At 69.6% G+C, this 112,562-nt stretch carries 105 protein-coding genes, 2 pseudogenes and 1 riboswitch (2 of these 108 only partly in view); of the genes and pseudogenes, 58 read left to right on the top strand and 49 right to left on the bottom strand.

Translation table 11 applies throughout. From position 1 onward, the window contains the following. From ACQQ2N_RS06945 to ubiK, 3 genes and pseudogenes are all read right to left on the bottom strand, one after another. Positions 1–1,320, bottom strand: partial view of a hypothetical protein gene (locus ACQQ2N_RS06945; protein WP_440224971.1) — the beginning only. It extends 2,364 nt beyond the left edge of the window; 1,320 of the gene's 3,684 nt are visible here — the first part of the coding sequence; the start codon lies at positions 1,318–1,320; the stop codon falls past the left edge of the window. A gap of 860 nt (positions 1,321–2,180) precedes the next feature. Continuing rightward, a pseudogene (locus tag ACQQ2N_RS06950) lies at positions 2,181–2,270 on the bottom strand (ATP-binding protein); the annotation flags it as partial. A gap of 31 nt (positions 2,271–2,301) precedes the next feature. Next, a complete protein-coding gene (gene ubiK, locus ACQQ2N_RS06955; protein ID WP_440224972.1) occupies positions 2,302–2,556 on the bottom strand; it encodes a ubiquinone biosynthesis accessory factor UbiK in 255 nt (84 codons plus the stop codon). 522 nt (positions 2,557–3,078) lie between these two features. On the opposite strand from ubiK, the gene glnK reads away from it, so the two are divergent. Next, positions 3,079–3,417: a P-II family nitrogen regulator gene (gene glnK / locus ACQQ2N_RS06960; protein ID WP_440224974.1), complete on the top strand. Its 339-nt coding sequence runs from the start codon at positions 3,079–3,081 to the stop codon at positions 3,415–3,417. Between the two features lie 100 nt (positions 3,418–3,517). On the opposite strand, the gene ACQQ2N_RS06965 is transcribed toward glnK, so the two are convergent. From ACQQ2N_RS06965 to ACQQ2N_RS07000, 8 genes are all read right to left on the bottom strand, one after another. Further along, a complete protein-coding gene (locus ACQQ2N_RS06965) occupies positions 3,518–4,111 on the bottom strand; it encodes a hypothetical protein (RefSeq protein WP_440224975.1) in 594 nt (197 codons plus the stop codon). Between the two features lie 197 nt (positions 4,112–4,308). Beyond that, positions 4,309–5,316 (bottom strand): hypothetical protein, encoded by a 1,008-nt coding sequence (locus tag ACQQ2N_RS06970; protein WP_440224976.1) that lies wholly within the window; start codon positions 5,314–5,316, stop codon positions 4,309–4,311. A 186-nt stretch (positions 5,317–5,502) separates the two neighbouring features. Next, a complete protein-coding gene (locus tag ACQQ2N_RS06975) occupies positions 5,503–6,327 on the bottom strand; it encodes a hypothetical protein (protein WP_440224977.1) in 825 nt (274 codons plus the stop codon). Further along, entirely contained in the window at positions 6,324–7,253 is a 930-nt protein-coding gene (locus tag ACQQ2N_RS06980; RefSeq protein WP_440224978.1) for a hypothetical protein, read from the bottom strand. The genes ACQQ2N_RS06975 and ACQQ2N_RS06980 overlap by 4 nt, the downstream gene beginning before the upstream one ends. 107 nt (positions 7,254–7,360) lie before the next feature. After that, positions 7,361–8,350, bottom strand: coding sequence for a HEAT repeat domain-containing protein (locus ACQQ2N_RS06985; RefSeq protein WP_440224979.1), 990 nt, complete (start codon positions 8,348–8,350; stop codon positions 7,361–7,363). A gap of 69 nt (positions 8,351–8,419) precedes the next feature. Continuing rightward, on the bottom strand, positions 8,420–9,616 hold the full coding sequence (locus ACQQ2N_RS06990) for a HEAT repeat domain-containing protein (RefSeq protein WP_440224980.1): 1,197 nt from the start codon (positions 9,614–9,616) through the stop codon (positions 8,420–8,422). A 19-nt stretch (positions 9,617–9,635) separates the two neighbouring features. Beyond that, positions 9,636–10,400, bottom strand: a complete 765-nt coding sequence (locus ACQQ2N_RS06995) for a hypothetical protein (RefSeq protein ID WP_440224981.1) — start codon at positions 10,398–10,400, stop codon at positions 9,636–9,638. Positions 10,401–10,405: 5 nt separating this feature from the next. Continuing rightward, entirely contained in the window at positions 10,406–10,966 is a 561-nt protein-coding gene (locus ACQQ2N_RS07000; RefSeq protein ID WP_440224982.1) for an RNA polymerase sigma factor, read from the bottom strand. 549 nt (positions 10,967–11,515) lie between these two features. Between ACQQ2N_RS07000 and rmuC the strand changes: the two genes are divergently transcribed. Beyond that, positions 11,516–13,060: a DNA recombination protein RmuC gene (gene rmuC, locus ACQQ2N_RS07005; RefSeq protein WP_440225721.1), complete on the top strand. Its 1,545-nt coding sequence runs from the start codon at positions 11,516–11,518 to the stop codon at positions 13,058–13,060. A gap of 398 nt (positions 13,061–13,458) precedes the next feature. Next, complete coding sequence (locus tag ACQQ2N_RS07010; RefSeq protein WP_440224983.1) at positions 13,459–13,998, top strand: hypothetical protein; 540 nt, start codon at positions 13,459–13,461, stop codon at positions 13,996–13,998. Between the two features lie 46 nt (positions 13,999–14,044). Here ACQQ2N_RS07010 and ACQQ2N_RS07015 read toward each other — a convergent pair whose 3' ends face one another. Beyond that, on the bottom strand, positions 14,045–15,160 hold the full coding sequence (locus ACQQ2N_RS07015; protein WP_440224984.1) for a sensor histidine kinase: 1,116 nt from the start codon (positions 15,158–15,160) through the stop codon (positions 14,045–14,047). Between the two features lie 150 nt (positions 15,161–15,310). Here ACQQ2N_RS07015 and ACQQ2N_RS07020 point away from each other — a divergent pair, with 150 nt between their 5' ends. From ACQQ2N_RS07020 to ACQQ2N_RS07040, 5 genes are all read left to right on the top strand, one after another. After that, a complete protein-coding gene (locus tag ACQQ2N_RS07020) occupies positions 15,311–15,730 on the top strand; it encodes a DUF2141 domain-containing protein (protein WP_440224985.1) in 420 nt (139 codons plus the stop codon). Positions 15,731–15,755: 25 nt separating this feature from the next. Beyond that, a complete protein-coding gene (locus ACQQ2N_RS07025) occupies positions 15,756–17,261 on the top strand; it encodes a carotenoid oxygenase family protein (RefSeq protein WP_440224986.1) in 1,506 nt (501 codons plus the stop codon). Positions 17,262–18,076: 815 nt separating this feature from the next. After that, on the top strand, positions 18,077–18,637 hold the full coding sequence (locus ACQQ2N_RS07030; RefSeq protein WP_440224987.1) for an NADPH-dependent FMN reductase: 561 nt from the start codon (positions 18,077–18,079) through the stop codon (positions 18,635–18,637). Positions 18,638–18,717: 80 nt separating this feature from the next. Then, complete coding sequence (locus ACQQ2N_RS07035; RefSeq protein ID WP_440224989.1) at positions 18,718–19,632, top strand: M23 family metallopeptidase; 915 nt, start codon at positions 18,718–18,720, stop codon at positions 19,630–19,632. 217 nt (positions 19,633–19,849) lie between these two features. Beyond that, complete coding sequence (locus ACQQ2N_RS07040) at positions 19,850–22,372, top strand: alpha/beta hydrolase family protein (RefSeq protein WP_440224990.1); 2,523 nt, start codon at positions 19,850–19,852, stop codon at positions 22,370–22,372. Here ACQQ2N_RS07040 and ACQQ2N_RS07045 read toward each other — a convergent pair. From ACQQ2N_RS07045 to ACQQ2N_RS07055, 3 genes are read right to left on the bottom strand one after another with little or no spacing between them, the layout of a single operon-like run. Then, positions 22,369–23,388, bottom strand: coding sequence for an Lnb N-terminal periplasmic domain-containing protein (locus ACQQ2N_RS07045; RefSeq protein WP_440224991.1), 1,020 nt, complete (start codon positions 23,386–23,388; stop codon positions 22,369–22,371). The two genes, ACQQ2N_RS07040 and ACQQ2N_RS07045, sit on opposite strands and share 4 nt — an antisense overlap. Positions 23,389–23,422: 34 nt before the next feature. Beyond that, entirely contained in the window at positions 23,423–24,304 is an 882-nt protein-coding gene (locus ACQQ2N_RS07050; protein ID WP_440224992.1) for an MlaA family lipoprotein, read from the bottom strand. Further along, on the bottom strand, positions 24,301–25,680 hold the full coding sequence (locus ACQQ2N_RS07055) for a hypothetical protein (RefSeq protein ID WP_440224993.1): 1,380 nt from the start codon (positions 25,678–25,680) through the stop codon (positions 24,301–24,303). Before ACQQ2N_RS07055 ends, ACQQ2N_RS07050 begins: the two co-directional genes overlap by 4 nt. 254 nt (positions 25,681–25,934) lie before the next feature. Between ACQQ2N_RS07055 and ACQQ2N_RS07060 the strand changes: the two genes are divergently transcribed. Continuing rightward, entirely contained in the window at positions 25,935–28,025 is a 2,091-nt protein-coding gene (locus ACQQ2N_RS07060) for a matrixin family metalloprotease (protein WP_440224994.1), read from the top strand. A gap of 99 nt (positions 28,026–28,124) precedes the next feature. Here the strand turns inward: ACQQ2N_RS07060 and ACQQ2N_RS07065 are convergent, their stop codons facing one another. Together ACQQ2N_RS07065 and ACQQ2N_RS07070 are read right to left on the bottom strand one after the other, a co-directional pair. Further along, positions 28,125–28,502, bottom strand: coding sequence for a hypothetical protein (locus ACQQ2N_RS07065; protein ID WP_440224995.1), 378 nt, complete (start codon positions 28,500–28,502; stop codon positions 28,125–28,127). A 187-nt stretch (positions 28,503–28,689) separates the two neighbouring features. Next, the gene (locus tag ACQQ2N_RS07070; protein WP_440224996.1) at positions 28,690–28,827 is read right to left on the bottom strand and encodes a hypothetical protein; all 138 of its coding nucleotides are present in this window, start codon (positions 28,825–28,827) and stop codon (positions 28,690–28,692) included. A 66-nt stretch (positions 28,828–28,893) separates the two neighbouring features. On the opposite strand from ACQQ2N_RS07070, the gene ACQQ2N_RS07075 reads away from it, so the two are divergent. The 13 genes from ACQQ2N_RS07075 (at position 28,894) to ACQQ2N_RS07135 (ending at position 36,040) form a co-directional block, all read left to right on the top strand. Further along, positions 28,894–29,235 carry a DUF2185 domain-containing protein gene (locus ACQQ2N_RS07075; RefSeq protein WP_440224997.1) on the top strand — a complete coding sequence of 114 codons (342 nt, stop codon included), beginning with the start codon at positions 28,894–28,896 and terminating at the stop codon, positions 29,233–29,235. 20 nt (positions 29,236–29,255) lie between these two features. Next, complete coding sequence (locus ACQQ2N_RS07080) at positions 29,256–29,696, top strand: hypothetical protein (RefSeq protein WP_440224998.1); 441 nt, start codon at positions 29,256–29,258, stop codon at positions 29,694–29,696. A gap of 286 nt (positions 29,697–29,982) precedes the next feature. After that, the gene (locus ACQQ2N_RS07085) at positions 29,983–30,603 is read left to right on the top strand and encodes a hypothetical protein (RefSeq protein ID WP_440224999.1); all 621 of its coding nucleotides are present in this window, start codon (positions 29,983–29,985) and stop codon (positions 30,601–30,603) included. A gap of 69 nt (positions 30,604–30,672) precedes the next feature. Beyond that, positions 30,673–31,224 (top strand): hypothetical protein, encoded by a 552-nt coding sequence (locus tag ACQQ2N_RS07090; RefSeq protein ID WP_440225000.1) that lies wholly within the window; start codon positions 30,673–30,675, stop codon positions 31,222–31,224. A 49-nt stretch (positions 31,225–31,273) separates the two neighbouring features. Beyond that, entirely contained in the window at positions 31,274–31,624 is a 351-nt protein-coding gene (locus ACQQ2N_RS07095) for a DUF6794 domain-containing protein (RefSeq protein ID WP_440225001.1), read from the top strand. Between the two features lie 159 nt (positions 31,625–31,783). Next, positions 31,784–32,161, top strand: coding sequence for a nuclear transport factor 2 family protein (locus tag ACQQ2N_RS07100; protein WP_440225002.1), 378 nt, complete (start codon positions 31,784–31,786; stop codon positions 32,159–32,161). A 123-nt stretch (positions 32,162–32,284) separates the two neighbouring features. After that, entirely contained in the window at positions 32,285–33,031 is a 747-nt protein-coding gene (map, locus tag ACQQ2N_RS07105; RefSeq protein WP_440225003.1) for a type I methionyl aminopeptidase, read from the top strand. Positions 33,032–33,075: 44 nt separating this feature from the next. Next, positions 33,076–33,642, top strand: coding sequence for a hypothetical protein (locus ACQQ2N_RS07110; protein WP_440225004.1), 567 nt, complete (start codon positions 33,076–33,078; stop codon positions 33,640–33,642). A 147-nt stretch (positions 33,643–33,789) separates the two neighbouring features. Continuing rightward, on the top strand, positions 33,790–34,113 hold the full coding sequence (locus ACQQ2N_RS07115; protein WP_440225005.1) for a hypothetical protein: 324 nt from the start codon (positions 33,790–33,792) through the stop codon (positions 34,111–34,113). Positions 34,114–34,157: 44 nt separating this feature from the next. Further along, on the top strand, positions 34,158–34,550 hold the full coding sequence (locus ACQQ2N_RS07120) for a hypothetical protein (RefSeq protein WP_440225006.1): 393 nt from the start codon (positions 34,158–34,160) through the stop codon (positions 34,548–34,550). Between the two features lie 200 nt (positions 34,551–34,750). Then, on the top strand, positions 34,751–35,170 hold the full coding sequence (locus tag ACQQ2N_RS07125; protein WP_440225007.1) for a hypothetical protein: 420 nt from the start codon (positions 34,751–34,753) through the stop codon (positions 35,168–35,170). 268 nt (positions 35,171–35,438) lie between these two features. Continuing rightward, positions 35,439–35,780, top strand: coding sequence for a hypothetical protein (locus tag ACQQ2N_RS07130; RefSeq protein ID WP_440225008.1), 342 nt, complete (start codon positions 35,439–35,441; stop codon positions 35,778–35,780). Between the two features lie 62 nt (positions 35,781–35,842). Further along, positions 35,843–36,040: a hypothetical protein gene (locus ACQQ2N_RS07135; RefSeq protein WP_440225009.1), complete on the top strand. Its 198-nt coding sequence runs from the start codon at positions 35,843–35,845 to the stop codon at positions 36,038–36,040. Positions 36,041–36,732: 692 nt separating this feature from the next. On the opposite strand, the gene ACQQ2N_RS07140 is transcribed toward ACQQ2N_RS07135, so the two are convergent. Continuing rightward, positions 36,733–37,356 (bottom strand): HD domain-containing protein, encoded by a 624-nt coding sequence (locus ACQQ2N_RS07140; protein ID WP_440225010.1) that lies wholly within the window; start codon positions 37,354–37,356, stop codon positions 36,733–36,735. An 83-nt stretch (positions 37,357–37,439) separates the two neighbouring features. Here ACQQ2N_RS07140 and ACQQ2N_RS07145 point away from each other — a divergent pair, with 83 nt between their 5' ends. Then, complete coding sequence (locus ACQQ2N_RS07145) at positions 37,440–37,925, top strand: SRPBCC family protein (protein ID WP_440225011.1); 486 nt, start codon at positions 37,440–37,442, stop codon at positions 37,923–37,925. A gap of 21 nt (positions 37,926–37,946) precedes the next feature. Here the strand turns inward: ACQQ2N_RS07145 and ACQQ2N_RS07150 are convergent, their stop codons facing one another. Together ACQQ2N_RS07150 and ACQQ2N_RS07155 are read right to left on the bottom strand one after the other, a co-directional pair. Continuing rightward, a complete protein-coding gene (locus ACQQ2N_RS07150; protein ID WP_440225012.1) occupies positions 37,947–39,125 on the bottom strand; it encodes a right-handed parallel beta-helix repeat-containing protein in 1,179 nt (392 codons plus the stop codon). A gap of 471 nt (positions 39,126–39,596) precedes the next feature. Then, complete coding sequence (locus tag ACQQ2N_RS07155) at positions 39,597–40,949, bottom strand: MATE family efflux transporter (RefSeq protein ID WP_440225013.1); 1,353 nt, start codon at positions 40,947–40,949, stop codon at positions 39,597–39,599. A gap of 198 nt (positions 40,950–41,147) precedes the next feature. Between ACQQ2N_RS07155 and ACQQ2N_RS07160 the strand changes: the two genes are divergently transcribed. Continuing rightward, on the top strand, positions 41,148–42,218 hold the full coding sequence (locus tag ACQQ2N_RS07160; RefSeq protein WP_440225014.1) for an alkene reductase: 1,071 nt from the start codon (positions 41,148–41,150) through the stop codon (positions 42,216–42,218). A 36-nt stretch (positions 42,219–42,254) separates the two neighbouring features. Here the strand turns inward: ACQQ2N_RS07160 and ACQQ2N_RS07165 are convergent, their stop codons facing one another. Beyond that, the gene (locus tag ACQQ2N_RS07165; protein WP_440225015.1) at positions 42,255–42,692 is read right to left on the bottom strand and encodes a cupredoxin domain-containing protein; all 438 of its coding nucleotides are present in this window, start codon (positions 42,690–42,692) and stop codon (positions 42,255–42,257) included. 85 nt (positions 42,693–42,777) lie between these two features. Between ACQQ2N_RS07165 and ACQQ2N_RS07170 the strand changes: the two genes are divergently transcribed. The 4 genes from ACQQ2N_RS07170 (at position 42,778) to ACQQ2N_RS07185 (ending at position 46,681) form a co-directional block, all read left to right on the top strand. Then, positions 42,778–44,499: a DUF1800 domain-containing protein gene (locus ACQQ2N_RS07170; RefSeq protein ID WP_440225016.1), complete on the top strand. Its 1,722-nt coding sequence runs from the start codon at positions 42,778–42,780 to the stop codon at positions 44,497–44,499. A gap of 4 nt (positions 44,500–44,503) precedes the next feature. Further along, complete coding sequence (locus ACQQ2N_RS07175) at positions 44,504–45,886, top strand: DUF1501 domain-containing protein (RefSeq protein ID WP_440225017.1); 1,383 nt, start codon at positions 44,504–44,506, stop codon at positions 45,884–45,886. Positions 45,887–45,957: 71 nt separating this feature from the next. After that, positions 45,958–46,125 carry a hypothetical protein gene (locus tag ACQQ2N_RS07180; protein ID WP_440225018.1) on the top strand — a complete coding sequence of 56 codons (168 nt, stop codon included), beginning with the start codon at positions 45,958–45,960 and terminating at the stop codon, positions 46,123–46,125. Between the two features lie 301 nt (positions 46,126–46,426). Then, a complete protein-coding gene (locus ACQQ2N_RS07185; RefSeq protein WP_440225019.1) occupies positions 46,427–46,681 on the top strand; it encodes a YdeI/OmpD-associated family protein in 255 nt (84 codons plus the stop codon). Positions 46,682–46,875: 194 nt separating this feature from the next. Here the strand turns inward: ACQQ2N_RS07185 and ACQQ2N_RS07190 are convergent, their stop codons facing one another. The 4 genes from ACQQ2N_RS07190 to exbB form a co-directional block, all read right to left on the bottom strand. Next, a complete protein-coding gene (locus ACQQ2N_RS07190) occupies positions 46,876–47,391 on the bottom strand; it encodes a DUF1993 domain-containing protein (RefSeq protein WP_440225020.1) in 516 nt (171 codons plus the stop codon). Positions 47,392–47,787: 396 nt separating this feature from the next. Further along, positions 47,788–48,591 (bottom strand): energy transducer TonB family protein, encoded by an 804-nt coding sequence (locus ACQQ2N_RS07195; protein WP_440225021.1) that lies wholly within the window; start codon positions 48,589–48,591, stop codon positions 47,788–47,790. Beyond that, on the bottom strand, positions 48,588–49,013 hold the full coding sequence (locus tag ACQQ2N_RS07200) for a biopolymer transporter ExbD (RefSeq protein ID WP_440225022.1): 426 nt from the start codon (positions 49,011–49,013) through the stop codon (positions 48,588–48,590). The genes ACQQ2N_RS07195 and ACQQ2N_RS07200 overlap by 4 nt, the downstream gene beginning before the upstream one ends. A 1-nt stretch (position 49,014) precedes the next feature. Beyond that, positions 49,015–49,659: a tonB-system energizer ExbB gene (gene exbB / locus ACQQ2N_RS07205; protein ID WP_440225722.1), complete on the bottom strand. Its 645-nt coding sequence runs from the start codon at positions 49,657–49,659 to the stop codon at positions 49,015–49,017. Between the two features lie 263 nt (positions 49,660–49,922). Between exbB and ACQQ2N_RS07210 the strand changes: the two genes are divergently transcribed. Beyond that, on the top strand, positions 49,923–52,022 hold the full coding sequence (locus ACQQ2N_RS07210; RefSeq protein ID WP_440225023.1) for a TonB-dependent receptor domain-containing protein: 2,100 nt from the start codon (positions 49,923–49,925) through the stop codon (positions 52,020–52,022). A 328-nt stretch (positions 52,023–52,350) separates the two neighbouring features. Here ACQQ2N_RS07210 and ACQQ2N_RS07215 read toward each other — a convergent pair whose 3' ends face one another. After that, positions 52,351–53,031: a hypothetical protein gene (locus ACQQ2N_RS07215; protein ID WP_440225024.1), complete on the bottom strand. Its 681-nt coding sequence runs from the start codon at positions 53,029–53,031 to the stop codon at positions 52,351–52,353. Positions 53,032–53,263: 232 nt separating this feature from the next. On the opposite strand from ACQQ2N_RS07215, the gene hemP reads away from it, so the two are divergent. From hemP to ACQQ2N_RS07235, 4 genes are all read left to right on the top strand, one after another. Beyond that, positions 53,264–53,476: a hemin uptake protein HemP gene (gene hemP / locus ACQQ2N_RS07220; protein WP_440225026.1), complete on the top strand. Its 213-nt coding sequence runs from the start codon at positions 53,264–53,266 to the stop codon at positions 53,474–53,476. 220 nt (positions 53,477–53,696) lie between these two features. Beyond that, complete coding sequence (locus tag ACQQ2N_RS07225; RefSeq protein WP_440225027.1) at positions 53,697–54,365, top strand: hypothetical protein; 669 nt, start codon at positions 53,697–53,699, stop codon at positions 54,363–54,365. 7 nt (positions 54,366–54,372) lie between these two features. Next, the gene (locus tag ACQQ2N_RS07230) at positions 54,373–55,461 is read left to right on the top strand and encodes a DUF6607 family protein (RefSeq protein ID WP_440225028.1); all 1,089 of its coding nucleotides are present in this window, start codon (positions 54,373–54,375) and stop codon (positions 55,459–55,461) included. Between the two features lie 8 nt (positions 55,462–55,469). Next, positions 55,470–56,159, top strand: a complete 690-nt coding sequence (locus ACQQ2N_RS07235; RefSeq protein ID WP_440225029.1) for a protein-S-isoprenylcysteine O-methyltransferase — start codon at positions 55,470–55,472, stop codon at positions 56,157–56,159. On the opposite strand, the gene bioC is transcribed toward ACQQ2N_RS07235, so the two are convergent. The 4 genes from bioC to bioF are packed head-to-tail and all read right to left on the bottom strand — an operon-like array spanning position 56,160 to position 59,434. Beyond that, positions 56,160–57,038: a malonyl-ACP O-methyltransferase BioC gene (bioC, locus tag ACQQ2N_RS07240; protein WP_440225030.1), complete on the bottom strand. Its 879-nt coding sequence runs from the start codon at positions 57,036–57,038 to the stop codon at positions 56,160–56,162. It abuts the gene before it with no gap. Next, the gene (bioH, locus tag ACQQ2N_RS07245) at positions 57,035–57,814 is read right to left on the bottom strand and encodes a pimeloyl-ACP methyl ester esterase BioH (RefSeq protein ID WP_440225031.1); all 780 of its coding nucleotides are present in this window, start codon (positions 57,812–57,814) and stop codon (positions 57,035–57,037) included. Before bioH ends, bioC begins: the two co-directional genes overlap by 4 nt. A 31-nt stretch (positions 57,815–57,845) precedes the next feature. Next, a complete protein-coding gene (locus ACQQ2N_RS07250; RefSeq protein ID WP_440225032.1) occupies positions 57,846–58,244 on the bottom strand; it encodes a DUF7079 family protein in 399 nt (132 codons plus the stop codon). Next, a complete protein-coding gene (gene bioF, locus ACQQ2N_RS07255; protein ID WP_440225033.1) occupies positions 58,241–59,434 on the bottom strand; it encodes an 8-amino-7-oxononanoate synthase in 1,194 nt (397 codons plus the stop codon). The genes ACQQ2N_RS07250 and bioF overlap by 4 nt, the downstream gene beginning before the upstream one ends. Before the next feature lie 74 nt (positions 59,435–59,508). Between bioF and ACQQ2N_RS07260 the strand changes: the two genes are divergently transcribed. After that, positions 59,509–60,789, top strand: coding sequence for an NAD(P)/FAD-dependent oxidoreductase (locus ACQQ2N_RS07260; RefSeq protein ID WP_440225034.1), 1,281 nt, complete (start codon positions 59,509–59,511; stop codon positions 60,787–60,789). Between the two features lie 87 nt (positions 60,790–60,876). Here the strand turns inward: ACQQ2N_RS07260 and bioB are convergent, their stop codons facing one another. After that, entirely contained in the window at positions 60,877–61,911 is a 1,035-nt protein-coding gene (gene bioB, locus ACQQ2N_RS07265) for a biotin synthase BioB (protein ID WP_440225035.1), read from the bottom strand. Between the two features lie 71 nt (positions 61,912–61,982). Here bioB and ACQQ2N_RS07270 point away from each other — a divergent pair, with 71 nt between their 5' ends. Continuing rightward, positions 61,983–62,705, top strand: a complete 723-nt coding sequence (locus tag ACQQ2N_RS07270) for a ComF family protein (RefSeq protein WP_440225036.1) — start codon at positions 61,983–61,985, stop codon at positions 62,703–62,705. A gap of 234 nt (positions 62,706–62,939) precedes the next feature. Next, entirely contained in the window at positions 62,940–63,683 is a 744-nt protein-coding gene (locus ACQQ2N_RS07275; RefSeq protein WP_440225037.1) for a hypothetical protein, read from the top strand. Between the two features lie 4 nt (positions 63,684–63,687). Here the strand turns inward: ACQQ2N_RS07275 and ubiA are convergent, their stop codons facing one another. Next, the gene (gene ubiA, locus ACQQ2N_RS07280) at positions 63,688–64,590 is read right to left on the bottom strand and encodes a 4-hydroxybenzoate octaprenyltransferase (RefSeq protein WP_440225723.1); all 903 of its coding nucleotides are present in this window, start codon (positions 64,588–64,590) and stop codon (positions 63,688–63,690) included. Between the two features lie 82 nt (positions 64,591–64,672). Here ubiA and ACQQ2N_RS07285 point away from each other — a divergent pair, with 82 nt between their 5' ends. Next, the gene (locus ACQQ2N_RS07285; RefSeq protein ID WP_440225038.1) at positions 64,673–65,518 is read left to right on the top strand and encodes a hypothetical protein; all 846 of its coding nucleotides are present in this window, start codon (positions 64,673–64,675) and stop codon (positions 65,516–65,518) included. Between the two features lie 180 nt (positions 65,519–65,698). On the opposite strand, the gene ACQQ2N_RS07290 is transcribed toward ACQQ2N_RS07285, so the two are convergent. Beyond that, a complete protein-coding gene (locus ACQQ2N_RS07290; RefSeq protein ID WP_440225039.1) occupies positions 65,699–68,491 on the bottom strand; it encodes a protein kinase domain-containing protein in 2,793 nt (930 codons plus the stop codon). 45 nt (positions 68,492–68,536) lie between these two features. Beyond that, positions 68,537–69,094 (bottom strand): ECF-type sigma factor, encoded by a 558-nt coding sequence (locus ACQQ2N_RS07295; protein WP_440225040.1) that lies wholly within the window; start codon positions 69,092–69,094, stop codon positions 68,537–68,539. A 122-nt stretch (positions 69,095–69,216) separates the two neighbouring features. Between ACQQ2N_RS07295 and ACQQ2N_RS07300 the strand changes: the two genes are divergently transcribed. Beyond that, positions 69,217–71,544, top strand: a complete 2,328-nt coding sequence (locus ACQQ2N_RS07300) for a hypothetical protein (RefSeq protein ID WP_440225041.1) — start codon at positions 69,217–69,219, stop codon at positions 71,542–71,544. A 92-nt stretch (positions 71,545–71,636) separates the two neighbouring features. On the opposite strand, the gene ACQQ2N_RS07305 is transcribed toward ACQQ2N_RS07300, so the two are convergent. From ACQQ2N_RS07305 to ACQQ2N_RS07325, 5 genes are all read right to left on the bottom strand, one after another. After that, positions 71,637–72,320 carry a rhomboid family intramembrane serine protease gene (locus ACQQ2N_RS07305; protein WP_440225042.1) on the bottom strand — a complete coding sequence of 228 codons (684 nt, stop codon included), beginning with the start codon at positions 72,318–72,320 and terminating at the stop codon, positions 71,637–71,639. A 7-nt stretch (positions 72,321–72,327) separates the two neighbouring features. Beyond that, on the bottom strand, positions 72,328–73,230 hold the full coding sequence (locus ACQQ2N_RS07310; protein ID WP_440225043.1) for a general secretion pathway protein GspB: 903 nt from the start codon (positions 73,228–73,230) through the stop codon (positions 72,328–72,330). A 112-nt stretch (positions 73,231–73,342) separates the two neighbouring features. Then, positions 73,343–74,941, bottom strand: coding sequence for an AAA family ATPase (locus ACQQ2N_RS07315; protein WP_440225045.1), 1,599 nt, complete (start codon positions 74,939–74,941; stop codon positions 73,343–73,345). 2 nt (positions 74,942–74,943) lie between these two features. Then, positions 74,944–75,711, bottom strand: a complete 768-nt coding sequence (locus ACQQ2N_RS07320; RefSeq protein WP_440225046.1) for a tetratricopeptide repeat protein — start codon at positions 75,709–75,711, stop codon at positions 74,944–74,946. An 83-nt stretch (positions 75,712–75,794) separates the two neighbouring features. Further along, complete coding sequence (locus ACQQ2N_RS07325) at positions 75,795–76,346, bottom strand: GNAT family N-acetyltransferase (protein ID WP_440225048.1); 552 nt, start codon at positions 76,344–76,346, stop codon at positions 75,795–75,797. Positions 76,347–76,811: 465 nt separating this feature from the next. Here ACQQ2N_RS07325 and ACQQ2N_RS07330 point away from each other — a divergent pair, with 465 nt between their 5' ends. Together ACQQ2N_RS07330 and ACQQ2N_RS07335 are read left to right on the top strand one after the other, a co-directional pair. Further along, positions 76,812–79,193, top strand: a complete 2,382-nt coding sequence (locus tag ACQQ2N_RS07330; RefSeq protein ID WP_440225049.1) for a beta strand repeat-containing protein — start codon at positions 76,812–76,814, stop codon at positions 79,191–79,193. A 104-nt stretch (positions 79,194–79,297) separates the two neighbouring features. Next, the gene (locus tag ACQQ2N_RS07335; RefSeq protein WP_440225050.1) at positions 79,298–79,558 is read left to right on the top strand and encodes a CopG family ribbon-helix-helix protein; all 261 of its coding nucleotides are present in this window, start codon (positions 79,298–79,300) and stop codon (positions 79,556–79,558) included. A gap of 63 nt (positions 79,559–79,621) precedes the next feature. On the opposite strand, the gene ACQQ2N_RS07340 is transcribed toward ACQQ2N_RS07335, so the two are convergent. Further along, a complete protein-coding gene (locus ACQQ2N_RS07340; protein WP_440225051.1) occupies positions 79,622–81,658 on the bottom strand; it encodes a M3 family metallopeptidase in 2,037 nt (678 codons plus the stop codon). 129 nt (positions 81,659–81,787) lie between these two features. Here ACQQ2N_RS07340 and ACQQ2N_RS07345 point away from each other — a divergent pair, with 129 nt between their 5' ends. Beyond that, complete coding sequence (locus tag ACQQ2N_RS07345; RefSeq protein WP_440225053.1) at positions 81,788–83,536, top strand: patatin-like phospholipase family protein; 1,749 nt, start codon at positions 81,788–81,790, stop codon at positions 83,534–83,536. Positions 83,537–83,555: 19 nt separating this feature from the next. Here ACQQ2N_RS07345 and ACQQ2N_RS07350 read toward each other — a convergent pair whose 3' ends face one another. From ACQQ2N_RS07350 to ACQQ2N_RS07360, 3 genes are all read right to left on the bottom strand, one after another. Beyond that, the gene (locus ACQQ2N_RS07350) at positions 83,556–85,106 is read right to left on the bottom strand and encodes a choice-of-anchor Q domain-containing protein (protein WP_440225054.1); all 1,551 of its coding nucleotides are present in this window, start codon (positions 85,104–85,106) and stop codon (positions 83,556–83,558) included. Positions 85,107–85,188: 82 nt separating this feature from the next. Further along, a complete protein-coding gene (locus ACQQ2N_RS07355) occupies positions 85,189–85,560 on the bottom strand; it encodes a hypothetical protein (RefSeq protein WP_440225055.1) in 372 nt (123 codons plus the stop codon). Positions 85,561–85,682: 122 nt separating this feature from the next. Next, on the bottom strand, positions 85,683–88,211 hold the full coding sequence (locus ACQQ2N_RS07360; protein WP_440225056.1) for an EAL domain-containing protein: 2,529 nt from the start codon (positions 88,209–88,211) through the stop codon (positions 85,683–85,685). 1,038 nt (positions 88,212–89,249) lie between these two features. Between ACQQ2N_RS07360 and hemB the strand changes: the two genes are divergently transcribed. The 3 genes from hemB (at position 89,250) to ACQQ2N_RS07375 (ending at position 91,695) form a co-directional block, all read left to right on the top strand. After that, a complete protein-coding gene (gene hemB / locus ACQQ2N_RS07365) occupies positions 89,250–90,239 on the top strand; it encodes a porphobilinogen synthase (RefSeq protein ID WP_440225057.1) in 990 nt (329 codons plus the stop codon). Positions 90,240–90,532: 293 nt separating this feature from the next. Then, positions 90,533–91,423 carry a shikimate dehydrogenase gene (aroE, locus tag ACQQ2N_RS07370; protein WP_440225058.1) on the top strand — a complete coding sequence of 297 codons (891 nt, stop codon included), beginning with the start codon at positions 90,533–90,535 and terminating at the stop codon, positions 91,421–91,423. Positions 91,424–91,425: 2 nt separating this feature from the next. After that, positions 91,426–91,695 (top strand): YkgJ family cysteine cluster protein, encoded by a 270-nt coding sequence (locus tag ACQQ2N_RS07375; RefSeq protein WP_440225059.1) that lies wholly within the window; start codon positions 91,426–91,428, stop codon positions 91,693–91,695. Positions 91,696–91,728: 33 nt separating this feature from the next. Here ACQQ2N_RS07375 and ACQQ2N_RS07380 read toward each other — a convergent pair whose 3' ends face one another. The 3 genes from ACQQ2N_RS07380 to ACQQ2N_RS07390 form a co-directional block, all read right to left on the bottom strand. After that, entirely contained in the window at positions 91,729–92,532 is an 804-nt protein-coding gene (locus tag ACQQ2N_RS07380) for an alpha/beta fold hydrolase (protein WP_440225060.1), read from the bottom strand. A gap of 151 nt (positions 92,533–92,683) precedes the next feature. Further along, a complete protein-coding gene (locus ACQQ2N_RS07385; protein WP_440225062.1) occupies positions 92,684–93,034 on the bottom strand; it encodes a hypothetical protein in 351 nt (116 codons plus the stop codon). Beyond that, on the bottom strand, positions 93,034–93,573 hold the full coding sequence (locus tag ACQQ2N_RS07390) for a gamma carbonic anhydrase family protein (protein ID WP_440225063.1): 540 nt from the start codon (positions 93,571–93,573) through the stop codon (positions 93,034–93,036). Before ACQQ2N_RS07390 ends, ACQQ2N_RS07385 begins: the two co-directional genes overlap by 1 nt. A 218-nt stretch (positions 93,574–93,791) precedes the next feature. On the opposite strand from ACQQ2N_RS07390, the gene ACQQ2N_RS07395 reads away from it, so the two are divergent. The 3 genes from ACQQ2N_RS07395 (at position 93,792) to ACQQ2N_RS07405 (ending at position 99,069) form a co-directional block, all read left to right on the top strand. Beyond that, the gene (locus ACQQ2N_RS07395; protein WP_440225064.1) at positions 93,792–95,207 is read left to right on the top strand and encodes a coniferyl aldehyde dehydrogenase; all 1,416 of its coding nucleotides are present in this window, start codon (positions 93,792–93,794) and stop codon (positions 95,205–95,207) included. 84 nt (positions 95,208–95,291) lie between these two features. Further along, complete coding sequence (locus ACQQ2N_RS07400; RefSeq protein ID WP_440225065.1) at positions 95,292–96,032, top strand: hypothetical protein; 741 nt, start codon at positions 95,292–95,294, stop codon at positions 96,030–96,032. A 90-nt stretch (positions 96,033–96,122) separates the two neighbouring features. Further along, a riboswitch (cobalamin riboswitch) is annotated at positions 96,123–96,344 on the top strand. A 259-nt stretch (positions 96,345–96,603) separates the two neighbouring features. Continuing rightward, positions 96,604–99,069: a ribonucleoside-diphosphate reductase subunit alpha gene (locus tag ACQQ2N_RS07405; protein ID WP_440225066.1), complete on the top strand. Its 2,466-nt coding sequence runs from the start codon at positions 96,604–96,606 to the stop codon at positions 99,067–99,069. 279 nt (positions 99,070–99,348) lie between these two features. Here the strand turns inward: ACQQ2N_RS07405 and ACQQ2N_RS07410 are convergent, their stop codons facing one another. After that, on the bottom strand, positions 99,349–99,645 hold the full coding sequence (locus ACQQ2N_RS07410; RefSeq protein ID WP_440225067.1) for a GIY-YIG nuclease family protein: 297 nt from the start codon (positions 99,643–99,645) through the stop codon (positions 99,349–99,351). 120 nt (positions 99,646–99,765) lie between these two features. Between ACQQ2N_RS07410 and ACQQ2N_RS07415 the strand changes: the two genes are divergently transcribed. Continuing rightward, entirely contained in the window at positions 99,766–100,794 is a 1,029-nt protein-coding gene (locus ACQQ2N_RS07415) for a ribonucleotide-diphosphate reductase subunit beta (RefSeq protein ID WP_440225068.1), read from the top strand. After that, entirely contained in the window at positions 100,781–101,254 is a 474-nt protein-coding gene (locus tag ACQQ2N_RS07420) for an acyl-CoA thioesterase (protein ID WP_440225069.1), read from the top strand. The genes ACQQ2N_RS07415 and ACQQ2N_RS07420 overlap by 14 nt, the downstream gene beginning before the upstream one ends. Before the next feature lie 351 nt (positions 101,255–101,605). Here ACQQ2N_RS07420 and ACQQ2N_RS07425 read toward each other — a convergent pair whose 3' ends face one another. Next, entirely contained in the window at positions 101,606–102,982 is a 1,377-nt protein-coding gene (locus ACQQ2N_RS07425; protein WP_440225724.1) for a trypsin-like serine peptidase, read from the bottom strand. A gap of 322 nt (positions 102,983–103,304) precedes the next feature. Here ACQQ2N_RS07425 and ACQQ2N_RS07430 point away from each other — a divergent pair, with 322 nt between their 5' ends. The 9 genes and pseudogenes from ACQQ2N_RS07430 to purU all read left to right on the top strand — a co-directional run bounded on the left by ACQQ2N_RS07430 (position 103,305) and on the right by purU (position 111,644). Then, positions 103,305–104,993 (top strand): Hsp70 family protein, encoded by a 1,689-nt coding sequence (locus ACQQ2N_RS07430; RefSeq protein ID WP_440225070.1) that lies wholly within the window; start codon positions 103,305–103,307, stop codon positions 104,991–104,993. 2 nt (positions 104,994–104,995) lie between these two features. Continuing rightward, the gene (locus tag ACQQ2N_RS07435) at positions 104,996–106,951 is read left to right on the top strand and encodes a hypothetical protein (protein WP_440225071.1); all 1,956 of its coding nucleotides are present in this window, start codon (positions 104,996–104,998) and stop codon (positions 106,949–106,951) included. A 2-nt stretch (positions 106,952–106,953) separates the two neighbouring features. Next, on the top strand, positions 106,954–107,769 hold the full coding sequence (locus ACQQ2N_RS07440) for an NAD-dependent protein deacetylase (protein ID WP_440225725.1): 816 nt from the start codon (positions 106,954–106,956) through the stop codon (positions 107,767–107,769). A 77-nt stretch (positions 107,770–107,846) separates the two neighbouring features. Next, complete coding sequence (locus ACQQ2N_RS07445) at positions 107,847–108,593, top strand: aspartate/glutamate racemase family protein (protein WP_440225072.1); 747 nt, start codon at positions 107,847–107,849, stop codon at positions 108,591–108,593. 15 nt (positions 108,594–108,608) lie between these two features. After that, entirely contained in the window at positions 108,609–109,040 is a 432-nt protein-coding gene (locus tag ACQQ2N_RS07450) for a MarR family winged helix-turn-helix transcriptional regulator (protein WP_440225073.1), read from the top strand. Between the two features lie 54 nt (positions 109,041–109,094). Beyond that, a complete protein-coding gene (locus ACQQ2N_RS07455; RefSeq protein ID WP_440225074.1) occupies positions 109,095–109,493 on the top strand; it encodes a tautomerase family protein in 399 nt (132 codons plus the stop codon). Positions 109,494–109,763: 270 nt separating this feature from the next. After that, the gene (locus tag ACQQ2N_RS07460; RefSeq protein ID WP_440225075.1) at positions 109,764–110,135 is read left to right on the top strand and encodes an ArsR/SmtB family transcription factor; all 372 of its coding nucleotides are present in this window, start codon (positions 109,764–109,766) and stop codon (positions 110,133–110,135) included. Between the two features lie 64 nt (positions 110,136–110,199). Further along, positions 110,200–110,711, top strand: a pseudogene (locus ACQQ2N_RS07465) (SRPBCC family protein). A gap of 81 nt (positions 110,712–110,792) precedes the next feature. After that, complete coding sequence (purU, locus tag ACQQ2N_RS07470) at positions 110,793–111,644, top strand: formyltetrahydrofolate deformylase (protein WP_440225076.1); 852 nt, start codon at positions 110,793–110,795, stop codon at positions 111,642–111,644. A gap of 775 nt (positions 111,645–112,419) precedes the next feature. Here purU and ACQQ2N_RS07475 read toward each other — a convergent pair. Next, positions 112,420–112,562, bottom strand: the end of a protein-coding gene (locus ACQQ2N_RS07475; protein WP_440225077.1) for a hypothetical protein. It continues 1,102 nt past the right edge of the window; the window shows 143 of its 1,245 coding nt (coding positions 1,103–1,245); its start codon lies off the right edge, out of view; the stop codon is at positions 112,420–112,422.

Here is a 112,562-nt window from a genome sequence, read left to right on the forward strand (position 1 = left end):
CAATGCAGGGATGGACACGCTCCCACCGTGCGCCCCCACCAAGGCGCTCGCACTCAGAATCGCTAGCTCCGCATCCCGTCCTTCCTGCAATCGCATGCGGATCTGGTCAGAAATGACCGACGCCAGCCGGTCACCGGAAGTGAGGAGATGGCCAAATTCCAGCAATAATCCTTTGGATTGTGTCCAAGGCTCTGCCCATCCCGCCCATCGGGTTTGTTCGCGATCCCGCAGTCGACGCCAGAGCTGTTGGGCTAAGGATTGATCCGGCTTTGCCTCGTATTCTGCGAGCGCATGGCGTGACGGTACAACGGCGACGTCTTCGCTGCGAATCGACCCGGCGAGCACGGCCTGTCCATGCCTGCGGCAACGTTGCCGCAGTTGGGTCCACGCCACCACGCCACCACGCCCGACATCATCGATGGCAAACCCGAGCGGGACCGTGTCATATGCTTCGAAGAACGCCGTCAGATCGCTATCGTTGGGTACCACGAGCGGATTCACGGCAAACCAGAGTCGCTTGCGGCGCGACGCCAGCACGGTACTCCACAACAGGCCGGATTTGCCGGTGCCGGAGGGCCCGCGAATCAGCACAGCGCCGCTCGTCTCTAGGGCGGCGCAGATCTGCGTGGCCTCGTCATGGCGCTCGATCGCCAACCCCGCGGCGAAGTGACCCGGCTGCACGTCGACACCCAGATAAAAGCCGGCGTCGTGCAGGGGTGTGGTGTAGTCAACCGGCTTAAGGAAGCCCGTGCGCTGAAGTGCTTGAAGACGGTCGACGTCAATCGCGACGAGCACGCGGCCGACGATAAGCTCAACCTCCTCGCGCGTAATGGATCCCCGCCGCTCGAGCGGCAACGGTCCGTTCTGACTGGCGAGATCTCCCACTCGCTGGGCCAGCGCAATTGCAATGAGCTCAGCCGCGAGCGGGTTATAGCCGCGAGCGCGTGACAGGATTTCAGCGGCGTCTGCCAAAGGCGAGGGTTCAGCGACGACAAACGACGCATCGCGCCAAGGACTCTCGGACGCGTGGAAGAGCGCAGCTGCGGAAACGCGGACGGACGGAGTTAGGTCGGCACGCTCTTTGATCAGCCAGCAGGCCAACACCTGCACACCTTGGCGAACCGGCCGGCTCCAGAGTCTGCGCAGGTCTGCGATGTCATCGGGCTCTGAGCGGGGTCTCACGCTGGGTCTCGTTGACTTGGTATCGACGAGAACGACGCCTTGCGCGTAGACGATCTCATAGTCGTCACTCCCCTCTGGAGTGACCGCCTCGAACTCCTCTTGGCCCGTGTGCATGCGAGCCAAGAGAAGTGCGCCCACCTGATCTTGGTAGCGAAAGCCCCGGCCGGCGTTGGATCCCGCACTCGGGCCCCGACTGATTCTTTTAATAGGCATGTCTCAGTGTATCGTTCGGGCGTCGACGTCGGTGGAGACAGTAAGATCGGCGCCTTCCTCACACTTTGTGGTCCAGTGAGTTACCGGAGCTGGAAAGCTCGCTAGCAACTTTGGCAGTTTTGGTTGCCGGTCATGGGTAATCAGCTGCCAGTTGGTAGTCACCTCTGGCATCCAAAAAACGCGACCCGGTTGTCTGCGTGGGTGACATGTGCCCACGGCGGTATAGGGAAGTTCGGTGCTGACTACTCGATCGAGTGCCACCGGTGCCAACCTGAACGTATAGGCTTGCTTGGGATTCAAGGCTACGGCTCGCCGCGATAGGACTCACGGAAGGCTCGGCGGTCTACTCGAATCCTACAAGTCGAAACGGTACTCATGTGGTGTCGGCGGAAGCCCACCCATGCCCACTGCTGGCTCGAAAGCAGGCCAAGCTAAGCCGTCGTCACCGACCCGGAGTCTGGGCGTGCAGAAAAGATCTCGTCTGAGCCGACGCTCCTCCGGAGAAGCTCATGGTGTTGAGGACGTTTCCTCGCCTTCCGACAACACCGGGGTACGAGATACCGGCGTCATCGACCACGCCAGAACTGCTGTGGACAGGCGTGCAGGGGGCAACACGAGGGCGTGCCGGACACGACTAACCGGCACGGTATGTCCACTCAGCCGGAATACGCAGTTTGAGTGCGCGAACGAGCACTGAGTCGCTAGGCGACTTGTACAAGCCAAGCTCGTCAGAGAGCTTGAGGTTCGTGACAAGTTTCCGCGTCAACGGTTGACAAGCACTAAACGGGCAGGCCGCCCGAGAGATGCACTTCGCAGGTCACGAGCGGCGCGGCCACGCCTTCCTGGGCGCGGCTGTAGACGACCGCGAGGCTCATCGATGGACGTCCGTGTCCATGGCGCGGCGGGTCAGCCGGCCGGTGGCGCCGCGCCCTCGAGCGCGGCGACCTGACGTTCGAGGGCTTCGATCTTCTCGCGCGTGCGCAGCAGCACCGCGCGCTGGACGTCGAATTCCTCGCGCGTGACGAGGTCGAGTTCGCGCAGGCCGCTGCGCAGCGTGGCGCGGAAGTTCGCGGCGAGGTCGTCGCGCGCCTCGCGCAGGTTGGCGGGCACGAGGCCGGCGAGGCGCCGGGCGAGCTCGTCGAGGTTGCGGGCGTCGATCATGGGGTTACCGGGGCGGACGGGACGGAGAATGGTAGCGCCGCGCGCCCGCGGTGTCGGCCTTGCCCGGAGGAACCGGCCGCCCGGCGCTTGCGCGCCGGTGCGGCCGGTGTGCGTCCTGCGTGCTTCCTTGCCTGCTTCCCTGCGCGCGTCCCAGCGCCTGCGTCGGCGTTCATGCCGACGGGCCTTCCCTCCGCGCTGACTCTACAAACGTCAAACGGAGGGAAATGCTGACAAGCTCGGATCTTCCCGTAAGACATTTCCTACCCAGGCGCAAAACGGCGCGCCCGCGTATCACCGTGTGGATCCCCTGTACCGCGTCTCGTCCTTCCGGTCGGCGGCGAGACACCAACATCGCGTAGACCACGCCGGACCGGCGCGTCGCCGGTCGTCACGAACGTCGCGACCGCGCCGAGCCCGGCGACAAACACGTTCGTCGTCCTCCCATTACGCAAAAATGCGGTCACGGGGGACAACGGCGATTCGGGTATAGTCGCGGCGCCCCGCAGGCCCGAGGACACGTTCATGAAAATGGTCATGGCCATCATCAAGCCGTTCAAGCTCGACGACGTGCGCGAAGCGTTGTCGGACATCGGCGTGCAGGGCATCACCGTCACCGAGGTCAAGGGCTTCGGCCGCCAGAAGGGCCATACCGAGCTCTATCGCGGCGCCGAGTACGTCGTCGATTTCCTGCCCAAGATCAAGATCGAGATCGCGGTGGCCGACGACCAGGTCGAGCGCGTCGTCGAGGCGCTCGCCCAGAGCGCCAACACCGGCAAGATCGGCGACGGCAAGATCTTCGTCTGGAACCTCGACCAGGTCCTGCGCATCCGCACCGGCGAGCTGGACGAAGACGCGCTCTGAGGGGCGGATACCCGGTCCCGTCACACCCGGAAGAACAGAGTTCACGAAAGGCGCGGCGCGGTTGGAGTCGGCTGCCGTCCATCGGCGTCGCACCCGCCGATCACGGCCGCGATCGACCGACGATCTCCTGCGCGCGTGCCTGTGCTGCGTCCACTTCGGCAGGTTCGAGCTGCGCTCCCAGCGTGACGAGACGCTCGTCGACCAGGCGCGACGTGTCCCCGAGCGTGCGTGCGACGAGGTAGTGCACGAACGCCTCGCCGGGGTCGGGGCCGAGGATCCAGGCGAGGGCCGGTCGCCCCCTGCATCGTGGATCGCCGGAGACGCCGGCGCAGGCCGCAGGGTCACGGGTGATCGCGATGAGGACGGCTGCACGGGCGTCACCGCGGGCGATCGCCTCCTCGAGGTAGCCCGGGGCATGCTCGCGCCAGCTCGCCCACGCGTCGACGTCGGCGGCCCTGCGTTCCTCGAGAAGCAGCGGATCCGATGCGTACGCGAACCTCGCCTCGACGGATCCGAGTCGCGCCGCGCGCTCGAGTTCGCGCTGGATCGTGCGCCAGTCGCGCAACGGCCCGCCTTCGCATGGCGAGCCTGCGGTATCGGGATCGCGACGCATCGGGCCCGCTGAGCGGTCGACCACGAAGGTCGCGACGGTCCCACTGCCAGCAGAGCCGAGGCAGGCGATCGATGACGTCACGCGCCTCCATGCGGTGTCCGCATCCGTCGTGGGGAGCGGCCCGGATCGGGTGGAGTCGCTCGTGGGCACTGCCGTAGCGAGACGATCGGGTGCGACGGCCGTGACCACGTGACGCGGTGGGTCGTCATGGCGCGTCACGCTCCAGCCGAAACCGAGCAGGAAAGCCACCACGATGACGCCTATGGTCGGGCGATCCATCAGCGGAACCACGCGAGTGCGGCGCATGGTGGCAACAGCGTTCGACCCGCGAAACGTGGACGCTCGCGCTCGAACAGCGCCGCGGCCTCGCGTGCCTGTGACGCATCGAGTCCCGTCCAGGCGGGCGGGGGAAGATCCTCCTGGCCCGGATGAAGCCTCATGTAGAGCTCGCCGTACACCGTGCCGCGCACGGGATCGGGCTCGACGAGGGCAGCGAACGGGGTCATCGCCAGACCGTGCACACGCGCCGATCCGTAGGCCCATCCCAGTGCTTCGAGCGCCCGCGGATCACCCGCCTCGTATGCGCGCATCATCATCGGCAGCGCTTCCGTGCGCCAGCGTTTCGTCCACTGCACCCAGCGATCCGACAATACCGGTCGTGCGAAGGCATCGGGTGACATCGCGTAGCACACCATCGCATCCGTATCGCCGAGGCGCGCGGCGTGCAGCAGCCATGCGCCGGCCTGCGACGTCATCGTGTCATCGAGGCCCGGGCAGACGCGGTCGAGGATGGTCTGGCGGGATCGCTTCGCGGCACGTGCGTGCAGTTCCGTCGTGTCCTTGAACGACCTGACCGGCGCGTCGACCGCCGATATCCATGGTCCCTGCCCGGGTAGCGGGAAGAGCGGCGCCGGGCCCGCTCCGGCGAGTCCGGGTAACGTGTCCACGGTCTCCGACGGCCGCCATCCCTCGCAGCGCAACAGGTCGGTCGCGAGCCGCATCGCGGCACCGGTATCACCCCTTCGCGCGCGCGCGGTCAGGTCGTCGATCCACGGCGCGATCGCCACGTCCGCGGGCGGCAGCGCCGGAAAGGTCGCTGCCTTCGCGACACGTGATGGCGCCGCCGGTGCGGACGCGGGTTCGCGCGGTGAAGCCGATGCCGCGGGAGCAGGTCCGGCCTCGGGCATCGCGACATCGGGCGACATGGCCCGACCGGCCCAGACGCCGAGCACGACCGCGCCGGCCACGAGCACCACGCGCATGACGATCCTGTTCGTGCCGATCACGGGAGGCCTCCGGTGCCTTTCCATCCGCGCAGGCCGCCGGTCGCGGTCGCGCGACGACAACCTTGGGTTGGGGATCGCTCGGGATGGAACGGCACGATGCCCCACGGAAGCCGGATCGGCGTTCCGCGGTCGTGTCATGCCGTGCGGCCCTCGCGGGGACGTACGACACGTCCGCGACACCGAAGTTCAGGGCGGCGGTCGGCCGAGGATCACCGCGGCACGCTCGCGCGCCGCCGCGAGCGCAGCCGGTTCGAGCCGGGCGCCGAGGGTCACGAGCCGTTCGTCTAGGTAAGGCGTACGGTCGCCGAGCGCATGGGCGACGAGGTAGTAGGCCAGGGCCTCGGCGTCGTCGCGCGTCGCGCCATAGACGAAGTCGAGCGGGTCGCGTCGTGCGCAGCGCGCATCCACATCGGGCTGCGGGCACGCGTCCCGGTCACGCGCGATCGCGATCATCGCCGCCGCCCGTGCGTCACCGCGTGTGATCGCGTCATCGAGGTAGCGTGGCGCTCGCTCGCGCCATGCGGCCCATGCCTCGACATCAGCGGCCATGGTCTGCGGGGACAGAAGAGGCTGCACGGCGTACTCGAGTCGCGCCTCGAGGGACCCGAGCCTCGCGGCACGTTCGAGGTCGCGCGCGAGATCGCGCCAACCGGTGAAGCGTGCATCGCCGCAGGCCGTACGCAGGTCGGCGAGCTCCTGCTCGCGCTGCCGGGCCTCGGCATCGGGATTGTCCACCTCGTCAGCGTCCACGACGAGGCTTCCGAGTGCCGCGAGTCGCTGGCACGCCCGCGTGGCACGAAACCCGTCCCAGGCTTCTTCGGCGCTTCCTGAGGAGCTGGTCCTGCGGTCCGCCGCGGGAGCGTCGGGAGCGGCAGGCGCCGGTCGATCCTGCATCGTCGCCACCGGCGTGCCGGCCGAGACCGGGCGACCGGGCGGCGCGGAGGCGCGCCCCCACCAGAGGCCGCCTGCGAACACGGCGAGCACGACGACAGTGGCACCCCAGCGCCTCACGGACCTCTCCTCGTGTGCGGACAACGCTTGAACAGCTCGAAGGGATCACCGGCCTGCGCGAACCGTGGCCAGTCGCGCTGGAACAGCCGGCGAGCCGCGTCGGCCTGACGCGCATCGAGGCCTGACCACTCCGATGGAGCGGCCGATCCGCGGTCGTTCGCCCGAAGTTTCTTCGACATGGCGACATAGACGGCCGCGCGCACCGGATCGGGTTCCACGAGGGAGCCGATCGCGTCGATCGGAAGTCCTTGCGTGCGCGGAGCGTAGGCCTGTGCGAGGACAAGAAGGGCCGAGGCATCACCGGCCTCGTAGGCACGCACCGCGAACGACAACGCCGTCTCGCGCCAGCGCCGCGCCCAGGCGATCCAACGCTCCGACAGGACGGGCAGCGCGTAATCGCCGGGTGCCCACGCGTAACAGACCATCGCGCCGGTGTCGCCGAGTTCGGCTGCGCGGAGCAGCCAGTCGTCGGCCTCGTCGGTGGCTCCCGGGGCAAGTCCGTCACAGCGTGCCGACACCACGGCGAGATGCTGCGCGCGCACCGGATCGGATACCTCGTCCTCCTCGGGCCGTTCGTCCTGCCACGCATGGCACCGCCGCAGGTCCACCGCGAGCCGCATCGCCGCCGCCGCGTCGCCGCGTCGTGCGCGCGCGACGAGTTCGTCGTGGACTGCCGCGATCGGAACGTCCTCTGCGGGCAGGGCCGGGAAAGGCGTCGTCGGGCGCGGCGTCGCGGGCGAAGCGGGAGGTGATCGCGTCATCGCCGACACGCCGGCGGCGACCGGATCGACGGCAGCCGGCATGTCCTCGTCACGCACGCTGGCACGACCCAGCCACGCACCGATCGCGAACACGAGGGCGAGTCCGCATGCGGTCGCGGCATGCCTGCGCCAGCGGGTTCTCGCGTCCTTGCGATGCGGTTCCATCCCTCCAGCGTAATCGCAGCGGCTTCACGAGCGGAAGCGGGACTTTCCAGGGGCGCCCGCTTCATGGACACGCGACGGCAGCGCTTCCCGACTTCCGGCGTGCGTGGTCAGCGCAACGCCTCGTCCAGCGCCTGCAGCGCCACCGGCGAGCCCGACTGGCCGAGCCAGAACAAGGCCTTCCTGCGCACCTCCCGCGGGTAGTCGCCGCGCACGAGGGCGACGAGCGCGCCGTCGCCGCGGCCGTCGTCGAGCTGCGACAGCGCGAACACGCCCTGCTCGCGCACGCCGTCGTCGCGGTCGTCGCGCACGCGCGCGCTGATGTCGGCGACGGCACGCGTGTCCTGCGTCTGCGCCATCCAGAACAAGGCCTGGCTGCGCACCTGGGTGCTCGTGTCCTCGCGAGCGATGCCGAACAGCGAGGCGTAGGCGTCGATGCCGCGGCTCTGCGAGAGCGGGAACAGCGCCTTCTCGCGCAGCTTCGGATCGGCATCCCCGCGTGCGTGGCGCAGCACGATACGCGCGCCCTCGGCGCCGCGGCTCTGCGACAGCCAGAACATCGCCTTCTCGCGCTGCTCGTTCGATCGGCCCGGCTCGGCACGACGCTCGAGTACGCGCGTCGCGACATCGTCGGCGTGCCACGCGATCGCGGGGAGCGCACCGTCGCGTGCGCGATCACCACCCTTGTCGGCGTGCGCATCGAGCCAGGCGACGCTGTCGGCTGCTTCGATGCCGTCGAGATGCTTGATTGTGCCGCGTGCACGCACCGGGCAACTGCGTGCATAGGCGCGCACATCGTCGACCTTGCCGCCCTTGGCATGCAGGTACACGGTCAGCGTCGTGTCGGTGCGCGCGACGCCGCGGTCGCCGTTGACCTGCACGCCCCAACCACGCGCATCGAGGTCGCAGCCTTCGGCGTCGCCGCGACCCGAGAAGCAGCATGGCGCACCGGCGTCGGCGACCATCGGCACGTCGTAGGCGACCCAACCGTCGGCACCGGCGAGGGCGCGCGAAAGGGTGGAGGGAGAGGTGGCGTAAACGGCGTCGACGCCGAACGACAGGCACGCGCACAGCGCGATGCCGAGCGATCGCAGGAACATGGCAGGAACCTCGCAACGATGGGGGAGGGACGCGGCGCGCCACGCGCGCAGCGGTGGAGCGGAGCGTGCTTACAGCTCCTTTTCGATCGCCTCGAGCGCGGCGTCGCTGTCGACGAGGCCGAGCATGCGCAGCAAGGCCTTCTTCTCGTCGGCCGACGTCGCCTTGCGGTACAGCTCGAGCATCGTCTTGCCGTCGCCCGCGATCAGCATGGCCTGCAGCGCGCCGTCGCGCAGCGCCGGCGTGTTGGCCTTGGCGTAGATCTCGCCGAGGTACTCCTTGCCGCCGGCGATGCCGAGGCCGCGCATCGCCGAGAGGCGGGTCGGCTCGTCCTGTTTCGTGTCGGAAGCGATCGAAGCAAGGGTTGACGCCGAGCCCGCGATGCCGAGCGCCTGCAGCACGGCATCGCGCTGGGCCGGATCCTTCGAGGTGTCGAGCAGCTGGCGCAGCTCGGGTTCCGCATCGAGCGTGCCGAGCATCTGCGTGGCCTGGTGGCGCACCGAGGCATCCTTCTCGTCGCGCGCGGCGGCGAGGATCAGGTCCTTGCGGCCCGCGATCATCCAGGCCTCGATGATCGCGCGCTTGTCGGCCGGATCGCCGCTCGAGGCGTAGCTGTCGCGCAGCACGTCGAGACCGCGCGGCTGCCCGCCGATGCCGAGCACGCGGATCGCCTCGCGGCGCAGGTCCGGGTCGGCGCTGCGCGTCGTCGCGGCGACGATCTCGGTCGCGGCGGGCGAGTCGTACTGGCTCAGCACGAACAGCGCGCGCTTCTTCGTGCGTGCGGGGCGCGTGCCTTCGAGCACGCGCTTGAGCAGCGGAATCGCACGCTCGGGCGGTGCCGAGAGCAAGGCCTCGATCGCGACGTCGGCGAGCTCACCGTCGTCGCCGGCCTTCGGCGCGTCCTTCGCGGCGAACAACGCGTCGGCATCGCCGCCCCAGCGGCTCGTCGGGAACTCGCGGTGCAGGCGCTCGACGACCTTGCGCGCCTCGGTCGCGCGGCGGGCCTGCACGAGCGTGTAGGCGCGCCAGTACAGCGCGGCATCGGCGCTCTGCGGCTCGCGTTCGCGCAGCTGCTTCTCGAGCTGCTCGAAGCGTTGCAGCGCGGTCGGCCAGTCGGAGGCGCGCAGCGACGACTGCGCCTCCCAGTACAGCGCGTTGGCGGCCTTGTCGGACGGCGCCATCGCGTCGTCGGAGGCCACGGCGTGCGCACGCGGCGACAAGGCCAGGGCGATCGCGGCGGCGAGGGCGAAGGAAGCGAAACGGGTCATGGCGGATCCTCGGTGGAACTCAGGTGCGGTGTTCGCGGGGTTGTTCGAGGCGCGCCTGCGTCGCGCGCATCTCGAACAGCAGGTCGGTCTCGCGCAGGTAGTCGCGCAGGCCGTCGTCGGGTTGGACGGTGGCGGGCGGTGCGCGGTTAGCCAGCGACACGAGCACGGGCTCGAGCTGGCGCAGGAACGTGGCCAGGCGCAGGTCGCCCGCACGCTCGGCGGCGCGCGCATAGAGGCGGTTCGATTCGACGAGCCCCGCGGCGAGTTCGCGGTTGCCGTCGAGCAGTGCGGGGCTGCCGGTGTTGCTCGCGGTCACGAGCACGCCTTCGCTCGCGCGCAGGTGCGCGGCGACATAGGCATCGAGCACGCGCCGCGCGGCATCGTCCGCACGTTGCTGGGCGATCGCGTCGGGTTCGGGCGCGGTGTGGCGGCCGGCGAGGAAACCCGCGCCGATCGCGACGGCGAGTGCGCAGGCCGCGAGGCCGCCGAGCGCGAGGCGCGGCGGCGCGAAGCCGTCCAGCCACGCGGCGATGCGCTCCCACCACGGCAGGCGCGCCGGTGCGGTGATGCGCGGTTCGAGGTGCTGCCAGACGCGTGCGGCGAGTGCCGCATCGGCCACCGGCGCAGGCACCTCGTCGGCCAGCGCGAGGGCGTCTTCGAGACATTGCAGGCGCGCGCGCACGTCGGCGTCGGTCTGCACGGCGTGCTCGATGCGCATGCGCGCGGCCTCGTCGAGGTCGCCGAAGGCGTAGAGCACGAGATCGTCGTCGCGGATCGGTTCCATGGGTGTCACCCGTTCGGTTCGAGCACGGCGCGCAGCTTGCGCACCGCACGGAAGATCGCCTGCTTGCAGGCGTTGACGTTGAGCGACAGCGACGCCGAGATGTCCTCGAGCGACTGCCCCTCGTGGTGGCGCAGCACGAAGGCGGTGCGCTCGATCGTGCTCATGCGCGCGAGCAGCGCCTCGACCTCGCGCCGCACCTGCGCGCCATGGGCGACGCGCTCGGGCCCGGCTTCCGGATCGACCGCGTCGAAGCCGGGGCCTTCGTCGTCGTCCTCGACGGTCTCGTGGACGTCGTGGCGCCGCCGCCTGCGCAGCTGCTCGAGCGCGGCATTGACGCCGATGCGGTGCAGCCAGGTCGTGAACGCAGCGCGCCCATCGAAATCGGCCAGGTGCCGGTAGGCGTTGAAGAACGCCTCCTGCACCGCGTCCTCGGCCAGTGCCTTGTCGGCGGTGATGCGCGCGCACACGCGGAACAGCGCCGGCGCGTGGGCGTCGACGATGTGGCGAAACGCTCGGTGGTCCCCACGCCGGGCCCGCTCGAGCCAGGCGGCCTGGTCTTCGGTCATGGAGCCTAGGATGCACCGGGTGGGGGTTTGGTTAGCCGGGTCGCACGTGATCGAGCGGGACCCGGGGCAAAGCCGAGATACTCGGTTCCGGGCGTCGGTGGCAGGGAATCCGGTGTCGCATGGGCGAGATCCGGCCTCTTCACGTTCTGATGGTGTGGCAGATCTCGCGTAGCGCCTGGTCGTCCGGCGTATCGCCAGTTGCCTGTCCCGTGTTCAGCGCCGGAACTCGAAGCACATCTTTCCGCCGTCATCCCGGCGAAAGCCGGGATCCCCTTGAGCGCTGTTGACGTGGCGAGCCTGCGAACCTGCGTCAGACCTGACCGAAGCAGGGCATCCGAGTGTGAAGCACAGTCACGGAAGGCTTCCTTAGCGACGCAACGCTCAAGGGGATCCCGGCTTTCGCCGGGATGACGGCTGGTGGTGCCTCCGCGATACCCCGGCATCACCACGCTCAGCCCCTGAGACGCCGCCCGCTACACTGCGCGGATGCCCAACGATCTCCAGTCCCCCGTCTTCCTGATCCTCGCCGGCCTGATGGCTGCGGTCATCGTGCTCCAGCTCGCGGTGCTGTTCCGGCGCCCGCGACCCTCGCCGGAGGAGCAGGCCTCCCGCCAGGCCGACTTCGCGCGCATCGAGACCACGCTGCGCGACGAATCCCGCCAGGCACGCACCGAACTTCGTGACGAGCTCGCCCGCGCGTCGCAGCAGCAGGGCGCGCAGGCCGAGGCGAACGGACGCGGTCTCGTCGAGCTGTCGACGCGCCTCGACGCACGCCTGGACACGCTGCGCGAGAGCGCGGTCGAGGATGCGCGCAAGGCCCGGGAGGAAGGCGCCGCCGCGCAGCAGCGCAGTGCCGAGCTGCTCGGGCAGCGCCTTCTCGAGATGCGCACGCAGCTCGAGGCGTTCGGTCAGCAGCAGCACGCGCGCATCGAGGCGTTCGGCGCACAGCTCGTCGGCTTGACCGAGCGCACGGGCGAGAACTTCGCAGGCCTGCGCAAGGACCTGCTCGAGGACGGCCGCAAGGGCCGCGTCGAGGGCGCCGAGTCTCAGGTGCGCTTTTCCGAGTCGTTGGGCCAGCGCCTCACCGAGCTCACCCAGCGCAACGAGCTGCGCATCGGCGAGATGCGCAAGACGCTCGAGGACAAGCTCGCTGCGTTGCAGGCCGACAACGCGCAGAAGCTCGAGCAGATGCGCGTGACCGTCGACGAGAAGCTGCAGACGACGCTCGAGGCGCGCCTCGGCGCCTCGTTCAAGCTCGTCTCCGAACGTCTCGAGCAGGTCCAGCGCGGCCTCGGCGAGATGCAGCAGCTCGCCACCGGCGTCGGCGACCTCAAGCGCGTGCTGACCAACGTCAAGGATCGCGGCGGCTGGGGCGAAGTGCAGCTCGAGACGATCCTCGAGCAGACCCTGACGGTCGAGCAGTACGAGCGCGGTGCGCGCGTCAAACCCGGCAGCACCGAAGCCGTCGATTTCGCGATCCGCCTGCCGGGTCGCGGCGACACCGACGCGCCGGTGATGCTGCCGATCGACGCGAAGTTCCCGCGCGAGGACTACGAGCGCCTGCTCGATGCGCAGGAGAAGGGCGACGTCGACGCCGTGCGCAGCTGCGCCGCGCAGCTCGAGCGTGCGATCCGCGTGCAGGCGAAATCGATCAGCGACAAGTACGTGATCCCGCCGCACACGACCGACTTCGCGGTCATGTTCCTGCCGACCGAAGGCCTCTATGCCGAGACGATCCGCCGTCCCGGCCTCGTCGACGTGCTGCAGCGCGAGCACCGCATCGTGCTCGCCGGCCCGACCACGCTCACGGCCCTGCTCAACAGCCTGCAGATGGGCTTCCGCACGCTCGCGATCGAGAAGCGCTCGAGCGAGGTCTGGCAGGTGCTCGGCGCGGTCAAGACCGAATTCGGCAAGTTCGCGACGGTGCTCGAGAAGGCCACGACGCAGCTCGGCCACGTGCAGAAGACCATCGGCGACGCCGGCATCCGCACGCGCGCGATCGAGCGCAAGTTGCGCGGCGTCGAGACGCTGCCCGGCGACGAGGCGCAGCAGTTGCTCGGGGATGTGGCGTCGATGCCGGAGGATGAGGAGTGAGGGACGGGGTTTTCGTGTGTCCCGGAGATTGTCGTGTGAGGGGAACTGTCGTTTGAGGGTCGTGGCGTTCTTGGGTCATGCAGAGCAAGAGAAGATGACAGCTCGAATTGCCCTCTGACTCCGTCATCCCGGCGAAAGCCGGGATCCCCTTGAGCGTTCGGGAGAACGTCACTTGGACGGAATATCGTGGCTCATGCCGATGACAGTACATGGGCCCGATGCCGTCGTGAAAATGGACGCTTGAGGGGATCCCGGCTTTCGCCGGGATGACGGCAGGAGGCATGCTGACGTCGCAAAGCGAACTCGCATCACGAGCTGGAGGCAACACGAACTCGAATCCGTGACGCCACGTCCAACGACAATTCAGCTATCGGACGACTTCACAGACCAAAGCCCCCATGCCCGCCTTCACCTTCACCGAAACCCCCGATGCGTTGATCTACGAGGAGCACGGCAGCCAGCGCGGCGTGCGCATCGCCGCGATGATCGCCGGCGTGCTCGCGTTCTCGTTCTCGCCGTTCTTCGCGTGGCTCGCGTTCGACATGCGGCCGATCGATACCGCGGCGAAGATCGGCGGCGTGGTGGCGTCGATGGTCGGGATCCTCGCGTTCGTCGGCTTCGGCGCGCTCTGCCTGCGTATCGCACTGTTCCTGCCGATGCAGGCCGTGCGCCTCGAGCATGCGGGTGGCCGCCTCGTGCGCACCACGCGTGCGCCAGCTACCGGCGTGCGCGAGCACGTCCATGCGAGCGAGGCCATCCGCGCGGTCGAGCTGTGCGCGCACGATCCCGAGGACGGTCCGCGCACGTTCGCGATCGTCATCGCGCTCGCGTCGGCGCCGGCTATCGAGATGGGCGCGTTCACCGACAAGGTGGAGGCACGGCGTGTTCTTGTCGTGTGGCGATCGCGCCTCGGTTTCGACACCTCGGAGCACGCTTGAGGCTACGTGGATCGCGACGACCCGGCCACGGATCGCGCCAACGATGTCACCGCTCCATCGACAAACGTGCCTCGACCCGAAGCCCGCCGCGCGCGCCGGTCGAGATCGCGAGCGTGCCGCCGAGTTCGGCCACGCGCTCGCGCATGCCGGCGATGCCGTTGCCCTCACGCAGGGGTCCGCGCACGCGGCCATCGTCTTCGGCGACGAGCACGAGCGTGTCGCCGTCACGCCGCAGCGAGACCTGCAGCGTGTCCGCGGCGGCATGGCGCGCGGCATTGGTCAGCGTTTCCTGCACGACGCGCAGCACCGTCTCCGCGACTGCTGCGTCGGCGATCTGCAGGCCCGGCGCGAGATCGAGCTTCAGCGTCGGCTTCGGCAACGGTGCGGCGAGTGCGTGCAGCGCCGTTGCGATGTCGAGGCCACGCGTGTCACGCAAGGCCTGCACGACGCCGCGCAGCTCGCCCATGAGTTCTGCCGCGAGCTGGTCGACGATGCGCAGGTCTTCGCGGCCGGCCAATGCCGGATCGGCGGCGAGCGCGCGCAGGTTCAGGCGCATCGCCGTGAGCGTGTGGCCGGCGACGTCGTGCAGTTCGCGCGTCACGCGCAGGCGTTCGGCATCGCGCGCGCTCTCGGCGAACAGGGCACGCGTCGCGAGCAGGTCGGCGTTGACGAGCGCGAGGCGGTCGCGCGCTCGCTCGGCGCTCTTCGCGTAGTGCATGCACAGCGCCGCGAACGCCTGGAAGCCCGCGAAGATCAGCACCGACATGAGCGGCGACGAGAAGCCCGCGATCTCGCGCAGGATCAGGTAATAGACGACGTCGGCCGTCGCGACCGCGATGAACGTCGCGCGTGGCGACCAGGTCGCCATCGCGGCGGCGGTCCAGATCACCAGCAGCACCGGCGCCGTACCCGTGCGCGGATCGATCACGATCAGCGTAAGCGCCACGATCGGCATCACCGCGAGCAGCGCATGCGTGATCGTGCGTCGGCGCGGTTCGAGCGCGGTCACCGCGACGAAGCAGGCCGCGTACACCGCGAGCAGCGTGCTCGCGACAACGAGGCGGTCGGGCGAGACATAGCGCATCGACAGCGCGACCGCACCGATCGTGAAGAGTCCGGCGAGGCAGAGGGGTTCGACGAGGCGGCGCAGCGCGGTGCTCATGGCCGCATGCTGACCCGCAGGCATGCCGCGCGGCAATCCATCGGACGCACGAGGTGACTTCCGGCAGGTCGGATCGGTGACGGCTGGCCCCTGACCGCGGTGACGCCGGTACGGACACTGGCTCCACACCCCGCCACGAAGGAAACCACGATGAACCGCTTCCGCCACGCCCTCGCCCTCGTCGCCGCGTCCACCGTGCTCGCCGCCTCGGCGCAGGCCGCCACGCTGTCGGTCGACCTCACCGGCATCCGCGCCGCGAAGGGCGAGCTGCGCATCGCGCTCGTCGATTCGAACGGTTACGACGGTGGCACCAAGCCGGTCGCCGCGACCATCGTCGCCGCGCAGGGGGCGACCGCACGCGCCGTGTTCGCCGACGTCGCGCCGGGCCGCTACGCGGTCATGGTCGTGCACGACGAGAACGGCAATGGCCGGCTCGATACCAACATGCTCGGCATGCCGACCGAGGGCTACGGCTTCAGCAACAACCCGAACGTGATGCGCAAGCCGACCTTCGACGAAGCCGCGTTCGCGTTCGACGGCGACACCACCGTCGACGTCGCGATCCGCTGATCCCCGCCTTCCCGAGGAGCCCGCCATGAACCGCCGCCGCTTCCTGCTCGACCTGCTCTCCGCCAGCGCCGCGCTCGCCGTGGCCGGTCCGGCCACGCGTGCGTTCGCCGGGGATCCGGCGCAGTTCGCGGCCGGTCTCGAGCGCCACCCGTGGATGGCCGGCTGGCGACAGGTGTCGGCCGAAGCACTCGGCCCGACGCGGGCGACGCTCGAAGGCCGCCTGCCCGATGGGTTCGCGGGCAAGCTGTACCGCAACGGGCCGGCCTGGTTCGAGCGCGATGGCTTCCGCTACGAGCACTGGTTCGACGGCGACGGCATGGTCCACGGCTGGCGCTTCGGTGACGGTGGTGTCGTGCACCGTGGCCGCATGGTCGCGACGCCCAAGTTCGAGCGCGAGAAGGCCCTCGGTCGCTTCGCGACGCTGGCCGCCGGTACGACGGTCCCGAATCCGCTGCCGATCCGCAACAACGACGATGCGAACACCGCCAACACCGCGGTCACGATGATCGGCGGCCGCCTGTTCGCGCTGTGCGAGGCGGGCTCGGCGTTCGAGCTCGATCCGGACACGCTCGCGACACTCGGTCCGGTCACCTGGCGCCCGGACCTCGCCGCGGTGCCGTTCTCGGCGCACCCGCTGGTCGACCGCGACGGCTCGTCGTGGAACTTCGGCTCGATCGCGATGATGGGCGGCAACGGCCTGCTGGTCTGGCACGTCGATGCGCGCGGCACGTTGATCTCGGCCGACGTGCTCGAGACACCGGAGCCCGGCTACCTGCACGCGTTCGCGATGACCGATCGCCACCTCGTCTTCATGCTGATCCCGGTCGACTTCCATCAGGGCGGTTCGTTCTTCGAGCGCATGCGTTTCGCGTCGTCGCGCGCCTGCCGCGTCGCCGTGGTCGACAAGACCACGCCGTCGAAGGCGCGCTGGTTCGAGACCGGCTTCACCACCGCGTACCACTTCGGTGATGCCTACGAGCGCCGCGGCCGCATCGTCATGCGCACCGTGCAGCATCTCGATCCCGACGAGGCGCGCTCGCCGATGAAGGCCGCGATGCAAGGCCACGACGGCCAGTCGCCAAAGCCGACCCGCCTCGTCGAGCTGCACCTTGACCTCAAGAGCGGCAAGGCACACTGGGAAACGCTCGCCGGCGACGGCATCGAGTTCCCGCTGTTCGACGCACGCACCCGCGGCGACCGCCCGGCGCGCCTGTACGCGCCGACGCGCGCGGGCGAATGGTCGTCGCCGTACTTCAACGCCGTGGCCATGCTCGATCCCGAGCGCGGCATGCGCGAGGTGCATCGCTACGGCCGCGACATCCTCGCCGAGGAACACGTGTTCGTGCCGCGCCGCGGCAGCACGAAGCCCGACGACGGCTGGCTGGTCGGCACGCTGCTCGACCACGCACGCGGCCGCAGCGGCGTCGCGATCCTCGATGCGCGCCGTGTCGCGGCCGGCCCGGTTGCGCAGGCTTGGGTGCCTTACACGTTCCCGCTCGGCTTCCACGGGACGTTCGCAGCGGCGGCGTAGGTGATCCACGCAGGGGTGTGGGCGCATTCTCGCGCCGCCTCCTCTCCCCCCGACCCCTCTCCCGCGAGGGGAGAGGGGAGGAACCGCCATCGTGACGCGTGCCCGCGAGCGAGCGGGGACGACAACCATCGCCACGCGCGGCACCGAAGTGTCGAACCGCCTTCTCCCCTCTCCCCTCGCGGGAGAGGGGCCGGGGGAAAAGGGGGGCTTCCCGCGCCGCCGCATCGCCACCGAGGTGCCCGCCGACGTCACGTCTTCGGCGACCGGATACCTGCGCGGGACACGCCTCGGGAACGAATGACGATCGCGCGCCGACCCCCACGATCGAGCTGCCTTCTCCCCTCTCCCCTCGCGGGAGAGGGGCCGGGGGAGAGGGGGGGCTTCCCGCGCCGCCGCATCGCCACCGCGATGCCTGCCGACGTCACGTCGTTGACGACCGGATGACTGCGTAATAGACGTGCCGGGAACGGATGACAGTCGCGTGCCGGCGCCCATGATCGAGCCGCCTTCTCCCCTCTCCCCTCGCGGGAGAGGGGTCGGGAGAGAGGGGGCGCTTCCCGCTCCGTGGCATCGCCATCGGGATGCCTGCCGACGTCACGTCGTCGATGACTGGATGACTGCGTAATAGACGTGCCGGGAACGGATGAGAGTCGCGTGCCGGCGCCCATCATCGAGCCGCCTTCTCCCCTCTCCCCTTGCGGGAGAGGGGCCGGGGGAGAGGGGGAGCTTGCCGATCCGCCGCGTCACCGGCGCGATGCCTGTCGACGTCACGCCTTTGTGGCACGCTCGCGCCAGTCCACGAGGAGTCCGCCTGCATGTCCGCTTCCGTTCCCACCGTCGCCGTCATCGTCGGTTCGCTGCGCAAGGCGTCGATCAACAAGACGTTCGCGGGTGCGCTCGGTGCGCTCGCCGAGGGCCGCCTCGCGTTCGAGTCGGTGCGCATCGACGACCTGCCGCTCTACAACGAGGATCTCTGGGCCGATCCGCCCGAGGCGGTCGCGCGCTTCAAGGCGCAGGTGCGCGCCGCCGATGCGGTGCTGTTCGTGACGCCCGAGTACAACCGCGGCTACACGCCCGCGATCAAGAACGTGATCGACTGGGGCACGCGGCCGCGCGGCGAAAGCTGCTGGATCGGCAAGCCGGCGGCGATCGTCGGCACGAGCCCGGGCGGCATCGGCACGGCGGTCGCGCAGGCCGGCTTGCGCACGGTGGTCACGGCCTGCGACATGGCGCTGATGGGTGCGCCCGAGATGTATTTCTCGTGGAAACCCGAGCTGTTCGATGCCGAGGGTCGCGTCGCCAACCCCGACACGAAGGCCTTCCTCGACAAGTGGGTCGACCGCTACGCCGCGTGGATCGCGCGCGTGAAGGCCTGATCCGGGACCGAGCTGGTTCGGCTGCGGTTCGGCACCGCAGCGCTAGGTTGCGTCCTTCCGTACCGCGTGGGAGGACGCCAATGAGAACCGCCTTGTCGATCGCGCTCGTCGGCGCGCTCGCGTTGCCGATGCATGCTCTCGCCGCCGATGTCGTTACCGCCCAGCAGGGCGGTGTCGCGCGCTGGACCGGCCTCGCCGCGAAGGAGTGCGGCGTCTACGGCAAGCGCTATGCGGCCGTCGATGCGACCTGCTACTACCCAGTCGACATCCGCACGCGCCCCGGCGCGCACGAGATCGCGTTGTGGGACCAGGATGGCAAGCAGCACCTCGGCACGCTCGTGGTGCAGAAGACCGATTTCCCGAAGGTCGACATGCCGCTGCCGGACAAGCTCTCGCGCTTCCTCGACGTGTCGCCCGACGACACGAGGCGCGCCGCGACCGAGCGCGAGGCGGTCGCCAAGGCCCTGAAAGGTGGCGACGGCGAGGCACGCTTCTCGCTGCCGCTGGCGTCGCCGGCCGGCAAGCTGCCGAAGAGCGAAGACGATTTCGGCAGCGAGCGCACGTTCGACGCTACCCACAAGAGCCTGCACAGCGGGCGCGACTATCCGGTATCGCTCGGCACGCCGGTCAAGGCACCGGCCGACGGCACCGTGCTGCTCGCGGCCGACCATTTCTACACGGGCAACGCGGTCTACCTCGACCACGGCGGTGGTCTGATCACGATGTTCTTCCACCTCGACAAGCTGCAGGTGAAGGACGGCGACACGGTCAAGCGCGGCCAGGCCATCGGCACGATCGGCGGCACGGGTCGCGCGACCGGGCCGCATCTGCATCTCGGCCTGCGCTGGCTCGGCCAGCGCATCGATCCCGCCCTGCTGCTCGCCAAGCCGGACGCGCTGCCCGCGGTCAGCGACAGCCGCGTCGAAGCGCAGCAGAAGATCGACAAGGCCGAGCATCGCGAGCCCGACGAGACGGACGACGTGCCGACGGACTGACCCGGGTCGCGATCCTCGCGACCCGGGTCCGCGTACGGTGGCATCACCGCTTCGGGGTGCTCGCCGGCAAACTTCGTGAACCCGTCAGGGTTGCAGCTTGTGCCGCGACGGTATGGCGCCTCGATTGCATCGTCGGACCCCGCTGACCCGCGCGCGATTTCCGACTAAGCTCCGATGGCGCCGCAGTCGCCGGCGCCAAGGGGAAAACGGAGAGGTCATGCGCTCGGAGCAGCACGCGCCGCAGGGCGGGTCGTGGCATGGGAAGGGGATGCTCGCGCTCGCGCGCGTGGTCATGATCGTGGTGTTGCTGGTGCCGGGGCTCGCCTTCGCGATGAAGCGCGTGGATCCCGGCGACACGCCGAAGGTCGGCCCGAAGCAGGGACTCGTGCTGATCGCGGTCGACTCGTCGATGCCGTTGTCGGCCGTGCACGTGCGCAAGGGCGGGCGTCTGTTCGGAGCCGGCGTGCTCACGCGGCTGCCCGAAGGGCGCACGCTGCGTCTGTATGTCGCCGACGAAGGACGTTACGGCTGGCACAAGGTCAATGTGTTCTCGGGCTTCGGCTACGGCCTCGAGGACGACGAGGAGTTCCAGTTCGAGGTCAAACCCGGGCAGATCACCTACGCCGGCGACCTCCTCTACCGGCCGCTCGGTTTCTTCCGCGCACGCATCCACGTCTCCAACCGTGGCCTCGCCGCACTCGACTGGCTGCAGGCCGAGCACGCCGCGTTGCTCGAGCAGTACCCGTTCGCCTACACCGGCCACTACCCGGATCCGTTTCCCGCGTTCTACCAGCGCGAGCGCGCCGCCGCTGACGTGAAGCCGCCGCCGTATCCGGAATTCACACCGCCACCCGAGCCCGGCACGCTGCCGCTGCCACCCGGTGAACTCTGGCGCGACGAACGCGTGAGCCTCATCGAGCTGAGTCCGTCCGGCGAACTGCTCGCGCTGCAGACCAAGGAGGACGGCAAGGACGCGTGGGTGCTCGACCTGCTCGACCTCGCCCACGACACCTCGTACCGCGTCGCGCGCAGCGACTATCCGTTCCAGTCGGTGTCCTGGGCGTCGGACCGCACGCTGCTCGCCGCACTCGGGCGAAGCAGCCTGCCGCAGTGGATCAACGTCGTCACGATCTCGGAGGCCAGGGATGGACGGCGCACGTTCGAACGAGGCGAGATCCCGCAGGCGGGACGCATCGTCGACGTGCTCGCGCACGATCCCAACCACATCCTGTTCGCGAGCTACGGCAATCGCGGCGAGTTCATGGTTCACCGCGTCGACGTCTCGAGCGCGGCAGCCCTGAAGAAATTCCAGCCGCGCATGAAGGACCGGCTCAACGCGGGTACCAAGGACGATGTCTGGTGGTACGCGGACGGGCAGGGCGCGTTGCGCGTGGCGATCGTGCGTCGCGACGACGAACCCGTGCTCATGCTCGCAGGTCCCGAAGGTTTCACTGAGATCATGCGCCTGCGCGGTGACTCGGGCTTCTCGCCGATGTCGCTTTCGTACGACGGCCGCACGATCTACGGCCTGTCCGACGAGGGACGCGCGCAGCAGGAGCTCGTCGCGTTCGACATCGCCTCGCGCAAGGTCACCGAGACCCTCTTCAGCAAGCCCGGCGTCGACGTCGTCACGCCGATCTACGACCGTCAGCGCCGTCCGATCGGCGCACGCTACTACCTCGAAGGTCGCCTCGTCAGCGAGTACTTCGAGCGCCACGAGCGCGAGTTCTCGGGTCTCCTCGAGCGCAGCTTCCCGGGCCGCACCGTGGCGGTGGTTGAGCGCAGCACCAACGGCAAACAGATCGTGCTGTGGGTCGACGGCAGCGACCAGCCTGCGACGCTCTATCACCTGGATGTCGACAAGAAGCGCGCGACGCTCGTCGAGGAGACGATGCCCTGGCTGGCGGGCCGCGCCTTCGCGCCGACCGTGGTCGTCAACAGCAAGGGCAAGGACGGCCTCGCGATCGAGTCCTACCTCACCACGCCGCGCGGGCCGGGACCGCATCCGCTGGTCGTGCTCGCGCACGGCGGTCCGGTCGGCATCAAGGACACGCTGCATTTCGAGCGCGACGTGCAGTTCATCGCCTCGCTCGGCTACGCGGTGCTGCGCGTCAACTTCCGCGGCTCGGGCGGTTACGGCAAGGCGTTCCGCGAGGCCGGCTACCACAACCACGGCACCCTCATCGAGGACGACATCGACGCCGCGCTCACACGCGTGCTCGCCGAGCATCCGATCGACGCCTCGCGCATGTGCGCGATCGGCTTCAGCTACGGCGGTTACTCCTCGCTGGTCTCGGCCGTGCGCTGGCCCGACCGCTACCGCTGCGTCGTCTCGACGGCCGGCGTCAGCGACCGCCTGCTGTTCTTCACCGCGAGCGACGGCGGGCGTTCGAAGGAAGGCCGCGCCGCGCTCGAGAAGGTCGTCGGTGATCCGAAGACGCAGGAGGCGCAGATGATCGAGACCTCGCCGCTGTACCGCTACCGCGACCTGCGCGTACCGGTCATGCTCCTGCACGGCGACGAGGATCTTCGCGTCGATTTCGAGCATGCGCGCCGGCTCAAGCGCATGCTCGACATGGCCGGTCGCTCGCCGGTGGGACGCGTGTTCGCGGGCGAAGGCCATGGCCTCGGCGACAAGGATCACCAGCACCAGATGTGGCGCGCGATCGCAGGCTTCCTGCAGCAGCACCTCGGCGCGACACCCGCCACGTCGGCGCCTGTGAAGGCCGCTGCGCCCTAGCGGCCGGCGGTGCCTTTCGCGTCGGACATGCCGGCGCGGATATCGGCCGAGAACGTCGCGCTGCGATCCGCGGCACGCGCGCGGTCGGTGATGCGCGCCTGCGTGCGCAGCGTGTCGAACGGCAGGTTGCGGTCGAGGCCGCCGATGTCGTAGAGGTAGCGGTCGAGATACCCCGACAGCAGCACGCGGTAGTCCATCGGCAAGCCGCCGCCGAGGATCTGCCGGGCCATGTGGTAAACCAGCGTCGTGCAGTTCGCGGTGACGGTGTGGTACCAGCGCGGATCGCGTGCGAGGCGGTTGGCCTCGTCGACGTAGGCGAGGAACAGCGCGCGCCGCGCGTCGGGATCGAGCTGAAGGCGGTAGAGGTAATCGTCCTCGCCGCGCACGTTGGTGCGCACGCGCACGATGTCGCGCTCGTCCGCGGCGATCACCGACAGCTCGAACTGCTTGAAGAAGCCGCCGATCTCCGAGAAACGCTCGTGCGCCTCGCGGCGGATTTCGACCGAGAAGACGACATGCGAGCCGTCGTCGAAACCGAACGAGACGAGCGTGTGCGCGATCCACTCGCCGGCCCAGTACGAGAGGATCACGTCGGTGGAGGCGAGGTGCGCGAGATCGTAGCGGCGCGGCTCCCAGCGCGGCGTGTAGTCGTCCTTCGTGCGCCAGTCGAAATCGCGTACCGCGTGCAGCGTGACGATGTCGCCGTCGACCGTGCCTGTGGCGAGATGCGCGACATCGTCGGCCCAGGCGCGCGTTCCGGCGGGTGCGAGGCTCACCCACCACGCGAGCAGCAGCGCGAACGCGATCGTGAAACCGGGTACCGCATACCGAGCAGCACTGCGCCACACGAGTACCGCCGCGGCAAGCGCGAGCGCGGCCCAGGCGATGGCCGCGACGAGCTTGACGGCTTCCGATCCCGGGGCCTGGAAACGCAGCGCGAGTGCACCCCACGCACCCGCGAGCAGGATCGCGAGGCTCGCGACGAACTTGCCCGCGAGCGCGAGCGCGCCGCTCACGCGGACACGACCCGCGCACGCGGACGGTGCATCGTCACTGCCCGGCCGGAAGGCCCGGCACGCGCTGTTTCTCGGGATCGTTCGCGTGCAGCTTGTCGTCCTCGAGCAGGCGCTGCTGCATGTAGAGGAAGCGGATCGTCTCGTACTCGAACGGCGAGCCGGTCGAGTAATAGCGGAAGCCGATGTTCGCGCGCAGGTCGATCGAGTTGGCGACGCCGAACATCCACGCGTTGTCCGAGGTGCGGTAGAAGCCGCCCGGATCCATCGCGTAGGTGAAGCCGAAGTCGCCGGCGAGGCCGACGCTGTCGCGCAGCGACGACGGTCCGATCAGCGGCAGCACGACGTAAGGGCCCGGACCCATGCCCCACTTCGACAGCGTGGTGCCGAAGTTGGTGGGCGCGCGCGGCAGGTGCATCTTCTTCGCGACATCGAACAGGCCGCCGATGCCGATCGTGCTGTTGATCGCGAAGCGGCCGAAGCTGCGCAGGCCGTACACGGGACGGCCCTGCAGCGTGAAGTTGAGCGTGCTGCCGATCTCGCCGAGGTTGGAGAAGAAGTTGTGCACACCGCCGCGCACGGGACGCGGCAGGCGCCGGTAACCGTTCGCGACCGGCAGGAACACCGCTTCGTCGAAGCGCGCGTTGAAGCGGTAGGTGAAGCGGTTGATGCGCTCCCACGGATCGTAGACGAGCATCGACGGCGCATCGGCCGGCGTCATCACGGGCGGCGTGGCCTCGCCCTCGGGCGGTGTCGGCAGCGTGGCCTGGCGACGCGCGGCGATCGCCTCGGCACGCTCGATCGCGGCGGCCCGGCTCGCGGCAGGACGCTCGTCGGGCAGGTTGCGCACGCGCACGCCGTTCGAGGCGCAGGCCCCGAGCGCGAATGCGGCGATCAGCACGCAGGCATGGCGGATCATCGTGCACCTCCGTTCCAGCGGCCCGCGAGCATGTCGAGCATGTCGGCGATCTGGCGTCGTTCGCCGATGGTGCCGAGGTGGCCACCGTGGTCGTAGACGGCGATGCGCGTGCCGAACGTTGTCTCGAGCCAGGCGAGCTCGGCGGCGTCGAGGATGAGGTCGTCGCGGTTGGTCTGCACGAAGTAGTCCGGATCGTTGCGCAGCGTGTCGCCGATGATCGCGAGGCGGTTGTCCTCGATCAGCGACTCGCGCGTCGCGCCGGGACGCGCGCGCAGATAGTACGGTGCGAACACCTGGTCGAAGTACGCCGCGAACGGCTTGCCGCGCAGTGTCGCCGAGATGCCGTCGAGTGGGTCACCCTTGCGCGGCGGATTCGCCGGATCGATGACCGCGCCGGTCTTCGCGTAGAGGTCGCCCGCGAAGAACATGTTGGCGAGCGCGAGGCGGAAGTTGAGCGCGATCGCGGCCGAGAACTCCTCATCGCTGCGCAGCACGGTCGCCGCCGCGCCGAGCAGGAAGTTCTCGTCGATCTGGATCTCGTCCGAAGCACGGTAGAGGTTGGCGAGCTCGGCGTAGAGGCGCTGGTAGAGACGCTCGAGGCCGGTGTCGGCCGAGCCGATGCTCTGCGCGAACAGGCGGTCGAGGCGGCCGATCGACGCGAACAGGCTGACCGGCGGGTTGATCATGACCGCGCGGCGCACGTTGAGCTTGCGGTCCTGCGCGTCGAGCGCCTTGACCATGGCCGCGTTGGCGCCGCCGAGGCTGTAGCCGATCACGTCGACATGCTCGATCGCGACCTTGCCCGGCAGGCGCGACACGACGATCTGCATCGCGTCGTAGAGGTCGCGGCCGTCCTGGCGCAGGTCGCCGGCGACGCCGGTGCGCGAGGTCGAGACGATGAAGCCCGGGAACGTCGGCGATGGCATCGTCAGCACGTGGTAGCCGGCACCGTAGAGCGCGCCGCGCAGCAGGCCGATGTTGGTCGTGTTGCCGTCGCTGCCGGTGCCCGAAACGATGATCGCGAGCGGTGCGGGCTTCGGCTGCGCCGAGAACCACACGCGCAGGTGCTTGTTGAACCAGAACACGTCCGGCACCGGCATCGCCCACGGCATCGCGACGTCCATCTCCACGAGCGGCACGCGCTCGGGCTGCTCGGCCATCTCCTGCGGCGGCGTGCCGAATACGGTCGCGCGCAACGCGGCCGAGTCGGCGAGCCCGGTGGCCGGTCCGGTCGGACGCAGGTCGCGTGACGCGGGTTGCGCGGACGCGAAGCCGGCGACGAAGCACGCGGCGAGGCCGAGCGCGATCGTCCAGCGTCGCGCATGCACGGGGAAAGACACGCCGCGGAATGGCGTGGACACAACGGGATCGCTCATCGGGCACCTGCTGGTGGACGCACGAACCGCGCGTCGGTGGACGGGCGGCTCCGCCCGCGTCGGCGCGCGGCTGTCGGCGTGCAGGATGACACGCCCGTGACGGTCGCACCATGCGCCCGCGCATGCACGCGAAGGCCATCGTTCATGGAGGTTCGTGTCAGGAATCCGGCCTGCGCCTCGTACGGGAATGCTGCCGGAGGTGCCCGCTCGCAGCCTGCGCCCCGGCTTCCCCTGACGTTGCGAAGGATTCCGCCATGATCTCGTTGTACACAGCCTCCGGGCGCGCGTCGGCGCGTCCCGTCCGCCGCCGCGTGCGCGGCGTTCCCGCGAAGGTGCTCGGGCTCGCGCTCGCCGCCGGCTTCGCGATGGTGCCGCTCGCCGCGCATGCCCAGCACGACATACCGCGCGCGCTGACCGATCTCGTCGCCGAAGCCGATACGGTCGCCGTCGCGCGGCTCGTCTCCACGCATGCGCGCTGGAACGCGCGCGGCAACCTCATCGTCACCGACTACCGTTTCGTCGTCGAACGCGATGTTCTCGCGGCCGATGCGCCCGGCCGGACCTTCGTGCTGTCGCAGGGCGGCGGCACGATCGGCGACGAGACGCATGCGCTCAGTTCGAACCCGAAGCTCGAGACCGGCGCGCGCTACCTCGTGTTCCTGCGTCCCGATCGCGGCGAGGTGTTCGCGCCGTTCGTCGGTGGTGCCCAGGGCATCTACGCGCTCGACGACGAAGGCCGCGCACGCGCGCTGTCCGGCACCGACCGCCGCGATGCCGGCGAACTGCTCGGCGAAGTCGATCACCTCGTGCAGCAGCGCGGCCACGCGCCGGCGCGCCTGTTCGTGCCGTCGCGTGGCGACGACACGAGCGTGTACCCGTCGAAGGCCTATGTGCCGTCGTCGCTGCAGGCGCCGGGTCCCGGCTTCGGTCCCTACGACCAGGTTGACGGTCCGGTTCCGGAGTCGACGCCGCGCGAGGCCATGCACGACGGCCACGGCATCGACGAGACGCCGCCGTGGGCCGGTCCGCGCTACCACTACGGCCCGACCGTCAACGCACCCGTCGTCTACGACGAGTATCCGCACGACTGGGAGTGGAGTCCGCACGACCAGTACCAGATGTCGGCGTGGAACAGCTACTCGGGTGACGTGTTCCGCATCAGTGGCTCGCAGCTCGGAACGTGGTCGTGGGGCAACGGCCGCTTCGAACTCGTCGGCTGGCCGAGCAACCAGACCATGATCGACCAGTTCGGCGAAGGCTGGGGCGCGACGACGCTCGCCGTGACGTGGTCGCGCTGGAACGGCAGCAACGTCATCACCGAGGCCGACATCGCGTTCAATCCCGCTTACTGCTGGACGCGTGAGGATTTCACCGGCGCCAATCCGGACAGCACGTGCTGGAGCTTCCAGCAAACGATGCTGCACGAGCTCGGCCACGGCTGGGGCCTCGATCATCCTTGGGAACACCAGGACGTGTGGTGGGACTCGGTCATGAACTACGCGCCGAAGGCATTCCGACTCGCGCGCCTGAGCACCGACGACGTCAACGCGATCCGCAACCGCTACGGCAGCGGCGCCTTGTTCGATGTCGCGATCAGCCAGTACCGCACCAGCGATTCGACGACCTCGAACCAGGCGACCTACACGGCCTCGCTGGCCGCGTCGGTCTCGGTCACGCACGGTGGAACCCTGTCGCTCGGCACGTTCCAGATCGAGAACCTCGGCACGACGACGTTCTCCAACCCGTCGGTCGACATCTACCTCAACCAGAACTGGAACAGCTGGACCGACACCTACCGCTTGCTGCGCACCTCGAACTACACGTCCACGATGGCGCCGTTCACGACGTTCACGTTCAACCCGGGGACGATCACGATCCCGTCGACCGTGCCGACCGGCGTCTACTACCCGACGCTGTGGCTCGACGCCGGGGATCCGCGAACCGGCAACAACACGAGCTCGTCGCGCAACGACCGTCGCGTGACCGTGCGCAACGCAGCGCCCACGCTCGCGCCGAACACCGGCTGGCGCACCGCTGCACTGGGCCGCATCGGTCCGCAGGGCACCTGGGAGTTTTCGTTGCCGGCGGGTGCAGGACGCACCTACGAGCTGTCGACGTGCAGCACGCACGGTGGCTCGGCCACGTTCGACACGATCATCGAGATCGTCGGTGCAGGGGTGTCGAACGACGACTACTGCGGGCTGCAGTCGCGCCTGCAGTGGACGGCGCCGTCGAACGGGACGCGCACCGTGCGTGTGCGGCCTTACGGCGCGGCGCAGGGCACGTTCGTGCTCGCCTACCGCGAAGTCGTCACCGACACCGTGTTCAGCGCGAGCTTCGACTGAGCATTCGTGCCGTATCAGAATGCTTGAAACGACCGCGCCGCCTCATGGGCGGCGCGGTCAAGGTCGTCACGTGCCCGCGTCGTGCGTGACGACGGATGCTTACTCGGCGGTCGGTGTCGCGGCACGACGGCGCGGACGCGCCGCCGGCTTCGCACGCGGTGCGCGCGTGGCCGTCGTCGACGGTGCCGAACGCCCCGTGATGAGGCGCTTGACGAGCCAGCCTGCGGCGAGGCCGACCGCGGCGACAGCGATCAGCGCGCCCGCGGGATGACGACCGACGGTGCCGCGCACCGACCGGCTTACTTCGCGGCCTTGGCGCAGCAGGTCGCCCGACAGCGCACGCGCGTGCTTCAAGCCCTTGTCGACATCGCGCGAAACGATCGCGTGCGCCGCATGCGCGGCCTTGGAAAGATCATGCCCCGCACGCGAGGCACGCGAGACGACACGATCGAGCGGAACGGTCAGCGGATGGGACATGGCGATTCCTCGGCAGGGGCAATGGAGGGCCACTACACCGCTGCAACGCACAACGGAGGCTGAGCGCGGGACACCACGTTTAACCGGCAGTTGGTGATGGATGTCGATCCACCACGCATGCAGGCCACCTCGCTTCGGACCGAGACAACCCGCGCGGCGCAGTCGACGAGCCTGTCGGAGAATGGAGTCACGCGACATGTGCATCGATCGGCTGTTGCGATGCGTGCGAGAGGCCCGGCACGCCTGATGTCGTGCCTACCTTGGGCGTGACGAGGACTTCCACGATTCCATCGATCATGGCGGTGAAGCGGAGCTCGAACCTCACGGGTCCGGTTCCCGGGTGGATGCAGGCGTTCCCGGCATGCATGATCGCGCTACGGAGTCGAACGCCATGCCCGACAAGACTTTCCACATCCCCGCCTATCGACTCCGTCCCGTCGCGGTCGGATACGGTGCTGCGCTTGCGACCGACCGCATCCTGGTCGACGGCGAGAAGGTCGGCTACTGCTACCGAGAGGAACCCTGCTCGGACGTGGACAGCGGCTGGCGCTTCTTCGCCGGGGACGAGTCCCAGGCTTACCTCGACGATCCCGCCAACACGGCGTTCTACGACATCAACACCATCGCCAACGTCGATCCGCGCATCACTGCGGTCCTCGGATCCGTCGTCGGGAGCCGCTTCGAGTGCAGTGAGTCGAACGAGTTCGTTCCCGTGCAGGATAGCGAAGGATGACGCGGGTGCGAGGGGTAGCGATGGTCCTGGACTGGAAGCGCGTCATCGTCTGGTCGGCCTTGACGCTGGTCGCCAGTCAGATCATCGGAGTCGTCAGTGGATTCGTTCTGGCGAATACCGAGTTCGACGCCGCCACGATCGGGGAACTGGTCGATCGACACAGGTTGTTCCGTCGCATCGCGTTCGGCATCGCTGCGGTGTTCTGCTATTGGAGGCTCGCTGCGGGCGCCGACCGCGGCAAGGCGATGCATGTTGTTGCGGCGTTCTTCCTCGTTCAGCTCGCCGATGCCGGGATCGCGCTGGCGCTGGGTGCTCCGCTGGCGGCATCGTTCGATCCCTGGTCACTGTCGAGGTCGGCGCTCTACGCAGCGGTCGGGTACGGCATGTCGAGGATCCTTCCACAGCGTGCGACGAGGATGATTCCGTACGAAGCGGCCGGTGCCAGCGATGTGCAACGCTGATCGATGCTTCACCCGTTCGTTCCACCGCATGATGGCCTCCGTGTTCGATCGGCGTGAATCCGACCAACCCCGGCATGCGACTGTCACGATCCGATCCCGACGCCCGTGTCTTCCCGTTTCAAAGCACTAGCTCGTGCCCGATCGGACATCGTGCCCCACTCGAGGAAGCCCGCCCATGAAGAAGGTTCTCGCGTTGTCGTGTGCGCTTGTCACCGGAAACGCACTCGCCACGACCTGGATGGAGAGGTAGGTTCCCGATCCGCTCGGAGGTGACGCCAGTTGCCGTGTGCACGTACCGGCGAGTTACGGCAGCTACATCTACGGCTGGCCGAGCAAGTACGACCAGGTGTTCTGGCCGCTGACGGTGGACCAGGGCATCTGGTTCTGCGAACAGAGTGGCTTCATCGCCTTCATCCGGGACTTCGACGGCCTGACGGACGGCGAGCGGGGCGCGATCAAGGCTTATCTCGAGAAGCACTACCAGGGTCCGCTCGACACCCGGCAGAAGCTCGCGCTGCTCGAAGCCGTGTACGTGCTGCGTGAGAAGCCCGACGATTTCAGGAACAAGCTCGTCAGGGTCCTTGCGAGGTGGTACCAGGATCTCGGCGACCACGAGAAGGCGAACCAGCTGCGCGGGCAGGCTCTCGCACAGATGCGCGAGGCGCTCGCGGGCGATCTTCCCGAGCCGACGCGACTGGAGTACGTTTACGTCAGCTGCAACTACGATGTCCTGCTCGGCAATACGACGGCGAAGGACTGCATGCCCAAGGTGAAGAAGGCGATCGAGGCCTCCACGGACAAGGATCCCGACGGCTATGCAGCGTATCTCGGCACACTGCTCGACGACACGGCCCGCATCACGCGCGGCGGCACGCTCGATCCCCTGCCGAGGGACAAGGGCGGATGAGACGCCGTCGATCCCGTTGCAGGGCGTGACCTGCGAAGCGTGCACACCGTATCGTCGACGTGAGCCTCCATGTCCCTGAAGCCGATCGCGCTGTACCGCCGCCGCTGGACCCTCGTGTTCTCGTTGCCGTTCGCGGCCTTCATGGCGATCGTCGCGCTGTATTCGCTCTACTTCGCCTTCGCGGGAGGTGACCGCCTCGTCGTGCTGATCGCGGGAGGCTCGGCATTCGTCAGCATCTGTGTCGGCGGCACCATCGGTCGGTCGGCGCTCGAGGCCTTGCTGGACAAGGCGCCCGCCGTGGTGATCGACGAGCACGGACTCGAGGACGTGAAGAGCGGCGACGGCGTGATCCCCTGGCGCGACATCGCGGAGGTCAGGTTCGATTCGGGAAGGGACCAGATCCTCGTAAGGCTGGGCGCGTCGCCTCCGGGTGGGTCGCAACCGACGAACGGCGCGATGACGAGGTTGTTCACGGGCGCCGACATCACGATCCCGCTCGACGGCCTGAGCTACCACCCGATCAAGCTCCAGCGCGGGATCGCCGGCTGGCTGCGGCAGGCGAGGGCCGAGATCGCCGCCGTGGCACGTGCATCCCGGCCAAGCGATCCGGGGTTTCTCTGATCGTTCCGCTCCATCGCGTCGAATGAAGCATGACGGGAGACATGGATCGATGAAGCGCATCGCGATGGCTCTGGCGGTACTCCTGATGGCCTCGATGACCCGGGCGAACGACGACTTGCCACCGGGACCCGACACGTGGCCGACGACGGTCGAGGCGACGGTTGCGGACCTGCTGTCCACGTTGTCCGCGGAGAACAAGAAGAAGCTCCGTGACACTCCCAAGGACGACCTGATCCGCTTCCATCACGGCCTGGGTACCGGCATTCGCAACCACTACGGCCTGTGGCGAGGCAATCGCGTGCTCATCGCATCCGCATGCGGAAAGCCCTGTCATCCGGACGATGCCTCGATGGTGATCATCGAAGCGCTCTGGTCGGCCTTGCAGCGCGACGGTACATAGGATGCCGTGCTGAACGTTCGGACTCGCCTGAAGGACCGGATGTCGTGACGAAGGGGCCGCATGCGGTCAGGACTGTCCGTCCCGACATAGACTCGCGATGCGTCATCGCGACGCGGCTCCTTTCATCATTGTCATACTTCCCCGGCCACGACCATGACCATGCCCTCCGATCACGACATCGAGCTGCTGCGCGCCGCCTACGCTGCCTTCAACGCGCGCGACATCGCCGCGGCCGTCGCCCTCATGACCGCCGACGTCACGTGGCCCAAGGCGTTCAAGGGCGGTTTCGTCCAGGGCGCCGAGGAGATCCGCGCCTACTGGACCGAGCAGTGGGGCGAGATCGATCCGAATGTGGAGCCGACCGCGTTCGACCTGCTCGATGCCTCGACCGTCCTCGTCGACGTGCACCAGATCGTGCGCGATCTGCAGGGCGCGCTGCTCGCCGACATGCACGTCGGCCACCGCTTCACGATCGCGGAGGGGCGGATCAAGGGCATGGAAGTGGTCGAGCTTCCCTCGTCGGAAGCCGCGGCCTGATGGCATGGCCCGACCGCATGATGCGAGCCTCGGTTCGGGTCTCGTGCGCGCCATGATCGACGCGATGCCGGCGACTGGTGCAGCCGTCGCCGCATCACCGCACACCACGCGAGGAACGACACCATGACCATCGAGAACGAAGCCGACGTCGCCGCGCTCCAGCGCATCGGCAGGATCGTGTCGCTCGTGCTGCACGAGATGCTCGATGCCGCCGAGCCCGGCATGACCACGCGCGAACTCGATGCGATCGGCGCGCGGCTGCTCGAACACCATGGCGCGCGCTCGGCGCCGATGCTCGCCTACGACTTCCCCGGTTCGACCTGCATCAGCGTCAACGAGGAAGCCGCGCACGGCATCCCTGGTGACCGCGTGATCCAACCAGGCGACGTGCTCAACGTCGACGTCTCGGCCGAACTCGACGGCTACTTCGCCGACACGGGCGGCACGCGCGTCGTGCCGCCGACCAACGCGCTGAAGACGCGCCTGTGCCACGCCACGCGCCTCGCGCTCGAGACGGCGATGCGCGAAGCGCGTGCGGGCCGTCGGCTCAACGTGATCGGCGCCGCGATCGAACGTACCGCGAAGACGTACGGCTTCCGGGTCATCGAGAACCTTGCCAGCCATGGCGTCGGGCGTTCGCTGCACGAGGAGCCCGAACACATCCCGGGCTACCATGATCCCGACGACACCCGCGTGCTGGCCGAAGGCATGGTCATCACGATCGAGCCGTTCCTCTCCACGCGAAGCCGCATCGTGACCGAAACGTCGGACGGCTGGACCCTCGTCGGCGCGCGCGGCAACCTGTCGGCGCAGTACGAGCACACGATGATCATCACGAAGCGCGAACCGATCGTGGTGACGCGGCATTGATGCAAGAACGCGCGGACCGGATGGACCGAACGGGGAATCTCCGCATGACCGACACAGCCAGAGCCAGGAAGCTCGCGAGGCAGGGATTCGAGAGCTGGACAGCCGGCCTGCATGAGCAGTCGGCTGTTCTGTACGAGCAAGCCCTGGCGCTCGCGGACCCGAATCACGGCGCGTTGTCGGACTATCACGCCGAGTACGCCGCCGTTCTCAACGTGCTCGGTCGCCGGAGCGAGGCGACCGAACAGATGGAGCTAGCGATCGTATGTCACCTGAAGCAGGGGGATCACGAAAGCTCGCGCGCCGTCATCGTCGCACGCCACTTTCTCGCCGAGCATATGTTCGGACTGAAGCAGTACGATCGGGCGCTCGAGGTCATCACGCCATCCGTCATCCATGCGCCGCATGATTGGCTGGCGCGCTTCAGCGAAGCCCGCGCGCTGTTTGCCTTGGGGCGACAGGAGGATGCCGAGGTCTCGGCCACTCTGGCGATCCGTCATGCGCCGACGCCAGACAAGGCTGCCGAACTCGCGCGTGGCATGACGGACATCATCAGTGGCTCGGACCAGCCCGACGTGTATACGCGCGGCCTCGGGGCACGCCCCACGCCTTGAACGTCGCGTGCCGAAGCTCGACCCTGTCCACGGCAGTTCAAAGCGGGTGCGCGCAGCATGATGCGGCAACGGCTCGACTTGCCATGCATCGAGCGGCTCGCTACAACGGTTCCGTGATCCGGAACCGGATCGGCAGGGAACAACAGGATGCGTGCTTGGGCTATGGGACTGGCCGCGACGGTCGGCCTGTCGGGGTGCAACTTCTTCGACACTGCAACGCAAGGATTCGAGCACGCCAGGGATGTGGCCGCAGACATCGGGCAGCACGTCGGTCATGAACCGTACGTCGGATTCCGCTGGTCGAATGGATCCCTCACCAGCGTGACGATCAATTTCGATGATATTCCGGCCGGCTTAGCGATCGACGAGCTCGCCGAAGTGAGCCGGCGTTCGGTCGCGAAGCGGTTCAAGCAGGTACCTGACAATGTCGTTATCGCGTTCTCGCTGCCGGGGAATGAGCGTGGACGTTGAGTCGTGGGCGGCAAGCGAGCCGTTCCTGACGCGAGACTGTGTCGATGAGCGTTAGGGCATTGCCGGCAGAAATGAAGGCCCGGTGGGTCGCCGCCAGCTTCGCGGTGTTCGCGCTTGCGCCCTTGCTCGATCCTTCCGGCGAGTCCTTCGCGTGGATCGCCGTCAACGTGGCCGTGATGCTGAGCGTTGCCGTCGGCGTGTTCATGCGTTGGCGTGTGATGCGGGTGGTCGCAAGGGTGATCATGGGCGTGTCGGCCGCCTTCGCGACATTGAGCGGGATCTTCTGGATCGCCACTCTGGTGAGCGTGGGGCCGGAGCGCGAAATCGTGTTCGCGATCGGGGCATCCCTCGTGGTGCTCGCTGTCGGTGCGTGGTCGGCGACGTGGCTCGGCAGCGACGAAGCAAAAATCTGGTTCACGCGCGAGGCTGCGCAGTGAGGGGTAAGCCTTCTCCGGGTTGGCTTTGGGCAGCGAGTCCACGCGTTGCACGACCCTCTGGTGCAGCGGGGCGCGGTGCCGCGCGAGCCGCGGGCTGACGTCGTGGAGACATCGCGGTCCCGAACGGTGAGCACGCAGGCACACGCATTCCACCACGCGAAGCTGCGATCTGGAGTACATGCACGGGAGGGATCAACACGATGGCGTCGCCAAGGCTTTCAACCTACACGCACCGCGCACGCGTCGTCGGCATGGTCGAGTTCATGTGCTCTGATGACGAGGCCTCGGATCGCCCTGAACTCGCCGACCTCGGTGAAGCGCTCGCCCGGCATGTCGTCGCGATGAACCCGCGTTTCCTCGATCGCGGATCGGTCGATGCGGCGACGCTCGCGAGCGAGCGGAGCATCGCGAACGGTTTGAATGATCCGGGTCATCTGGAATCCTTCTTCGGGGAGTCCTGCTTCCTCGAGCAACCGTTCGTGTTCGATCTTCAGCATCGGGTATGCGATCACGCCGCGGACGTCGGCCGCGAGCTTGGGCTGGTGATCGCCGTGAGCCGCTTCTGGCGGCACGAAGCCGGTCCTTCGTCATCACCACCGGACCTTGCGGTGATGGCGTGACGAGCGCCGTCGATCTCGTGCCCGGCAATCCCTGCTTTCGCGTCTCCCACGTCGATCAAGCAGATGCTGGATACAGCCGCTACGTTCAGTCGGTGCGATGTCTGCGGAGAGGTGCACCGGCAGATGTTTCGCCGGGCGTAGTCCTTCTGTGGCATGCGGGGCATCCGCGCTCGATGGAGGGCACATATGGGTCATCGTCGACCGTATCGAAAGCGCGTTGGAGTCGCCGTTACGATCGGTCGATTCATCAGGCGTCGAGCTCGCATCCATGCTGAAGGTCGTGGCACTCGTGGCCTATGCGCTCGGAGCGACGTCCGGCAATGGCGACTGGCACGCATGCCCTTTGCCGGGTGAAACAAGCTCATGCATTTCACGTCCTGATGCTCCGTGCATGAGCCCAGGGCAAGCGATCGCGATCGCCATGTCGGATGCTCGTCGTCTTGGCATCGACGTCACGTCCTACGCGCCGCCGGAGGTGAATCACGGATGCAGCGGTGCGTTATGCGTATGGGCCGTGCACTTTCGGGGACGCAGCCTCGCGATCGGCGATCATTTCGGCATGCTGGTCGACGATACCGACTGCACGACCACGCTGCAGCCCGGCCTCTAGCGAAGTGGCGGACCCGCGTCAGGACCGCCAACGCCGGACATCCATCACGACAGGAAGACACCATGGGTTCCTTCAGCATCGCACACTGGTTCATCGTCCTTCTCTGGGCCGCGATCTTCATCGTGCCGGCCTGGCGCATCGTCTCGAGGGCGGGCTTTCCCGGAGCACTCTCGCTGCTCCTGCTCATCCCGATCGTCAACCTCGTGATGATCTGGGTGTTCGCTTTCGTCCGTTGGCCGGTACTGGATCGTCGCGCCTGAGCACCCATGGCGCGTCGCATCCCGCCTCGTCACGCGATACGACGTCGTGGCCGCCCGGTGTCGCGAAACCGAGTCGGCCGCGGTAGAAGCACAACCATGCGTTGAGATCAGCAACGCCGGGCGTGATGACCGTGATCCTCGATTGCATGGTGACGCTCCTGATGCGTGGAGCCGTGGTGGCTCCTCGTTCTCGACGAGAGCCTGAGGAAGAAGCGCGTCGTGATCGCCGACATGGCAGATTCCAGCGCGAGCTCGCTGTCGTACGAGGCACGTCCGGGCTCGAGGCGATACGGCGATGTCGCGAATCCGTGCCATGCGTGCAGATGTGTCGCCGACAGGCGGCCGTCCGCCTCGATGTACGCGATCGCTTCCCAATGCCCCCCGGATACGTCACCACAGCGCGTGATGGGAACGCCGCGCTCGAGAAGGGCGGGACGTGCGGTCGTAGTCGTCATGGTGTGCTCGCCGTTGGCGCAGAGGCCTGGATGAACGAGGTGTCGCACACACTTTGCCAACGCACCGTGAGCGGATCAGATCATGTGACGACGCTCACGACCGTGGTTCATGAAGGTGACAGATCCGGCCGCCCTGGACGCCGAAAGACTTGCCGACAGGTAAACGCCCGTCCCGCATCCCGACATCGCAAACCATCGGCGATGTCCGGGCCGAACGATCCCCACGGCGAGGTCGTGTCAGACGTCGTCGCGCGGGTGCCTGGCGAAGTGGGCACGCACGCGATCCTTGGCGGCCGCCCACAGCGCAGGCGAGCCGGCTTCGATCACGGGGCCGTAGCGCGCATGGACCTGCTCCTCGGTGACGCCGCTCTCGGTCCAGGTGCCGCCGTCGGTCAGCGTGTTGAGCAGCAGCGGTTGCAGGCGGTCGAGCGCCTTGGCCATGCGCGCGTTGGCCGTCTCGCCGGCTTCGAACTCGGTCCACAAGGCCTCGAAGGCCGCGCCTTGTCCGCCCGGCAGCATGCCGAAGATGCGCCGCGCCGCCGCGCGCTCGCGCTGCGCGATGTCGGCGCGGTCGACGGCCGAGGCGTGGATCGGTGCATCGCCGACGTCGATCTCGACGATGTCGTGGATCAGCAGCATGCGCACGACGGTGAGCACGTCGACGCCGGGCATGTCGTCGGCGAACACGAGCGCGAACAGCGCGAGGTGCCACGAATGCTCGGCGGAGTTCTCGCGGCGCGAACGTCCGGTGATCAGCGACTGGCGATCGACACGCTTGAGCTGGTCGATCTCGGCGAGGAACGCGAGTCGCGCCGCGACGGCGGCCGCGCCCCGCGGATGGATGGCGGTGATGTCGTTCATGGATCGAAGCCTAGGTCGACGCGGCCCGGAATGCCATGGGCGCCTTTGATAGGCTTCATCGAATTCCGGAAAGGACGACCGCCATGGACACCGATCGCATCGTCAAGACCACGATCCTCGACACCACGCGCGAACGTGCATGGCATGCGATCGGCACGCCGGCCGCCTTCGGCACGTGGTTCGGTGTCGCGTTCGACGACGACGCCTTCGTTCCGGCCCGACGCCTCGAGGGTCGCATCGTGCCGACCCAGGTCGACGACGCGATCGCCGCGATGCAGGCGCCATATGCGGGCATGGCGTTCGTCATCGACGTCGAGCGTGTCGAGCCGCCGCACGCGCTCGTGTTCCGCTGGCATCCGTACGCGGTCGACAAGACGACCGACTATGGCAGCGAACCGATGACCACGGTGGCGTTCGAACTCGAGGAGGTCGAAGCCGGCACGCGTCTCGTGATCACGGAGTCCGGCTACGACGCCCTGCCCGAGTCGCGTCGCGACGAGGCGTACCAGGCCAACGAGGGCGGCTGGACCTTGCAGCTCACGTTGATAGCAAAATACCTCGCGCGCTGATTCGGGCGAGGTCGCGCGGCGTCACGGCACGCCGTCGAAGCCGTCGGCGAACAGCGGACCGTCACCGAACTCGTACGCACCCACATCGATGATGCCGTTCGTCGTGCGCGGCATCCCGGATGCGGGATGCACGTAGGCCGAGGTCGGCACGAGCGGCTGGCCGGCGCCCGTCCCCGGGTCGGTGCCGACGTCGATCGCGGCCGAACCCGCGACGAGGCGGTAGTCGTACTGCGCGGCGTCGACGAAGGCGACGCTCGGAGCGGCGAGGTTGTGGTCGCGCACGGCGGTGGCCTGCGTGGTGACATTGCCGCCGCCGACGAACAGGTTGTTGCGCAGCAGGGCAGGGCTCGCGCTCGCGCCGATCTGCACGAACGTGCCGCTGCCGCGGTTGTTGACGAACGTGTTGTTGACCACGAACAGGCGGTTGTCGGGATGCGGATTGCTTTCGCTGAGGTAGTCGAGCATCGCGCCGTTCTCGGTGGTCGGTGGCTGCTCGATCAGGTTGCCGATCACGAACGCGAGGCCGCCGTTGGCGATGTTGATCTCGTAGCTCGCGGTGCCGCCGGTCTCGCCGGTGAGGCGGTTGGACACGATGTGGTTCACGCGGGCGCGTGACTTGAGCAGGTGACCCACGTTCGCGAGGCGCGACCAGTTGTGGCGGAACACGAGCGTGTCGATGCGGCCGATATAGACGTTGTGGGCCTGGCCGAGGCCGTCGCCGTTGCGTTCGAAGACGCTGTTCTCGATGACGATCGTGCTGCCCGCGACGTCGTTGGCGAGGATGCCGTTCTCGTTGTCGTGGAACCAGCTGTTGCGCACGGTGAGGTCGCGGCCTTCCTGGCGGATGCCCGCGCCGTTGCGATCGGGCACGGCTGCGCCGCTGAGCTCGACGTTGTCGATCGTCGTGCCTTGGCCGACGATGACCCAGATCGCCTTGCCCTGCGCGGCCTGCCCGGCCGCGTCGATGCGCGGGCGTCCGTTGACGCCGAGGATCGTGAGCCCGTTGCGCGACCACGCGCAGACGTTGCCGGCGTACTGCCCGGCCGCATCGATGCGGATCGTGTCGCCGTCGTTCGAGGCGGCGATCGCCGCGCACGGCGTCCCGTAGGGATGACCGGGACCGACGTCGAGGATCGCGGCGTGGGTGGCCGGTGCGCTGGTCGCAAGGACCAGGCTCGCGATGATGCTGGGGTTGCGCATGAGGCGGTGCCTAGGCTGCATGACGCGAGTCTAGGCCGGGCTGTGCGGCTCAATCGGTGGTGGAGAGCACATCCGCGTGCATCGGCAGAGCGTCGGCGAAGAGCGATCGCAGCCTTGCTTCATCTTCACGACGATGCTTACGCGTATGACGTCGAGAGCGCGTACGGAGTGATTCCAGTGGTGTTGGGGGCCTCAGCGTGAGGCGTGCGGAAACACGATGGCAACGTCATCCCGGCGGAAGCCGGGATCCCCTTAGGTCCTGCGCCTGAAGACGAAGTTTCGATCCTTCGAAGACGTCCTTCTCGCATGCTGCGAGCCGCACTTCATACGGGCGCTTGAGGGGATGACCAGCGCTACGCGCTGTTGTGAAGCTCCTCCGGCTTCCGCCGGGATGACGTTGATCCTGGAGCGGATCGCAGTTGCACCTTTGTCGCCCTGCAGAAGGAGCACCCGTCGATCACTCATGCGCCATCAGCGTGGAACGGCAGCAACTCCCAACCGCTTGGCCATCTCCCGCTGAACCAGCACGAAGCTCAGCACGGCCTGCAGCGCGACGGTCGCGACCGAGCAGTACCAGACGTGCTCGATGCGGAAGCCGGGCTGGTGCGACAGGTACAACGCGGGGATCGCGAACGAGACGAGGCGCAGCGAGGTGCTCAGCAGCGCGGGCCAGGTGTTGCGCATGGCCTGGAACATGCCCGAGCACGTGAAGATGATGCCTTGCGCGACGAAGTTCCACGAGATGATCTGCAGGAAGCGTCCGCCGACCTCGATGACCTCGGGCTCGTGGCTGAGCAGACCGATCAGCGCGTGCGGCTGCCACTGGCACAGCAGCGTCAGCGCGAACATGACCACCGCGCTCATGAGCACGGCCGAGCGGAACGTCTCGCGCACGCGGTCGGCCAGGCCCGCGCCGGCATTCTGGCCGGCCACGGCGGGCACCGAGAACGCGATCGCCATCGCGGGCAGGAAGATCGACTGCATGACGCGACCACCGATGCCGAAACCGGCCTGGGCGGCCGTGCCGAAGTCGCGGATCAGGAAGTAGATCAGCGCCATGAACACGAACATGAGCGCGAACTCGCCGCCGGCCGGCAGGCCGATCGAGAACATGCGCTTCCACGTGTCGAAGCGCGGTCGCCATTGGGTGGCATCGAAGCCGACGTACTTCTCCATGCGCGTGAAATACACGGCCATGAGCACGACGCCGGCGACGATCGACAAGGTGCTGGCGAGTCCGGCGCCGGCGACGCCGAGCGCGTGGCCCGTGCCCCAGCCCGCGATGAGCACGGGTGCGAGCACGATGTTGAGCACGAGCGTGACGATCTGCACGACCATCGTCGGCTTGACGATGCCGGTGCCGCGCAGTGCCGAGCCCATCGCGACGAGCGCGAACTGCAGTGCGAGGCCGGGCAGGTACCACCACAGGTAGGCGATGCCCGCCTCGATCGTCGCCGCGTCGGAACCGATCGCGCGCAGGTAGACGCCGCCGAGGCCGTAGCCGAGCGCGAGCGACACGACCGCGCACACGCCCGACAGTACGAGCGACTGGTTGAACACGAGGTTCGCGTCGGCGTGGTCCTTGCGGCCGACCGCGTGCGAGATCAGCGCGACCGTGCCGACGCCGAGCATCTGGGTCAGGCCGAGCACGACGAACATGACCGTGCCGCCGAGGCTCACGCCGGCGATCGCGGCGTCGCCGAGCTGGGCGACGAAGTAGAGGTCGACGAGGAAGTACAGCGTCTGCACGAGCATGCCGATCGCCATCGGCACGGCCATGCCGACCAGGTGGCGCGGCACCGAACCCTGGGTCAGGTCTTTCATCGCGATGTCCCCGACGAGGCCCCGCGACCCCGGCCGCGCAGCATAACGATATGCCGACGGCACGGATCGAACGTGCAGCGATCTCCACGAAAACTGCCGCGTGCGCGGCCAAGCCTTGATATCCGCGCAGGCGTGCGCACGTCGACGGCTTCGCGTCGTGTTCGACGTCGATCCCTCCCACGATCCAGGACGTTTCCGATGACCTCTCCGCTGCTCACGCCCGTCGCCGCCGGCGACCTCGCGCTCGCCAACCGCGTCGTCATGTCGCCGCTCACGCGCACGCGTGCCGGTACCACCCACGTGCCGAACGCGCTCATGGCCGAGTACTACGCGCAGCGCGCGGGTTTCGGCCTCGTCATCACCGAGTGCACGATGGTCGCCGCCGACGCGAGCGCCTTCATCGCCGAAGGCGGCATCTTCGACGACGCGACCGCGGAAGGCTGGAAGGCCGTGACCGATGCGGTGCACGCGCGCGGCGGCCTCGCGATGATGCAGATCTGGCATCCGGGTCGTGCCGCGCACTCGGGCATCAACGGCGTGCAGCCGATCTCGTCGAGCGACCGGCCGATCGTCGGCTCGTCGACGCGCACGCTCGAAGGACCGGCGACCTACGAGGCGCCGCGGCGCCTGCGCACCGACGAGCTGCCCGGCATCGTCGACCTGTTCCGCCAGGCCGCGCGTCGCGCCAAGGCCGCCGGTTTCGACGGCGTGCAGATCCACGGTGCGCACGGCTACCTGATCGACCAGTTCCTGCGCGACGGCCTCAACGATCGCGACGACGCCTACGGAGGCTCGCTCGAGAACCGTGCGCGCCTGCTGTTCGAGATCGTCGATGCGGCGATCGAGGTGTTCGGTGCGGGCCGCGTCGCGCTGCGCATCTCGCCGCTGGTGCCGTACAACGACATGGTCGACAGCGATCCGCGCGCGCTCGTGCGTTACGTCGCCGAGCAGTCCTCGTCACGCGGCCTCGCGTTCCTCGAGATCCGCCACGACCAGCACGACCGCCCCGAGGAGATCGAGCTCGCACGCATCGCGCGTGAGCACTTCCGCGGCACGCTGCTGCTCAACGGCGGCTTCGACCAGGCCGCCGGCGAAGCCGCGGTGGCCGAGGGCCGCGCCGACGCGATCGTCTACGGCACGCTCGCGATCTCGAACCCCGACCTGCCTACGCGCTTCGCGCGCGAGGCGGCGCTCAATGCGGCCGATCCGTCGACGTTCTACGCACCGGGCCCGAAGGGCTACACGGACTACCCCGCGCTGGTCGCCTGATGCGGCGTTCGCGCGCGCCGGCGCCGGCGCGCGCGATCAGTCGAAGCCGTTGCCGAACAGGGTCGGCACGACGCGCAGCGAGCCGGTCATGCCCTGGCTGTAGTGGAAGTCGCAGAAGTACGGGAACTCGCCCGCGTCGACGAGCGTGCGCACGGTTTCCGTGCCGTTGGTGATCGAGCCGATCGGGCTCGCGGGATCGATGGTCGCCGTGCCGCCGGCGACGAGGCCGCCGTAGAGCGGATGATTGCCGAACGTGGGCACCGCGCGGAACACGATGCGCGTGCCCTCGCTTACCGTCGCGCAGCGTGGCCGGTAGCGGAACATGTTGGTCGGATCGTCGTTGGCCACGACGAGCTCGGCGCGCCCGGTGCGGTCGAGGAAATCGGCGTCGAGGCAGCCGTTGAGCGCCTCGGAACGTGACGGCACCAGCAACGCGACGAGGCTGGCGGCGAGTACGGCGGCAGATCGGGTCATGCGTGTGATGGCCCTCACAATGGCCGTGCCGTGGCCGGATTATTGTCCGCCGCACACCGCCAGCCGGTCAAAGAGGGAACGTCCGATGAAGACCGTGTTGCGCGCCGCGCTCGTCGTGGCGTCGCTGGTGTCCGTGCCGTTCGCGTCGGCCGGCGACTGGGTGTTCGACGGCGGTTTCGACGACCGCACCGAAGGTCCGCATTCGGATGCTGCGGCGGCACGCTTCCTCACCCAGGCCACGTTCGGCCCGTCGATCGCGACGATCCGCGCGCTGCGCCAGACCGGTTACAACGCGTGGTTCGCGAGCCAGTCCGCGGTCGCGCCGAGCCGTCATCGACCGTACCTCGAGTCACAGGCGGCCGCGGGCCTCGACATCTACCAGAACAGCCGCCAGGAGGCCTGGTGGCTGCACAGCGTGCGTGCGCCGGACCAGCTGCGCCAGCGCGTCGCGTTCGCGCTGAGCGAGTTGCTCGTTGTGTCCGACCAGGGCGGTGCGATCGAGGGTTACCCGATCGCGATGGCGAACTATTACGACCTGCTCGTCGACGGCGCGTTCGGCAACTACCGCGACCTGCTCGGGAAGGTCACGTTGAGCCCGGTCATGGGCCACTACCTGTCGATGTTCAAGAACCGCAAGCCGGACGAGGCGACCGGCATCCGGCCGGACGAGAACTACGCGCGCGAGATCATGCAGCTGTTCTCGGTCGGCCTCGTGCGGCTCAACATGGACGGCACGGTCGTCATGTCGGGCGGGCAGCCCGTGCCGACCTACGATCAGGACACGATCCGCGGCTTCGCGCACGTGTTCACGGGCTGGAACTGGGCCAACTGTCCCGGCACCGACAGCGGCCAGTCGTGGCGCTGGGACTGGTGCCCATCGGGTCCGGTCGACTGGCCGAATCCGGGATGGGATGCCTACTGGTTGCAGCCGATGGCGCCATGGCAGACCTACCACGCGAGCGCGGGCACCAAGCAGCTGCTCGTCTACCCCGGCGTCACGCTGCCGGGCGGCGTGCTGCCCGCGGGCGGCACCGCGCAGTCGAACCTGCAGGCGGCGCTCGACAACCTGTTCAACCATCCGAACGTCGCGCCGTTCATCGCGAAGCACCTGATCCGGCGGCTGGTCAGCAGCAACCCGAGTCCGGCCTACGTCGGGCGCGTCGCCGCCGTGTTCGCCAACAACGGCACCGGCGTGCGCGGCGACCTCGGTGCGACCGTGCGTGCGGTGCTCATGGACAGCGAGGCGCGCACGCTGCCGAGCCTCGCCAGCAACCGCGGCAAGCTGCGCGAGCCGCTGCTGCGGCTGAGCCATCTCTGGCGCGCGCTGGACGGGCGCGCGGACGATGGCCGTTACCGCGAGTGGAATCCCGAGTACTACCTCGGCCAGGCCGCGTTGCGCTCGCCGACCGTGTTCAATTTCTTCCTGCCCGATTACCGCCCGCCCGGTGAGCTCACGGTACTCGGCCTCGATGGCCCCGAGTTCCAGATCACCACCGACACGACGATCGCGAGCGCGACGATGGGTCTCGCCTACAAGATCTTCTACGCATGGCGCGGCATGCCGGACCAGTCTCCCGACGACATCGTCGTCGATCTGCAGCCCGAGCTCGCGTTCGCGAGCGATCCGGTGCGCCTCGTCGACCGCTACGACCTGCTCTTCATGAACCGCACGATGTCGCCGCACATGTTCACGACGCTCGTGAACTACGCGCAGTCTTTCCCGAACAACGCCGACGGCCGTCGCCAGCGCGTGCAGGAGACGTTGTGGCTGGTCATGGGTTCCCCCGAATACGCGATCGAGCGCTGACGCCATGAAACGACGCGACTTCCTCCAGCGTGCCCTGTGCGCGACCGCGGGCTCGGCCCTGTTCACGAGCTTCGCCGGCAAGCTCTCGCTCGCGCACGCGGCGACGACCGCGAACGGGCGCCTGCTCGGCAACGACTACCGCGCACTCGTCTGCGTGTACCTCTACGGCGGCAACGACGCGTTCAACATGCTCGTGCCGCGCAGCGGCACGCCGCGCACGCGCTACGCGGCCTCGCGCGGCGCGCTCGCGCTGCCGGTCGACACGTTGCGAGCGCTCAATCCGCTCGCCGCACCGGTCGACGGCGGCACCTACGGCTTTGCGGCGGACATGCCTCGTCTGGCCACGTTGTTCAACCAGGCCAACTCGCCGCTCGCGCTCGTCACCAACGTCGGCCCGCTGCTGTATCCGATCACCAAGGCGCAGTACACGGCCGGCAGCGTACCCGTGCCGACGCAGCTGTTCTCGCACAGCGACCAGTCGGTGACGTGGCAACAACCCGCGGCCGACATGATCGTGCGGCGCGGCTGGGGTGGCCGCCTCGCCGACATGTTCCATGCGACCAACCCGAACCCGTCGCTGTCGATGAACATCTCGGTCGACGGCGAGAACGTGTTCCAGGCCGGCGACGACGTGGTGCCGTACTTCGTCGGCCAGAACGGCGCCGAGTCGATGTGGCTGGTCGATGACTCGCCGTGGAATGCCAACCGCCGCGCCGCGTTCGTCGCGTTGCGCGACGCCTCGCATGGCCACGCGCTGCAGCGCCAGTACGCGGCCGTGATGCGCCGTTCGATGGCCAACGGTGCGGACATCAACGCCGCGCTCGAAGGCGAGACCGCGCTCGCGACGACGTTCCCCGACACGCATCTGGGCCGCCAGCTGCGCATGGTCGCGCGCCTCATCCACGTGCGTGCGACGCTGCAGATGGAGCGGCAGATCTTCTTCGTCGGCCTCGGTGGCTTCGACACCCACGACAACCAGCTCGAGGACCAGGCTGCGCAGCTCGGCGAGCTCGACGGTGCGCTCGCGTCGTTCCATGCCGCAACGGTCGAAATGGGCCTCGCCAACGCGGTGACGACGTTCACGGCGTCGGAGTTCGGCCGTACGACGAGCATCAACGGCGACGGCACCGACCACGGCTGGGGCAGCCACCACCTCGTGCTCGGTGGCGCGGTCTCGGGACGCCGCTTCTACGGTGGCTTGCCGGACCTGACCATCGAGGGGCCCGACGACGCGGGCTGGGGCCAGATCATCCCGACGACGTCGGTCGACCAGTACGCGGCCACGCTGGCGCGCTGGTACGGCGTCGCCCAAGGCGACCTGTCGACGGTGTTCCCGAACATCGGCCGTTTCGCGACCTCGAACCTCGGCTTCATGGCGGCGACGTGACGCGATCCATCGCGCCGCGTTCACGCGCGGCGTGCGAAGCTCGCGTTTCGCCCCCATTCGTGGATGCCGCGATGCGCAAGACCGCCAAGCCGCCTTGGAAGCGTCCGAACCCGGCGGAGCAGTCGACGCCGCTGACGCCCGCACAGAAGGCGGCCGCGAAGCAGCGCGCCGAGGAGGCCGGGCGTCGCTATCCGAACCTCGTCGACAACATGTGGGCGGCGCGTCAGCCGAAGACGTGACAGCCACGCCCGCGGGTCACACGGCTTGTTGCGACTGATTGTCGTTTCGTCACGCGCGGACGCGCGTCGCTAGACTGCGCACCACGCGTACGCCAGCCATCGCCAGCCGACGCGTCCTTCCCGATCCCCGCCAGCCCGCCGTCGCCGCGCACGCCAGGATCCCTCGACGCCACTTGTCCGGTTCTCCCGGCCGCGCGTCGGCCGTCTCCCTGCATTCATCACCGATTGCACGCACGTCCGCGAAGCTCCGTCGTGCCTACCGCGCGGGGGAAGGACCGCGCACCGGTGAGGAGAAGCCGTCATGACGGCGAAGCAGGGGTCCGCTGCACGTTCGCGCTACGCCATGCCCGACGACATCGAACGCGCGCTGCGCGATCGACGCCTGTTCGGCGATTACGAGGATCGACCCGCCTACCAGCGCAACGACTACCTCGGCTGGATCTCGCAGGCCAAGCGCGACGACACACGCCAGCGTCGCGTCGACCAGATGCTGCAGGAGCTCGAGCAGGGCGGCGTCTACATGAAGATGCGCCACACGCCGTCACGCAAGGGTTGAGCGCGGACGGCGCGGAGACGCTTCGTTCCGTTTGCACCGGCTGCCGCGCGCGCATCGCCTCGATGCAGGCGTAGCTGCGCCTGGCGATGGGCGACGCATGGGGTCAGGTTCATTTTCCCATCGGCGGCCGTCACGACACGCTCGCTGCATCTCCGGGAAAATGAACCTGACCCCGGTCTTCGAGGCGATGCGCGCTACTCCGGCAGCGTGACCCCGAGGTAGTCGAGCTTGCCGATTGCGAGGCCTTGCTGGCGCAGGATCCCGTGCGCGGTCACGAGGTGGAAGAAGAAGTTCGGCAGTCCGAACGCGAACACGTAGTCGTCGCCGCGGAACGTCCTCTCGATCTTGCCCGTCTTGAGCACGACATCGCGCTGCGCGCCGGCATCGACCGCGGCGCCGTCGGCGGCCGCGACGTAGTCGAGCGTCGCCTGCAGTCGCGCGCGCAGTTCGGCGAGCGTCGTTTCGTTGTCGGGGAAGCTCGGCGACTCGCCGCCCGTGAGGCGCGAGATCGTCGCCTTGGCGGTGTCGCTCGCGCGCTGCACCTGGCCCGACAGCGGCAGCATGTCCGGGGCGAGGCGCGCGCCGACGAGCGTGGCCTCGTCGATGCCGTGCTCGCGCGCATGCGCGATGGCCTTGTCGAGGTAGGACACGAACACGCGCAGGCCGCGTGCGAGGACGGGGATGGTGGCGGTGTGGAGGGAAATGCTCACGTGGTGACTCCTCGGAGGCGCGAGGGCGTCATGCCCTGCGCGGAGCTCCTGCCATCACGGCGGAGGTGGCGCTTTTCAAGACCTGTCGCATGTCCGAACCGCAGAAGCGTACGCACGCGACCCGGCATGGATGCGGTTCGCACGCGGTTGTCGTCGCGAAGGCGTGCAGCGGCAGGTTGGTGGCAGGAAGTCCGGTAGCACGGGGTCAACCAGCCGGGGTCAGGTTCATTTTTTCCGTGTCGTGGCGCAGTGATTGCAGCCGGCATCGCGGAAAAATGAACCTGACCCCAGGTCTCGCAGCCGGCATCGCGGAAAAATGAACCTGACCCCAGGTCTCGGCCTCACGCCTCGAGCCGATCCTGTGCGCGGACGCATGGCGTGCTGCCTCGACGTGCGTCAGCGCCTGCGCAGGCGGAAGTGCACGGGCACGACGACCTCGACGCTGTCGCCGGCGAGTTCGCGCGGCGGCGGCGGTACGGGCTGGGCGCGTTCGAGCACCTCGAGCGCTTCCTCGTCGAGTACCTCGACGCCGCTGCCGTGCTCGAGGCTGGCGGCCAGCACGCGGCCCGACCTGTCGACACGGAAGCGCACGTAGGCGACGCCTTCCTCGCGCCTGCGCTGGGCGAGATGCGGATAGCGGCGGTGGTGTTCGAGGTGGCCCAGCAGGGTCGACTGCCAGGTCGATTCGGCGTGGCGTCGCGTCGCGTCGTCGACGCCGGCGACGTTGCCGGACGGTGCGGTGTCGACAGCAGGCGCTTGGGTGGCGGTGGATGTCGTCGAGACGGGGCTTTCGGTCGAGGTCGTCGCCTCGGAGGCGGCATCGACGGGTGTCGTGTCGACCGTCTGGGCATTGGCCGGTCGAGGCGTCGACGGCGGGCTCGGCGGGACGGGTGACGGGATTGCAGGTGCGGGCGTCGGCATGGCGCGCGCGACCGGTGGCGGCGTGGGCGGCGGCGGTTCCTTTGGCTTGGACGTTGGCGGCGCGACGGGTGCCTCGACGGGCTGCGGTTCCGCGGCAAGTGGCGTCGCCACCGGCGCCGGCGTCACGAACGCGATGCGCAGCGGTTCCGGCACGCCCTTCGGCATCGCCCCGGCATCGCGTGACGACGTGTGCGCGAGCCACGCCGCGACGGCGAGGTGCGCGCCGAGCACGCCGGCACCGATGCCGGCCCAGCGCCACGTCTCGCGCGTCGCGATCACGGTTCGCCGCGGGTGTCGCGTGCGACGAGGGCGAGGCGCGTGAAGCCCGCGTCGCGCAGCAGGTTCATGAGGTCCATGACCTCGCCGTAGCCGACGTTGCGGTCGGCCTGCACGTCGACGCGTAGCCCGCCCGGGTCGCCGCCGCGTGCGAGCAGGCGCGCGGCGAGATCCTCGCGGCCGACCGGCTCGGCGTCGAGCGTGAGCGAGCGGTCGGCGAGCAGGGCGACCTGCGGCACGGGCTCGTCGCGCGACGTGGGCGTCGCGTTCGACCCGGGCAGGTCGACGCCGATGTCGACCGTCGCGAGCGGCGCGGCGATCATGAAGACGATCAGCAGCACGAGCATGACGTCGATGAACGGCGTGACGTTGATCTCGGCGAGGTCGTCGAGATCGTCGTCGTCACGCGCGGTGCGCGCGGCCACGTCAGGCCGCCTGTCGCGCGGGTGCGCGATCGAGCTCGCGCGAGACGAGCACCTGCACGAGTGCGCCGATGTCGGCGAGCTCGCCGCGGCGCGCGGCGACGCGGCGCACGAGCACGTTGTAGAGCACCACGGCCGGGATCGCCGCGACGAGGCCGAGCGCGGTCGCGAGCAGCGCTTCGGCGATGCCGGGCGCTACCACGGCGAGCTGGGTCGTGCGTGTGCGCGCGATGCCGATGAAGCTGTCCATGATGCCCCACACGGTGCCGAACAGGCCGACGAACGGGGCCGAGGCACCGATCGTGGCGAGCGTGCCGACGCCGCGGCGCAGGCGCGCGACGGATGCGGCCTCGAGGCGTTCGAGGCGCAGCGCGACGCGCTCCTTGATGCCTGCCGCGTCGCGCCCGGCGCCGGCCAGCGTGCATTCCTCGCGGGCGGCGTCGAGCGCTCCGGCCGCCGCCGGCGCGTTCTGGCGGAGAGCCTCGTCGAGCGTACGCGCCCGCGCGAGCGCCTCGCGCGCGTCACGCAGCCCACGCGCGGCGCGGTGCAGTTCGAGCGCCTTGCCGACGAAGACGGTCCAGCACACGACCGACGCGAACGCGAGGCCGAGCATGACCGCCTGCACGACCCAGTCGGCGTGCACGAACATGCCCCAGGGCGAGAGATCGGACGGCAGCTCGCCCAGAGGCGCTGCCGCCGCGGCCTGCGGGAGCGCGGCAATCATCGCCGCCACGAGGAGTGACGCGGCCGCGCTCCGGTGGGCGGTGCCGCGGGTGGATCGGGTCATCGGGGTCGTCCTGGCTGGGGCAGGGTGCCACCGGCATCGCCGGCATTGGCAGCGCGCACCTTGCTGAATACAATTGCGAACCATTCTCAATTGTATTTGCATTTTTCCTCCGGAGCGAGCCTGCCATGAACCGACCCTCCCTGCCGCGCCGCGCGATCCTCGCCGGCGCGATCCTTGCCGTGCTCGTGCCGGGGCTCGCCGCCCACGCGCAGCAGGCGCCTGCCACCGATGCGAAGGACGGCACCGTCTACCTGTCCCCACTGGTCAACAGCGCCGACGACGTCGATCCGACCACGGAGCCCGCCGCGACGAGCGTGATCGGGCGCGATGCGATCGACGTGTTCGGCGGCTACAACCTCGACGACGTGCTGCGCTCGACCGCCGGCACCTACACGCGCGACAGTCCCCAGAACCCGGGCATCGGCGTCAACATCCGTGGCCTCGAAGGCTCGGGTCGCGTCGTGATGCGCCTCGACGGCGTGCGCCAGAACTTCCGGTTCACGGGCCACGAGGCGCAGGGCTTCACCTATGTCGATCCGGCGCTGCTCGCCGGCATCGACGTCTCGCGCGGCGGCGCCAGCGGCACGGGCAGCTCGGGTGCGCTGGCCGGCTCGGTCAACTTCCGTACGCTCGGCGTCGACGACGTGCTCGGCGACAAGACCGCCGGCGGCTACATCGCGCTCAACTACGGCAGCAACCACGCCGGCTTCGCGCCGTCGGGCGCGGCCGGTGCACGCTTCGGCGACTGGGCGCTGGTCGGCGCGGTCAGCAAGCGCTCGCCGGACGACTACGAGAACGCCGACGGCCAGACCGTGCCGTACACGGGCCAGGACCTCGTGTCGGGCCTGATCAAGCTCGAGTACCGTCCGAGCGAGGTGCATCGCCTCACGGTCGGCGCGGTCTCGTACGACAACGACTTCACCGCGAACTCCTACACGCAGAACGTCGACTCGAAGACCTACACGGTCGGCTACGCATACGCGCCCGGCAACGATGCGGTCGACCTGCGCGCGAACCTCTACCGCAACGACGTCACGATGACGTACGACGCGAGCCCGACGCTGCCCAACGGCGGCTCGGCGGTCGGTCGCACGATCGAGGACACGGGTACGGGCTTCGACATCGCCAACACGTCGCGCTTCGGCGAGCACGTGGCGACGACGTACGGCGTCGAGTACTTCCGCGACGACATCGACGCGGTCAACAGCGCGGCGGTGCCGGACCGCGGCGTCAACCCGAGCGGCGAGAGCTCGATCGGCGGCGTGTTCGCCGACACGACGCTGCGCTGGGGCATGGCCGATCTCATCGTCGGCCTGCGCTACGACCGCTTCACGCTCGAAGGCGACGGTTCGGTGCGCGCGAACAACCCGATCGGCCTTCCGGCCGGTCCGTACACGGTCGATCGCTCCGACGGTGCGTTCAACCCCAAGGTCACGTTCGCGCTCAACCCGACCGAATGGTTGCAGCCGTTCGTGAGCTGGTCGAAGACGTTCCGTCCGCCGACCGTGTCGGAGACGTTCACGGGCGGCAACCACCCGACCGGCACGGGTAGCCCGGGCCAGTCGTTCTTCCCGAACCCGTTCCTCGATCCGGAAACCTCGCGCGGCTGGGAGCTCGGCGCGAACGTGCATGCCGACGACCTGTTCACGGCCAACGACAGCCTGCGCTTCAAGCTCGTGTTCTTCGACAACGAGGTCGAGGACTACATCGTCGCGTCGTTCGTCGGCGCCGACACGGGCCTGCCGGGCACGCACTTCGCGAACGTCGCCGGCAAGTCGAAGGTCAAGGGTGCGGAACTCGAGGGTGGTTACGACGCCGGCTTCGTGTTCGCGTCGCTGAGCTACACGCACACCGACTCGGACCTGCCGTCGCAGGTCAACGGTTTCGGTGCGCAGAGCTACGTGCCCGACGACGTGCTCAGCGCGACGCTCGGTGCGCGCGTGCTCGACCGCAAGCTCGCCTTCGGCACGCGCTACTACAGGGTCTCGCGCAGCTACGTCGGCGAGGTCAACGTGCCGGCGTCGCAGAGTCCGTATGAACCCGGCTACGGCCTCGTCGACCTGTTCGCGAACTGGACATTCAACGACGCGTTCGAACTGCGCGGCAACGTCTCGAACCTGACCGACAAGGCCTACACGCCGGCACTCAGCACGCCGGCCGGTGGCACCGACATCGAGACGGGGCGCGGCCGTACCTGGTCGCTGACGGCGAAGCTGCGGTTCTGAGGTACGGAACCGGGGAGCGGTGGGTCCGCTCCCCGGTCTTCTTCACGTGTTCCCGCACCCGACAGAGCGATCGGACTCGATGCCGCTGGGGGTGATGGCGTGTCCCGAGGAGGATGGCGGAATCCGCTGCGCGGGTTCCGCCCTACGACAGCGGACTCATGTCGCGGTGTGTCGTCATCGAGGGTAGGGCGGAACCACCGCAGGTGATTCCGCCGAGCGTGGTGTCACCGTCGTAGATGGCACAAAGTGCTTTGCATGACGGCGAAGTCCTCTGCGCGGGTTCTGCATGGCGACAGCGCGACGTATCGTGCGGATCGCTACCGCTGGATCACTCGAACCCGTGACGGAAAAGCAGGTCGCCGCCGATGTTGGCGACCGAGCCGACCAGGTCCCAGGCGTTGTGCAAGGTGCCGTGGCCGAAGTTGTAGTCGTCGTCGACGAAGATCGCGAAGCGGTCGCCGGTGATCTCGAGCGAGCCCTCGAAAGGGATCGTCGTGAGCGGCGGGATGAAGCTCGCGTCGTAGATGAAGCGGATCGTCGCGGTCATCTGGATGCCGCTGACCGCACCGTTCGCGATCGTGATGCTGCCGTTGATGTTGCTGACCTGCGTTGTGTAGCCGACACCGAGCGCGCTGTAGTTGCCGGCCACGTAGCGCTCGATCTCGAGCGCGATCGCGGTGATCGGGAACGTGCCGTTGCCGGTGCCCGTGTAGGTCAGCGAGCCGACGTTGGCGAACGCGCCCTCGGCCGGGAAGATGTCGACGCCGCTGTTGCCGACCTGCGCGTACACGGTCGGATTGAACGGATCGGGCTCGGCGCTGATCGCGTACATGCCGTCCAGTGCCTGGTTGCCGTTGAAGCCCTTGTCGATCTGCGCGAACTCGTCCATGTAGAAGTCGTACCAGCGGCTGCTGCCGTCGGCGTTGAACGTGAGCGGGAACGTGGCGGCCGAAAGCGGGCCGGCCAGCACGAGCGCGGCGCAGGACAGCGCGAGGCGTCGGAACAGCATGGGAAACCTCCAGGGACTCGAAAGCAGCGTGGATCGCGTCGAGTGGCGTGGAGGGGCTGGTCGCGCGGCGGGTAATAGGGTAATGGGAATCGTTCGCAAATAGAATGACAAGGGTCGGCGCCGCGCGCGGGTTCGGCACGCCTATCGAGCGGCGCGGCTTTCGCGTCGCGACCGCTTGACTCCTAAATGAGAATCGTTATCATTTGCGTCGTTAGCCAACCGGAGCCCGATCATGCTGAGTCCGAATGCTGTGTCTCCCGCCGGGCAGGACCCGGTCTCGTCGCCCTCGCTCGCCAGCGCCGTCTCCGCCGCGCGCGTCGCGCCGGCCAAGCGCATCGACAGCCACCGCCTGCTCTCCGGCGGTCGTGAGCTCGTCATCGAGCACGCCGGCCAGGAGTACCGCCTGCGCCTGACGCGCAACGACAAGCTGATCCTCACCAAGTAACGCGGCGCCTGCCGCCACGTGCCGGTCGTGTCGCCCGCGCCTGCGCGGTTCGATGCCCCGGCACGGTCGTCTCCAACGTCGCAGCCAGCCGACATGCCGTCCCGCCATCCACGGCCTTTCATGCCAGCCAGCGTCGACGCCCCGCCCAGGGGCCACGATGTCCGCGACAGCCGCGATGCGTTCCACGGTGCGCATGGTCGGCCCGCGACGGGAGCCCGCGATGAGTGATGGTCTGCACGTCCCCGAGATGAGTCACGCCGGCGAGGTTCTTCTGCCCGGCGATGCGCCGGCGTTCGCCGTGCCGCGGCGCGCCTCGCGCGACCGCGACGCCGTCTCGGCCTGGTTGCCGCCGCTCGCCGAATGGCTGCCTCGCCTCGGCACCGTGCTGTGGATCGAGCGCCGCGAGGTCAACGCGCCGACACATGCGCGCTCCTCGAGCGGTGACGGCCTCGTGCTGCTCGAGCATCCCGCCGCGAGCGCACTGGCGCGTGCAAGCGTGCTGCGTGCCTGCAGCATGGTCACGCCGCAGGGTCCGCGCGAGTGGCTCGGCCTCTACGACGAGCATCGCGAGCCGAGCGCCAAGCTGTTCCTGCTGCCCGACACCGACTACCTCGCCTGGGACCAGATGGCGTCCGCGAACGGCCTCTCGCCGATCGACATGACGGCCTCCGAACCTCCCGGCCATCCCACGTTCCTGCGTCGCGCGCTCGCGCGCTTCGGGCATCGCTGGCAGGCCCGCCTGCTCGTGTTCGACCTGCGACAGACGCCGTGGGTGCGTTCGCTTGGCGCGCATGCGCCGCTGCGCATCTCGTTGCTCGGTCTCGATGTCGCACGCTCGATCGTGCGCGCCGAGAACGCCGAGTGGGTTTCCCCCTTGCACGTAGCCTGATCCGATGATGGTCCGTTTTGCCCTGATTCCGCTCCTCGCGGCGCTGCTCGGCGCCTGCGCGACGCCTGCTGCGCGCGCGCCCGCCGCTGCACCGGTCACTGCAGCATCGCCGTCTCCCGCGCCGGCCAAGCCGAAACCGCTCGCCGAACCCGCACCCGCGCAGTACACGCGACCATGTGCGAGCCTGCCGTCGACGCCGGCCGAGGCCTTCGACTGCGACCGCCGCAGCATCCTCGCGATGGCCGGCGAGTTCCGCGTGCGTTTCGCGTTCGACGAGACCGCGGCGCTGTCGCCCGGTTACGCGCCGCGCGACCCGCAGCGTTCGGGTGCGACCGAGCTCGTCGAGGTCATCGCCGACGACGGTCGTTCGATCGCGCTGCAGCACATCCTCGTCATGAAGATCGGCGACGAGGACCACGTCATCAAGCATTGGCGCCAGGACTGGCACTACGAGCCGAAGACGCTGCTGCGCTATCGCGGCAACGGCCGCTTCGACCGCGAGAAGGTCGCCGCCGCGGACGCGCGCGGGGCGTGGTCGCAGATCGTCTACGAAGTCGACGACGCGCCGCGCTACACGGGCATCGGCCGCTGGGCACACGTCGACGGCATCGATGCGTGGACGTCGGATCTCACCCTGCGCCCGCTGCCGCGCCGCGAGTACAGCAAGCGCAAGGACTACCAGGTGCTCGAGGTGGTCAACCGCCACACGCTGACGCCGGGCGGCTGGGTGCACGAGCAGGACAACACCAAGGTCGTGATCGACGAGGACGGCGCGCGCCATGCGCTCGCGCGCGAACGCGGCATCAACGAGTACGTGCGCATCGGCGACTTCGATTTCGGGCCGGGCAAGGCCTACTGGAACAAGACCAAGGGCTACTGGGCCGACGTGCGCGCGCGCTGGGAAGCAGGCCTCGCCACGGCCGACACGTTCGTGCTGACGCCGGATCCGGATGGCGAGCCGCGCATCATGGCGTTCTTCGGCCAGGCCGAGCGCGTCGAGAAGGGCGAAACGATCGCACGCGACGAGATCGACGCGATCCTCGTGCGCTACGGCCTGCCGCTGCCCGCCGGCAAGGCGGTCGCGGAAACACGCTGAGACGCACCATGGCAGAAGGCTCCAACCTCACGCGCGCCGGCATGCGGCGCGGACCGGTCATGCTCGCGATCATGGCGGTCGCGTTCGCGGCGTGGCTGTGGCGCCGCGGCGCCACGCCGCCGCTCGGCGAGATCGCGTGGTGGTGTGCATTCCTCGCCACCACGCTGATCCGCATCCCGCATGCGAAGAAGGCCGCGGCGATCCCGACGCGCGCCTCGCACGTCGATCGTCAGGAGGCCTGGCTCATGCTGCTCGTCACGGTCGGCATGATGCTGCTGCCGTTCCTGCAGCTGGCGACGCCGCTGCTCGACGTGTTCACGATCGCGTTGCCCCGCGCGGCGACATTCGCCGGCATCGCGCTGCTCGTGCCAGGCCTGTGTCTGTTCTGGCGTTCGCATGCCGACCTCGCACGCAACTGGTCGCCGACGCTCGAACTGCGGCAAGGCCATCGCCTCGTCGACACGGGCATCTACGCGCACATCCGCCATCCGATGTACGCGGCGATCTGGCTCATCGTGATCGCCCAGCCGCTGCTGCTGCACAACCTCGTCGCGGGACTCGGCGCGCCGCTCGCGTTCGCGGCGATGTATGCGCTGCGCGTGCCGCGCGAGGAGGCGATGATGGACCGCCACTTCGGCGAGCTCTACGCGGCCTATGCGCGCCGCACCGGCCGCATCTGGCCGCGCTTCATGCGCTGATCAGCGCGTGCGGCGGCTGCCGCGCAGGCGGTCGATCGGGAAGCTCGCCACCGCACCGTCGCGCGAACGCCGCGGCTGGCCCGGCTCGGGCGCACGCGCGAGAGCGTAGACGACCTCGTAGGTCGCCGGCAGGCGGCCATGCTCGCGGAAGCCTTCATAGGCCGCGGCGACGCCGCGCATGCGCGCCTTGCCGGTGAGGCCGCGCGGACGCGCCGGATCGGCGTTGGTCGCGCCGATCGCGCGCAGCTCGCGCATCAGCGTCGGCACGTCGTCGTAGGTCAGCGTGAACACGTCGCGCTCGAGCACGGGATCGCGGAAGCCCGCGGCAAGCAAGGCATCGCCGACCTGGTGGATGTCGAGGAAGCGGCTCACGTGCGGCGCGTCGTCGACCTCGGCGAACGCGAGGCGCAGTTCCTGCAGCGTCTCGGGGCCGAACGTGCTGAACAGCAGCAGCCCGCCCGGCGCGAGCACGCGGCGGAACTCGTCGAACGCGGCGTCGAGGTCGTTGCTCCATTGCAGGCACAGGCTCGAGTGCAGCAGGTCGATGCTGGCTTCCGCGAACGGCAGCGCCTCGGCCTGTGCGCAGACGCGTGCGAACGGACGCAGCCAGCCGCGGTGGCGACGCGCGGCCTGCAGCATCGGCAGCGCCATGTCGAGCGCGATCACCTGCGCCTTCGGGTAGCGCTTGCGCAGCGCGGCCGTGCCGCGGCCCGTGCCGGCGCCGACGTCGAGCACGCGTGCCGGCGTCAGCGTGGCATCGTCGAGGCGCTCCTGCAGGCGCTGCTGCACCTCGTCCTGCAGCACGGCGTGGGCTTCGTAGCTCGCCGCGGCGCGACCGAACGCGTGGCGCACGTGGCGCGTGTCGAACAGGCCGCTCATGGTGCTGCGGTCTCGTCGATCACGGCGAACACCTGCGTGGCCACCGCGTCGGCCTCGGACAGGAAAGGGGCGTGGCCGGTCGGCAACTCGACGAAGCGCCCGCGCGGCGAAGCCTCTGCGGCCCACTGCATCGCCGCGGGCGGCACGATGCGGTCGCGGCGACCGGCGATCCAGCACGACGGCACGGCGAGTCCGGGAAGGCGCGCACGCACGTCCTCGCGATCGAGGATGTCGAGGCCTTCGCGCAGCGCCTCGCGCGACGGATCGCCGTGCTCGAACACGCGTGCACGCAATGCGCGCAACTCGTCCTGCGCATGCGGCGAGCCGAGCGTCTCGAGGGCGAGGAAGCGCTCGATCGCGTGCTGGAAGTTCGCTTCGAGCCCTGCCGCGAAGCCCGCGAACACACTGGCCGGTACGCCGTGCGGCCAGTCGTCGGCCGTCACGAAGCGCGGGCTCGCGGCGATCGCGACGAGGCCGCGGACATGGCCGGCATGCGCGAGCGCGCCGTGCATCGAGACGAGTCCGCCGAGCGACCAGCCGACCCAGGTCGCCGGTGGCGTCGCGGCTGCGATCGCCGCCGCGCAGCGCGCGGGATCGAGATCACCCGGCACGAACGCCGACGTGCGGCCGTGGCCGGGCAGGTCGACGACGTGCACGCGACAGCGCATCGCGAGCGCGTCGACGAGGCCACCGAAGATGCCGCCGTGCATGGCCCAGCCGTGCACGAGCATGACGTCGGGTCCGGCATCGCCGGTGCGCGTGATCGTCAGGTCCATGCGGTGGCTCGAGGGTAGGCAGGGTGCAGCGTCATCGGGGCGGATCATCCTTCGTGGCAACGGGCGTGGCCTCGCGCAGCGCGCGGACGCGTGGCTCGAGGGAGGTCCAGATGGAGGCGGCCGTACCGCGCAGCAAGCGGCCGCGCGGGCGGCGCCAGCGCGGCGTGGCCTGCTGGCCGAGTATGCGCGCGGCGAGCCAGTCGGCCTCGAAGCCGGCCCACTCGCCGGCGACCGACACGAGGTTCGGATACAACGCCGCGTGCACCTCGTCGAGCAGGATCGCGCGCAGCTCTTCGAGCGAGTAGGTGCTGGCCGCGAGCACGGCGGCTGCGGAGGGTTCGAAGCCGGTCGTGTCGGTGTCGAGGTAGAAGTCCGCGAACGCGCTCCAGACCGGACGGCGCGCGTCGACATCGTCGGCGGCCGGTTTCACGGTGGCGTGTCCGCAGCCGGCACCGCGCCGGCCTCGACGAGCGCATCGAGCAGGCGTTCGACCTGGTCGATCCGGTGCGCGGCCGACAACGTCACACGCAGGCGCGCGGCATTCGCGGGCACGGTCGGCGGGCGGATCGCGGGCACGAAGAAGCCGGCCTCCTCGAGCGCCGCCGCGACCGCGAGCGCACGCGCGCTGTCGCCGATCGCGACGGGCTGGATCGGCGTCGACGAGTCGAGCAGCACGAGGCCGCGCTGCACGGCACCGTTGCGGAAATGCGCGACGAGCGCGGCGAGGTGGTCGCGACGCCAGTGCTCGTGGCGCGCGAGGCGCACGGCGGCACGGGTCGCGGCGGCGACGGGAGGCGGCATCGCGGTCGTGTAGACGTGCGTGCGAGCGAACTGCACGAGTCCGTCGACGAGCGCCGCCGGGCCGGCCACGAACGCGCCGCCGGTGCCGAGCGCCTTGCCGAGCGTGCCCATCAGCACGGCAGCATCGGCTTCGGCGACGCCGGAGGCACGCAGGCTGCCCGAGCCCTCGGGACCGAGCACACCGATGCCGTGCGCGTCGTCGACCATGAGCAGCGCGCCTTGTGCGCGGCACAGGGCGGCCAGCGCGGGCAACGTCGCGATCGTGCCGTCCATGCTGAACACGCCGTCGGTCGCGAGCAGCGCCGCCGCATCGGGCTGTATGGCGAGCGCGCGCGCAGCCGAGTCGACGTCGGCATGCGCGTAGCGTCGCAGCGTCGCGCCGGAGAGGCGTGCGCCGTCGAGCAGGCAGGCGTGGTTGAGGCGGTCCTGCACGCAAAGGTCGCCGCGGTCGAGCAGCGCCTGCAGCACGCCGAGGTTGGCCATGTAGCCGGTCGAGAACAGCAGTGCGCGCTCGCGCCCGGTCCAGTCGGCGAGTTCGGCCTCGAGTGCGGCGTGCTCGCGGCGATGCCCGCCGAGCAGGTGCGCCGCGGTCGCGCCGACGCCGTCGCGGCGTGCGGCGGTCGTCATGGCTTCGACCAGCTCGGGATGCCGCGCGAGGCCGAGGTAGTCGTTGCTCGCGAAACCGGTGAGGCGTCGACCGCCGACGACGATCGAGGTCGCGTCGCCGTCGTCGACCGTGCGCAGGCGGCGCAGCAGCGCGTCGCGCGCACGCTCGGCCTGTGCGGCGGCGAGGCGGTCGAGCAGGTCGGGCCGGCTCATGACGTCGCACCCGGGCGTCCAGCCGTCCGGATTGCGCTTAGACTGCGCGCGGCAGTCCGGAGGAACGCATCGGCATGCATTACGACATCGTCGTCGTGGGAGGAGGTGCGGGCGGGCTCGAGCTCGCCGCGCGCCTCGGTCGCAAGCTCGGCCGCAAGACCGGGCCGGCCAGCGTGTTGCTGATCGACCGATCGGTATTCCACATCTGGAAGCCGACGCTGCACGAAGTCGCCGCCGGGACGCTCGACGCGCACCAGGAAGGCCTGTCGTACATGATCCTCGCGCGGCGCAACCACTTCAGCTTCTCGCCCGGCGAGATCGTCGCGCTCGATCCGCAGGCCAAGCGCATCACGCTCGGCGAGATGCGCGACGAGGAGGATCTCCAGGTCGTGCCGGAACGCACGATCAGCTACACCCATCTCGTGCTCGCGGTCGGCAGCGGCTCGAACTTCTTCGGCACGCCCGGTGCTGCGGAGCATGCCTACGTGCTCGAGCGGGCCAGCGACGCCGAGCGCTTCCAGCGCCACCTGCTCGCGGCGTTCACGCGTGCTGCATTCGCCGAGCACCGCAGCCTCGGCATCGCGATCGTCGGAGCCGGCGCGACCGGCGTGGAACTCTCGGCCGAGCTGCTCGAGGCCCACGCGTTGCTGCAGGACGGCTTCCGCGCCGAACAGCGCTTCCGCCTCGACATCACGCTGGTCGAGGCCGCGCCGCGCATCCTCGCCGGCCTGCCCGAGAAGATCTCGGCGCAGGCGCAGCTCGCCCTCGAGCGCAAGAACGTGCGCGTGCTGACCGCGACGCCGGTCACCGAGGTGCGCGAGGACGCCCTCGTCACCGCGGGCGGCGAGATTCCGGCCGACCTCATCGTGTGGGCGGCCGGCATCAAGGCGGCCGAGGCCAACACGCGCTTCGGTCTCGAGACCAACCGCGCCAACCAGTTCGTCGTCGACGACCACCTGCGTGCCTCGGCGCCGGGTGTCTATGCGCTCGGCGACTGCGCGGCTTGCCCTTGGGGCGACAAGCTCGTGCCGGCGCGCGCGCAGGCCGCGCATCAGCAGGCCGACTACCTCGCGCGCGTGCTGCTCGCGCTGCGCCGCGAGCGCACCCACGACGCGCCGTTCCGTTATCGCGATTTCGGCTCGCTGGTGTCGCTCGGCGAGAACCGTGGCGTCGGTTCGCTCATGGGCGGTCTCGGCGGGCCGAACTTCTTCGTCGAAGGCCTGATCGCAAAGTGGATGTACATGTCGCTGCATCTCAATCACCACCGCGCGATCATGGGCACGCGCAACACGATCGTGCTCGCACTCGCGCGCCTGCTGCAGCGTCGCGTATCGGGACGGCTCAAGCTGCATTGAGTCGCGTGCGCGCGGTGGCAGGCATCGGGCCGGTCCGAAGGGCGTGACGGCAACGCCGCCACATCCCGTTCGTCCGGTGCGTGGCCTTCAGGCCGCGACCGTCTCGCGCGCGGCGCAGCTCTCGACGATGTCGGCGTGCACGGTGCGCGGATCGTGGTCGTCACGGGTCACTTCGATCTGCATCGCGTGGATGCCGAGGCGGTTGAACAACTGCTGGTCGGCGATGACGTCGGGGTTGCCGGTCGTGAGCAGCTTCTCGCCGTAGAAGATCGAGTTCGCGCCCGCGAAGAAGCACAGCGCCTGCAGTTCGTCGCTCATCTCGGCGCGGCCGGCCGAGAGGCGCACCATCGAAGCCGGCATCGCGATGCGCGCGGCGGCGACGGTGCGCACGAACTCGAACGGATCGAGCAGCGCCGTGCCGGCCAGCGGCGTGCCTTCGACCTGCACGAGGCGGTTGATCGGCACCGACTGCGGATGCTCGGGCAGCGTCGCGAGCGCGTGCAGCAGGCCGGCACGTCCCGTGCGTGACTCGCCCATGCCGACGATGCCGCCGCAGCAGGTCTTCATGCCGGCGTCGCGCACGTGGCCGAGCGTGTCGAGGCGGTCCTGCACGTCGCGCGTGGTGATGATGTCGCCGTAGTCCTCGGGCGCCGTGTCGAGGTTGTGGTTGTAGTAGTCGAGGCCGGCCTCGCGCAGCGTCACCGCCTGGTCGGCGGTGAGCATGCCGAGCGTCGCGCAGGTCTCCATGCCGAGCGCGCGCACCTCGCGGATCATCGCGGCGACCTTCGGCACGTCGCGGTCCTTCGGCGAACGCCAGGCCGCGCCCATGCAGAAGCGCGTCGCACCGGCGGCCTTGGCCTGCTTCGCACGCGCGACGACGGCGTCGAGCGGCATGAGCTTCTCGGCCTTCACGCCGGTCGCGTAGCGCGCCGCCTGCGGACAGTACGCGCAATCCTCGGGACAGCCGCCGGTCTTGATCGACAGCAGCGTCGACACCTGCACGGCGTTCGGGTCGTGGTGCTCGCGATGCGTGCGGTGGGCACGGTCGAGCAGGTCGGCGAACGGCAGGTCGAGCAGCGCGTGGATCTCCTCGCGCGTCCAGTCGTGGCGGATGGCGGACATCGGCGTATTCCGGCTTTCGGTAAAGTCCGGCGAGTCTGGTGGCGGCATCGGAGGCTGTCAACGTGGAAAGGATGCCCGGGGTTGACAGGGTGGCCCGCGCGCTGCTGCGCGTGGTGCTGCCGCCGCGCTGCGCGTTGTGCGGCGGCGCGGGCACTGCATCACGTGATCTGTGTGCCGGATGCGAAGGCGATCTCGTGCGCAACCGGCGCGCCTGTGCACGTTGTGCCTTGCCACTTTCGGTCGATGCGGCGGCCTGCGGCAGCTGCCTGCGCCGGCCGCCGCCGTTCGAGGCGACGTGGGCGCCTTTCGTCTACGGCCACCCGCTCGACCTGCTCGAGACGCGCTTCAAGTTCCACGCCGACCTTGCCGCCGGGCGCGTGCTCGCGGGCCTCATGCTCGAGGCGGCGTGCGAGGCGCCGCCGGCGTTGCCCGACCTCGTCGTGTGCGTTCCGCTGCACGCGCGGCGCCTGCGCGAGCGCGGCTACAACCAGGCGCTCGAACTCGCGCGACCGCTCGCCCGTGCGCTCGGTGTGCCGTTCGCGAACGAGGCCCTGCGGCGCGTGCGCGCGACGCCTGCGCAGACCGGCCTCGACGCTGCCGCGCGCAAGCGCAACCTGCGTGACGCATTCGCGCCCGCGGCCGGCATCGCGTGGCCGGCGCATGTCGCGATCGTCGACGACGTCATGACCACCGGCAGCACGCTGCGCGAGGCCGCGCGCGTGCTGCGTCGTGCCGGCGTCGAACGCGTCGATGCCTGGGCGCTCGCGCGCGCTCCGGCCGCGCGCGGAACGTGAACCGGTTCACGATCGCGACGTCGACCACGACCGCGCCCGCCGGGCGCGCGTCCGTCAGGATCCCTCCACCCGCCGATGCCCGCGGCTGCGGTACGCGAGGCGCAGCGGGTCGTGAAGGAACAGCCCTAGCGCACGGACGCGCACTTCCCCGATACCGCCACGACGCGCAGCGGATGCGCGATACGGAAAGCCTACGGCGCAGGGATGCGCCGCACGGACGAGGAACCTCCCCCGATGCGTCTTGCCTCGATGATCCTCGGCTATCTGGGTTCACTGATCTTCGGACTCGCCTTCGCATGGTCGTGGCTGTCGCCGACGACGCTCGAAGCCGGCGCGCGCGACCTCCTGCGCAGCGAAGTCACCCGACGCGTCGAGGCCCGCCTCGACACGCTCGCCGAGAGCCGTGCCGCACGCTGGGCCTCGCGCGCGGGCCTTGCCGCTCCGGACGACCTGCGTGATCGTGTCGGGCAGGCGCTTCCGGCTGCTCTCGACGGCGTGTTCGCGCGGATGGCCGATCGCGACTGCACCTGTCGCGGTACGCCGGCACGCGAGCCGTCGCTCGCCGACTGGCGTTCGATCGACGCGGCCACACTGCGCACGCACCTCGCCGAGCTCGCGCGTGGCCAGTACCTCGCGGCGGCGTCCGCGCTGCTGCGCGAGTTCCGCATCTTCATGGGCACGAACGCGCTCGTGCTGCTCGCGTTCGGCGTGGCCGCGTCGATGCGGCGCCATCCGCCGCGCGTCCTGCTGCTGCCCGCCGGCGTGCTCGTCGTCGCGGCCGTCGGCGTCGCGATCGTCTACCTGTTCGGGCAGGACTGGCTGCGCACGATCGTGTTCGGCCAGTACGTGGGACTCGGCTACGTCGCCTGGCTCGGTATCGCGTTCGCGTTCCTCGCCGACGTGATGCTCAACGAGGCACGCGTGACGCGCCACGTCTCGGGGTCGATCGGCATCGACGTCGGCGGCTGCGTGTGCTGACGCCTCAGCGGATCGCGAGCGCGAGCAGCAGGCCGATCCAGACCACGCAGCCGAGCACGTTGTTGTTGCGGAACGCGGCGAAGCACGCAGCGCGGTCGCGCGTGCGGATCAGCCACTGCTGCCACGCGAACAGGCCCGCGGCGACGGCGAGACCGGCGAAGTACGGCCATTCGAGCGAGGCACGCGTGCCGGCCAGCAGCATCGCGACGAGGAACGTCGCCATGAGCACGCCGAGGATGGTGCGGTCGGCATCGCCGAACAGGATCGCCGTCGAGCGCGCGCCGACCCGGATGTCCTCGTCGCGGTCGACCATCGCGTACTGCGTGTCGTAGATCGTCGAGAACAGCACGTTGGCGAGGAACAGCAGCCACGCCAGCGGCGGCACTTCGCCCGTGACCGCGGCGAACGCCATCGGGATAGACCAGCCGAACGCGGCGCCAAGCACGACCTGGGCGAGGTGGGTGAAGCGCTTCGTGAACGGGTAGAACGCCGCGAGCGCGGCGCCGCCGAACGACAGCAGGATCGTCAGCGTGTTCGTGAACAGCACGAGCACGAATGCGAACGCGAGCAGGCCCGCGAACAGCAGCATCGCCTCCTTGCGCGACACGCGTCCCGCGGCCATGGGCCGCCCGCGCGTGCGTTCGACGTGCGCATCGAGCCAGCCGTGGTCGGCGTAGTCGTTGATCACGCATCCGGCCGCACGCATCACGAACACGCCGAGCGTGAACACGACGAGCAGACCGATCGGCGGGAAATCGTTCGCCGCGAACCACAGGCCCCACCAGGTCGGCCACAGCAGCAGCAGCGCGCCGACCGGGCGGTCCATGCGCATGAGCACGAGGTACTCGCGCACGCGTTCGCGCCACGGATCGGGCAGGCGCGCGGTGAGTGCCTCGATCACGCGCATCGAGCGCGTCGAGGCATCGGCGGGGCGCTCCTCGCGTCGTGTCGTGCCCGTCGCCTTGCCCTTCTTCTTCGCGGGTGGCGGCGTGTCGTCGGTGCGCTTCGGCGTCGTCGCCGACGGCGTCACGCGTGCCCAGGGCGGTATCTCGCCGTCGGGTGGTGACGTCTTCGTGGCGGACGGTCGCGGTGACGGTGTTGCGTCGTCAGCAGCGGGCGCTGGCGCGTTGACAGCGGGCGTGGCGGACAGCGGGGCGTGCCTCGCGTCGGCGCGCGTCGCTTCGGCGGCGGGCGGTGTTGCCACGACGGGCTTCACGGTCGCGGCAGGAGCCGGCTCTGCAGGGCGCGGAGGCGTCGGCGCGGCACGTGTCGCCGTTGGCGCGGGATCGACACGCGCAGCAGGCGTCACGGGGCGCGATGGCGTGGCAGATGCGGCGACCGATGGCGAGGTGCGTGCCGGTGCAGGTGCTGGCGTCGTGACCCGCGTCTGCGGTGCGGGTGAAGGTGGCGCGGCGTCACCTGCCGGCGAAGCAGGCCGCGGTGCAGGTGGCGTGGTCGGACGCACGGGCGCCGTAGCGGCTGGCGTCGTTGCAGCGGGCGTTCGCGTACGCGGCGGCGCTTCGGGTGAAGGCTTCGCGCCGTCGGCGTCCGAGGCAACGGTCCTGCGTGTCCTCGCAACCGGCGCGCGAGATTCGTCCGTCGATGGCGCCGCGGCCGCGCGCCGGACCGGCGCTCGGGCAGGCGCTGCTGTCGGGGGCGATGCCGCATCGGTCGGCGGCGCGACGCGCGGGCGACGCGGCGGCGTCGCGGCATCCGGCGAAGCCGGCGTGCGCGTGGACGCGGGTTTCTTCTCCGTATCCGCCGTGGTCGTGGCAGGCGTGCGTCGGCGCGGCGTCGGCGCGGGCGGGGTCTCGTCACTCATCGGGCAAGTGTAGCGGCGTGCTCCCGATCGAGGGCGTGACCGCGTGCCGCGATCGGTGCATCAGGCGTGCAGGCGACGCGTGGCGCTACGTCACGAAGGCCAGGCAAATGCGTATCGGGCACGCGAAACACACGGCGTGGGCGCACCACCCCTGCGGTTCCGGCATCACGCGATCACGTGCATCCTCGTGCCATCAGGGCTTCGCATCGAGCCGCAGGAACTCCAACAGCCGCCGCACGTAGCGCGGCGGGTAGGCGAGGGCCGCGTAGGCCGCCTTGGCCTGTTGCGCGAGTTCGGTCGCACGCTCGTCGTCGCCTTCCGCGGCCGCGACGCCGACACGCAGCAGCGCCACGTAGACGGGAATGTCCGGTCCGTATGAGCGGTTCGCCGCGAGTGCGGCTTCGGCGGCTTCGAGATGGGCGCGGGACTCGGCCACGGCACCGGACTCCAGGGCGATCCGCGCGTGAAGCAGGTCGGCTCGCCCGGTCCACCATCGCTCGGGCTTGTCCACCCTGGACAGCGCCTCGTGGACGCAGGCGAGCGGTACGCGGGCGGCCGCGGGTCGTCCGAGGTCGAGTTCGATGTGCGCCTGCTCGAGGCAGAACGTCGCCTCGGTGCCGCGATCCGGACTCGGTGCGGCACGCACCGCGTCGAGCGCCCGCTGCAGTTCGGCTCGACCTGCGGCGATGTCGCCCACGTACGCCAGCGCCACACCGTGGTAGGCGCGTGCGGACACGCCGGTGCCCTGGCCCGGAGCGAGGTTCGCCTCGGCGAGTCGCGTGGCCTCGGCGAGCGGGGCGACCGCGCCTGCCGGATCCTGCGCGGAGAGCGCCACCACACCGACGTTGCTCAGTGCCTGAATGCTGCGCCGGTCGTTGTCCCCGTACGCGGCTTTCATGATGCGTGCCGCCTCGCGCGCGACCTCGATCGCGGCGGGGAAGTCGCGCCGCTCGGTCAGGATCATCAGCAGCGCGTTGAGATGGATCGAGCGCGTCGGGTGCTCGGGCGGAAACGCGCGTTCGGTGATCACGAGGGCCTCGCGGATGTTCGCCTCGGCGGCATCGAGATCGCCCATCCTGCGCTGCATGCGCGACAGGTTGGCGCGCGCATCCGCGGCCTTCACGTGATCGTCGCCGAACGCGGCGCGCTGCACCGCGAGCGCCTCCTCGCCCGCCGCCACGGCTTCGGCGAGCCGCCCGTTGTCGCCGAAGGCGGCGAGTCGCTGGCTGAGCGCGGCCGCGAGGATCTCGGGATCCGGTTGCATGCGGGCGATCGCGAGTCCCTGCTCGGAATCGGCGATCGCGCGGTCCATCTGTCGTTCCAGCAGCGCCAGTATCGACGAGGTGACGAGCACCGTGCTGCGCTGCGCGAGGGCGGAGGCCGGCAGCTCGCGCGCGAGCGTATCGGCGAGGGCACGTGCGGCTGGCAGATCGTCGGCGGCGTGGAGGGCATCAAGCAGGACGACGCCGGCACGCGCGACGATCGGGTCGTCCGGGCCGAACTCGCGCTGCGCGCGCGCATGGTTCGCGCGCAGCACCTCCACGGCGCGCTTCGCATCGCCTTGCGCACGCAGGACCGCGCCGAGCTCGGTCAGCAGCTCCACGCGCACGCCGGGCGGCAGGCTGGCATCACCTTCCGCGCGGCGTGCGGCCTCGTCGACGACCGCGGTGATGCGTGGCGCGCCCTCGCGCGGCGTGCCCGGCTGCGCTTCGCGGAACGCCGACACGAGGAAGCCGCGGAACGCGTTGGCACGCTGGGCCTCCTGACGTGCCAGATGGGCTTGCACGAGTGCGGCGACGAGGCTTGCCAGCGTGGCGACGACGAGCACGCCCGTGATCGCGACGCCGCCGCGGTGGCGTCGCATGAACTTGCGCGTGCGGTACCAGCGCGAGGGTGGATGCGCGAGGACGGGCCGTTCGGAAAGGTAGCGCTCGACGTCGTCGGCGAACTCGGCCGCCGAGTCGTAGCGACGCTCCGGTTCGCCCGACAGCGCCTTGCGCAGGACGTTGTCGAGGTCGCGTCCGATCACGGGCGTCGTGCGCGCGCTGGGCGTGGCCGGTCGCGGAATCCCGGGCGCGGGAGGGTAGCGCTCCGTCGACGCGGCAGGCGGACGCTCGCCGAGCAGCAGCTCGTGCAGCACGACGCCGAGCGCGTACACGTCGGTGGCCGTGGTCACGGTGCCGCCGGCGAGTTGTTCCGGCGCGGCGTAGCCGGGCGTCAGCACGGTCATCTCGGTGCGGGCGGTGTCGCGGTCGTCGCCGAGCAGCTTGGCGATGCCGAAGTCGAGCAGCTTCACCTGGCCCTCGGTGTCGACGAGGATGTTGGCCGGCTTGAGGTCGCGATGCACGATGAGCTGGCGGTGCGCCGCCGCGACCGCGCGACAGACCACCACGAACAGGGCGAGGCGCTCGCGCAGGCTGCAGCCTTGTGCGGCTGCGTGCTCGGTGATCGGCACGCCGTGCACGTACTCGAGGATCAGGTAGGGCACGCCGTCGCTCGTCACGCCACCGTCGATGAGGTGGGTGATGTTCGGGTGCGAGAGCGACGCCAGGGCCTGCTGTTCGCGGCGGAACAGGCGCTGCTCGAGCGGTGACCAGAGGCCGCGGCGCAACAGCTTCACGGCAACCTGCTGGCGGAACTCGCCACCGTCGCGCTCGCCGTGGAAGACCACGGCCATGCCGCCCTCGCCGATCAGGCGGGTCAGGCGGAACGCGCCGATGCGCTGGCCGACCCAGGCCGCTGCGGCCGGCGATTCGGCCGCATCCAGGCGCTGCATGCGCTCGTCGGCCGGGCATTCGAGCAGGCCGTCGCGGTCGTCGGCCTCGATCAGCCGCCGCAAGGCGGCGCGGTCGTCGGGGTCGGTCACGTGCGCGTCGATCCAGTCGGCTCGGATCGCCGTGGGCTGGTCGACGGCCGTGTCGAACAGCGCGCGCAGGCGTGCGGCGCGTCCGGTGTCGGAGGAATCGGGGGGCAGGGTATCGGACATGTCAGCGGGAACCCCGTTCGGCGCACCGGCGGGACATCGCGACGCTCAGCCGAGGCGTTCGTTGAGGAACGCGCGGGCGAAGCGCCAGTCGCGGTGCACGGTGCGGCGGTCGACCTCGAGCAGCTCGGCGATCCGTTCGACCGGCAGGCCGGCGAAGTAGCGCAGCTCGATCACGCGGGCCGCGCGCGCGTGGCCTTGTTCGAGGGCCTGCAGCGACTCCTCGAGCGACAGCGCGTCGTGAGCGGTCTCGACGGCGAGGCGTTCGTCCTGCGCGTCGAGGGTCACGCGTGCCCAGTCGCCGCCGGCGCGCAGGCGCAGGCGGTCGCGCGCGCGGTTGGCCAGCAGGTGGCGCATCGCCTGGGCGGCGTAGCCGAAGAACTGCGCGGGCGCCTCGAAGCGCAGGCCGTCGTCGCGCTGCATGCGCAGGTAGAGCTCGTGGACGAGTGCGGTGGTGTCGAGCGTGGAGCCGCGCGGCGTGGCGCGGCGACTGGCCATCGCCTTGAGGCGCGCGTAGACCTCGGTGAACAGCGCGTCGACGCCGTGCGCGCCCGCCTGCGCAGGCGGTGGGCTGGCCCCGGCATCGTCGGTGCTGGCGTCGCTCATGGCCGCGATCCTACTCCGCGCAGGTCTCGGCGGCAGCCGTCGCGATGGTCGTCGCGGATCGCCGATGTCCCGGATCGCCACGTCGCGGTGTTCCCCGCATCGAACCCCGACGGAGAAGACCCATGCGATTCCGGATACCCGCGTTCGTTCTGCTCCTGGGCCTGGCCCAGGCACCCCTCGCCACCGCTGCGATCTTCACGGTCGGGCCGGCGTCCAGCTGCACCCACACCACCTTGCAGGCCGCACTCGACTCGGCGGCGAACAACAGCGGCGCCGATGTCGTGCGCATCGTGCGCACGGCGACCTGGAACGGGATCCAGGTCAGCACCAATACCGATCAGGATGTCGAGATCGTCGGTGGCTGGACCACCTGCACGAGCCAGCAGCCGACCGGCAATACGGTCCTCGACGGCAGCGGCGGGCAGGCGCGCTCGGTGATCGCGCTGCGCGGGAGCGCCGATTTCACGCTGCGCAACCTCGAGATCCGCGGCGGCGACCAGGCCGGCGACGACGACGGCGGCGGCGTGCATTTCCACGGCAGCGGCATCCTGCGCATCATCGATTCCGTGATCACCGAGAACAGTGCCGACGAGGGCGGCGGCCTCTACGCGCACGGGATCACCTCACTGGCCGAGGTCATCCTCGAGAACACCGTCATCTCGTACAACACGGCGCGCAACCACGGCGGCGGCGCGCTCGCGCAGGAGCTCGAGATGACGATCCGCGGCGTTGCCAGCGCGATCATGTTCAACACGGCGGGCGGCAGCGGCGGCGGCCTGTTCGTCCGCAGCGGCGACCGCGGGTCGTACGCCTACGTGAGCGGCGGCCTGTTCGGCGTGCAGGGCAACACCGCGGCGATCGGCGGCGGCATCGCCGTCGAGACCGCCGGCGACGACAACGAGCTCGCCGAAGTGCAGGTGTTCAGCACGACCGGCGAGCCGGTCCTGATCGCCAACAACGTGGCGACCCAGCGCGGTGGCGGCATCCACGTGCAGCCCCGCTACGACTCGGGCATCGGCAGCGGATTTCCCGGCAGCGAAACCACGGCCGTGGCGCAGCTGCGCAACGTCGACATCCGCGGCAACCGCGCGCCGGTCGGCGCGGCGATCCATCTGTCCCACGACAACTGGGGGGCTTTCGGGGCGAGTGCGATGGGGGGCGGGGCGTACTTCAACGTGCCCGTGCCGGTGCATGCGCTGAGTCCGTCGGCCGCACCGTGTCCGGTCGGACGGCCGTGCGGGTACATCCGCGACAACACCACCGGCTACACCACCGGCGCGGTCATCCACCTGTCGGAAGACGCACGCTTCGTCGCCTCGCGCGTCGCCTTCCAGGACAACGACGGAGGCTGGCTCATGTACCTCTCCGGCGAGGAGGACACCCGCATGTACCTCGACAATGCGCTGATCACCGGCAACAGCGTGCAGAACGCGCTGATCCGCGACGACCAGAACCAGGATTCGAGCACCGTCTGGATCTCCCTGAACCACGTCACCGTGGCCGACAACACGATCGGTGCCAACGGCGTGCTGTCGATCAACGAGGATTTCGCCCTCCGGCGCAGCATCGTCGACCAGCCCGGCAAGGCGATCTTCGCCAGCAATGTCGGCTCGAGCGGAGGCAGCCGCGACATCGAACACGTGATCGCCATCGCCAATGCGCTGCCGTCCGGCGTCACGTTCGCGGTCTCGCGCTTCGTCGATCGCGCGAACGGCGACTACATGCCGATGGCCGGCGCGCGTGCGGTCGACTTCGCCCCCACGCAGGCCGGTGCGGGCGTGGACCTGTTCGGGCATCCACGCGCGGTCGACGTGCCGGTCAATCCGAACGAGGGCGGCCTGACCGACGTCGGCGCGCTCGAGCGTCCGTACCTGCAGCCGCTCGTGCTCAACGCCGATTTCGACGTCGATCTCCGCCAATGGGAGACGCTGGCGCCGTCCGCGCGCGACGCGACCCAGAACGTGACCGGCCCGGCCGGATCCGGCTCGTTGCAGGCCACCGTCGGCGTCGACCAGGCCCGCGTCGCGGTGCGCCGGCAGTGCATCCACCTGCCGGGTCCCGGCCTTTATGCGCTCGACGGCTGGGGACGCACGACCGGCGTGTCGCCGCTCACGCCGCCGAATCGCGTGTGGCTCGACTGGGAGCTGCGCTACAGCACGGCCACGATCGATGGCTGCACCAATGCTCCCACCGCGAGGACCGGGTCGTTGTTGCTGTCGAGCGGGAGCTCGTGGGCGACGCCGGTGGCGCCGGCGTTCATCAATGTGCCCGCGGAGGTGTGGGGCATGTACACCACGCTGACGGTCTACCTCGTCGTGCAGAACGGCAGTCCGATCGCCCCGCCCGGCGCCGGTCCGGAAGCCGTGCTCGGCGGGCCGACCGGCTGGTTCGACGGCATCACGCTGAGCACCGACTTCGACGACACGATCTTCAGCAGCGGCTTCGACTGAGATCTGCACGGTTCGGGGGTGCGCCGATCGCGCGCCCTCGAACCGGCGGCCGGTACGGGATGCGTGCCGCGCAGGCGTGCAGCAGCGCGCCGTCAGCCGCGCAGGCGCCTCGCGACCGAGGGTCGCATGAGCAGCGCGAACACGATGCCGATCAGGAACCCGGCGATGTGCGTCCACCACGCGACCGTGCCGAAGGCCGGACCGACGTAGGTGAACAGGATCTGCAGCACGGCCCAGAAGCCGATCAGCAGCGAGGCCGGGATGCGCACGAATTCGAGGAACACGCCGAGTGGCAGCACGAGGCCGAGGCGCGCGCGCGGGAACAGCGCGAGGTAGGCGCCGACGATGCCCGAGACCGCGCCGCTCGAACCGACGATCGGCGAGTTCGTGCCCGCGAGCGTCACCGCGCCGACGAGGTTGGCGAGCGCACCGACGATCACGAACAGCGCGAGGAAGCGCCGGAAACCGAGCGCACGCTCGGCCGGCACGCCGAAGATGATCAGGAACAGCAGGTTCGTGGTCAGGTGCAGCCAGTCGGCATGGATGAACAACGCGGTGACCAGGCGTGCGAAGCGCAGTTCGGCGAGCTGCGTCAGCCACGGCGCGCTGGTGTCGAGCAGCGTGGACGGTACCGTGCCCCACAGCTTGATGAAGCGCGCGCGGTCACCGGCCGGTTCGGTGGCGATCCACAGGAACGCCGCGACGCACGTGGCCACGAGCAGGATCGTCGCCCACGGCGGGCGCGCGCGGCGCCGGCTGTCGAGGTGGACGAACACGCGCGGCTCAGCGGCCGCCGCGCGGGAGCAGAAAGCGCTGGCCGTTGTTGACGAACACGATGCCGTCCGCGCGGATCTCGCCGAGCTTGAGGCTGCCGACGTCGTCACCCTCGACATGGCGCTCGCCGTTGATGATGGCGAAGCGCTGGGCCGGTTCGGTCGCGTAGACGTGCATCGTGACCTTGAGCTCGGGAATGTCGCGGCGCTGCGCGTACGGCAGCTCCCAGATCAGCGGCGTCGCCGGACCTTCGGCTGCCTGCGGCACGGCGGCTGCGGGAGGCTCCGCCGCCGCGTGCTTTTCCGCCGGCGCACGCGCGTCGAGCGTCGGCACGACGGCCTTGCTCTCCGGCGCTGCGACCGCAGGAGCCTGTGCGGCCTGCTGCGCCTCGGCCGCAGCGGGTGGTGGCAGGGGCGTGGCGGGGCCGGGCGTCAGCGCTTCGGACTCCTTGATGACCGCGGGCTGCCCCGGCTTGAGCAGCTGCGAATTGGCGACGACGAGTTCGCCCGAGCGCACCTTCTCGCGCAGGTCGGGGGCGAGGCCGGTGGTGGCATCGGGTGCGACCTTGCTCTGTGGCAGGCGCGTTGCAGCGTCCGCGGGTGGCACGGCTTGCGGCGGCGGCATCGCCGTGACGAGCGGAGCATCGGCGCGCGGCGGCGTGGACGGCGCGTCGTGCGGTGCCGCGCCCGGATCGGCAACCGGCATCGTCGCGGCCACGTCGGCGGTTCCGGCGTCCTGCGGCGCCTGGCGCAGCCACCAGCCCGCCGCGAGCGCGACGACGATGAATCCGAGGAGCATCGGCAGCCTGCTGCGACGCCGGCGCACGGCCATGACCGGCGACCCCAGTGAGGGGGCCTCGCCGAGGCGGCGCTGGTTTTCGGACTTCTTGAGGGCTTCGAGGATCAGCGACATGGACAGGCTTGGACTCTGGGGGCTTGGATTCGTTCGCCACGCGGATCGGAATCCGGCCGGCGCGGCAGCTTAGCGCGACCCGGCCAGCCGCGCTGCCGGACCCCGTGGCAGGTCAGTCGATCGTGCGCGCGAGACGGGGCCCGGTCGGGTCGAGTGCGGACAGCGCGAACAGCGTCTCGGGACCGATGATGCCGTCGGCGCGGATGCCGTAGGCGAGCTGCAGCTTGCGTACGCGCTCCTCGAGGTCGGCGTCGAAGAAGGCCGGACCCGACTCGCTGGTCGCACCCTGGTCGAGCGCGTGCAGGCGGTCCTTGGCCCAGGCGATGCCGGGGCCGGCGTCACCGCGCTTCATCGCCGCGGGGACACCGGTCGGTACGCGCCAGATCGCCATGAACTCGCCCGACCAGAATGCCGCGAGTGACGCGCGCGGCAGGTCCAGGGTTTCCCCGGCGATGTCCAGGCGCACATGCCGGCGCCCGGCGCCGAGCAGCAGCGCATGCGCGCGTTGCTCTCCCGACTGCAGCACGAGTACGAGCGGACGGTCGAAACGCAGCGCCTGCTCGAGCGAAGCGCGGCCACGCAGGCAGTTGAGGCCTGGCGCGAGCACGGCGGCGCAACGCGTCGCGTCGCGCACCGAGGTCTCCTGCGAGCCGACCTGCCAGCGTGCGAGCAACTGGGTCGTCGCGTAGAGGTCGGTCTCCCCCGGCTGGGCGAGGCGCTCCTGCAGCGCGGTGGCGGAGACGTCGGCGGCCGGTTCGGGGACGGCGACCGGTGGCGGCTCGGGCACGACCGCAGGGATCGCGGGATCCAGGTAGCGCCATGCGCCACCCGCGATCGCCGTGACGAGCACCGCGGCGATGCCCCATCGCAGATAGCGGCGCAGCCAGTAGCGCGCGTGGCCCGGCAGGGTCTCGTCGGCGGAGCGGTCGACGAGGCGTTCGCCGATGTTCTGCTGCTCGCGCGCGTAGCCTGCCATCAGCGCGCGGTCGGCGATCACGTTGATCAGGCGCGGGATGCCGCCCGAACGCTGGTAGAGCGCGCGAAGGCCGAGTCGCGTGAACGGCTGGCGCGCGTTGCCGGCGACGGCCATGCGGTGCTTGACGTAGGCCTCGGTCTCGGCGGCGTCCAGAGGCGTCAGGTGGTAGCGCGCGGTAATGCGCTGCGCGAGCTGGCGAAGCTCCGGGCGCATGAGCATGTCGCGCAGCTCGGGCTGGCCGAGCAGGATGATCTGCAGCAGCTTCTGCGTGGGCGTCTCGAGGTTGGTCAGCAGGCGGATCTGCTCGAGCGCGTCCATCGAGAGGTTCTGCGCCTCGTCGACGATGAGCACGACACGCAGGCCTTGCGCGTACGCGTCGAGAAGGTAGGTGTTGAGCGCGTCGGTCAGGCCCTTGAGGCTGCCGCGACGGCCCTCGATGTCGAGCTTGAGCTCCTCGCAGGCGGCTTCGATCATCTCCACGGGAGACAGCCGCGGGTTGAGCAGCAGCGCGACGCGCGTGTTCTCGGGCAGCTGTTCGAGCAGCAGCCGGCTCAGCGTGGTCTTGCCCGTGCCCACTTCCCCCGTGAGCTGGACGAAGCCGCCGCTGCCGCCCTTGCCGACACCGTAAAGGAGATGGGCGAGCGCATCGCGGTGGCGCTCGGACAGGAACACGTAGCGCGGATCCGGCGTGATCGAGAACGGCGCTTCGCGCAGCCCGTAGTACTCCAGGTACATGGCTACTCCGTGGTCGCCGTGCCGGCGGCAGGCGCGTCGTCGAGCCTGCGCAGGCGCGTCAGCCATTCCGCGTTCGCACGGCGTGCGTACGCCGGCAGCTGGCGCGCGTGCTGCAGGGCCTCGTCGGCGACGCGTCGCGCCGTGTCGCGTTCACCCCAGCCGGCGAGTGCCTCGGCGTAATGCGTGCGCGCTTCGAGGCCCGGAAAGTAGCCGACCAGCACGTCGAACTCCTCGCGCGCGCGGGCGCGATCGCCGCTCGCCGCGGTCGCGCGTGCATAGAGAAGGTGTCCCTCGGGGGAGCGGAAGTCGGGATGGCGCGCGATCAGGCCGTCGAGCACCTCGCGTGCCTGGGCGGCCTGGCCGTCGGCGAACAGGGCGCGGGCGAGGCCCACGTGCAGGTGCGGATCGTCGGCATGCACGCCGGTCAACGCCTCGCGGTAGTGGCGCACGGCCTCGCCGTGGCGGCCCGCCTCGACGAGCGCGGCGGCGAGGCGCAGGCGGTTGTCGATCGTCGCCGTGTAGCCGAACGCCTGCTCGGCTTCGCGCAGTTCACGGCCCGGGTCGAGCTTCGCACGCACGCTGCGCGCGAGGCGCTGGCCGCCGCGGCTGCGGCGTGCCTCCGGCAGCCAGATCGCGAATGCGTAGACGAGGCTGCCGAGGATCGGAAACATGAACAGGATGAACAGCCAGTAGCGTTCCTGACCATTGCGCACGGCGTGCACGGCGAAAAAGATCGCGATGATGAAATGAAGGCCCAGGCCGATTGGCACGCGCGACGCTCCTGCGGTTCAGGAGCGGAAGTCTGCGGTGCAGGTCCCGGCATGTCCACCGCAGGCCGCGTGTGCCGGCGGCGTCAACCCCTGGACCAGCCGTAGAGCGCCGTGTCGTCCGCGCCGGCCTGCAGGCGGACGAGGCGCTCGAAGGTGAAGCCGAGCTTCCCGAGCAGGCGCCGGGAGGGGGCGTTGTCGGGCGAGACGATCGCCAGCAACCGCTCCAGCCCGACGACATCCCGGGCATGCGCGAACGCCGCGGCTGCGGCCTCGTGGGCGTAGCCCATGCCGCGATAGGCGGGCAGCAGCGCGTAGCCGAGGTCGACATCGGGGAGCGTATCGCGCCGGATCAGGCCGCAGATGCCGAGCCAGGCGCCGTCCTCGAGGCGCTCGACGGCCCACAGGCCGAAACCGTTCACGGCATAGCTGGCGACGGGGCCGGCCGCGATGTAGGCGAGCGCGTCGTCAGGCGAGCGTACGCCCCGGTCGCCGATGTGGCGCAGGAAGTCGGCGTCGTTCAGGAGATCGAGCATCTGCCCGGCGTCGCCTTGATGGAGCTCGCGCAAGGCGAGCCGAGGGGTCCGTGCGATGACCTGGCACGGGCCTGTGGTCGGAGCGGGGCGGGTGTCGGTCATCGGCGGCGGTATCGGTGACGAATCCCGAGTGTGCCGTCGGCGGGGTCGAGGCGCCACCTGAACGCCCACTTTCCCCGCCCGTGGCATTCCGTGACATGTATACATGTGCACAGTGTCAGATCAGGACACAATGTTGCAGACACGGTGCAGAACCCCGGGTCGGGCGGGTATCACCGATGCCGCACTGCGTCACAAAACGCCTTCGGGATTGTTTATCAGCGGATAACAAAGGGTCTGCAGGTGTGATGGCCCACGCACAAACGGTATACAAAAGTAATAAGTCCATTCGTCATGCGACGTTCTGGCACGCCACGGGCATTCCGGAGGGCGTCGGGGCGCATGTCACGGGCGAAGGGGTCTTCGCCGGCCGCGGGGGTCCATCGGGACGCCGCAGCAGAGGGCATGCAACAGGGTCGCTCCAGGGCCCCGGCCAAGCGGAGCGGCCATCGCAAGAAGGAATGGGTTATGGATGCGCACACGATCGAGGCACCCTGCCAGGCAAGTCCCTCCCGCATCGCGGTCGGCAGGTCCAGGCGACGAGGCTTTTCCCGTGCGCTGGCCTGCGTCGCCGGCGCCTTCCTGTTCGGCGCCGTCGCGCACGCCGCGCCGCTGACCATCCCGAACGGTGACTTCTCGCATGCGGGCAACCACGGCAGCGTCGGCGGCAGCCTGCTCGGTGGCGCCGCGACCACGCTCATCGGCGCTGGTCCCTGGTCGGCCAGCTACGCCGGCGCGCTCAACACGCTCGCACAGCCGACCGTCACGGTCGGCGGTGGCCACGTCGAGGTGACGGGCCTGCTCGGTATCGACGTCCTCGGCATCATCAACAACCACGCCCACATCCATCAGGACACGGGCATCGCGTGGGTCGCCAACCGTCGCTACGTGCTCAGCGCCGACGTCAATGCGAACGCCCTGCTCGGCCTCTCCCTGCTGACCTCCGGCAATGCCGGCGTCGCGCTGTCGACCGGCCCGACGAGCGCGTCGCGCGTCATCTCGAGCATCCAGCCCGGCGCGACGCTGACCCTGCTCAACGGCACGACGTACCGCGTCAGCGTCGAGTACACGACCGGCGCCAGTGTCAGCGGCACGATCCACACGCACCTCTTCGCGGAGCCGAGCGGCCTGCTCACGGCCCAGCTGCTCGGCACGGTCGCGTTCGACAACGTCACGCTGACCACGCACCTGATCAATCCGGTGCCGGCATCGGTGGTTCCGGCTTCGCCCGGTCCGTTCACGGGCACGGTCGGCCAGCCGATCACCCCGCCGATCGCGATCACGGTGCTCGATGCACTCGGTGACGCCATCCCGGGTGTCAGCGTGAGTTTCACGACGCCGTCGAGCGGCGCCAGTGCCACCGTCACCCCGAATCCGGCGACCACGAACGCGAATGGCGTGGCTTCGGTCACGACGACGGCGAACACGATTGCGGGCTCCTACCAGATCACCGCCAACATCGCCGGCGTGCCGACCCCGCTCGTGTTCAACATGGTCAATGCGCCGGGTCCGGTCGCGGGTGCCGGCCCGATCAGCGGTGGCGGCCAGTCCGCGGTCGCGGGCCAGCCGTTCTCGGGGCCGATCGGCTTCGCGGTCCAGGATGCGTTCGGCAACGCGGTCCCGGGCGTGCAGGTGACGTTCTCGGCGCCGTCGAGCGGTGCGAGCGCGACGTTCAGCCCGTCCACGGTCACCAGCGGTGCCAACGGCCTCGTCACGACCACGGCCACGGCGAACACGATTGCCGGCACCTACAACGTCACGGTCTCGGTCGCCGGCGTCGCCACGCCGATCACGTTCCCGCTCACCAACAGCGCGGGCCCGGCCGCCGGCATCGGTCCGATCACCGGCGGTGGCCAGAGCGCCGCGGCCGACCAGCCGTTCTCGGGTCCGATCTCGTTCATCGTCCGCGACGCGTTCGACAACGCCGTACCAGGCGTGCAGGTCACGTTCTCGGCGCCGTCGAGCGGCGCGAGTGCGACGTTCAATCCCGCCACGGTCACCAGCAGCCCGACCGGCCAGGTGACGACGAACGCGAGGGCCAACACGATCGCCGGTACCTACAATGTCACGGTCTCGATCGCCGGCATCGCCACGCCGATCACGTTCCCGCTGACCAACACGGCCGGTCCCGCCGCGGCCATCGATGCGCCGAGCGGCTCGGGCCAGACGCCGATCACCGGCCAGCCGTTCGCGGCACCGCTCGGCCTGCGCGTCCTCGATGCCTTCGGCAATGTCGTCCCGGGTGCGATCGTGACGTTCTCGGCGCCGTCGACCGGTGCGAGCGCGGCGCTCTCGCCGACGTCGGTCACGACCGGCGTGAACGGCACGGCCACCACGACCGCGATCGCCAACGGCATCGCCGGCGAGTACCACATCACCGCGAGCATCGCTGGCCTCGGCCCGGTCGCACAGTACGCCGCCACCAACATGCTCGACCCGTCGATCGATCCGGATCCGGCCGGCGAGACCACGCTCAACGGTTCGCTCGGTGGCCTGTTCTCGTGCGTCCTCCTGGTCCACGTCACCGACGCCCAGGACAACCCGCTGCAAGGCCTCGAGGTCGACTTCACGGCGCCGATCAGCGGTCCGACGGCGACGCTGACCGACGGCAACTCGAGCGGCTTCAGCGTGCGCACGACGACCGACGAGGACGGCTTCGCGTGGGTCGAGGCGACCGGCAACGGTGTCGCCGGCTCGTACACGGTCAACGCCCAGCTGCGCTACTCGAGCCAGGCGGCGATCCCGTTCCACCTGCGCAACCTCGATGCACTCGACCCCGTGTTCAACGCCGGCTTCGACGGCACCTGTATCCCGGCGGTCGGCCTGCTGCAGGCGCAGCAGAACAAGTAAGCGGTCCCCCGCGCGGCGAACGACCACGGAAGGTCGTCCGCCGCGCATCCCTCCGGAGAACGACGCGGCGCCGGACCGCATCTCCCCTGTCGCACGGAGCAGACATGGCAACGTCGATCAAACTCGATCCACTCGAACACGACCGCCTGCGAGCGCTCGCCAAGGCTCGCCAGCGCACCCCCCACTACCTCATGCGTGAAGCGATCCGCGAGTTCCTGGTCCGCGAGGAGGCACGCGAAGCGATACGGGAACGGGCCCGCGCGGCCTGGAGCGAACTCGATCAGGCACGCCCGACCGAGCTCGTCACCGACGAGACGCGCGAATGGCTGGAAAGGATCGCGGAGCCGATGGAACGGCACCGCTGATCCTTCGCAAGGATGCGAACGAAAACGCCGCCCGATGGGCGGCGTTCTCGTTGCAGGCATCGATCAGGCGGCAAGACCGTAGCTGCGCAGCAGCGCGTCGGGCTCGGGTTCGCGACCGCGGAACGCGACGAACGATTCGAGCGCAGGCCGCGAGCCGCCGACCGCGAGCACCGACTCGCGCCATGCCTCGCCGACGCCTCGATTGAACACGCCCTCCTGCTCGAAGCGCTCGAACGCGTCGGCCGACAGCACCTCGGCCCACAGGTAGCTGTAGTAGCCGGCCGCGTAACCGCCCGAGAAAACGTGCGTGAACGCATGCGGGAAGCGATGCCACGCCGGCGGCACGATCACCGCGACCTCGCGGCGCACGTCCTCGAGGATCTCGAGCGTGCGCGCGCCACGTGCCGGGTCGTACTCGTGGTGCAGGCGGAAGTCGAACAGGCCGAACTCGAGCTGGCGCACGAGGAACAGGCCGGACTGGAAGTTGCGCGCGGCCTGCATGCGGTCGAACAACGCGTCGGGCAGGCGCTCCCCGGTCTGCCAGTGCCGCGCGATGAGGTCCAGGCCCTCGCGCTGCCAGGCGAAGTTCTCCATGAACTGGCTCGGCAGTTCGACCGCGTCCCACTCGACGCCGCTGATGCCCGACACGCCTGCGTGCTCGACCTCGGTCAGCATGTGGTGCAGGCCATGGCCGAACTCGTGGAACAGCGTGACGACGTCGTCGTGGGTGAGCAGCGATGGCGTCGTCGCGGTCGGCGGCGCGAAGTTGCAGGTCAGGTAGGCGACCGGCAGCTGCAAGCCGTCAGGCGTGCGGTAACGCGTGCGGCACACGTCCATCCACGCGCCGCCACGCTTGCCGGTGCGTGCATAGAGATCGACGTAAGCGCCGGCGATGACGGCATCCTTCGCGTCGACGACATCGTAGTAGCGCGCGTCGGCGTGCCAGAGGTCGACGTCGGTGCGTGCGCGGAACCGCACGCCGAGCACGCGTTCGACCACGGCGAACAGGCCGTCCATGACCGCGTCGACCGGGAAATACGGCTTGAGCTCCTCCTCGTTGAGCGCGTAGGTCTTCTCGCGCAGCTTCTCGGAGGCATAGGCCACGTCCCACGGCTGCAGGTCGTCCAGGCCGAGCGTGTCGCGCGCGAACGCACGCAGCTCGGCGAGGTCGCGCTCGGCCATCGGGCGTGCCTTGGCGACGAAATCGCGCAGGAACGCGATGACCTTGTCCGGCGTCGGCGCCATCTTGGTCGCGAGCGATTCGACGGCCGCATCGGCGAAACCGATCAACTGCGCCGACTCGTGGCGCAGCGCCATGATCGCCTCGATGCGCGCCGTGTTGTCGTGCGACGGATCCTCGGCCGTGTCGGACGCACGCGTGCCGTAGGCACGGTACAGGCGCGCGCGCAGCTCGCGGTCGTCGGCATAGGTCAGCACGGCCTGCACGCTGGGCTGCTTGAGCGTGACGAGCCAGTCGTCGAGCTCCTTCTCCTGCGCGTAGGCGCGCAGCACGGCGAGGCCCGATTCCGGGATGCCGGCCAGTGCGGCCTCGTCAGTGACGTGCTCGGACCAGGCATCGGTGGCGTCGAGCACGGCTTCCTCGAACTCGGTCGACAGGCGCGCGAGCTCGCTCGAGATCTCGCGGTAGCGCGAGCGCGCGGGCTCCTCGAGCGCGACGCCCGACAGTTCGAAATCGCGCAGTTCGTGTTCGACGACGGTACGCGCCGCGCGCGGCAGCGCGGCGAAGCCGGCACCGTCGGCGACCGACTTGACCGCGGCGTACAGCTCGCGGTTCTGGCCGAGTGCCGTGTTGAACTCGACGATGCGGTCCTGCGCGGCGGAGTAGGCCTTGCGCAGCGCGTCGGAATCCATGACGCCGTGCAAGTGGCCGACCGGCGACCAGGCCTGCGACAGGCGCTCGTCGAGGCGCTCGGCGACTTCGACGACGTTCGCATAGGTGCGCGGCGCGTCCGAGGCCAGCATCGCGTCGATGCCGGCCTGATAGTCGGCGAGGATCGCCTCGATCGCGGGTTCGACGTGCTCGGGGCGGATCGCGGAGAAGCGGGGCAGGCCCGTGGTGTCGAGCAGCGGGTTGGTCATGGCGGCGGCGGTCGTGGGAAAGACCGTGAACTTGGCGCGCGGACGGCGCAAAATCAAGCCGAGTGCGTCCATGGCCCGCGGCACCCGCTGCCGCAGGCGGGGCGCTGCCTTCCTGTCCCGAGGAGCTGCGTGGACGCCATCGCCACCCGCGAGATCCTGCGCGCGTTGCCGCTGTTCCGGCACCTCGACGACGCCGTACTCGCGCGGCTCGAAGGCGAGCTGCAGTGGTTCGCGCTGCCCGGCGGTGCGACGCTGTTCGAGCGCGGTGACCCGAGCGACGCGCTGTACGTGCTGCGCAGCGGCAGCGTCGGCGCGTTCCGACTCGATGCGTCCGGGGTCGAACGGCTCGCCGGCACGGTCGTGGCCGGCGAGACGGTCGGCGAGGTCGGCCTCATCGTCGACCTGCCACGCAGCGCGAGCGTTCGTGCGCTGCGCGACTCGGAGCTGTACCGGCTCTCGCGCGCCGACTTCGAGAAGCTCGTCGCCCTGCATCCGCAGGCCATGCTCGAGACCGCGCGCTGCGCGCTGCGCCGCATGGCCACGCGCGACACGCCGCCGGAGGGCTCGACGCCGCGCACGTTCGCGGTGCTGCCGCACGATCCCGGCGTCGATGCGAGGGGTTTCGCCGAGGCTTTCGCGACCGCGCTCGGCGCATTCGGCGAGACCGTCGTCATCGACGCGGCCGGTGGAACCGGTCAGCTCAGTGGCTGGTTCAACGAGCTCGAATCACGCGTGCGCTTCGTTGTCTATCTCGCCGATGCGGGTGAGGACTGGACCGCGCTGTGCGTGCGCCAGGCTGACTGCCTGCTGCTGCTCGCCGACGCACGCGGCGAGGCGCGGGCCTGGTCGCAGAACCTGTGCAGCGATGCCGCGCGCGCGCTGTCGCGCCCTCGCCATCTCGTGCTGCTGCACGACGGTGAGCTCGTGGCCGGCGCCGCACGGCGCTGGCTTGCACTGACGCCGGGCATCGCCCACCACCACGTGCGCACGCCGCGCGACGTGCGCCGCATCGCGCGGCTGCTGACCGGTCGCAGCCTGTCGCTCGTGCTGTCGGGTGGCGGCGCGCGCGGCTTCGCGCAGATCGGTGTCGTGCGCGCGATGCGCGAGGCCGGCCTCGAGATCGACGCGGTCGGCGGCACCAGTATCGGCGCGATCATCGGTGCGGGCGTCGCCTGCGACTGGTCCGACGAGGAGATGCTCGAGCACTACCGGCGCAGCTTCGTCGGCACGCGGCCGCTGTCGGACTACACGCTGCCGCTCGTCGCGCTGACCCGCGGGCGCCGCGTCGCGCGCCTGCTGCGCGAGCAGTTCGGTGCGCGCGACATCACCGACCTCGCGCTACCGTACTTCTGCTGCTCGTCGAACCTCAGCGACGGCCAGCTCGCCACGCACGTCGACGGCCCGCTGTGGCTGTGGCTGCGCGCGAGCTGCGCGATCCCGGGCGTGCTGCCGCCGGTCTGCCATCGCGGCCAGGTGCATGTCGACGGCGCCGTCATGAACAACCTGCCGACCGACATCATGCACGCGCGCCAGCCCGGCGCGATCGCCGCGGTCGACATCGGTGCCGGCGATGCGCTTCACGCGACCGCCGAGGAGCACGCGACGCCGTCGTGGTGGCGCCTGTGGCTCGAGCGCGGCACGGGCCGTCGCCCCGGTATCGTCGACATCCTCGTGCGCTCGGGCATGGTCAACGCCGAACTCGCGAGCGTGCAGCGCCGACAGCTCGCCAGCCTGCTGCTCGCACCGCCCGTGCGCGAGACCGCACTGCTCGACTGGCACGCCTACGAGCGCACCGTCGAGGCCGGCTACCACTACGCGTTGCGCGTGATCGGTGGCCAGCGCGACAGCCTGCTCGAGCAGGTGCCCGTCGCGGTGTGAGAACGGTGTGCCGGACGGGTCAGCGTTCGTAGGCGCCGATGTCGATCGCCGCACCCTGAATACGTGCCGAGCCCGCGAAGTCGACCGCACCGACGATGGACGCCCCCGGATTCGTGCCCGCATCGATCGCCGGCGAGCCCGCGCCGACGCGCAGGTCGGGCGCGACGGTGTCGACGACGAGCGGATTCGCGGCAAGGCCGTGCGCATCCTGGCCCGAACCCGTGCGCCACGCGGCGAGGCTCGCGTACGAGGTGCCGCGCCAGACCCATTCGCGCGCCGAGCCACTGCCGAAGTAGAGGTTGTGGTCGAGGCCGGCCGGCGCCGCCGTGTCGCCCGTGAACGCGTTGACGAGCAGGCCTTGCGGCCCCGCGAACACGAGGTTGTTCGCGAACGTGTTCGAGGTCGCGTGGAACTGGATCTGGAACTCGCCGCTGCCGGTCGAGGCACTGTCGTTTCGGTACAGCGTGTTGTTGACGATCGTGACGCGCGTGCTGCCGCCCACGCTCGCGTCGTAGCCGCCGATCGAGATGCCGGCCGAGTACCCCGAGTGCACGAGGTTGTTGCGCACGATCACGTCGCTGCTCGTGCGGCCCGCGTGTTCGCTGGCCACGTCGATGCCGAGGTCGACGTGGTGGATCAGGTTGCGCTCGATCGTGATGCGCGTGCCACCATCGACGTAGATGCCGCCGGCGGCGTAGATGTTGCCGTAGGCCGAATTGCCGAACGAGCTCACGTTGTAGACCGTGTTGCCGTCGATGAGGCCGTCGCGTGCCTGGTCGACCGCAGGAACGGGCGCGATGTTCTCGAAGCCGATCGCGCCGATCGCGATGTTGTTGGTGTCGCGCACGATGTTGCCGGTGATCCGCCAGTGCTCGACGTTGCCGTCGAGCGACAGCGACTCGCTGCAGCCGAGCACGAGGTCGTGCAGCTCGTTGCCGGCGATGACGAGCTGGTTGATCGAGGCGTCGCCGCGCGTGCCGTCGACCTTGAGCCCGAACGCGTTCGCGGCGCAGCCCGTGGCCGTGTTGCGGATGTGGTGGATGCGGTTGCCGGCGATCGCGAGCGACGTGCCCGCGCCGGTCACGTAGACGCCGATCGGCACGCGTGCGGACGAGGTCGTCGTGAAATTCGCGATCTCGAAGCCGCGCACGGCGACATGGCTCACGTCGACGAGCGTGACGAGCCCCCACTGGCCGTTCGGCACGGCGAGGCCGGTGCCGTCGATGCGCACGCTCTCGCCGGGCTGGCGCTGCAGCACGAGGCTGCCGGCCGTCGCCGAACCGCTGCGTGTCAGCGTGACGACCTCGTTGTAGACGCCGCCGCGCACGCAGATCGCGTCACCGGCCGCGGCGTGGTCGACCGCGTACTGGATCGTGCGCCACGGCGTGCCCCAGCTGCCGTCGGCCGTGTTCGAGCCGGTCGTCGCCACGTAGACGCTGCGTCCGCTCGATCGATCGAACGCGTCGCCGAACACGCTGTCGCCAGGGATCGGGCAGGCGCCCGCCGCATGCGCCGAGGGCGCACCCGCGGCGAGGGCGACGAGGAGCAGGGCGGGCGTGGCGCGCAGCATGGCGGGGAACCGGCGGACGGAGGCGCCCACGGTAGCAGCACGATGCGCGGCGGATTGCGCGTGCGCGCACGTGCCGCGCCGGTCATTCCTCTTCGGTCGTGTTCTGGCAGGCCAGCAGGTCGCGGTCCTTGATGACCCAGCGGTCGGTGTCGCCGCACAGGGCGACGCTGCGGATGATGCAGACGTCGCCGTCCTCGTCGACCACGCGCACGTCCCAGGTCCCGCACTCGACGCCGGTCAGCGTGAAGCGGCCGCGGGTCTCGATCGTTCGCCGACCGAGCTGGTCGGGACCCCAGTCGGCTTCGTCGGTCGGCGAGAAGTAGAGCTCGTGGATCGCCCAGTTCGACTGGTTGACGAAGATCACCTCGGAATCGTCCTTGGCCGCCGCGGCAGGAAGCGAGGCGAGGGCGACGAGGGCGAACACGAGCGGACGCAACGCGGAAAGCTTCGACACGGGTGGCAATCCTCGGGAGCGAACAGGTACGGGCGCGGCCGTGCAGACCGCGGGGAGACTCGGGTTGAAGCTCGTGAAACGCGTGGGGGGATGGCGCGAAGCGCGTCAGCGGCGCGCCGGCCTCACGGCAGGGCTGCGTCGTGCACCGGGACCGGCGCGTCGGTGAACAGCGTCGCGAATTCGACGCGCTTGAGCAGGCGCGGCTCGCCGAGCCGCGTGCCCTGCACGTAGTCGACGCCGGCTTCGCGCACCGTGAACAGGCCGTCGTCGTCGTCGATCGCGCCCGCGATGACGCGCATCTCCATCGACTGTGCGAGGTGGGTGATCGAGGCGACGAGCTTGCGCTCGCGTTCGTCGACCGCGGCGCGGCGCACGAGGCGGCGGTCGAGGCGCACGAAATCGCAGGGCAGACGCTGCGTGCGCAGGAACGCCGCCGAGCCCGGCGCCGAGCTCGAGCCGTTGAGCACGAAGCGGCAGCCGATCGCGCGCAGGCGTGCGATGAAACGGCGCGCTGCGGGAAGGTTGGCGAGCTCCGGGCTGTCGCTGATCTGCAGCACCAGCCGCGCGGCCGGCACGCCCGAGGCGACGATCGCGTCCTCGATCTGCGCGAGTGATTCGGGATCGGCCACGGTCGCCGCCGACAGGCGTGCGATGAGGCCGACCTGTGCGCCCGCGTTGCGCGGATCGGCGAGGTGGGCGAGAAGGCCGCGCACGACCCACAGGTCGATGCGCTGGATCATGTCGACGCGCTCGGCCAGCGGCACGAACGCGCGCGGCAGGATCAGCTGGCCGTTGCGCCCGACCATGCGCAGCTGCACCGCGAACAGCGCGTCGTGCGCGCCGTTGACCGGCTCCCAGCCGGCTTGCGCGGGCAGCGCGAGCGGCAGGCGCGGCCAGGCCGCGAGTGGCACGAGCGGCTGCACGAGGATCACGAAGCGTGCCTGTTCGAGCGCGATGCGCAGGCGTTCGCTCGGTGCCTGCGCGCCGCGCGTGGCGGTCGCGCCGGGCAGATCGACCTCGGGGCGCGGTGCCGAGCACGCGTCGCGTGCCCGCTCGAGCGCGTCGTCGGCCGTGACCGAGCGCTGGCTCAGCAGTTCGGCGCCCACGGTCGAGCGGATCGCATGTTGCTGGTCGCCGACCTGGTAGGTGCGCGAGTCGAGCAGCTTGCGGAAGCTCTCGGCGAGCACGTCGACGTTGTCGACCTGCACGCCGCACAGCAGCAGCAGGAACGCATCGCCGTCGCCCCGCGCGAGCACGTCGCCCTCTCGCAGGCGCCGGTTCAGCGCGAGCGCGGCCGCGCGCAGCACCTCGTCGCCGCGTGGCGCGTCGTGGTCGCCGGCACGCTCGACCTCGATGCACAGCAGGGCCGAGTAGCCGCCGCGGTCACGCAGGCGTGCGATCTCGTGGATCAGGCGCTGGCGCAGGTGGCGTGCGTTCGGCAGGCCGGTCAGCGGATCGTGGTTGAGCTCCCAGCGCAGGCGTTCGGCCGTGCGCCGCTCGGCGATGTCGCGGAACACGACGATCGCGCCGTGCGCACGGCGCTGCGCGGCGAGCGGCAGCACCGTGCATTCGATCGGCATGCCGCTGCCGTCGCGGCGCCGGAACATCGTCTCGACGTGATGCAGCGTCGCGCCCTCGGCGTAGGCTCGGGTGAGCGGCGAGGTGCGCGCGGCCTCGTTCGGGTGGATCGCCGCCTGAGCGAGCAGGCCGACGAGGTCGGCATCGTCGCCATAGCCGAGCAGGCGCAGGCCGGTCGGGTTGACGAAGCTGATGCGGCCGTCGGTGTCGACGCCGAGCACGCCGTCGCCGACGCTGCCGAGGATGCCGTCGAGCTGCTGGCGGTCGGCCTCGGCCGACTTGCGCATCTCGATGTTCTTCGCGAGCGTGCGCACGCGGGCGAGGAACAGCTCGCGCGCCTCGTTCTTGAACATGCACTCGCTCGCGCCGGCGAGCAGGCAGCGCTTGATGATGTCCTCGCGGTAGCTGCCCGTGATCACGGCGAGCACGGGCGGGTCGGTGCGCGCGGCGAGGCGCCGGCACAGTTCGTCGCCGCTGCCGTCGGGCAGGAAGTAGTCGACCACGACGAGGTCGTAGGCGCCGTGCGCGGCGAGGCGGTCGGCTTCCTCGATCGAGCCTGCCGAGTCGACCGCGAAGCCGTTGCGCTCGAGCAGCTGCGAATACGCCACGCGCACGCTCTGCGAATCGTCGACGAACAGCACGCGGATGCGTTCGGCCTCTTCGAGCACGCCGTCCTCGGACTCGCCCTCGTCCGGGGCGAGCTCGCCGACCATCGCCGGGATGCGCGAGAACTGCGACCACAGCAGCAGGCGGCCGCGCAGGTTGCCCTGCGCCCAGGCACGCAGCTCGTGGGTCTCCTCATGCGCGAGCAGCAGGGTCGCCGGTGCGTCGGGCGCATCGCGCGTGTACTGCAGCAGGGCGGTGAACTCGCGCGTCTGGCGCGCTGGCGCGCCGATCACGGCGACGGCGTAGGGTTCGATCTGGCGGCCCGGATCGGCCGAGCGACGAAGGTGTTCGTAGGCATCGAGGTAGTTGTCGATGGCGGTGCGCACCGGCAGCGCCGCCGCCGCGAGCGTGCGCCGCAGCAGGTGGTTGAGCGTGGTGGAACGCTCCACGAGCAGGATTCCGCTCAAGGATAACCTCGGCAACGTCGATCCGATACCCGCGCAACCCCGTGCGCGCCCCTTGGTCGCAACGCGTCCATGCCGACGACGGATCGCACGGCATCCCCTGACGGACGTCTGTTCATGAAACCAGCCGCGCGTGTTCAATGCAAGACAAGAAAGCCCGCGTTGCGACGGACGGCGGGTTTTGCCGGGCCGTGCGTGCCTTCACGCGAACACCCGTCTACTCGTCGTCACTCATGCCGCGTCCTGGAAGGGAACGACACCCCATGCCGGGTCGCTGTACTCCGGCGCATGCGGTCGGTCATGCCCGGTGTTGCCTGGGCGGACATGTCGAAGTGCGGTTGCCGTCAGGCGTTCGACTCGCTTGACGTACGCGGCGGGCTCCTGCGCTCGAGGGATCCCGGTTTGCGCCCACTGCTGTCCGGGGCAAATCCGCACACTACGTCGCGCCGTCAGCCGGGCTGTCGCTTGGTGTTTCCCGACGTTCGGTGTCGCGCGACCGGACAGGCTCGACGCGTCCTCCCGCCGTGGCGTCGCGCTTGAGCCCCTCTCCCTCCGGGAGAGGGGTTGGGGAGAGGGTGCGGGATCGAGACCACGTCCGATCATCGTCGCGATCCCGGACCCTCATCCGGCCCTGCGGGCCACCTTCTCCCGGAGGGAGAAGGGAAAGAACGCGCGATGCCGCGTTGCCGCGAAACAAGTCGGCATCCCGGCGCTCATCGCAGGAGCCGGGCGCTGCAACGCCTTCCAGCCTTCGCTTCCAACTTTACCCGGACAGTAGTGGGCGCAAGCCGGGATCCCCTTGAGCGCCTGTGACGTGACAGCGCGAGGGCTCCAGGCGGCATTCGACGAAGCTCGTGCTTCATATCTGTTCCCGACGTTGTCGTCACGGACGGATATTGCATGGAGCGCGTCCACACCGCCGTGCAGGCCGCCCGGTCGAAGTATCCCGGCGAAGCCACCTCCCGACAAAACGACGCATTCGCAGGCCGCCCCGGGGCGCGGGCGTACAATCGCGGGCTTTCCGCCGCCGCCGAACCTGCCATGGCCTACCCGAACATCCGCATGCGCCGCATGCGCCGCGACGCGTTCTCGCGCGCGCTCATGCGCGAGAACGTACTGACCGCGTCCGACCTCATCATGGTCGCGTTCGTCATCGACGGCGAAGGTCGCCGCGAGCCGGTCGCGTCGATGCCGGGTGTCGAGCGCGTGTCGATCGACCAGCTGCTCGGCCTCGCCGACCAGTGCGTCGAGCTCGGCATCCCCGCGCTCGCGCTGTTCCCGGCGCCGGGCCCCGAGGTCAAGAGCGAGGATGCGCGCGAGGCCTGGAACCCCGACGCGCTGTTCCAGCGCGCCGCACGTGCGCTCAAGGCGCGCCACCCGCAGCTCGGCCTGATCGGCGACGTCGCGCTCGATCCGTACACGACGCACGGCCAGGACGGCCTCATCGACGAGCACGGCTACGTCGTCAACGACCCCACCATCGAGGCGCTCGTGAAGATGGCGGTCGCGCAGGCCGAGGCCGGTTTCGACATCGTCGCGCCGTCGGACATGATGGACGGTCGCATCGGCGCGATCCGCGCCGCGCTCGAGGCGGCCGGCCACGTGCACACGCGCATCCTCGCCTACTCGGCCAAGTACGCCTCGGCGTTCTACGGCCCGTTCCGTGACGCGGTCGGCTCGGCCGGCAGCCTCGGCAAGGCCGACAAGCACACCTACCAGATGGACGTCGCCAACAGCGACGAGGCGCTGCGCGAGGTCGAGCTCGACCTGCGCGAAGGCGCCGACATGGTCATGGTCAAGCCGGGCCTTCCGTATCTCGACGTCGTGCGCCGCGTGAAGGAACGCTTCGGCGCGCCGACGTTCGTCTACCAGGTCAGCGGCGAGTACGCGATGCTCAAGGCCGCCGCGCAGAACGGCTGGCTCGACGAGCGCGCCGTCGTGCTCGAGTCGCTGGTCGCGATGAAGCGCGCCGGCGCCGACGCGATCCTGACCTACTTCGCCCTCGACGCGGCGCGCTGGCTGCGCGGCTGAGGTCGTCCGGAATCGGCTCAGGGTGGAGCCGCTGAAGGCGGTTCGACCCTGAGCGGGTCACAGCACGAGGATGGCGGAATCCGCCGGCGGGTTCCGCATCACGGCTCTGCTTCCGTCTTCACGACGCGCGCAGGATTCTTGCGAAGGATCACGGCATGCGCGGTGCGGCGCCCACGCCGCGATCGAGCGGAGCGTCGCGGCGTCGATTCCCGGGCCGCTCACGGTTCCCTGCCAGCGCCGCGGGCTTAAGATTGACGCCGCCGCGGCACGTGCCGCATCCGACTGGAGCTTCCATGCACCTCGCCGATGTCGCCGTGGACGATCCGACCTTCGCGTCCGCCCTGCCGGGACGCTTCGCCGTGTTCGGCCAGCCGATCGCGCACTCGCTGTCGCCGCGTATCCACGCCGCGTTCGGGCGTCAGCTCGGCATCGCGCTCGACTACCGCGCGATCGAGGCGCCGGCCGAGACCTTCGTCGCCCAGCTCGCCCGGTTCGGCGAGGAAGGCGGCCGCGGCGCCAACGTCACGCTGCCGCTCAAGCAGCATGCCGCGCGGCTGTGCTTGACCGTCACCGAACGCGCGCGCCGCGCCGACAGCGTCAACACGCTCGTGCGCGACGGCGTCGGCTGGCGCGGTGACAGCACCGACGGCAGCGGACTCGTGCGCGACCTCACGAGCCGCCACGGCCTCGACGTGCGTGCGCGCCGCACGCTGCTGCTCGGCGCCGGCGGTGCCGCGCGCGCGGCCGCGTTTGCGCTCGTCGATGCCGGCATCGGCGAACTGACGATCGCCAATCGCACGTCCGAGCGCGCCGATGCGCTCGCCGACGCGATCGGCCAGCCCGGGCGCGTGCACACGCGTGCTTGGCACGATCTCGGATCGGCCGGCGCGTTCGACCTGATCCTCAATGCGACCTCGGCCGGTCATCACGATCCGCACGCGCCCGCGCTGCCGGGCACGCTCATCGCGCCGCGCGCGGTCTGCTACGACCTTTCGTATGCGCTCGCGGCGATCCCGTTCCGCGCCTGGGCGCGCAGTGCCGGCGCCGCGCTCGCGCTCGACGGCCTCGGCATGCTCGTCGAGCAGGCCGCCGACGCGTTCGAGCTCTGGCACGACCGACGCCCCGACACCGACGCCGTGTACGCCGAACTGCGCGCGCACCTGCCCGGCAACGCCGAGGACTGAGCGTGCAATGCCGCAGCGGCTGCGGCGCGTGCTGCATCGCGCCGTCGATCACGAGCCCGATTCCCGGCATGCCGCACGGCAAGCCCGCCGGCGTGCGCTGCGTGCAGCTCGACGACGACGAACGCTGCCGCATCTTCGGCGACCCCGCACGCCCCGCCGTGTGCGCCTCGCTGCGGCCCGAACCGGCGATGTGTGGTGCGGATCGGGTTCATGCGATCGCGTGGCTCGCCAAGCTGGAGAAGGAGACGTCGCCCGTCACTGCGGCAGCGTGAAGGGTTGCACGAGCGTGATCGCCGTATCGGGTGTCAGGTCGGCAGGTCGCGGGATCCCTTCGCCAGCCACGTCGTGACCAGCGCCATCACCTCGTCGCCACGCTCGCGGTGCGGGACATGTCCGACGCCTGCGAGAATCTCGAGTCGGGCCGGGCCGCTGACGCCATGGGCGATGCGTTCGGCGTGCGCGACGGAGCCGTATTCGTCGAGGTCGCCGTGCACGACGAGGGGCGGGCAGTGCACGTCGCCGAGGATGTCGTCGAGCGTCCAGGATGCGAAACCCGGCGCGAGCCAGGTTTCGAGCCAGGCATCGAGCACCCAGCGTGCCTTTTCGCCGTGGTAGCGTGCGAGGCGTTCGAGCTGGCCGGGCTGAGCGAAGGCGAGCTTGGCGGCGGCGACGCCGGCCAGCGTGCGGTCCTCGACGAAGGCCTGCGCGGCGAGCGTGACGAGGGCCTCGCAGCGTTCGCCGAACGCGGCCGCGCAGCCGATCGCCATGCCGCCGCCGACGCTGTGGCCGAAGGCAACGAAGCGCCCGATCGCGAAGGCCTCGAGCACGCGTGCGAACGCGCCGCGTGATTCGTCGTGGATGAAGCGGTCGTCGAGCGTGCCGGGATGCGCGTCGGAGCGGCCAAAGCCGAGGCGGTCGTAGGCGACGACGTCACGCCCGGTCGCACGCACGAGGCGCTCGGGCCAGTCACGCCAGAGTTCGATGCTGCCGAGCGAATCGTGCAGCAGGACGATCGGCGCGAGGCCGAGTGTTTCCGCATGCCAGCGTCGCGCGAGCACCGCGCCTCCCTGCGTGTCGACGCGCAGGTCTTCGAATGTCGTGCCGGTCATCGCGTTGCAGCCCGGAAACGTTCGCCTATCGTGACGACGGTACGGATGGCCGAGTCGACCTGGCGCGGTGCGATACCGGGCATGCCGTGGTCCGGCGGCACGCCGACGCTGCCGTGCCACCTCACGTGGCTCCGCGTCAGGCGTCGCCCGCTCACGGTATCGCCGGCAGCGCGAGCACGAACATCGCGACGATGCCCCAGCCGATGCACACGACAGAGGCGACCGCGAGCACGCCTTCACCGATGCGCGCCGCGCCCTCCCACGGCTTGGCGGCCTCGACATGCTCGACCGCGACCTTGGCGGCGACGCAGGCCAGCGACAGCACGAACCACCACGGCTGGATCGCGAGGAAGCCGCGCATCGGGCCCGGCAGCATGGCCGGATCGACGCCGCCGTACACCTTGGAGAACACGATCCACGCGAGGACGCTGAATACCAGCGAGGCATACGGCGAAACGAGCGGCGGCAGGCCGAGTTTCGCGGTCGCCGAATCCTTGCGCATCACGCGACGCCGCCCTTGAGGTAGCCGTTCTTGATCTTGATGTAGTGGTGCGCGGAGTAATAGAGCTTCTCGACTTCCTGGTCGCTCAGCTCGCGCACGCGGCGGGCCGGGTTGCCGAGCCACAGTTCGCGCTCGCCGACGACCTTGCCGGGGCCGACCAGCGCGCCGGCACCGATCATGCTGTGCTTCTTGACGAGCACGCCGTCGAGCACGGTCGCGTTCATGCCGATCAGACAGGCCTCCTGCACCGTGCACGCGTGCAGGATCGCGCCGTGGCCGACCGTCACGTCGGCACCGACCAGCAGCGGGAAGCCGCCGAGCGTGTACTGGCCGTCGTGGGTCACGTGCAGCACGGCGCCGTCCTGGATGTTGCTGCGTGCGCCGATGCGGATGCGGTGCACGTCGCCGCGCACGACCGCGCACGGCCAGATCGAGGCGTCTTCCTCGAGTTCGACGTCGCCGATCACGACGGCGGCGGGATCGACGTAGGCATTCAGGCCGATGCGCGGCGAGAGCCCGTTGTAGGAGCGGATGTTCATGGCAGCAGGTTTCGCGGGAAAAACGTGCGCGGAGGCTAGCACCATGCGCCGGAAGAGGCATGTACGGTTCCGGATGCGAGACCGGAAAATGGGGTCAGGTTCATTTGTCCCTGTCGCCCGACGCTGCCGTGCGGCGGCACCGGACAAATGAACCTGACCCCATTCTCGACCCCATGCGTCGGGCGCCCACGCGCCGGAACGGCGGTTAAGATGCGGCCATGGACACCCCCGCGCCCCCGATCGACGACCTCGCCGCATGGCTTTCGCGCATGCGCGCGGCGTGGCAGGCCGACGTGCCCGATGCCGCGCGGCGCCTGCGCGATCTCGGCTGCCTGCGCGAGGTACTCGCACGACGCTTCGACGCGCTGGCGGCGGCGATGTCGGCCGACTTCGGGCGTCGCTCGCTGCACGAGACGCGGCTCTCCGACGGCATGACCGTACTGCGCGAGATCGACCATGTGCGCGCGAACCTGCTGCGCTGGATGCGCCCGCGCCGTGCGCTTGCCGACTGGATGTTCCTGCCTGCACGCACCGAGGTGCAGGTGCGGCCGCTCGGCGTGGTCGGCGTGCTGTCGCCGTGGAACTACCCGGTGAACCTCGCGCTCGCGCCGCTGGTCGCGGCGATCGCGGCCGGCAACCACGTCATGCTCAAGCCGTCCGAGCACACGCCGCGCACGTCGGCGCTGCTCGCCGAACTGCTCGCCGAGGTATTCCCGGAAGAGCGCGTGACCACCGTGCTCGGCGATGCCGAGGTCGCCGCGCGCTTCGCGTCGCTGCCGTTCGACCACCTCTTCTTCACGGGCTCGACTGCAGTCGGCCGCAAGGTCATGGCCGCGGCGGCGCCGAACCTCACGCCGGTCACGCTTGAACTCGGCGGCAAATCGCCGACGATCATCGCGCCGGGCTATCCGGTCGAGACGGCCGCCGCGCGCATCGCTGCCGGCAAGCTGCTCAATGCGGGACAGACCTGCATCGCGCCCGACTACGTGCTGCTGCCGCGTGCGCAGCGCGACGCGTTCGTCGCCGCGATGCGCGCCTACGTCGCCCGCCATTATCCGGCGCTGCGCGACTCGCCCGACTACACGAGCATCGTCAACGACGCGCAGTACGCACGCCTCGCCGCGCTCGCCGACGAGGCGCGCGCGGCCGGCGCCGACGTCATCGTGCTGCCCAATGCATCCGCGCACGATCCCGCGCGCCGCGTGTTCGCGCCGACGCTCGTGCTCGACCCGCCCGCGCCGCTGCGCGTGCTCGAGGACGAGATCTTCGGCCCGATCCTGCCCGTGATCGGCTACGACCACCTCGACGAGGCGATCGCGTTCGTCAACGCGCGCCCGCGGCCGCTCGCGCTCTACCACTTCGACCACGATGCCCGGCGCACGCGCCGCGTGCTCGCCTCGACGCTCGCAGGCGGCGTGACCGTCAACGACACCGTGCTGCACTTCGCCCAGGCCGAGCTGCCGTTCGGCGGTGTCGGGCCGTCAGGCATGGGCCATTACCACGGCCACGAGGGCTTCCTGACGTTCTCCAAGCGCATGCCGGTGCTCTACCAGGCCCGCTGGTCGTCGATGGCGCTGCTGCGCCCGCCGTACCGGCGCCTCGCCGAAGCCGTGACCCGCCTGCTCATGCGCTGAGGTCGCGCGATGCGCGCGCTTCAGGGTTGGGCAGCTACCGTTGCATCTTGAAGCTCGGCGACGATGTCGCCACGTTCGACGACGATGAACAAGTCTTCCGAATACATCCCGGCCAAGCGCGGCAAGCCCGAAGCCGACGAGGACCTCGCGCACCGCATCGCGCGGCACCTCGTCGACCTGCTCGGCACGGTGCCGGCGACCGGTGAGGCCGCCGCGGCCGATCCGGGCCTGCGCGCACGCGCCGTCGCCAAGGCCGCCGCGCAGAAGGCCGCGCTCGCCGCCGGCACGCTGGCGTTGCCGCCGGGGCCGCTGGGCTGGCTCACGATCGTGCCCGAGCTGCTCGCGATCTGGCGCATCCAGGCGCAGATGGTCGCCGACATCGCCGGCGTCTACGGCGTCAGCGCACGCCTCACGCGCGAGCAGATGCTGTACTGCCTGTTCCGCCACGCCGCCGCGCAGGCGGTACGCGATCTCGTGATCCGCGTCGGTGGGCGGCTCATCGCGCAGGACGTGCCGCTGCGCGTGTTCGAGCGTGTCGCCCACGCGATCGGCATGCGTGTCACGCGCCGTCTCGTCGGCGGCGGCCTCTCGCGCTGGCTGCCCGTGGTCGGCGCGGTCGGCGTGGGCGCCTATGCCTGGTACGACACGCGTCAGGTCGCGCGCACCGCGGTCAGCCTGTTCGCGATGGGGCGTCGTTCCGATGTCGACGCGATGCTCGACGCGCTCGATGCCGTGGCGCCGCCGCTGCCGCCGACGCACGCGTCCGAGGCGGCCGTCGACGCGTCACCCGAGCCGCCGAAGCCACGTCGCACGCGTCGATCCTGAACGCGCCACGCGAAACGGCGACGCGATCGCGTTCCCGAAAAATCAAGCCCAAAAACCCAAAATATCCGGTTGACGTGCCGGGGTGGACACAATAGCTTGTGTCCGGTCGGTCCACGCCGCCGACACGCCGAACGCGTGGCGCAGCGTGGTTAAAAGGGAATCCGGTGCAATTCCGGAGCTGCCCCGCAGCGGTAAGTGGAAACGAGTCCTGCACACGCACTGGGGCATGCCCTGGGAAGCGCAGGACGAGGTGTGGCCGGCGACGGCCACGTGTCCACGAGCCCGAAGACCTGCCGGCACGTCGTACCCGAGGCACCGTCTCACGATCCGAGATCGAGGAGGCGGACAGTCGGGGTCCGGCGCAGGTGGCCGCTTCCGCGGGGAAGCGCGTCGCAGGACGGAGCCCCGTGCGGGCCGCCGTCCCGTGGCGCGTTCCGTGGTCGCGGTGCCGAAACCTTCCTGCGCTCGGGAGCAGGTCTTCGGTCCGGCACGGAGGAACGCCATGCACCCCCTCGATTCGCGTGCACCGCACGCCATCGATTCCGATTCCACGCCAAGTGATGCACTGCCGATGAAACCCGCCACCGCTGTCGCGCCCGCGACGGCCAGCAAACCCGTCCCCGCCGCGCCTGCCGGCAGCGGCTTCGCGCTCACGCCGCCGCACAGCCCGGCGCAGATGCGCGTGACCAAGCGCAACGGCTCGAGCGAGTCGGTCGACCTCAACAAGATCGTGCGCGCGGTGACGCGCAGCGCCGAAGGCCTGCACGCGGTCGATCCGATGCGCGTCGCCCTCAAGACGATCGGCGGCATCTACGACGGCGCGACCACGCGCGAGCTCGACGAGCTCTCGATCCGCACCTCGGCCGCGCTGACCGCCGAGGAGCCCGAGTACGGTTTCCTCGCCGCGCGCCTGCTGTCCTCGTACGTCGACAAGGAAGTGGCCAACCAGGAGATCCAGTCGTTCTCGCAGTCGGTCGCGCGCGGTGCCGAGGTCGGCATCGTCAACGAGCGCCTGCGCGAGTTCGTCGCGCTCAACGCGCGCAAGCTCAACGACGCGATCGATCCGCTGGCCACGCGCCGCTTCGAGTACTTCGGCCTGCGCACCGTCTACGACCGTTACCTGCTGCGCCACCCCGAGCTGCGCAAGGTCATCGAGACGCCGCAGTACTTCTTCATGCGCATCGCCTGCGCGCTCGGCGGCGGTTCGCTCGCCGAGACGCTCGAGCTGTACCGCCTGCTGTCGTCGCTCGAGTACATCGCGAGCTCGCCGACCCTGTTCAACGCGGGCACCGCGCACGAGCAGCTGTCGTCGTGCTTCCTGCTCGATTCGCCCGAGGATTCGCTCGAGAGCATCTACGACAAGTACGCCGACGTCGCCAAGCTCAGCAAGTTCGCCGGCGGCATCGGCCTGTCGTACTCGCGCGTGCGTTCGCGCGGCTCGCTGATCCGCGGCACCAACGGCCACTCGAACGGCCTCGTGCCGTGGCTCAAGACGCTCGATGCATCCGTCGCCGCCGTGAACCAGGGCGGCAAGCGCAAGGGCGCGGCCTGCGTCTACCTCGAGACCTGGCACGCCGACATCGAGGAGTTCCTCGAGCTGCGCGACAACACCGGCGACGAGGCGCGCCGCACGCACAACCTCAACCTCGCCAACTGGATCCCCGACGAGTTCATGCGCCGTGTCGAGGCCGACGCCGACTGGTCGCTGTTCGATCCCAAGGTGACGCCGCACTTCGTCGACCTGTGGGGCCCTGCGTTCGAGGCCGCCTACCGCCAGGCCGAGGCCGACGGCCTCGCGGTCAAGACGATCAAGGCGCGCGAGCTCTACTCGCGCATGCTGCGCACGCTCGCGCAGACCGGCAACGGCTGGATGACGTTCAAGGACCGCAGCAACGCGACCTCGAACCAGACCGCGCTCGCCGGCAACGTCGTGCACCTGTCCAACCTGTGCACCGAGATCCTCGAGGTCACCTCGTCGGGCGAGACGGCCGTGTGCAACCTCGGCTCGATCAATCTCGCGCGCCACGTCGTCGACGGTGCGTTCGATTTCGACAAGCTCGCGTCGACCGTCGCCACGGCCGTGCGCCAGCTCGACCGCGTCATCGACCTCAACTTCTACCCGATCGGCACGGCCGCCACGGCCAACCGCAAGTGGCGCCCGGTCGGCCTCGGCGTCATGGGCCTGCAGGACGTGTTCTTCCAGCTGCGCATGCCGTTCGAATCGGTCGAGGCACAGGCGCTGTCGGCGCAGATCGCCGAGGAGATCTACTTCCACGCGCTGACCCAGAGCTGCGAACTCGCCGACCAGTTCGGCGCGCACCCGGGCTTCGCCGAGACGCGCGCCGCCAACGGCGAGCTGCAGTTCGACTACTGGCCGCAGTCGCGCCAGACGATTCCGGCCGAGCGCTGGAACCAGCTGCGCGAGCGCGTGCGCACGGGCGGCCTGCGCAACTCGCTGCTCGTCGCGATCGCGCCGACCGCGACGATCGCCTCGATCGCGGGCTGCTACGAGTGCATCGAGCCGATGGTGTCGAACCTGTTCAAGCGTGAGACGCTGTCGGGCGACTTCCTCGTCGTCAACCGCTACCTCGTCGAGGAACTCAAGTCGCTCGGCCTGTGGACCGACGCCGTGCGCGACGAGATCAAGCTCGCCGAAGGCTCGATCCAGGGCATCGCGGCGGTCCCGCAGCGCCTGCGCGACATCTACCGCACGGTGTGGGAACTGCCTCAGAAGGTGCTCATCGACCACGCCGCCGCGCGCGGCGCGTACATCGACCAGAGCGCCTCGCTGAACCTGTTCCAGGAGAACCCGAACATCGGGCGCCTGTCGTCGATGTACATGTACGCGTGGAAGGCCGGCGTGAAGACGACCTACTACCTGCGTTCGCGCCCGGCCACGAAGATCGCCAAGACCACGGTCGGCAGCACCGCGAGCATCGCCCCGACGCCGGCACCCGCCGCGCCGACGGTCGAGGAAGCCACGAGCGCGGTGTTCTGCTCGCTCGAGAATCCGGAGTATTGCGAGGCGTGTCAGTAGGTTGGCCGTTCGAAGTCGCTGGACCCTAGCCTGCGCCGGGGTGACCCGATGTCAGGTATGACGTCCATGAAAGTACGACGGCCATGGAGGCCGTGCAGATCTGGACTCGCTGCTCGCCATCCGGCGAAGGCCGGAGGCGCTTCACAACACTGCAAAGCGCCGGTCATCCGGTTTCTTCAGTGAAGAGGGCGCGGTGAGAAGGCGCGACAGACAGGACATCGGTCGGACCTCGATGGAAGGTCTGTCATCCCGGCGAAGGCCGGGATCCAGCGCCTTCCGTCAACCGAGGATCTCCGTGTACAGATCACGCCAGTACGGGTTCATGTTTTCGATGAGGCGGATCTTCCATGCGCGACGCCACGACTTGATCGCCTTCTCGCGCTGGATCGCCGACTCCATGGCGTCGTGGACTTCGAGCCACACGAGGAGATGCACGTGATGTCGCCGACTGAAGCCGTCCACGACCTCGTTGCGATGCTGCCAGATGCGCCCGGCAAGATCGGACGTCACGCCGACATACAGCGTGCCGTTCCGCCGGCTGGCGAGGATGTAGACGCACGGCACGTGATCCCTCATGGCGCGCTCCTTCCGATGTCCATGCGTATACCCGATTGAAAGCCACTGGATTCCGGCCTTCGCCGGAATGACGAAGCCAACAGCGACCGCCCGGCCGCGCACCACCCACGAGTGAACGCCATGTCCACCCAGCCTCCGATCCGCAAGCAGCATCTCCTCGACCCCGGCTTCGAGCTCACGCTCCGGCCGATGCGCTACCCCGAGTTCTTCGAGATGTACCGCAACGCGATCAAGAACACGTGGACCGTCGACGAGGTCGACTTCGCACCCGACATCAACGACCTCAAGTCGAAGATGTCGGCGGCCGACCGCCACCTGATCCATCGCCTCATTGCGTTCTTCGCGACCGGCGACTCGATCGTGTCGAACAACCTCGTGCTCAACCTCTACAAGCACATCAACGCGCCCGAGGCGCGCATGTACCTGTCGCGCCAGCTCTACGAGGAGGCGCTGCACGTGCAGTTCTATCTCACGCTGCTCGACACCTACCTGCCCGATCCCGAGGAGCGCAACAAGGCGTTCGCGGCGATCGAGAACATCCCGTCGATCCGCGCCAAGGCCGACTTCTGCTTCAAGTGGATCGACTCGATCCAGAAGCTCGATCGCGTCGAGACGCGCGAGCAGCGTCGCGAGTTCCTGCTCAACCTGATCTGCTTCGCCGCGTGCATCGAAGGCCTGTTCTTCTTCGCCGCGTTCGCCTACGTCTACTTCCTGCGTTCGCGCGGCCTGCTGCACGGCCTCGCCTCGGGCACCAACTGGGTGTTCCGCGACGAGAGCTGCCACATGGCGTTCGCTTTCGCGACGATCCGCACCGTGCGCGAGGAGGAGCCCGACCTGTTCGACGCGCGCATGCAGGAGCAGGTCGTGCAGATGCTCGACGAGGCGATCGGCTGCGAGATGCAGTTCGCCGAGGACGTGCTCTCGGGCGGCGTCGCCGGCATCTCGGCGCGCGAGATGCGCGAGTACCTCGAGTACTGCGCCGACCAGCGCTTCGTGCAGCTCGGCATGCCGCGCCACTACGGCGCGCGCAACCCGTTCGCGTTCATGGACCTGCAGGACGTGCAGGAAGTGACCAACTTCTTCGAGCGTCGCGTCTCGGCCTACCAGGTCGGCGTGCAGGGTGAAGTGGCGTTCGATGAAGCGTTCTGAGTCGGCGGCCCGCAAGACGGCCGTTCGCAAGGTCGCGAAGGCGCGCGTGAAGGCGCCGGCGACGACCTCGGTGCCGGTCGTGCTGCCGCCGACCGAAGCGGTGCTGCTCGAGATCGTGTTCCCGGACCACACCAACCACCTCGGCACGCTGTTCGGCGGCCAGGCGCTCGCATGGATGGACAAGGCGGCCTTCGTCGCGGCCTCGCGTTACGCGCGCCGCACGGTCGTGACCGGACGTTCCGAGCAGGTCGACTTCAAGGTGCCGGTGCGCCAGGGCCAGCTCGTCGAACTCGTCGCGCGCGTCGTCGAGGTCGGCCGCAGCTCGATGCAGGTCGACGTCGACCTCATCGCCGAGGACGTGCTCAGCGGCGACCGCCGCCTGTGCACGCGCGGACGCTTTGTCATGATCGCGCTCGATGCGCACGGCACGCCGGCGCAGGTGTCGCCGCTGGGGGTGTGAGTCTGCGTCGCTGAGGCGACGCGTGTCGCCGGAATGGTGCGCTGACCCGCCTGGCTGTTCGATGGCCGTTGCGCATCCCGTGATGCATCCCCTCCCGCGAGGCGTCATCCCGGCGAAAGCCGGGATCCCCTAGAGCGCTGCAACGCGCGCTGCGCATCAACACCGCGATCACGTCCAGAGGTGTCGTGCTCGCTCGACGCGTCCACACGATTCGATGCTTGAGGGGATCCCGGCTTTCGCCGGGATGACGTCAGGACAGGTTACGGCGCGCTACGTTAAAGCCGGTTGCATCGAAACGAAAACCCCACGCGCCGCCTCCCCAAGAAGGCGGCGCGTGGTGACACCACGAGGTCAGAAGTACGACGAGATGCTCGAGTACACGTCGGAGAAGCGCGAGTAGTAGTCCGGCGCGGTTGGCGCGCTGCAGTAGGAGCTGCCGCCGTAGAGGCCGCCGCGCAGCTGCAGGTTGCCCGACGAGACCGTGAACAGGCCCGAGCCCGACGAGCCGCCTTCGGTGACGCCCAGCGACCACTGCACGCGGTAGAACGGACCGAGGCCGCTCAGGCTCGTGCTCGTCGAGGTGACCGAACCGAGCGAGTACTTCTTGACGTCGCCGGCCGGATGGTGGATGCCTTCGATGGCCGTGCCGGTCGAGCCGATCGCGGCGCTCGTCCAGCCCGCGTAGACCGAACCCGACGGCGGCGCCGTCTTGAGCTCGAGCAGCGCGGTGTCACGCGTCGCGTTCGAATGGCGCAGGAACGCGCCGCCCGTGCGCGTCGTCGCAGACGGGTTCACGGTGGAACCGTTGCACGTGGTCGCCTCGTAGAACCAGTAGGTCTGCAGCGTGTTGGCGACCGTCTGCGTGTTGATGCAGTGGCTCGCGGTCCAGAACAGGTAGCGCTTGGGCGAGTTCGAGTTGTTGAGCAGCGTGCCCGTGCACAGGTACGAGCTGCCGCTCTTGGTGAACACCATGCGCGCGACGGCCTTGGACGTCGACAGGAACGACGCGCTCGGGCTCGCGCGGCAGACGATGTCGCGCTCGCAGTAGTCGCTCTCGCCGATCTTGGCGCCCATCGTCGCGTGCGTCGCGGTCGGCGCGAGGTCGAAGTGCGAGACCTGCGGAATGCGCAGCGCGAGCTGGTCGGGCGAGCGGCCCGGCGCGAGGGCGATCTCGATCGTCATCGCCTCGCCGTCGACGATCGGCGACCACGTCGTGTCCTGCGCGTCGATGTCGGCACCCGACACCTCGAACACCTCGCCGCCATCACCACGGAAGCGCAGCACGATACCGTCCGCGGGGACCCTCGAGAGGCGGCTCGTCCCGGTGCGCAGGTTCGTGACCTCGAGTGCGGCGCGCAAGGCCACCGCGCCTTCGGAGACGATCCGCACGCGTGCACCGACGCCACCATCGGCGAGCGGCTCCCAGTCGAGCAGGTCGAGTTCGATCTCGGGCTTGGCAACGTCGCGCGCCATCGCGATCTCGAGCGGTTCGCCGAGACGCGCGTTGTCGCGGCGGCGATCGCCGAGCGCGGCGAGGTCGCCGACCTCGGGCGTGCCGAGGTCGACCAGCGCGGCCGAGTCCTGCTGCGTCGCGAACGAAACGGTGGGTGCCGCCTCGGCGGCGGTGATCTCGACATCGGAACCCATCTCGGTGGGCGGCGCGGCGAACGCGAACGGGCTGGCCAGGCAAGCGGCAACGGCGACGCGAAGGACGTTCTTGGTGAGCATCGTGATCTCCATGAAGGAATCCCGGGCGCCCGAGCCCCTGGCGGCGCCACCCCGGCGGAGGCTGGGGTCGGGCGACCGTAGCGGCTGGCACGTGTGCACCGGGGCCGATCCCGTCACAGTTGTTGACGACCTCGGGTAAACCCCAGGGCAAGGAGCGGTGGCGCCTGAAACGGACTGTCGTGCCGCTGCCGCGGGAGTCGGGAACCTCCCGTGCACGCGTCGCGCTGGCAAGCCGTGCGCCCAGGACTGCAGACCACGATCGACGTGCCGGCAACGCCGGGGCACTGCGGTAGCATGAAGAGCGATCCAGTCCGGCCTTCCCATGCTCATCGGTATCGACCTCGGCACCACCAACAGCCTCGCGGCGGTCTTCCGCGACGGCGCCCCGCAGCTCGTCCCGAACGCGCTCGGCCATGTGCTGACGCCGTCGGCGGTCAGCGCCGGCGACGGCGACGCGATGATCGTCGGCCTCGCCGCGCGCGAACGCCTGTCCACGCACCCGCTGCGCACCGCGACCGCGTTCAAGCGCTGGATGGGCACCGACCACCTCGTCCAGCTCGGTGATCGCAGCTTCCGGCCCGAGGAGCTGTCGGCGCTCGTGCTGCGTTCGCTCAAGGCCGATGCCGAGAGTTTCCTCGGCGAGCCCGTGCACGAAGCCGTCATCACGGTGCCGGCCTACTTCAACCAGGCGCAGCGCCAGGCCACCAAGACCGCCGGCGAACTCGCGGGCCTGCGCGTCGAGCGTCTGCTCAACGAGCCGACCGCAGCCGGCCTCGCCTACGGCCTGCAGGAGCGCAGCGACCACAGCACCTTCCTCGTCGTCGACCTCGGCGGCGGCACGTTCGACGTGTCGGTGCTCGAGTACTTCGACGGCGTCGTGCAGGTGCGTGCGAGCGCGGGCGACACGCGTCTGGGTGGCGAGGATTTCGCCGGCGTGCTCGAGCGCCTGTTCGTGCAGCGCAGCGAGCTGCCGCCGTCCGAGGCGATCCGCCGATCGGGTGCGCTGTGGCGCGTCGCCGAGCAGGCCAAGCGCGAACTCAGCGACCGCCACGAAGCGCTCATGCGCCTCGTCCACGAGGAGCGCGTCTACGAGGCGACGGTCACGCGCGCCGACTTCGAGCAGGCCGCGGGCGAGCTCGTGCAGCGCCTGCGCCGGCCGATCGAGCGCGCGCTCATGGACGCGCGCCTGCAGGCCGGCGAGCTCGGCGAGGTCGTGCTGGTCGGCGGCGCGACGCGCATGCCGATCGTGCGCCAGACCATCGCGCGCCTGTTCCAGCGCCTGCCGCTGCGCACGATCAACCCGGACGAGACGATCGCGCGCGGCGCCGCGATCCAGGCCGCGCTCAAGTCGCGTGACGCCGCCGTCGACGAGATCGTGCTGACCGACGTGATGCCGTACTCGCTCGGCGTCATCGTCAGCGAGCGCATCAACGGCCGCCAGGTCTCCGACCGCTTCTCGCCGATCATCGAGCGCAACAACCCGGTGCCGATCTCGCGCGTCGGCAACTACTGCAGCGTCGCCGACAACCAGCGCGTGCTCAAGCTCGACATCCGCCAGGGCGAGTCGCCGATCGGCAGCGAGAACCTGCACCTGGGCCTGCTCGAGATCGAGTTGACGCCCAAGCCGGCCGGTGAGGCTGATGTCGACGTGCGCTTCACCTACGACGCCAACGGCCTGCTCGTCGTCGACGTGCGCGAAACGAGCACCGGGCGCACGGTCAACACGGTGATCCGCCAGAACGACGCGCTCGACGAAACCCAGGTGCGCGACGCGCTCGCGCGCCTCGAGGCGCTCAAGGTCCACCCGCGCGACGAGCAGCGCAACCGCTACCTGCTCGAGCGTGCCAAGCGCCTCTACGAGGAGCGCCTCGGTGACGAGCGCGCGGCGATCCAGCACTGGATCGGACAGTTCGAGCTCGCGCTCGACTCGCAGGATCGTCGCGTCGTCGACGAGGCCGCCGAGCAGTTCGAGAAGGCGCTCGCGAGCCTCGACCACGGCTTCGTCTACTGAGCATGGCCTCGGCCTGGGACGTCCTCGGCCTGGCGCCGACGGCCGACGTGATCGCGATCAAGCGCGCCTACGCGCGTCGCCTCAAGGTCACGCGACCCGACGACGATGCGCAGGCGTACCAGAACCTGCGCGAAGCCTACGACGCCGCGCTCGTGCTCGCGCGGCATGTCCTGCCGGAGACGGTCGACCACGAGGTCGATGAAGGGACGACGCACGATGCGCTGTCGACCCATGCAGCGACGCGCGCAGACGCTGCGATCGAGCCCGTCGTGCCGGCGATCCCGACGACGGTCGCGGCGGACGCCATCGACCTTCCCGTCCATGACGCGCGTGCGTCCTTGGCGCTCGGGATCGAGGTGCCGGCCGCACACGATGCGGATGCGGCGGAAGAGGAGGGTGCCGCAGGCGATGCGGTCGTGCCGCCGGGTTCCGATCAGGATGGCGATCGTCCGCGGGATGCCGCCGACATCGCCGACCGCAGCGCCGACGAGTCGATCGATCGACCTCGCGCAGCGCCGCCACGCGAGGTGCCACGCGATCCACCGCGTCGTCCGCTCCCGCGGCAGCAGGTTCCACCGCCGGCCGACGAGACACCGCCGCCGGCGCCGATGTCGCCGCACGAGCTCGCCCACTCGCTGCACGCGTACTGGCGCGAGTCGGGCGACGAGGCGCTGCTCGCGGCATGGCCGCGCCTGCATCACGAGCTCGATGGCCTGCCGCTGTCGCGTCGTGACGAGGCTTCGATGCATTTCGCCGAGTTCGTGCTGCAGAGTGCCGACCTGCCGGTACCGATGCTGCAGCACCTCGCCGACTACTTCGACTGGGACCGCGACTACCGCGTGCAGGCCGCACTCGGTCCGTCGCGCGCGCTGGCGATGCAGGAGCGCATCGCCGAGACCGGCCTTCGGCCGACGCGGGATCACGTCGTGCTCGAACGCCACGCCGATCTGCTCGCGATGCAGCGCCTGCTCGCGGCGGGGCGCCGCATGCGCGCGTTCCTGCTCGCACTGCTCGCGCGTCCGATGCTCGGCAAGCGCCTCGATGCGCTCGACGATCGGCGCCGACGCGAGCTGAACCTCGCACCCGCCGACGTCGACGCCGTGCGTGTGCTCGAACGTCGTGCCGCCGTCGTGCGCGGCCTGTTGCTGACCATCCTCGTGGTCGGCTTCGGCACCTGGAGCGGCGGTCATGCACCGGCTGCGATGCCGTACGCGTGGCTCGCCGCACTGTTCGCCTCGGTGGCGTCGACGCGCGTCTTCGACCGCGTCGCGGCATGGCGCGAGCGGCTCGGATGGCTCGTCGTCGAGGATGGCGAGCCGCGCTTCGGCCGCATCGCGAGCCTCGGCGCGGGTGCCGCGATCGCGGCATGGGTCGCCTCAGGTGCGGCCGAATCACCTGGGTGGCTACTCGACGCCGTGCTCGCGACGATCGGTCTCGGCGTGCTCGCACTGGCCTGGCCACGCGACCAGGGTTGGCGCGTCATGCTGCCGCCGATCACCGTGATCGCGTGCTTCGGATTCGCCGTCGGTCTGCCCGACGAAGCCTCGTTCGGGCTCGCCGCGACGCTCGTCTGGGCGTGGCTGTTCGTCGCGACCTGGATCGTCGCGCGCCGCTCCGACGAGGCCTTCGTGTTCTACCGCGTGCGCAGCTGGTCGCGGCTGCTGCCGACGAATCCGGTCGCCTGGATCTTCATCGCGATCGGCTTCAAGGCCGTGATCGGCATCCTCGTGGCGATGCCACTGCTGCTGTTGCCGGTCACGGCGATCGTGCAGGCGATCGTGTTCGGGCCGCGCTTCGCGCTCGCGCCGCTCGCCGCGGCATTCGCGATGGCGCTGCTGCATCTCGACGACGCCCCTGCCGGTTGGCTGGTCGGCACGCTCGTCGTGCTGCAGCTCGGCCTCGCCGGCCTGCAGGGGCTCGCCTCGCGCGCCTCGCGCCGGCTGCGCCCGTCACCGTGAGCGTGTCCGGAGTGAACGCGTTGCGCGCGTTCGTCGAGTCGCATGCGCGCCTGTTCGTGCTGACCGGCGCCGGCTGCAGCACGGCCTCGGGCATTCCCGACTACCGCGACCTCGACGGCGGCTGGAAGCGTCCGCCGCCGGTCACGTTGCCCGCCTTCCTCGGCGACGACCACGTACGCCGGCGCTACTGGGCGCGCAGCCTCGTCGGCTGGCGGCGTTTCGGTCACGCCAGGCCGAACGCCGTCCACGCTGCGCTGGCCGCCCTCGAGCACACCGGTCGCGTCGAGCTGCTGCTGACCCAGAACGTCGACGGCCTGCACCAGGCCGCCGGCAGCCGCGAGGTGATCGATCTGCACGGCAGGCTCGACACGGTGCGCTGCATGGCCTGCACCTGGCGCGGTCCGCGCGAGGCGTTCCAGCACGCGCTGGTCGCGGCGAATCCGGGCTGGGCCGACCTCGAGGCGAGCGCTGCGCCGGACGGCGACGCGGACCTCGATGCCGTCGCGTTCGACACGTTCGAGGTACCGGCGTGCCCGGATTGTGGCGGCGTCCTCAAGCCGGATGTCGTGTTCTTCGGCGAGAACGTGCCGCGCGAACGCGTCGAGGCCGCCATGGCGGCGCTCGCGCGTGCCGACGCGATGCTCGTGGTCGGCTCGTCTCTGATGGTGTACTCGGGTTACCGCTTCGCGGTCGCGGCGTCACGGCTCGGCCTGCCGATCGCCGCGGCCAACCTCGGCCGCACGCGCGCCGACGACCTGTTCACGCTCAAGGTCGAGGCGCCGCTCGACGAGGCCCTCGGGTTCATGCTGCAAGCCTGAACGCCGGGTCCGGGACGGGCGCGCAGGCGTGCCCGATTGGGCGTATCGTCCACCCCCGGCGGGCGGCGGACCTTGCGATGAAGACGATCGGCCTCATCGGTGGCATGAGCTGGGAATCGACGGCGCTCTATTACCGCCTCGTCAACGAGGCCGTGAAGCATGCGCTCGGCGGCCTGCACTCGGCACGGGTCGTCCTCTACAGCGTCGATTTCGACGACATCGAGCACCTCCAGCGCCGCGGCGAGTGGGACGCGGCGGGGCGCCTGCTCGCCGACGCGGCGCGCGCGCTCGAGGCGGCCGGCGCCGACCTGCTCGTGCTGTGCACGAACACGATGCACAAGGTCGCGCCTGCGCTCGAAGCCGCGGTCGCGATCCCGCTGCTGCACATCGCCGATCCCACGGCCGCCGCGGTACGCGCTGCCGGCGTCCGGAAGGTCGGTCTGCTCGGCACGCGCTTCACGATGGAGGAAGGGTTCTATCGCGAGGGCCTGGTCGAACGAGGCCTCGAGGTGGTGCTGCCAACCCCCGAGGACCGCGCGCTCGTGCACCGCGTCATCTACGACGAACTCTGCGTCGGCGTCGTCGATGCGCGGTCGCGCGAGGCCTACCGGCGCGTCATGGCCGACCTCGTCGCGCGTGGCGCCGGCGCGATCATCCTCGGCTGCACCGAGATCGGATTGCTGGTGGGGGAGGGCGACGTCGACGTGCCCGTGTTCGACACGACCGTGCTGCACGCACGCGCAGCCGTCGCCGTGGCCCTCGCGGGGCACGTGGGCGAGGCGTCGCGACCCGATTCGCGAATGGACATTTTATTGCATGGCTAATTATTGGAGCGTACCATGCGGACCATGTTCGACCAGTGCCTGTACTTCAATACCACCGCGCTCGCGCGCCGGCTCGAGCGACGCTGGGGCGAAGCGTTCGCGCCGTTCGGATTGACTGCGCCGCAGGGCTTCGTGCTGCGCGTGGTGCTGCGGCGGCCGGGCCTGCTGCAGGGCGAACTCGCCGAGGCGATGGCGATCTCGCGGCCGACCGCGACACGCGCTCTGGATGGCCTCGCGGCGAAGAAGCTGCTGGTGCGGCGAGCGTCGGCCAATGACGGGCGCGAGATCGAGGTGCATCCGACCGCCAAGGCCATCGCGATGCAGGCCTCGCTCGACGCCGCCAGCGCGTCGGTCACCCGCGCGATCCGGCGCGAGGCCGGCGACGACGCGTTCTCCAGCGCGGTGGCCCAGCTGCGCGAGCTCCGAACCACGCTCGACGAGGACTGATCCTTTCTCGCCGTGAAAGTTGCATAGCTAAGTTACATAATCAGGAGAATGGCCGTGCCCATCATCACCACCCGCGTCGCGGCGACGCCGACGCCTGCGCTCACGCGTGCGATCGTCGACGGCCTCGTCGAGCGCACCACGCGCCTGCTCGGCAAGGATCCCGCGGTGACCGCCGTCGTGGTCGACTACGTCGATCCCGCCCTGTGGTTCGTCGCCGGAAAGCCGCTCAGCGAGCACGGCCTCGCCAGCATGCACGTCGAGATCACGATCACCGACGAGACCAACACCAAGGCCGAGAAGGCTGCGTGGATGGCCGAGGTGTTCGCGCTGTTCGAGAGCCTGCTCGGCGGCCTGCACGAGGAGAGCTACCTGCACGTGCACGACGTGCGCGCGGCCGCGTACGGCTACGGCGGACGCACGCAGGAATACCGCTACCAGCATCCCGCGCGCTGACGATTACGCCAGCAAGCTCACGGCCCGAGGCCAACAAACTGGGGTCAGGTTCATTTCTCTTGCCGCAGGTTGCGACGGCCCGGGGTCAGGTTCATTTTCCGCGCGATTCGAGTGCTTTTGGCGACGCCTGTTCGGGAAAATGAACCTGACCCCAGGCTTTGGCTGTTCGAGGCGCGAGCCACGATGTCGCGACGCGCGTCATTCGCGCGCAGTCCCGCCTTATTCAACCATATGGTTGACATTGGCTCGCTGCCGACTATAGTCAACCACATGGTTGATCATTCCTCCGACGCTCTCGACGCCGTGTTCCAGGCGCTCGCCGATCCGACGCGGCGCGCGATGCTGGCCGAACTCGCGCAGGGCGAGCGCAGCGTCGGCGAGCTCGCGGCGCCGTTCGAGATCTCGCTGGCCGGTGCCTCCAAGCACATCAAGGTGCTCGAGGCGGCCGGGCTGATCCGGCGCACCGTGAACGGCCGCACGCACCTCTGTGCGCTCGAGTCGGGCCCCATGCACGCGGGCGCGGAATGGCTGCGCCATTACGAGCACTTCTGGAACACGCGCCTCGACGCCCTCGAGGCGCTGCTCGATGCCGAGGACGCGGCGAAACCGCCATCACGCCCGCGCCGCCCGCGCGCGCGATGAGACCTTCCGCGACCAGTGCGGTCGCAGCGATCACGAGGACGGGACGATGGACGACTACGGCAGCATGCCTTCACGCGACACCGTGCGCATCGAGCGCGATCTTCCTGGGCCGATCGAGCGCCTGTGGAGCCATCTCGTCGACGCGGACAAGCGCGCGCGCTGGCTCGCGGGCGGTCCGATGGACCTGCGCGTGGGCGGTGCGGTCGACCTCGTGTTCCACAACAACGCACTCACCGACGACGACACGCCTGCGCCCGCGCACCATGCCGCGCATGCCGAGGTGGCGACCCTGCACGGGCGCGTCACCGCCTGCGATCCGCCACGCCTGCTCGCGTTCACGTGGGTGACGGTGCCGAGCCGTCCGACGTCACGTTCGAACTCACGCCGCGCGGCGAGCGCGTCCATCTCGTCGTGACACATCGCCGACTCGCGACACGCGACAACAGGATCAGCGTCGCCGCCGGTTGGCACACCCACCTCGGCGTGCTCGCCGCACGACTCGAGGCGCGCGAGCCCGAAGGGTTCTGGTCGCGCTTCACGCAACTCGAGGCGGAGTACGGCGCACGCATCGACTGACGCCGCAGGATCCGGTGCGCACGTCGCGTACCGGATCGCCCGACGCTAGACTGCGCGGCCGCCCCGATCCTGCGCCGCGCCATGCACCACGACTTCATCCTGACCCTGTCGTGCCCCGACCGCACCGGCATCGTCTACCGCGTCAGCGGCCTGCTGTTCGAGGCCGGCTGCAACATCCTCGACGCGCAGCAGTTCGGCGACGAGGAAACCGGGCGCTTCTTCCTGCGCGTGCACTTCGATGCGCCGGGTGCCCTCGCACGCGAGACGCTCGACGCGCGCTTCGGCGAGCTCGGTACGGCGTTCGGCATGGACTGGCAACTGCACGATGCGCGTCGGCGCGCGCGCCTGCTCGTGCTCGTGAGCAAACAAGGCCACTGCCTCAACGATCTGCTGTTCCGCGCGCACAGCGGCCAGCTGCCGGTGGAGATCGCGGCCGTCGCGAGCAACCACGAGGACTTCGCCGCGCTCGCGGGTTCGTACGGCGTGCCGTTCCACCACCTGCCGGTCGACACGGCCACGCGCGACGCGCAGGAGCTCCGCCTGCTCGACCTCGTCGCGGCCGAGCGCGTCGACCTCGTCGTGCTCGCACGCTACATGCAGATCCTGTCGCCGTCGCTGTGCGACGCGCTGACCGGCCGTGCGATCAACATCCACCACAGCTTCCTGCCGAGCTTCAAGGGCGCGCGCCCGTACCACCAGGCGCATGCGCGCGGCGTCAAGATCATCGGCGCGACCGCGCACTACGTGACGCGCGACCTCGACGAAGGCCCGATCATCGAGCAGGACGTCGCGCGCGTGGACCACACGATGACGCCGCGCGAGCTCGTGCGCGTCGGCAGCGACACCGAGTCGCTCGTGCTCGCACGCGCCGTGCGCCGCCACGTCGAGCACCGCATCCTGCTCAACGGCCACCGCACGGTCGTGTTCCGCTGAGGCGCTGATCGGCGAGCGTCACGGGTCGTCGAACCTGTCGCGGCTTCGTAAGGGTCAAGCAGAGGGACGGCGCCACGGCGGCGGCTCCATCGCGCGGTTTCACGCGTATCGCGCCCCAGCGTCAAGCCGAACCAGCCGCTGTCCTCATCGCGACACTGCCGTGCCTCCGCGGCAGCAAGCGAGTGGACCCGAGCGCGGACCGCTCCTTCGCACGAGGCTGGGTACGACAGAGATCCGTTTCCTCGTCATCGTCATCCCGGCTTGACCAGCCATTCGGTTGTTGGGAGCCGCCCACAGCTGTCCGGAGAAAGTCCGAAGCGAAGGCTGGGCAGCACCGCCGCGTCGGGCTTCCGAAGATGAACGCCAGGATGCCGACGCGTTCTCGTGGCAAAACGGCATCGCGCGAGTTCCTATCCTTCTCCCGCCGGGAGAAGGTGGCCCGCAGGGCCGGATGAGGGTCCGGGATCGCGACGATGTTCGAACGTGATCTCGATCCCGCACCCTCTCCCCAACCCCTCTCCCGGAGGGCGAGGGGCTCAAGCGCAACGTCACTACGGGAGGACGCGTCGAGACGGTGAAGTCGCGCGACGCCGAGCGCCGGGGAACATCATGCGACGGCTCCGCTGACGGTGCGACACGGTGTGCGGATTTTCCCCGGACAGCAGTGGGCTTGCGCCGGGATGACGATGTGAGAGCTGGCATCCGACGTGACAGGGAGGCACATCCATGATGCTGCTCCGCTCATGAAAAGCATCGCGCATCGTGCGACGTGGCCTCACCTCACCGGCTGCAACGCATGCCCGCCGATGCCGAGGTCGCGCTGCGGGTCGAAGTCGGCGCGGTCGGTCAGGAACTGGCGGCCGTCGTCGAGCTGCCATGCGTAGCGATAGTGGATCGACAGGTCGATCTGCTTGCCGC

Source organism: Dokdonella aquatica, assembly GCF_051987395.1.
Lineage (GTDB): Bacteria > Pseudomonadota > Gammaproteobacteria > Xanthomonadales > Rhodanobacteraceae > Dokdonella.

Bases quoted from the DNA above. Each gene is read 5' to 3' on its own strand.
- ubiK (WP_440224972.1), bottom strand. From the start codon at position 2,556: ATGATCGACGCCCGCAACCTCGACGAGCTCGCCCGGCGCCTCGCCGGC.
- glnK (WP_440224974.1), top strand. From the start codon at position 3,079: ATGAAAATGGTCATGGCCATCATCAAGCCGTTCAAGCTCGACGACGTG.
- ACQQ2N_RS06980 (WP_440224978.1), bottom strand. From the start codon at position 7,253: ATGGAACCGCATCGCAAGGACGCGAGAACCCGCTGGCGCAGGCATGCC.
- ACQQ2N_RS06985 (WP_440224979.1), bottom strand. From the start codon at position 8,350: ATGTTCCTGCGATCGCTCGGCATCGCGCTGTGCGCGTGCCTGTCGTTC.
- ACQQ2N_RS06990 (WP_440224980.1), bottom strand. From the start codon at position 9,616: ATGACCCGTTTCGCTTCCTTCGCCCTCGCCGCCGCGATCGCCCTGGCC.
- ACQQ2N_RS06995 (WP_440224981.1), bottom strand. From the start codon at position 10,400: ATGGAACCGATCCGCGACGACGATCTCGTGCTCTACGCCTTCGGCGAC.
- ACQQ2N_RS07000 (WP_440224982.1), bottom strand. From the start codon at position 10,966: ATGACCGAAGACCAGGCCGCCTGGCTCGAGCGGGCCCGGCGTGGGGAC.
- ACQQ2N_RS07010 (WP_440224983.1), top strand. From the start codon at position 13,459: ATGCCCGCCTTCACCTTCACCGAAACCCCCGATGCGTTGATCTACGAG.
- ACQQ2N_RS07015 (WP_440224984.1), bottom strand. From the start codon at position 15,160: ATGAGCACCGCGCTGCGCCGCCTCGTCGAACCCCTCTGCCTCGCCGGA.
- ACQQ2N_RS07020 (WP_440224985.1), top strand. From the start codon at position 15,311: ATGAACCGCTTCCGCCACGCCCTCGCCCTCGTCGCCGCGTCCACCGTG.
- ACQQ2N_RS07025 (WP_440224986.1), top strand. From the start codon at position 15,756: ATGAACCGCCGCCGCTTCCTGCTCGACCTGCTCTCCGCCAGCGCCGCG.
- ACQQ2N_RS07030 (WP_440224987.1), top strand. From the start codon at position 18,077: ATGTCCGCTTCCGTTCCCACCGTCGCCGTCATCGTCGGTTCGCTGCGC.
- ACQQ2N_RS07035 (WP_440224989.1), top strand. From the start codon at position 18,718: ATGAGAACCGCCTTGTCGATCGCGCTCGTCGGCGCGCTCGCGTTGCCG.
- ACQQ2N_RS07040 (WP_440224990.1), top strand. From the start codon at position 19,850: ATGCGCTCGGAGCAGCACGCGCCGCAGGGCGGGTCGTGGCATGGGAAG.
- ACQQ2N_RS07050 (WP_440224992.1), bottom strand. From the start codon at position 24,304: ATGATCCGCCATGCCTGCGTGCTGATCGCCGCATTCGCGCTCGGGGCC.
- ACQQ2N_RS07055 (WP_440224993.1), bottom strand. From the start codon at position 25,680: ATGAGCGATCCCGTTGTGTCCACGCCATTCCGCGGCGTGTCTTTCCCC.
- ACQQ2N_RS07060 (WP_440224994.1), top strand. From the start codon at position 25,935: ATGATCTCGTTGTACACAGCCTCCGGGCGCGCGTCGGCGCGTCCCGTC.
- ACQQ2N_RS07065 (WP_440224995.1), bottom strand. From the start codon at position 28,502: ATGTCCCATCCGCTGACCGTTCCGCTCGATCGTGTCGTCTCGCGTGCC.
- ACQQ2N_RS07075 (WP_440224997.1), top strand. From the start codon at position 28,894: ATGCCCGACAAGACTTTCCACATCCCCGCCTATCGACTCCGTCCCGTC.
- ACQQ2N_RS07080 (WP_440224998.1), top strand. From the start codon at position 29,256: ATGGTCCTGGACTGGAAGCGCGTCATCGTCTGGTCGGCCTTGACGCTG.
- ACQQ2N_RS07090 (WP_440225000.1), top strand. From the start codon at position 30,673: ATGTCCCTGAAGCCGATCGCGCTGTACCGCCGCCGCTGGACCCTCGTG.
- ACQQ2N_RS07095 (WP_440225001.1), top strand. From the start codon at position 31,274: ATGAAGCGCATCGCGATGGCTCTGGCGGTACTCCTGATGGCCTCGATG.
- ACQQ2N_RS07100 (WP_440225002.1), top strand. From the start codon at position 31,784: ATGCCCTCCGATCACGACATCGAGCTGCTGCGCGCCGCCTACGCTGCC.
- map (WP_440225003.1), top strand. From the start codon at position 32,285: ATGACCATCGAGAACGAAGCCGACGTCGCCGCGCTCCAGCGCATCGGC.
- ACQQ2N_RS07110 (WP_440225004.1), top strand. From the start codon at position 33,076: ATGACCGACACAGCCAGAGCCAGGAAGCTCGCGAGGCAGGGATTCGAG.
- ACQQ2N_RS07115 (WP_440225005.1), top strand. From the start codon at position 33,790: ATGCGTGCTTGGGCTATGGGACTGGCCGCGACGGTCGGCCTGTCGGGG.
- ACQQ2N_RS07120 (WP_440225006.1), top strand. From the start codon at position 34,158: ATGAGCGTTAGGGCATTGCCGGCAGAAATGAAGGCCCGGTGGGTCGCC.
- ACQQ2N_RS07125 (WP_440225007.1), top strand. From the start codon at position 34,751: ATGGCGTCGCCAAGGCTTTCAACCTACACGCACCGCGCACGCGTCGTC.
- ACQQ2N_RS07130 (WP_440225008.1), top strand. From the start codon at position 35,439: ATGCTGAAGGTCGTGGCACTCGTGGCCTATGCGCTCGGAGCGACGTCC.
- ACQQ2N_RS07135 (WP_440225009.1), top strand. From the start codon at position 35,843: ATGGGTTCCTTCAGCATCGCACACTGGTTCATCGTCCTTCTCTGGGCC.
- ACQQ2N_RS07140 (WP_440225010.1), bottom strand. From the start codon at position 37,356: ATGAACGACATCACCGCCATCCATCCGCGGGGCGCGGCCGCCGTCGCG.
- ACQQ2N_RS07145 (WP_440225011.1), top strand. From the start codon at position 37,440: ATGGACACCGATCGCATCGTCAAGACCACGATCCTCGACACCACGCGC.
- ACQQ2N_RS07150 (WP_440225012.1), bottom strand. From the start codon at position 39,125: ATGCGCAACCCCAGCATCATCGCGAGCCTGGTCCTTGCGACCAGCGCA.
- ACQQ2N_RS07155 (WP_440225013.1), bottom strand. From the start codon at position 40,949: ATGAAAGACCTGACCCAGGGTTCGGTGCCGCGCCACCTGGTCGGCATG.
- ACQQ2N_RS07160 (WP_440225014.1), top strand. From the start codon at position 41,148: ATGACCTCTCCGCTGCTCACGCCCGTCGCCGCCGGCGACCTCGCGCTC.
- ACQQ2N_RS07165 (WP_440225015.1), bottom strand. From the start codon at position 42,692: ATGACCCGATCTGCCGCCGTACTCGCCGCCAGCCTCGTCGCGTTGCTG.
- ACQQ2N_RS07170 (WP_440225016.1), top strand. From the start codon at position 42,778: ATGAAGACCGTGTTGCGCGCCGCGCTCGTCGTGGCGTCGCTGGTGTCC.
- ACQQ2N_RS07175 (WP_440225017.1), top strand. From the start codon at position 44,504: ATGAAACGACGCGACTTCCTCCAGCGTGCCCTGTGCGCGACCGCGGGC.
- ACQQ2N_RS07180 (WP_440225018.1), top strand. From the start codon at position 45,958: ATGCGCAAGACCGCCAAGCCGCCTTGGAAGCGTCCGAACCCGGCGGAG.
- ACQQ2N_RS07185 (WP_440225019.1), top strand. From the start codon at position 46,427: ATGACGGCGAAGCAGGGGTCCGCTGCACGTTCGCGCTACGCCATGCCC.
- exbB (WP_440225722.1), bottom strand. From the start codon at position 49,659: ATGTTCGTGCACGCCGACTGGGTCGTGCAGGCGGTCATGCTCGGCCTC.
- ACQQ2N_RS07210 (WP_440225023.1), top strand. From the start codon at position 49,923: ATGAACCGACCCTCCCTGCCGCGCCGCGCGATCCTCGCCGGCGCGATC.
- ACQQ2N_RS07215 (WP_440225024.1), bottom strand. From the start codon at position 53,031: ATGCTGTTCCGACGCCTCGCGCTGTCCTGCGCCGCGCTCGTGCTGGCC.
- hemP (WP_440225026.1), top strand. From the start codon at position 53,264: ATGCTGAGTCCGAATGCTGTGTCTCCCGCCGGGCAGGACCCGGTCTCG.
- ACQQ2N_RS07225 (WP_440225027.1), top strand. From the start codon at position 53,697: ATGAGTGATGGTCTGCACGTCCCCGAGATGAGTCACGCCGGCGAGGTT.
- ACQQ2N_RS07230 (WP_440225028.1), top strand. From the start codon at position 54,373: ATGGTCCGTTTTGCCCTGATTCCGCTCCTCGCGGCGCTGCTCGGCGCC.
- ACQQ2N_RS07235 (WP_440225029.1), top strand. From the start codon at position 55,470: ATGGCAGAAGGCTCCAACCTCACGCGCGCCGGCATGCGGCGCGGACCG.
- bioC (WP_440225030.1), bottom strand. From the start codon at position 57,038: ATGAGCGGCCTGTTCGACACGCGCCACGTGCGCCACGCGTTCGGTCGC.
- bioH (WP_440225031.1), bottom strand. From the start codon at position 57,814: ATGGACCTGACGATCACGCGCACCGGCGATGCCGGACCCGACGTCATG.
- bioF (WP_440225033.1), bottom strand. From the start codon at position 59,434: ATGAGCCGGCCCGACCTGCTCGACCGCCTCGCCGCCGCACAGGCCGAG.
- ACQQ2N_RS07260 (WP_440225034.1), top strand. From the start codon at position 59,509: ATGCATTACGACATCGTCGTCGTGGGAGGAGGTGCGGGCGGGCTCGAG.
- bioB (WP_440225035.1), bottom strand. From the start codon at position 61,911: ATGTCCGCCATCCGCCACGACTGGACGCGCGAGGAGATCCACGCGCTG.
- ACQQ2N_RS07270 (WP_440225036.1), top strand. From the start codon at position 61,983: ATGCCCGGGGTTGACAGGGTGGCCCGCGCGCTGCTGCGCGTGGTGCTG.
- ACQQ2N_RS07275 (WP_440225037.1), top strand. From the start codon at position 62,940: ATGCGTCTTGCCTCGATGATCCTCGGCTATCTGGGTTCACTGATCTTC.
- ubiA (WP_440225723.1), bottom strand. From the start codon at position 64,590: ATGCGCGTGATCGAGGCACTCACCGCGCGCCTGCCCGATCCGTGGCGC.
- ACQQ2N_RS07290 (WP_440225039.1), bottom strand. From the start codon at position 68,491: ATGTCCGATACCCTGCCCCCCGATTCCTCCGACACCGGACGCGCCGCA.
- ACQQ2N_RS07295 (WP_440225040.1), bottom strand. From the start codon at position 69,094: ATGAGCGACGCCAGCACCGACGATGCCGGGGCCAGCCCACCGCCTGCG.
- ACQQ2N_RS07300 (WP_440225041.1), top strand. From the start codon at position 69,217: ATGCGATTCCGGATACCCGCGTTCGTTCTGCTCCTGGGCCTGGCCCAG.
- ACQQ2N_RS07310 (WP_440225043.1), bottom strand. From the start codon at position 73,230: ATGTCGCTGATCCTCGAAGCCCTCAAGAAGTCCGAAAACCAGCGCCGC.
- ACQQ2N_RS07315 (WP_440225045.1), bottom strand. From the start codon at position 74,941: ATGTACCTGGAGTACTACGGGCTGCGCGAAGCGCCGTTCTCGATCACG.
- ACQQ2N_RS07325 (WP_440225048.1), bottom strand. From the start codon at position 76,346: ATGACCGACACCCGCCCCGCTCCGACCACAGGCCCGTGCCAGGTCATC.
- ACQQ2N_RS07330 (WP_440225049.1), top strand. From the start codon at position 76,812: ATGGATGCGCACACGATCGAGGCACCCTGCCAGGCAAGTCCCTCCCGC.
- ACQQ2N_RS07335 (WP_440225050.1), top strand. From the start codon at position 79,298: ATGGCAACGTCGATCAAACTCGATCCACTCGAACACGACCGCCTGCGA.
- ACQQ2N_RS07340 (WP_440225051.1), bottom strand. From the start codon at position 81,658: ATGACCAACCCGCTGCTCGACACCACGGGCCTGCCCCGCTTCTCCGCG.
- ACQQ2N_RS07350 (WP_440225054.1), bottom strand. From the start codon at position 85,106: ATGCTGCGCGCCACGCCCGCCCTGCTCCTCGTCGCCCTCGCCGCGGGT.
- hemB (WP_440225057.1), top strand. From the start codon at position 89,250: ATGGCCTACCCGAACATCCGCATGCGCCGCATGCGCCGCGACGCGTTC.
- aroE (WP_440225058.1), top strand. From the start codon at position 90,533: ATGCACCTCGCCGATGTCGCCGTGGACGATCCGACCTTCGCGTCCGCC.
- ACQQ2N_RS07380 (WP_440225060.1), bottom strand. From the start codon at position 92,532: ATGACCGGCACGACATTCGAAGACCTGCGCGTCGACACGCAGGGAGGC.
- ACQQ2N_RS07385 (WP_440225062.1), bottom strand. From the start codon at position 93,034: ATGCGCAAGGATTCGGCGACCGCGAAACTCGGCCTGCCGCCGCTCGTT.
- ACQQ2N_RS07390 (WP_440225063.1), bottom strand. From the start codon at position 93,573: ATGAACATCCGCTCCTACAACGGGCTCTCGCCGCGCATCGGCCTGAAT.
- ACQQ2N_RS07395 (WP_440225064.1), top strand. From the start codon at position 93,792: ATGGACACCCCCGCGCCCCCGATCGACGACCTCGCCGCATGGCTTTCG.
- ACQQ2N_RS07400 (WP_440225065.1), top strand. From the start codon at position 95,292: ATGAACAAGTCTTCCGAATACATCCCGGCCAAGCGCGGCAAGCCCGAA.
- ACQQ2N_RS07405 (WP_440225066.1), top strand. From the start codon at position 96,604: ATGAAACCCGCCACCGCTGTCGCGCCCGCGACGGCCAGCAAACCCGTC.
- ACQQ2N_RS07410 (WP_440225067.1), bottom strand. From the start codon at position 99,645: ATGAGGGATCACGTGCCGTGCGTCTACATCCTCGCCAGCCGGCGGAAC.
- ACQQ2N_RS07415 (WP_440225068.1), top strand. From the start codon at position 99,766: ATGTCCACCCAGCCTCCGATCCGCAAGCAGCATCTCCTCGACCCCGGC.
- ACQQ2N_RS07420 (WP_440225069.1), top strand. From the start codon at position 100,781: ATGAAGCGTTCTGAGTCGGCGGCCCGCAAGACGGCCGTTCGCAAGGTC.
- ACQQ2N_RS07425 (WP_440225724.1), bottom strand. From the start codon at position 102,982: ATGCTCACCAAGAACGTCCTTCGCGTCGCCGTTGCCGCTTGCCTGGCC.
- ACQQ2N_RS07430 (WP_440225070.1), top strand. From the start codon at position 103,305: ATGCTCATCGGTATCGACCTCGGCACCACCAACAGCCTCGCGGCGGTC.
- ACQQ2N_RS07435 (WP_440225071.1), top strand. From the start codon at position 104,996: ATGGCCTCGGCCTGGGACGTCCTCGGCCTGGCGCCGACGGCCGACGTG.
- ACQQ2N_RS07445 (WP_440225072.1), top strand. From the start codon at position 107,847: ATGAAGACGATCGGCCTCATCGGTGGCATGAGCTGGGAATCGACGGCG.
- ACQQ2N_RS07450 (WP_440225073.1), top strand. From the start codon at position 108,609: ATGCGGACCATGTTCGACCAGTGCCTGTACTTCAATACCACCGCGCTC.
- ACQQ2N_RS07460 (WP_440225075.1), top strand. From the start codon at position 109,764: ATGGTTGATCATTCCTCCGACGCTCTCGACGCCGTGTTCCAGGCGCTC.
- purU (WP_440225076.1), top strand. From the start codon at position 110,793: ATGCACCACGACTTCATCCTGACCCTGTCGTGCCCCGACCGCACCGGC.